Annotated in this window: 103 protein-coding genes, 2 pseudogenes and 1 riboswitch (2 of these 106 only partly in view); of the genes and pseudogenes, 45 read left to right on the top strand and 60 right to left on the bottom strand. The window is 71.5% G+C overall.

The window, feature by feature from the left end; all coding sequences use genetic code 11:
* Window positions 1-71, bottom strand: partial view of a transposase gene (locus OG524_RS34100; RefSeq protein ID WP_405386438.1) — the 5' end (the start) only. It extends 217 nt beyond the left edge of the window; 71 of the gene's 288 nt are visible here — the first part of the coding sequence; it begins with the start codon at window positions 69-71; its stop codon lies off the left edge, out of view.
* Window positions 72-230: 159 nt separating this feature from the next.
* A complete protein-coding gene (locus OG524_RS34095) occupies window positions 231-1,196 on the bottom strand; it encodes a pirin family protein (protein ID WP_405812296.1) in 966 nt (321 codons plus the stop codon).
* Window positions 1,197-1,315: 119 nt separating this feature from the next.
* On the opposite strand from OG524_RS34095, the gene OG524_RS34090 reads away from it, so the two are divergent.
* Entirely contained in the window at window positions 1,316-1,672 is a 357-nt protein-coding gene (locus tag OG524_RS34090; protein ID WP_405386442.1) for a tetratricopeptide repeat protein, read from the top strand.
* Window positions 1,673-1,748: 76 nt separating this feature from the next.
* On the opposite strand, the gene OG524_RS34085 is transcribed toward OG524_RS34090, so the two are convergent.
* The 5 genes from OG524_RS34085 to OG524_RS34065 form a co-directional block, all read right to left on the bottom strand.
* Window positions 1,749-2,441, bottom strand: a complete 693-nt coding sequence (locus OG524_RS34085) for a TetR/AcrR family transcriptional regulator (RefSeq protein ID WP_405386443.1) — start codon at window positions 2,439-2,441, stop codon at window positions 1,749-1,751.
* A 34-nt stretch (window positions 2,442-2,475) separates the two neighbouring features.
* On the bottom strand, window positions 2,476-2,985 hold the full coding sequence (locus OG524_RS34080; RefSeq protein WP_405812295.1) for a hypothetical protein: 510 nt from the start codon (window positions 2,983-2,985) through the stop codon (window positions 2,476-2,478).
* A 58-nt stretch (window positions 2,986-3,043) separates the two neighbouring features.
* A complete protein-coding gene (locus OG524_RS34075) occupies window positions 3,044-3,796 on the bottom strand; it encodes an SDR family oxidoreductase (protein WP_405812294.1) in 753 nt (250 codons plus the stop codon).
* 266 nt (window positions 3,797-4,062) lie between these two features.
* The gene (locus OG524_RS34070) at window positions 4,063-4,848 is read right to left on the bottom strand and encodes a CbtA family protein (protein ID WP_405386449.1); all 786 of its coding nucleotides are present in this window, start codon (window positions 4,846-4,848) and stop codon (window positions 4,063-4,065) included.
* 26 nt (window positions 4,849-4,874) lie between these two features.
* A complete protein-coding gene (locus OG524_RS34065) occupies window positions 4,875-5,090 on the bottom strand; it encodes a CbtB-domain containing protein (RefSeq protein ID WP_405386451.1) in 216 nt (71 codons plus the stop codon).
* A gap of 36 nt (window positions 5,091-5,126) precedes the next feature.
* Window positions 5,127-5,256: riboswitch (cobalamin riboswitch) on the bottom strand.
* Window positions 5,257-5,365: 109 nt separating this feature from the next.
* Between OG524_RS34065 and OG524_RS34060 the strand changes: the two genes are divergently transcribed.
* Window positions 5,366-5,965, top strand: coding sequence for a histidine phosphatase family protein (locus tag OG524_RS34060; RefSeq protein WP_405386454.1), 600 nt, complete (start codon window positions 5,366-5,368; stop codon window positions 5,963-5,965).
* A 66-nt stretch (window positions 5,966-6,031) separates the two neighbouring features.
* Here the strand turns inward: OG524_RS34060 and OG524_RS34055 are convergent, their stop codons facing one another.
* The 5 genes from OG524_RS34055 to OG524_RS34035 all read right to left on the bottom strand — a co-directional run bounded on the left by OG524_RS34055 (window position 6,032) and on the right by OG524_RS34035 (window position 14,403).
* The gene (locus tag OG524_RS34055; RefSeq protein ID WP_405386456.1) at window positions 6,032-6,742 is read right to left on the bottom strand and encodes a 4'-phosphopantetheinyl transferase; all 711 of its coding nucleotides are present in this window, start codon (window positions 6,740-6,742) and stop codon (window positions 6,032-6,034) included.
* Window positions 6,739-7,746, bottom strand: a complete 1,008-nt coding sequence (locus tag OG524_RS34050) for a metallophosphoesterase family protein (RefSeq protein ID WP_405812293.1) — start codon at window positions 7,744-7,746, stop codon at window positions 6,739-6,741. The genes OG524_RS34055 and OG524_RS34050 overlap by 4 nt, the downstream gene beginning before the upstream one ends.
* A 659-nt stretch (window positions 7,747-8,405) precedes the next feature.
* Window positions 8,406-11,414: a family 16 glycoside hydrolase gene (locus OG524_RS34045; RefSeq protein ID WP_405812292.1), complete on the bottom strand. Its 3,009-nt coding sequence runs from the start codon at window positions 11,412-11,414 to the stop codon at window positions 8,406-8,408.
* Between the two features lie 289 nt (window positions 11,415-11,703).
* Complete coding sequence (locus OG524_RS34040) at window positions 11,704-12,822, bottom strand: AI-2E family transporter (RefSeq protein WP_405386460.1); 1,119 nt, start codon at window positions 12,820-12,822, stop codon at window positions 11,704-11,706.
* 141 nt (window positions 12,823-12,963) lie between these two features.
* Window positions 12,964-14,403 carry a dihydrolipoyl dehydrogenase family protein gene (locus tag OG524_RS34035; RefSeq protein ID WP_405386462.1) on the bottom strand — a complete coding sequence of 480 codons (1,440 nt, stop codon included), beginning with the start codon at window positions 14,401-14,403 and terminating at the stop codon, window positions 12,964-12,966.
* A gap of 115 nt (window positions 14,404-14,518) precedes the next feature.
* Here OG524_RS34035 and trxA point away from each other — a divergent pair, with 115 nt between their 5' ends.
* Entirely contained in the window at window positions 14,519-14,908 is a 390-nt protein-coding gene (gene trxA / locus OG524_RS34030) for a thioredoxin (protein WP_405386464.1), read from the top strand.
* Window positions 14,909-15,091: 183 nt separating this feature from the next.
* Here the strand turns inward: trxA and OG524_RS34025 are convergent.
* The 3 genes and pseudogenes from OG524_RS34025 to OG524_RS34015 all read right to left on the bottom strand — a co-directional run.
* Window positions 15,092-15,379, bottom strand: a pseudogene (locus OG524_RS34025) (hypothetical protein); the annotation flags it as partial.
* Between the two features lie 54 nt (window positions 15,380-15,433).
* Window positions 15,434-16,462: a LacI family DNA-binding transcriptional regulator gene (locus OG524_RS34020; protein ID WP_405386466.1), complete on the bottom strand. Its 1,029-nt coding sequence runs from the start codon at window positions 16,460-16,462 to the stop codon at window positions 15,434-15,436.
* 69 nt (window positions 16,463-16,531) lie between these two features.
* On the bottom strand, window positions 16,532-17,644 hold the full coding sequence (locus OG524_RS34015; protein ID WP_405386468.1) for a glycosyl hydrolase family 18 protein: 1,113 nt from the start codon (window positions 17,642-17,644) through the stop codon (window positions 16,532-16,534).
* Between the two features lie 71 nt (window positions 17,645-17,715).
* On the opposite strand from OG524_RS34015, the gene OG524_RS34010 reads away from it, so the two are divergent.
* A complete protein-coding gene (locus OG524_RS34010) occupies window positions 17,716-18,183 on the top strand; it encodes a type II toxin-antitoxin system PemK/MazF family toxin (protein ID WP_405386470.1) in 468 nt (155 codons plus the stop codon).
* Here the strand turns inward: OG524_RS34010 and OG524_RS34005 are convergent.
* Window positions 18,168-19,004: a TIGR02452 family protein gene (locus OG524_RS34005; RefSeq protein ID WP_405386471.1), complete on the bottom strand. Its 837-nt coding sequence runs from the start codon at window positions 19,002-19,004 to the stop codon at window positions 18,168-18,170. The genes OG524_RS34010 and OG524_RS34005 overlap by 16 nt on opposite strands.
* Window positions 19,005-19,150: 146 nt before the next feature.
* On the opposite strand from OG524_RS34005, the gene egtA reads away from it, so the two are divergent.
* From egtA to egtD, 4 genes are read left to right on the top strand one after another with little or no spacing between them, the layout of a single operon-like run.
* Window positions 19,151-20,467 carry an ergothioneine biosynthesis glutamate--cysteine ligase EgtA gene (gene egtA, locus OG524_RS34000; protein WP_405386473.1) on the top strand — a complete coding sequence of 439 codons (1,317 nt, stop codon included), beginning with the start codon at window positions 19,151-19,153 and terminating at the stop codon, window positions 20,465-20,467.
* Entirely contained in the window at window positions 20,464-21,810 is a 1,347-nt protein-coding gene (gene egtB, locus OG524_RS33995) for an ergothioneine biosynthesis protein EgtB (protein ID WP_405812291.1), read from the top strand. Before egtA ends, egtB begins: the two co-directional genes overlap by 4 nt.
* On the top strand, window positions 21,810-22,562 hold the full coding sequence (egtC, locus tag OG524_RS33990; protein WP_405386477.1) for an ergothioneine biosynthesis protein EgtC: 753 nt from the start codon (window positions 21,810-21,812) through the stop codon (window positions 22,560-22,562). The genes egtB and egtC overlap by 1 nt, the downstream gene beginning before the upstream one ends.
* Entirely contained in the window at window positions 22,559-23,521 is a 963-nt protein-coding gene (gene egtD / locus OG524_RS33985) for an L-histidine N(alpha)-methyltransferase (protein ID WP_405386478.1), read from the top strand. The genes egtC and egtD overlap by 4 nt, the downstream gene beginning before the upstream one ends.
* Here the strand turns inward: egtD and OG524_RS33980 are convergent.
* The 3 genes from OG524_RS33980 to OG524_RS33970 form a co-directional block, all read right to left on the bottom strand.
* Window positions 23,464-24,303: a lysophospholipid acyltransferase family protein gene (locus OG524_RS33980; protein ID WP_405386480.1), complete on the bottom strand. Its 840-nt coding sequence runs from the start codon at window positions 24,301-24,303 to the stop codon at window positions 23,464-23,466. The genes egtD and OG524_RS33980 overlap by 58 nt on opposite strands.
* Window positions 24,300-25,103 carry a GNAT family N-acetyltransferase gene (locus OG524_RS33975; RefSeq protein ID WP_405386481.1) on the bottom strand — a complete coding sequence of 268 codons (804 nt, stop codon included), beginning with the start codon at window positions 25,101-25,103 and terminating at the stop codon, window positions 24,300-24,302. The genes OG524_RS33980 and OG524_RS33975 overlap by 4 nt, the downstream gene beginning before the upstream one ends.
* Before the next feature lie 184 nt (window positions 25,104-25,287).
* Entirely contained in the window at window positions 25,288-26,544 is a 1,257-nt protein-coding gene (locus OG524_RS33970) for an extracellular solute-binding protein (protein ID WP_405386482.1), read from the bottom strand.
* 204 nt (window positions 26,545-26,748) lie between these two features.
* Between OG524_RS33970 and OG524_RS33965 the strand changes: the two genes are divergently transcribed.
* A complete protein-coding gene (locus tag OG524_RS33965) occupies window positions 26,749-26,964 on the top strand; it encodes a dodecin (protein WP_277330539.1) in 216 nt (71 codons plus the stop codon).
* 81 nt (window positions 26,965-27,045) lie between these two features.
* Here OG524_RS33965 and OG524_RS33960 read toward each other — a convergent pair whose 3' ends face one another.
* On the bottom strand, window positions 27,046-27,534 hold the full coding sequence (locus OG524_RS33960; protein ID WP_405386484.1) for a hypothetical protein: 489 nt from the start codon (window positions 27,532-27,534) through the stop codon (window positions 27,046-27,048).
* Window positions 27,535-27,573: 39 nt separating this feature from the next.
* On the opposite strand from OG524_RS33960, the gene OG524_RS33955 reads away from it, so the two are divergent.
* From OG524_RS33955 to OG524_RS33945, 3 genes are all read left to right on the top strand, one after another.
* A complete protein-coding gene (locus OG524_RS33955) occupies window positions 27,574-28,143 on the top strand; it encodes a type 1 glutamine amidotransferase domain-containing protein (RefSeq protein WP_405812290.1) in 570 nt (189 codons plus the stop codon).
* A 183-nt stretch (window positions 28,144-28,326) separates the two neighbouring features.
* Window positions 28,327-28,518: a DUF6381 family protein gene (locus tag OG524_RS33950; protein WP_405386489.1), complete on the top strand. Its 192-nt coding sequence runs from the start codon at window positions 28,327-28,329 to the stop codon at window positions 28,516-28,518.
* A gap of 128 nt (window positions 28,519-28,646) precedes the next feature.
* Window positions 28,647-31,067: an ABC transporter gene (locus tag OG524_RS33945; protein WP_405386491.1), complete on the top strand. Its 2,421-nt coding sequence runs from the start codon at window positions 28,647-28,649 to the stop codon at window positions 31,065-31,067.
* A gap of 30 nt (window positions 31,068-31,097) precedes the next feature.
* On the opposite strand, the gene OG524_RS33940 is transcribed toward OG524_RS33945, so the two are convergent.
* The 3 genes from OG524_RS33940 to OG524_RS33930 are packed head-to-tail and all read right to left on the bottom strand — an operon-like array spanning window position 31,098 to window position 34,499.
* Window positions 31,098-31,844 (bottom strand): succinate dehydrogenase/fumarate reductase iron-sulfur subunit, encoded by a 747-nt coding sequence (locus tag OG524_RS33940; RefSeq protein ID WP_405812289.1) that lies wholly within the window; start codon window positions 31,842-31,844, stop codon window positions 31,098-31,100.
* On the bottom strand, window positions 31,841-33,790 hold the full coding sequence (locus tag OG524_RS33935; RefSeq protein ID WP_405386495.1) for a fumarate reductase/succinate dehydrogenase flavoprotein subunit: 1,950 nt from the start codon (window positions 33,788-33,790) through the stop codon (window positions 31,841-31,843). Before OG524_RS33935 ends, OG524_RS33940 begins: the two co-directional genes overlap by 4 nt.
* A 1-nt stretch (window position 33,791) precedes the next feature.
* Window positions 33,792-34,499 (bottom strand): succinate dehydrogenase, encoded by a 708-nt coding sequence (locus OG524_RS33930; protein WP_405386497.1) that lies wholly within the window; start codon window positions 34,497-34,499, stop codon window positions 33,792-33,794.
* Window positions 34,500-34,595: 96 nt separating this feature from the next.
* On the opposite strand from OG524_RS33930, the gene OG524_RS33925 reads away from it, so the two are divergent.
* Window positions 34,596-35,546: a LysR family transcriptional regulator gene (locus OG524_RS33925; RefSeq protein ID WP_405812288.1), complete on the top strand. Its 951-nt coding sequence runs from the start codon at window positions 34,596-34,598 to the stop codon at window positions 35,544-35,546.
* Between the two features lie 197 nt (window positions 35,547-35,743).
* On the opposite strand, the gene OG524_RS33920 is transcribed toward OG524_RS33925, so the two are convergent.
* The 3 genes from OG524_RS33920 to OG524_RS33910 all read right to left on the bottom strand — a co-directional run bounded on the left by OG524_RS33920 (window position 35,744) and on the right by OG524_RS33910 (window position 39,881).
* Window positions 35,744-37,918, bottom strand: a complete 2,175-nt coding sequence (locus OG524_RS33920; RefSeq protein WP_405386500.1) for a putative bifunctional diguanylate cyclase/phosphodiesterase — start codon at window positions 37,916-37,918, stop codon at window positions 35,744-35,746.
* On the bottom strand, window positions 37,915-38,733 hold the full coding sequence (locus OG524_RS33915; protein WP_405386502.1) for an SAM-dependent methyltransferase: 819 nt from the start codon (window positions 38,731-38,733) through the stop codon (window positions 37,915-37,917). Before OG524_RS33915 ends, OG524_RS33920 begins: the two co-directional genes overlap by 4 nt.
* Window positions 38,734-38,936: 203 nt before the next feature.
* Entirely contained in the window at window positions 38,937-39,881 is a 945-nt protein-coding gene (locus OG524_RS33910) for an SCO0930 family lipoprotein (protein WP_405812287.1), read from the bottom strand.
* Between the two features lie 206 nt (window positions 39,882-40,087).
* On the opposite strand from OG524_RS33910, the gene OG524_RS33905 reads away from it, so the two are divergent.
* The 3 genes from OG524_RS33905 (at window position 40,088) to OG524_RS33895 (ending at window position 42,109) form a co-directional block, all read left to right on the top strand.
* Entirely contained in the window at window positions 40,088-40,597 is a 510-nt protein-coding gene (locus OG524_RS33905; RefSeq protein ID WP_405812552.1) for a hypothetical protein, read from the top strand.
* Between the two features lie 16 nt (window positions 40,598-40,613).
* Window positions 40,614-41,402 (top strand): DUF4239 domain-containing protein, encoded by a 789-nt coding sequence (locus OG524_RS33900; RefSeq protein ID WP_405386506.1) that lies wholly within the window; start codon window positions 40,614-40,616, stop codon window positions 41,400-41,402.
* A gap of 149 nt (window positions 41,403-41,551) precedes the next feature.
* Window positions 41,552-42,109, top strand: coding sequence for a hypothetical protein (locus OG524_RS33895; RefSeq protein WP_405386507.1), 558 nt, complete (start codon window positions 41,552-41,554; stop codon window positions 42,107-42,109).
* 92 nt (window positions 42,110-42,201) lie between these two features.
* Here the strand turns inward: OG524_RS33895 and OG524_RS33890 are convergent, their stop codons facing one another.
* Window positions 42,202-42,795 carry a hypothetical protein gene (locus OG524_RS33890; RefSeq protein ID WP_405386509.1) on the bottom strand — a complete coding sequence of 198 codons (594 nt, stop codon included), beginning with the start codon at window positions 42,793-42,795 and terminating at the stop codon, window positions 42,202-42,204.
* Between the two features lie 324 nt (window positions 42,796-43,119).
* On the opposite strand from OG524_RS33890, the gene OG524_RS33885 reads away from it, so the two are divergent.
* Complete coding sequence (locus tag OG524_RS33885; protein ID WP_405386510.1) at window positions 43,120-43,782, top strand: class F sortase; 663 nt, start codon at window positions 43,120-43,122, stop codon at window positions 43,780-43,782.
* A gap of 65 nt (window positions 43,783-43,847) precedes the next feature.
* Here OG524_RS33885 and OG524_RS33880 read toward each other — a convergent pair.
* Window positions 43,848-44,694 (bottom strand): annotated as a pseudogene (locus OG524_RS33880) (polysaccharide deacetylase family protein).
* Window positions 44,695-44,840: 146 nt separating this feature from the next.
* On the opposite strand from OG524_RS33880, the gene OG524_RS33875 reads away from it, so the two are divergent.
* Window positions 44,841-45,302 (top strand): universal stress protein, encoded by a 462-nt coding sequence (locus OG524_RS33875; protein WP_405386512.1) that lies wholly within the window; start codon window positions 44,841-44,843, stop codon window positions 45,300-45,302.
* Between the two features lie 60 nt (window positions 45,303-45,362).
* On the opposite strand, the gene OG524_RS33870 is transcribed toward OG524_RS33875, so the two are convergent.
* Window positions 45,363-46,562, bottom strand: coding sequence for a CapA family protein (locus tag OG524_RS33870; RefSeq protein WP_405386513.1), 1,200 nt, complete (start codon window positions 46,560-46,562; stop codon window positions 45,363-45,365).
* A 257-nt stretch (window positions 46,563-46,819) separates the two neighbouring features.
* Here OG524_RS33870 and OG524_RS33865 point away from each other — a divergent pair, with 257 nt between their 5' ends.
* Window positions 46,820-47,389, top strand: coding sequence for a sigma-70 family RNA polymerase sigma factor (locus OG524_RS33865; protein WP_405386514.1), 570 nt, complete (start codon window positions 46,820-46,822; stop codon window positions 47,387-47,389).
* Here the strand turns inward: OG524_RS33865 and OG524_RS33860 are convergent.
* The gene (locus tag OG524_RS33860) at window positions 47,323-47,520 is read right to left on the bottom strand and encodes a zf-HC2 domain-containing protein (protein ID WP_384493036.1); all 198 of its coding nucleotides are present in this window, start codon (window positions 47,518-47,520) and stop codon (window positions 47,323-47,325) included. The genes OG524_RS33865 and OG524_RS33860 overlap by 67 nt on opposite strands.
* Window positions 47,521-47,631: 111 nt before the next feature.
* Here OG524_RS33860 and OG524_RS33855 point away from each other — a divergent pair, with 111 nt between their 5' ends.
* Complete coding sequence (locus tag OG524_RS33855; protein ID WP_405812286.1) at window positions 47,632-48,135, top strand: hypothetical protein; 504 nt, start codon at window positions 47,632-47,634, stop codon at window positions 48,133-48,135.
* Window positions 48,136-48,155: 20 nt separating this feature from the next.
* Here the strand turns inward: OG524_RS33855 and OG524_RS33850 are convergent, their stop codons facing one another.
* The 4 genes from OG524_RS33850 to OG524_RS33835 all read right to left on the bottom strand — a co-directional run bounded on the left by OG524_RS33850 (window position 48,156) and on the right by OG524_RS33835 (window position 52,004).
* Window positions 48,156-49,343 carry a sensor histidine kinase gene (locus tag OG524_RS33850; protein ID WP_405386518.1) on the bottom strand — a complete coding sequence of 396 codons (1,188 nt, stop codon included), beginning with the start codon at window positions 49,341-49,343 and terminating at the stop codon, window positions 48,156-48,158.
* Window positions 49,340-50,830: a cation acetate symporter gene (locus tag OG524_RS33845; protein WP_405812285.1), complete on the bottom strand. Its 1,491-nt coding sequence runs from the start codon at window positions 50,828-50,830 to the stop codon at window positions 49,340-49,342. The genes OG524_RS33850 and OG524_RS33845 overlap by 4 nt, the downstream gene beginning before the upstream one ends.
* Window positions 50,827-51,189: a hypothetical protein gene (locus OG524_RS33840; protein ID WP_405386521.1), complete on the bottom strand. Its 363-nt coding sequence runs from the start codon at window positions 51,187-51,189 to the stop codon at window positions 50,827-50,829. The genes OG524_RS33845 and OG524_RS33840 overlap by 4 nt, the downstream gene beginning before the upstream one ends.
* Before the next feature lie 62 nt (window positions 51,190-51,251).
* Complete coding sequence (locus OG524_RS33835) at window positions 51,252-52,004, bottom strand: LytR/AlgR family response regulator transcription factor (RefSeq protein WP_381555767.1); 753 nt, start codon at window positions 52,002-52,004, stop codon at window positions 51,252-51,254.
* A 36-nt stretch (window positions 52,005-52,040) separates the two neighbouring features.
* Between OG524_RS33835 and OG524_RS33830 the strand changes: the two genes are divergently transcribed.
* Complete coding sequence (locus OG524_RS33830) at window positions 52,041-52,733, top strand: zf-HC2 domain-containing protein (protein ID WP_405386523.1); 693 nt, start codon at window positions 52,041-52,043, stop codon at window positions 52,731-52,733.
* Between the two features lie 31 nt (window positions 52,734-52,764).
* Here OG524_RS33830 and OG524_RS33825 read toward each other — a convergent pair whose 3' ends face one another.
* The 5 genes from OG524_RS33825 to OG524_RS33805 all read right to left on the bottom strand — a co-directional run bounded on the left by OG524_RS33825 (window position 52,765) and on the right by OG524_RS33805 (window position 59,274).
* Window positions 52,765-53,625: an Fpg/Nei family DNA glycosylase gene (locus tag OG524_RS33825; protein WP_405386525.1), complete on the bottom strand. Its 861-nt coding sequence runs from the start codon at window positions 53,623-53,625 to the stop codon at window positions 52,765-52,767.
* Window positions 53,626-53,669: 44 nt separating this feature from the next.
* Window positions 53,670-54,533: an amidohydrolase family protein gene (locus tag OG524_RS33820; RefSeq protein WP_405386527.1), complete on the bottom strand. Its 864-nt coding sequence runs from the start codon at window positions 54,531-54,533 to the stop codon at window positions 53,670-53,672.
* Window positions 54,534-54,564: 31 nt separating this feature from the next.
* Window positions 54,565-55,572, bottom strand: a complete 1,008-nt coding sequence (locus OG524_RS33815) for an aldo/keto reductase (RefSeq protein ID WP_405812284.1) — start codon at window positions 55,570-55,572, stop codon at window positions 54,565-54,567.
* Window positions 55,573-55,729: 157 nt separating this feature from the next.
* Window positions 55,730-57,088 (bottom strand): wax ester/triacylglycerol synthase family O-acyltransferase, encoded by a 1,359-nt coding sequence (locus OG524_RS33810; RefSeq protein ID WP_405386530.1) that lies wholly within the window; start codon window positions 57,086-57,088, stop codon window positions 55,730-55,732.
* 119 nt (window positions 57,089-57,207) lie between these two features.
* The gene (locus OG524_RS33805) at window positions 57,208-59,274 is read right to left on the bottom strand and encodes a SpoIIE family protein phosphatase (RefSeq protein WP_405386532.1); all 2,067 of its coding nucleotides are present in this window, start codon (window positions 59,272-59,274) and stop codon (window positions 57,208-57,210) included.
* A gap of 122 nt (window positions 59,275-59,396) precedes the next feature.
* Between OG524_RS33805 and OG524_RS33800 the strand changes: the two genes are divergently transcribed.
* From OG524_RS33800 to OG524_RS33790, 3 genes are read left to right on the top strand one after another with little or no spacing between them, the layout of a single operon-like run.
* On the top strand, window positions 59,397-60,233 hold the full coding sequence (locus tag OG524_RS33800; protein ID WP_405812283.1) for a YndJ family protein: 837 nt from the start codon (window positions 59,397-59,399) through the stop codon (window positions 60,231-60,233).
* A complete protein-coding gene (locus OG524_RS33795) occupies window positions 60,230-60,742 on the top strand; it encodes a DUF1990 family protein (RefSeq protein WP_405386536.1) in 513 nt (170 codons plus the stop codon). Before OG524_RS33800 ends, OG524_RS33795 begins: the two co-directional genes overlap by 4 nt.
* A gap of 16 nt (window positions 60,743-60,758) precedes the next feature.
* On the top strand, window positions 60,759-62,195 hold the full coding sequence (locus OG524_RS33790) for a lipase maturation factor family protein (RefSeq protein WP_405386538.1): 1,437 nt from the start codon (window positions 60,759-60,761) through the stop codon (window positions 62,193-62,195).
* 64 nt (window positions 62,196-62,259) lie between these two features.
* Here the strand turns inward: OG524_RS33790 and OG524_RS33785 are convergent, their stop codons facing one another.
* The gene (locus OG524_RS33785; protein WP_405812282.1) at window positions 62,260-62,433 is read right to left on the bottom strand and encodes a hypothetical protein; all 174 of its coding nucleotides are present in this window, start codon (window positions 62,431-62,433) and stop codon (window positions 62,260-62,262) included.
* A gap of 366 nt (window positions 62,434-62,799) precedes the next feature.
* Complete coding sequence (locus OG524_RS33780) at window positions 62,800-64,290, bottom strand: SDR family NAD(P)-dependent oxidoreductase (RefSeq protein ID WP_405386541.1); 1,491 nt, start codon at window positions 64,288-64,290, stop codon at window positions 62,800-62,802.
* Window positions 64,291-64,618: 328 nt separating this feature from the next.
* Between OG524_RS33780 and OG524_RS33775 the strand changes: the two genes are divergently transcribed.
* The 5 genes from OG524_RS33775 to OG524_RS33755 all read left to right on the top strand — a co-directional run bounded on the left by OG524_RS33775 (window position 64,619) and on the right by OG524_RS33755 (window position 69,527).
* Window positions 64,619-65,515 carry an RNA polymerase sigma factor SigF gene (locus OG524_RS33775; RefSeq protein ID WP_405386542.1) on the top strand — a complete coding sequence of 299 codons (897 nt, stop codon included), beginning with the start codon at window positions 64,619-64,621 and terminating at the stop codon, window positions 65,513-65,515.
* Window positions 65,516-65,653: 138 nt separating this feature from the next.
* Window positions 65,654-66,907, top strand: coding sequence for a PP2C family protein-serine/threonine phosphatase (locus tag OG524_RS33770; protein WP_405393015.1), 1,254 nt, complete (start codon window positions 65,654-65,656; stop codon window positions 66,905-66,907).
* A complete protein-coding gene (locus OG524_RS33765; protein ID WP_405386543.1) occupies window positions 66,904-68,532 on the top strand; it encodes an ATP-binding protein in 1,629 nt (542 codons plus the stop codon). The genes OG524_RS33770 and OG524_RS33765 overlap by 4 nt, the downstream gene beginning before the upstream one ends.
* Complete coding sequence (locus OG524_RS33760; protein WP_405386544.1) at window positions 68,529-68,972, top strand: response regulator; 444 nt, start codon at window positions 68,529-68,531, stop codon at window positions 68,970-68,972. The genes OG524_RS33765 and OG524_RS33760 overlap by 4 nt, the downstream gene beginning before the upstream one ends.
* A 99-nt stretch (window positions 68,973-69,071) precedes the next feature.
* Complete coding sequence (locus OG524_RS33755) at window positions 69,072-69,527, top strand: ATP-binding protein (RefSeq protein ID WP_405386546.1); 456 nt, start codon at window positions 69,072-69,074, stop codon at window positions 69,525-69,527.
* A 58-nt stretch (window positions 69,528-69,585) separates the two neighbouring features.
* Here the strand turns inward: OG524_RS33755 and OG524_RS33750 are convergent, their stop codons facing one another.
* Window positions 69,586-71,937: a GH92 family glycosyl hydrolase gene (locus OG524_RS33750; RefSeq protein WP_405812281.1), complete on the bottom strand. Its 2,352-nt coding sequence runs from the start codon at window positions 71,935-71,937 to the stop codon at window positions 69,586-69,588.
* A gap of 330 nt (window positions 71,938-72,267) precedes the next feature.
* Between OG524_RS33750 and OG524_RS33745 the strand changes: the two genes are divergently transcribed.
* Window positions 72,268-73,518 carry a DMT family transporter gene (locus OG524_RS33745; protein WP_405812280.1) on the top strand — a complete coding sequence of 417 codons (1,251 nt, stop codon included), beginning with the start codon at window positions 72,268-72,270 and terminating at the stop codon, window positions 73,516-73,518.
* Here the strand turns inward: OG524_RS33745 and OG524_RS33740 are convergent.
* Window positions 73,488-74,837: a peptidoglycan DD-metalloendopeptidase family protein gene (locus OG524_RS33740; RefSeq protein ID WP_405812279.1), complete on the bottom strand. Its 1,350-nt coding sequence runs from the start codon at window positions 74,835-74,837 to the stop codon at window positions 73,488-73,490. The genes OG524_RS33745 and OG524_RS33740 overlap by 31 nt on opposite strands.
* Before the next feature lie 212 nt (window positions 74,838-75,049).
* On the opposite strand from OG524_RS33740, the gene OG524_RS33735 reads away from it, so the two are divergent.
* Complete coding sequence (locus tag OG524_RS33735) at window positions 75,050-76,165, top strand: LacI family DNA-binding transcriptional regulator (protein ID WP_405812278.1); 1,116 nt, start codon at window positions 75,050-75,052, stop codon at window positions 76,163-76,165.
* 489 nt (window positions 76,166-76,654) lie between these two features.
* On the opposite strand, the gene OG524_RS33730 is transcribed toward OG524_RS33735, so the two are convergent.
* On the bottom strand, window positions 76,655-77,986 hold the full coding sequence (locus tag OG524_RS33730; protein WP_405812277.1) for an ROK family protein: 1,332 nt from the start codon (window positions 77,984-77,986) through the stop codon (window positions 76,655-76,657).
* A 143-nt stretch (window positions 77,987-78,129) separates the two neighbouring features.
* On the opposite strand from OG524_RS33730, the gene OG524_RS33725 reads away from it, so the two are divergent.
* From OG524_RS33725 to OG524_RS33700, 6 genes are all read left to right on the top strand, one after another.
* Window positions 78,130-79,446, top strand: a complete 1,317-nt coding sequence (locus OG524_RS33725) for an ABC transporter substrate-binding protein (protein ID WP_405812276.1) — start codon at window positions 78,130-78,132, stop codon at window positions 79,444-79,446.
* A gap of 10 nt (window positions 79,447-79,456) precedes the next feature.
* Window positions 79,457-80,464 (top strand): carbohydrate ABC transporter permease, encoded by a 1,008-nt coding sequence (locus tag OG524_RS33720; protein WP_405812275.1) that lies wholly within the window; start codon window positions 79,457-79,459, stop codon window positions 80,462-80,464.
* Between the two features lie 28 nt (window positions 80,465-80,492).
* A complete protein-coding gene (locus OG524_RS33715) occupies window positions 80,493-81,332 on the top strand; it encodes a carbohydrate ABC transporter permease (protein ID WP_405393016.1) in 840 nt (279 codons plus the stop codon).
* A 20-nt stretch (window positions 81,333-81,352) separates the two neighbouring features.
* Window positions 81,353-82,711, top strand: a complete 1,359-nt coding sequence (locus tag OG524_RS33710; RefSeq protein WP_405393017.1) for a GH1 family beta-glucosidase — start codon at window positions 81,353-81,355, stop codon at window positions 82,709-82,711.
* A 146-nt stretch (window positions 82,712-82,857) separates the two neighbouring features.
* Window positions 82,858-83,235 carry a hypothetical protein gene (locus tag OG524_RS33705; protein ID WP_405386560.1) on the top strand — a complete coding sequence of 126 codons (378 nt, stop codon included), beginning with the start codon at window positions 82,858-82,860 and terminating at the stop codon, window positions 83,233-83,235.
* A 290-nt stretch (window positions 83,236-83,525) separates the two neighbouring features.
* Window positions 83,526-83,834, top strand: coding sequence for a UBP-type zinc finger domain-containing protein (locus tag OG524_RS33700; RefSeq protein ID WP_405386561.1), 309 nt, complete (start codon window positions 83,526-83,528; stop codon window positions 83,832-83,834).
* Between the two features lie 160 nt (window positions 83,835-83,994).
* On the opposite strand, the gene OG524_RS33695 is transcribed toward OG524_RS33700, so the two are convergent.
* From OG524_RS33695 to OG524_RS33685, 3 genes are all read right to left on the bottom strand, one after another.
* Complete coding sequence (locus OG524_RS33695; protein WP_405386562.1) at window positions 83,995-85,776, bottom strand: discoidin domain-containing protein; 1,782 nt, start codon at window positions 85,774-85,776, stop codon at window positions 83,995-83,997.
* 96 nt (window positions 85,777-85,872) lie between these two features.
* Entirely contained in the window at window positions 85,873-86,988 is a 1,116-nt protein-coding gene (locus OG524_RS33690) for a DUF1996 domain-containing protein (protein WP_405386563.1), read from the bottom strand.
* A gap of 653 nt (window positions 86,989-87,641) precedes the next feature.
* Entirely contained in the window at window positions 87,642-88,775 is a 1,134-nt protein-coding gene (locus tag OG524_RS33685) for a S1 family peptidase (RefSeq protein WP_405393018.1), read from the bottom strand.
* A gap of 249 nt (window positions 88,776-89,024) precedes the next feature.
* On the opposite strand from OG524_RS33685, the gene OG524_RS33680 reads away from it, so the two are divergent.
* Entirely contained in the window at window positions 89,025-90,053 is a 1,029-nt protein-coding gene (locus tag OG524_RS33680; protein ID WP_405812274.1) for an SCO7460 family lipoprotein, read from the top strand.
* 119 nt (window positions 90,054-90,172) lie between these two features.
* Here the strand turns inward: OG524_RS33680 and OG524_RS33675 are convergent, their stop codons facing one another.
* The 12 genes from OG524_RS33675 to OG524_RS33620 all read right to left on the bottom strand — a co-directional run bounded on the left by OG524_RS33675 (window position 90,173) and on the right by OG524_RS33620 (window position 104,967).
* Window positions 90,173-91,684, bottom strand: a complete 1,512-nt coding sequence (locus tag OG524_RS33675) for a carboxylesterase/lipase family protein (RefSeq protein WP_405812273.1) — start codon at window positions 91,682-91,684, stop codon at window positions 90,173-90,175.
* Window positions 91,685-91,813: 129 nt separating this feature from the next.
* Window positions 91,814-93,298, bottom strand: coding sequence for a UDP-N-acetylmuramoyl-L-alanyl-D-glutamate--2,6-diaminopimelate ligase (locus OG524_RS33670; protein WP_405386568.1), 1,485 nt, complete (start codon window positions 93,296-93,298; stop codon window positions 91,814-91,816).
* 366 nt (window positions 93,299-93,664) lie between these two features.
* Window positions 93,665-95,212 (bottom strand): ABC transporter ATP-binding protein, encoded by a 1,548-nt coding sequence (locus OG524_RS33665; RefSeq protein WP_405812272.1) that lies wholly within the window; start codon window positions 95,210-95,212, stop codon window positions 93,665-93,667.
* On the bottom strand, window positions 95,209-96,054 hold the full coding sequence (locus tag OG524_RS33660) for an ABC transporter permease (protein WP_405812271.1): 846 nt from the start codon (window positions 96,052-96,054) through the stop codon (window positions 95,209-95,211). Before OG524_RS33660 ends, OG524_RS33665 begins: the two co-directional genes overlap by 4 nt.
* Complete coding sequence (locus tag OG524_RS33655; protein WP_405812270.1) at window positions 96,051-97,004, bottom strand: ABC transporter permease; 954 nt, start codon at window positions 97,002-97,004, stop codon at window positions 96,051-96,053. The genes OG524_RS33660 and OG524_RS33655 overlap by 4 nt, the downstream gene beginning before the upstream one ends.
* Entirely contained in the window at window positions 97,001-98,593 is a 1,593-nt protein-coding gene (locus OG524_RS33650; protein WP_405812269.1) for an ABC transporter substrate-binding protein, read from the bottom strand. Before OG524_RS33650 ends, OG524_RS33655 begins: the two co-directional genes overlap by 4 nt.
* Window positions 98,577-99,398: a class I SAM-dependent DNA methyltransferase gene (locus OG524_RS33645; RefSeq protein ID WP_405812268.1), complete on the bottom strand. Its 822-nt coding sequence runs from the start codon at window positions 99,396-99,398 to the stop codon at window positions 98,577-98,579. The genes OG524_RS33650 and OG524_RS33645 overlap by 17 nt, the downstream gene beginning before the upstream one ends.
* Window positions 99,395-100,672 carry an MFS transporter gene (locus OG524_RS33640; protein WP_405812267.1) on the bottom strand — a complete coding sequence of 426 codons (1,278 nt, stop codon included), beginning with the start codon at window positions 100,670-100,672 and terminating at the stop codon, window positions 99,395-99,397. Before OG524_RS33640 ends, OG524_RS33645 begins: the two co-directional genes overlap by 4 nt.
* A complete protein-coding gene (locus OG524_RS33635; protein ID WP_405812266.1) occupies window positions 100,669-101,793 on the bottom strand; it encodes a dipeptide epimerase in 1,125 nt (374 codons plus the stop codon). Before OG524_RS33635 ends, OG524_RS33640 begins: the two co-directional genes overlap by 4 nt.
* Complete coding sequence (locus tag OG524_RS33630) at window positions 101,790-102,875, bottom strand: PLP-dependent cysteine synthase family protein (protein WP_405386578.1); 1,086 nt, start codon at window positions 102,873-102,875, stop codon at window positions 101,790-101,792. The genes OG524_RS33635 and OG524_RS33630 overlap by 4 nt, the downstream gene beginning before the upstream one ends.
* Window positions 102,872-103,714, bottom strand: coding sequence for a hypothetical protein (locus OG524_RS33625; protein WP_405386579.1), 843 nt, complete (start codon window positions 103,712-103,714; stop codon window positions 102,872-102,874). Before OG524_RS33625 ends, OG524_RS33630 begins: the two co-directional genes overlap by 4 nt.
* On the bottom strand, window positions 103,711-104,967 hold the full coding sequence (locus tag OG524_RS33620; protein WP_405386582.1) for an ATP-grasp domain-containing protein: 1,257 nt from the start codon (window positions 104,965-104,967) through the stop codon (window positions 103,711-103,713). The genes OG524_RS33625 and OG524_RS33620 overlap by 4 nt, the downstream gene beginning before the upstream one ends.
* Window positions 104,968-105,239: 272 nt before the next feature.
* Here OG524_RS33620 and OG524_RS33615 point away from each other — a divergent pair, with 272 nt between their 5' ends.
* The 7 genes from OG524_RS33615 (at window position 105,240) to OG524_RS33585 (ending at window position 111,637) form a co-directional block, all read left to right on the top strand.
* Window positions 105,240-105,713, top strand: coding sequence for a DUF5709 domain-containing protein (locus OG524_RS33615; protein WP_405386583.1), 474 nt, complete (start codon window positions 105,240-105,242; stop codon window positions 105,711-105,713).
* A 102-nt stretch (window positions 105,714-105,815) separates the two neighbouring features.
* Entirely contained in the window at window positions 105,816-107,258 is a 1,443-nt protein-coding gene (gndA, locus tag OG524_RS33610; protein ID WP_405386584.1) for an NADP-dependent phosphogluconate dehydrogenase, read from the top strand.
* 156 nt (window positions 107,259-107,414) lie between these two features.
* Complete coding sequence (locus OG524_RS33605) at window positions 107,415-108,464, top strand: Dyp-type peroxidase (protein WP_405386586.1); 1,050 nt, start codon at window positions 107,415-107,417, stop codon at window positions 108,462-108,464.
* Complete coding sequence (locus OG524_RS33600; protein ID WP_405812265.1) at window positions 108,464-109,261, top strand: family 1 encapsulin nanocompartment shell protein; 798 nt, start codon at window positions 108,464-108,466, stop codon at window positions 109,259-109,261. Before OG524_RS33605 ends, OG524_RS33600 begins: the two co-directional genes overlap by 1 nt.
* 46 nt (window positions 109,262-109,307) lie before the next feature.
* Entirely contained in the window at window positions 109,308-110,693 is a 1,386-nt protein-coding gene (locus tag OG524_RS33595; protein WP_405812264.1) for a diaminopimelate decarboxylase, read from the top strand.
* Window positions 110,694-110,729: 36 nt separating this feature from the next.
* The gene (locus OG524_RS33590; RefSeq protein ID WP_405386591.1) at window positions 110,730-111,212 is read left to right on the top strand and encodes a MarR family winged helix-turn-helix transcriptional regulator; all 483 of its coding nucleotides are present in this window, start codon (window positions 110,730-110,732) and stop codon (window positions 111,210-111,212) included.
* Window positions 111,209-111,637 (top strand): helix-turn-helix domain-containing protein, encoded by a 429-nt coding sequence (locus OG524_RS33585; RefSeq protein WP_405386593.1) that lies wholly within the window; start codon window positions 111,209-111,211, stop codon window positions 111,635-111,637. The genes OG524_RS33590 and OG524_RS33585 overlap by 4 nt, the downstream gene beginning before the upstream one ends.
* Window positions 111,638-111,999: 362 nt before the next feature.
* Here the strand turns inward: OG524_RS33585 and OG524_RS33580 are convergent, their stop codons facing one another.
* Window positions 112,000-112,177: the 3' end of a GNAT family N-acetyltransferase gene (locus OG524_RS33580; RefSeq protein WP_405812263.1), read on the bottom strand. 179 nt of this gene lie beyond the right edge of the window; only the last 178 of its 357 coding nucleotides appear in the window; the start codon falls outside the window, past its right edge; the stop codon is at window positions 112,000-112,002.

Genomic DNA, 112,177 nt, shown 5'->3' with positions numbered 1-112,177 from the left:
ACCGTCTCCTCCGAGGACAACACCAAGGCGACCGCGTCCCGCTTGAACTCGGCCGTGTACCGCTTACTCATGTTAGGTCTACTGAAGCTGGTCACACACGACCACACTTTGGAATCCTGGGCACGTGCGGCGGAAGCTTCCGGGGAAGCGCTGGACCGATTCCGCTTCTGAGTATGGAACCGAGCTTCCGCGACCAGGAGAGCGCCCGGCCCCGGCCACATCAATGCAGCTCAGCGCACCCTTCCCCGCGGTTTCAGCGCCACAGGCGGCAGTTCAGGAGCAGGCAGCCGACCTCCGTCGTAGCCATGCACTTCCCCGAACCGGGCACCGTCCACCCAGTCCGCACGCGCCTGTGCGATGTCCTCATGGGACCGCCCGACGAAGTTCCACCACATGACGATCTCCTCCTCGAACGGCTCACCGCCGAGCAGCATCAGCCCCGCATCGGATGCGGCGCGCAACGGAAGCTCCGTGCGACCACAGCCGAGGTAGAGCATCGAGCCCGGCAGCACCGGGACACCGTCGACCTCGGCCTCGCCGGACATCGAGAGCACGGCGTACTCGAAGTCGGGGTCGAGGGGCAGCCGGGCCTCGGCACCGCGGGCGAGGGCCAGATCGGCTCCGACGATCGGGGTGTAGGCCGTACCGGGTGACGCAGCCCCGTCGAGTTCGCCGAGGATCACGGTGGCGGTGACGCCCGGTGCCGTGACGGCCGGCAGGTCGGTGTGGTGCTGGAAGTGGGGTTCGACGTTCCTGTGGGCGTCGGGCAGGGCCACCCAGAGCTGGGCGCCGTGCAGAAACCGGGCGTGGGGCTTCGGGCTCTCCTCGGAGTGGCTGATGGCCCTGCCGGATGTCATGAGGCCCAGCTCACGGGGGTGGATCGTCCGGAGGCTGCCCAGACTGTCCCGGTGCAGCACCTCGCCGTCGTGCAGCCAGCTGACCGTCTGCAGACCCATGTGCGGATGCGGGGGCACCTGCATCCCGGGCTCCTCCGCGATGTCGTCGGGGCCGTAGTGATCCACGAATGCCCAGGCTCCGACCATCCGGCGTCCGAGGTTGGGCAGCAGCCTGCGGACCTCCGTGGACTCGCCGAGCTGCACCCGGCGCGGGGTGAGGAGTTCACGTACCGGTTCGGCGACGACGAAACCCCGTCCCCCACAGACGGAGAGTGCGGCCTGGCGATCGAGATTGCTCATGGAGTTCAACCTATTCCCGTGCGGACACGGAGCGCCGGTCCCACGCCGAAATTTTAGTGGAATGTTGAACTACTCTACTGTGTTGACGCATCTGCAAGCGTTTCGGCCAAGGAGGAGAAGTGGACGACACCTACTACGAATTCGGTACGCCCGCCGACCGCTGGGACCGGGCGCAGCTGTTCTTCGAGGCGAAGGAGTACATGACCGCGGCGCGCATCCTCGGCGGGCTGGTCGAGGAGGTGCCGGAGCAGGTCGCCCCCCGCCTGCTGCTGGCGCGCGCCTACTACCACTCGGCGCGGCTGACGAAGGCCGAGGCGGAGCTGCGTGAGGTGCTGGCGCTCGACCCCGTCGAGGACTACGCGCGGCTGATGCTCGGGCGCACACTCGAACGTCAGGGCCGGTCCGCGGAGGCTGCCCCGCACCTGCGGATGGCCGCCGCCCTGACGGGCGACTTCGGACCGGACGAGGTGCGGTAGCGGGGCGGAGGGCCAGTGCCTGAACTACGAGGCCTGGACCCTCCGCCCCGGAAGTTGCGCTCCCGCAGTCGTTCTCCTACGCCGAATTCGACACGCGGTCCAGCCACTCCGTCATCATCGCCGACTCCGCCGTACTGAGCCCGGATCCGTGCGACCGGCGAAGGAGGGCGCTCAACCGAGCCGCGGTGGACGGGACTTCCGTGTCCTGCGGTGCGCTCGTTCGCGCGTCCGGCGTGAACACTGCGGCGTGCACGGCATCGCGGAGGCGGGTCGATGCCTCGGCGTCGGAGAAGGTCGCGGGGCGGGATACGAGCATGAGCGCCACGCCCGTGGTGGCCGACATGATCATCTGGGCGGCGAGGGCAGGAGCGACGCGCAGCCTCCCCTGTTCCGCCGCCCGCTCCAGGTCCCGGGTGAGGATGCGGTGGGACTCGGCCGCGGAAGCCGGTGGCGTACGCATCGCGGGGGAATTCATCAGCCGGTACAGGTTCGGGTTCCGTAGGGCGAACTCGACGTGACTGTCCCAGCCGCTACGGAGGTCCTCGATGGGATCAGAGGTGTCGCCGCGCTCCCGCTTGGTCTCCAGGTAGGCGTCGAAGCCGTGGTCGACCACCGCCGACAACAGCCCTTCCTTGTCGCCGAAGTGCCGGTAGAGGGCCGGCGCCCCGACCTGCGCGGCCTCGCACACGGCTCGCGTGGAGATGTCCCCGTCCGGCGACTCGGCGACCAGCCTGGCCGCGACTTCGAGGATGCGTGCTCGTGTACTCATCGAAGGGACGCTATCAAGCGGTGTACGGCCCAGGTCAGGCGGCGGCATGGGGAGCCGGCAGGTCGTCGGGCCCGAGAGTCAGCAGTCGTCGAGCCCCATCCGGCCGAGGAACTCGGCACGGGTCCGGTCGGCGAGAACACTGACGGCCTCCCTGCCGTCGCCCGCCGGATCCACATCGGATCCGGAAAGGCCGCTCCCCGTGCTCGGCGTCCACCACCTCGACGACGGCCCCGGCGATCTGCGGCGCGTCGGCGACGGCGAGCGCCAGGTCTTCCGGGCGACCGGATATCCGATCCGTCGGACCCGCGCAGCGCTTCTCGTAGAACTGCAACCGCTGGGACAGCACGCCCAACTCGACGGTCCGGAGATCCACATGATGTTCGGCCGCGCAGCCTGCGGCGGCGGCCACACGCTCCGCCTGCGCCGTGCGCGTCCGGGTGTCGCGCATCGCCATGTGGACCGTGTGCCCGGCGCGCGCCGGGCCTCTGACCGCCGGCCCTCCGAAGCCGCCCCCTCCGCCGGTGATCACGATGACCTTGCCCATGGCCGCGCTCCTCCGTGAGGCGATGACGAGGGTGGACGGGAAGAAGAGGCTCTCCGCGTCAGACGATGCCGCCATTGGCGCGCAGCACCTGCCCGTTCACCCAGCGGGCCGGGCCGGCGAGGAAGGACACGACCTCAGCTATGTCCTGTGGTGTGCCGAGCCGCTCCAGGGGCGGCTGGGCCGCCATCCGCGCGACGGTCTCCTCGTCCTTGCCGTCCAGGAACAGCGCGGTGGCCGTCGGCCCGGGGGCGACGGCGTTGACCGTGATGTCCCGGCCGCGCAGCTCGCGGGCCAGGATCAGCGTCATGGCCTCGACCGCGCCCTTGGTGGCCGCATAGGCGCTGTATCCGGGGAGGGACAGCGACAGCACCGAACTGGAGAAGTTGATGATCGCCCCGCCGCTCCTCAGCCGGCGGGCCGCCTGCTGGTCGACGACGAAGGTGCCGCGGATGTTGGTGCGGTGCATCCGGTCCAGCGCGTCCAGATCGGTGTCGACCAGCGGGGCGAGCGTCATGACGCCCGCGGCGTGGACCACCACGTCGATGCCGCCGAACGCTTCCTCGGCCGCGTCGAAGAGGGCGGCTACGGCCACCTCGTCGGCGACGTCCGCCTGGTGCGCGACAGCCTCGCCACCTGCGGCGACCACAGCCGCCACCGCGGCCTCGGCCTCGGTCCGATTGCCCGCGTAGTTGATGACGACGGCGAAGCCGTCCGCGGCCAGCCTCTCGGCGCTCTCCCGGCCGATACCCCGCGACCCTCCGGTGACGAGAGCGACCCGGCGCGCGGAGGTGGTGGTGTGCTGTTCAGTCATGACGCTTCTCCTGGGAACAGGGGCTGCGACTGCTGCCACGAACCCGGTACGACCACGCTAGCACTCATGCGGTAGCAACGCTATCTTCTGTGGATAACATCGCTACCTTGTTGGAGTGCCACCTGCCGGAGTTCCACCCTGTCGGACCGGATCAACCAGGAAAGACCTGCATGAATACCCCGGACCTCACGGGCACGGACACACAACGATTGAGCCCGCCGGATATCTCCCCGGCGGGCTCAATCGTGCGGTCGCAGGCGTGAGGGTCAGCTCATGGCACCCGCCGAGCGGGCAGCGACACGGTCGGCCGCCACCTCACCACCAGCACTCGGACGCGGCACCAGCAGCCGTTCAGTGAGGTAGCCGAACACGAGACCGAAGCTGACCCAGAGGGTCGCCTGGACCGCGAGTGTCGCCAGCCGGAACTCCCACAGCAGACTGGCGGGGAAGTCCGCGCCGACCTCGTTGAACGAGGGCAGGAAGACGTACGCGAGCCCGACGAGGAGGACGTACGCCCCACCCACGGTGATCGTGGTGTTCCAGTTGCCCAACTGCGGTGCGAGCCGCTTGCCGGTGATGACGGCGGCCACCGCGAGCAGCACACTGAGCGCGACCATCAGGAAGAACAGCCCGGTGCGTTGCCCGATGGTGTCCGGGTTCCCCACCGCCGGCGGGTTGGCCGGGTACTTCAGGAAGGGCACGACGTACACCGTCAGCAGGGCACCCCCCGCGACGAGTGCTGCCGTGGCCCGCGGGCCGAAGGAGCCGATGCGGCCCAGGGCGTAGCAGAAGACGAGTGCGGCGATGCCGCCGACGGCCACGCCGAAGACCAGGACGCCGGTGGCGAGACCGCCGGTGGCCTGCATCGTGCGCGTGACCAGTTCCTCGCCGTGCTCGTGGGCGTGCGTGTGTGCCTGTGCCTCTTCCAGGGCGATGGCGGCGTCCACCCGCGACTCACCGAGGAAGTAGGCCACGGCAAGGGCGAGCGCGCCGGCCAGAAGGCCGGCCAGCATGCCGCGGATGAGCAGAGCTCTGACCGATACGGAGTTCATGAGACGTTCCCCTGGTTCCCGAAGTCTCAGTGGCAGGGGAACCCGAGGAGGTGACGGCCGTCGTGGACCCACTCGTGCACGGCCTCGCCCGAGATGACCGCGGTGGCTCCCTGTTCGGCTCCGACGAAGTACAGCAGGACGAGCATGAGGATGCCGAAGAAGACGGCCCAGGGTGCGATGGCCTTCGGCGAGATGGGCGTGATGACCGGTGCGACGGTGGTGGGGGCGGCAGAATGTGCCATGGCAGAACCTCCTGTGGGAACACGCGTCCCTGTCGTGGTGCCTGAGACGAAGGTGCCGGGTCTGACTCCCCGCAGCGATGCGGGTACACAGTGGCGCGACCGTGCCGGATTCTCACCGGACTTCCGTTTCACCCTCGTCATGGGTGCCGCGACCATACCGCCTGCGGTTCGGCCACCGCCATGGTGCGTCGGCCCCGACAACGGCTCGTGGGACGGGCCGTGTTCCCATGAAGCGCCTACGCAGAAGGCTCCTGTCCGGGAAGTGGAGGCAGAGGATGACGGTACGGGTGATGTTGATCTCACCGGCCATGAACTCCGCGCTGCGGGACGCCCGCTTCGAGGCCGACGCGCCCTTGGACGAGGCCGGTGCGCGCAGTGCCGCAGCCGCCGCTGCCGCCGGTGCGGTACCTGCCGCCGACCACCGGGCGCACGGCCCCTCCGTCCCCTGCCGGCAGACCGCCGAGGCGCTGGGGCTCGCCGGCACGACCGGGCCTGCCGAGCCCGCCCTCCCCGAATCCGCCCTCCGCGACTGGGACATGGGGCGCTGGCGTGGCCGGCGGCTCTCCGAGGTGAGCGCCGCCGAGCCGGACGCGGTGGCGGCCTGGCTCACCGACCCCTCGGCCGCTCCGCACGGCGGCGAGTCGCTGCTGGACCTGACCACCCGGGTGGGCACGCTGCTGGATTCCCCGGCCTGGGGCGTGGGCCGACGGCTTGCGGTCGTCGAACCGGCGGTCGTGCGCGCCGCGATGGTCCATGCCCTGGGTCTGCCGATGGAGACCTTCTGGCGGCTGGATGTCGCCCCGCTGACCCTGACCGAACTCAGCGGAAGGTCCGGCCGCTGGAACCTTCGGTGCGGCCGGCCGCTGGGCCGATAGCGGCCCGCACCCTCCACGGTGCGCCGAGCACGGTCCGGAGGGGGCGGGCGGGCAACCGCGGTTCCCTCAGCCGTGGGGAAGCGCGATCGCTGTGACCGCGATGCCGTTGTCGACCAGCCACTTCCCCTCGTACGACACCGGCATCCCCGGCGCCCGGCGCAGCAGCTCCGCGGTGAACGTGCCTTCGGTGGCGGCCTCGGAGCTCCGGTGGAACGTGATGTCGGCCTCGTCGAAGTCGAGTTCGATCCGGGTGATCGGGAACCACGTCTTGAACACGCTCTCCTTGGCGCTGAAGAGCAGCCGGTCCCAGTGCGGCGTCACGCCCCCCGCCCCGGGAGAAAGCCCCGGGGAAGCCCCCGGGGAGACCCCTGGCAACGCCCCCGAGTAGATCCGCCGCCGCTCCGAGGGCAGCGACACCGCCTCCCACACATCGGGCGGCAGCGGCTCGTTCGGCTCGGCGTCGATGCCGAGCGCGCGGACGTCGGTCGCCCGGGCCATCACCGCGGCACGATAGCCGTCGCAGTGCGTCATGCTGCCCACGATCCCCGCAGGCCACAGCGGTACGCCGCGGTGGCCGCGCAGCACCGGCTGCGGCGGCAGCCCGAGGGTCGCCATGGCCCGTCTCGCGCAGGCGCGTACGGCCGCGAACTCGTGCCTGCGCCGGTCCACGCTCGTGGCGACCAGCAGCGCCTCCTCCGGGTAGAGGGTTCCGGCCGGAGCCTCAGTCTCGTACGTGTCCGCGCACGCCACGTACGCGGGAAGCAGCCGTTCGATCACGACGCGGCGCCCGCATCCCCCGGAGTACCAGGTGAACCAGGTGAACCGGGCGAACCGGGTGAACCGGGTGAACCGGGTGCGGAGCGCGCGACGCCGGACGCCCCCGAAGGACCCCGACCCGCCGGAGCCCCCTCCCCCTCGTACGGAAGGATCTGCCGCAGCAGCCCGCGCGGGTGCCCGCGCTTGCGCCACTCCCGCGGGTAGCCGATCGAGACCTCCTCGAACCGCACACCGTCGTACCAGGTCGTGCGGGGGATGTGCAGATGCCCGTAGACGACGGCCGCGACATTGAAGCGGCGGTGCCAGTCTGCGGTGAGTTCCGTGCCGCACCACTGGGCGAATTCCGGGTACCACATGACCGACGTGGGTTCGCGCACCAGCGGCCAGTGGCCCGCGATCACAAGCGGGACCTCGGGGTCGTGCGCGGCCAGCCGCTCCTCGGTCAGTGCGACCCGCGCCCGGCACCAGTCGTCGCGGGCCGGGTACGGATCCGGGTGCAGCAGGTATTCGTCGGTGCAGACGACCCCCGCCTCGTGCGCCCGCGCCAGGGACTCCTCCTTGGTGGCCGTCCCCGGGACCCTGAACGTGTAGTCGTACAGCAGGAACACCGGGGCCACGGCCACGGGTCCGTCCGCTCCCTGCCACCGCGGGTACGGGTCCTCGGGGCTCGTCACACCCAGCTCCGCGCACACCCCGACGAGGTGCTCGTACCGCGCTTGGCCGCGCAGTTTCACCGGGTCCCTGTCCACGGTCCACAGCTCGTGGTTGCCCGGCGTCCAGATCACGTGGGCGAACCGCCCGGCCAGCGTTTCGAGGGCGCGCTCGACCTCTTCGGCCTGTTCCGCCACATCGCCCGCGACGATGAGCCAGTCCTCGTCGGACGACGGGTGCAGCTGGTCGGTGATGGGGCGGTTGTCGGCGATCCCGACGTGAAGATCGCTCACTGCGAGGAGCCGGCCCTGTCCCTTCGGCGGGTGCGGGGCGGGGCCGCTGGGTGATCTCATTGTTCGAATTTACCTTCTTGCCGGTCCTGTTGGGGCGGTCATCGTGCTACGACTCGCCCGGCCGTACGTGTCCGGAAACCCTGCGGATCCCGAGGACCAGGGCACCGGTGGAACTCCGCGGCCTCGGCCGGCGTCCCCCACCGCGACGAGGAGAGACGATCAGCGCTCCGTTCGCGGGGCGCGTACGGAGGAGGGGCGATGCGCGGCTACGCCGGTGTGCTGGTGGGCCAGCCGGCCTTGCCACGATCTGCTGTTTCGTCGGCCCGGTCTTCCTGGGCGCGGGCTACTCCGCCTGGCGTGACGGCGCGGGCTGGACGTGGGTCGTACCCATGGTCGGCGTCGGGGCGCTCGTCACGGCCGCGATCCCCTTCTCGGCCGTCCGGAGCACACGAAGGCAGTACCCACGGAGATCCCGTCGCCCTTGAGGCGACCGGTGTGTGGCAGGGCCGTAGCGTCTCCTGGCCGACCGCCTTCGCAAACGCGTGCGAGATGCGGGCAGGTCTGGGCGAGGGACCGGTCTTCACCTTCTGACCGGACCCCACCCGCATGCTGTACACGGAGATCCGCGCGGGGCGCCTACGGTTCGCAGGTGCCCCGCGCCTCGGCGGAACCGGGACCGACTCAGCGGTTCGATCCGGCCGCCCCGGAACCGCACCGTCTCAACTCAGCGGTTCGATCCGGATGTTCCGGAACCGCACCTTGTTCCCGTGGTCCTGGAGACGGATCGCTCCGGCCGACGGGCCCTCCGGCAGACCCGCACCGGTCGGTCCGTCGATCACGATGTCGTCGTGGACCTTCTGTCCGTTCCACACCACCGTCACGCGCGCACCGGCGGTCTTGGCGCCGCTGTCGTCGAACCGCGCCGCACGGAACGTGACGTCGTACGTCTGCCATGTCTCCGGAGCCGTGGCCGCGTTGATGTCCGGCGCCTTCTTCCGGTAGATCGCCCCCGCCTCGTTCGCGTCGAGGGTGGTGTCCTTGTACGAATCGAGGATCTGGAGCTCGTAGCGGTCCTGGAGATAGACACCGCTGTTGCCGCGGTCCTGCCCGGTCACGTCGTCCGGCAGGAGCGGCACCCGGAACTCCAGGCGCAGCCTGAAGTCCTGGTAGGCGTCCTTGGTGCGGATGTCACCGCAGCACACCTCCATCGATCGCTCGGCGGACAACGGCCATTCGACGCGTCGGCCGTCCGTGTGCTGCCACTGCTCCTGGGAGGCGGTGGTGCCGTCGAAGAGGGGGACGGGGGCACCGTGCGGGAGCACGGTGATCAGGTCCAGGTTGACATGCCCGGTGTCGCCGGGATCGAAGCGGTACGAGACGGTGTTGGGCCCCGCGCGCAGGCGGATCCGCTCGGTCCGCGTCGACCAGGTGTCCCAGGTGCCCGTCGAGGCAAGTTCCGTCTGTCTCAGCTTCTCCCCGTTGACGTGGAGGGAGAGGGACTTGGTGCCCTGGAAGGGGTTGGGACCGTTGGAATAGCGAAGGTTCACGTCGTAGTCGCCGGCCGCGGGGACTGTCACGTCGAACGTCGTGGCGCCCTTGCCCTCCGTGTCGTACCGGTCGACGAAGCCGCTGCCCGAGTACCCGGTGTGGTCGGTGTCGACGCCGGCCGTGCCGGTGAGCCGTGCCTCCTCCGCCTCGTACAGCGTCGCCGGTGGCGGCTGCTTCCCGGGCACGGCGTTGAGCGTGTACCAGGCTTCCGTGCTCCACAGTGCCTCGCCGGACACGGAGGCGAAGGGGCGCGGCGAGCGGAGGTGTACGACCCTGCCGGGCTTGAGCCCGTCGAGCCGCAGCCGCACGGTGCGGGCGTCGGCGGCGAGGGTCGCCGAGCTCACGGCGAGCCGCTCCTCGCCGGTCTTCGGTCCGCCGTAGTCGGACGTCGGGGTGTAGCGCCACTGCTCGGCCCGGTAACGGGACGTGAGCTCCGCCGCGGTCGCCTCCGAGAGCGGCTGGGTGTATTCGAGGTCGAATCCGCCGGGGACGGCGCGCATCTCCTTGATGTCGAAGGTGTTGCCGCCGTTCGGCGTGAGCTTCTGCAGGCCGAACTTCAGTTTCCCTTCCTGGCCCCAGTTGCCGTCGGCGCCGAGTCCGCCCGCGTATATCGCGCCGTCGGGCCCCATGGTGATGCGGTTGACACCTGCCTCGAGTCCCTGGGTGTAACGGAAGACTGCCCCCTGGTACTGGCCCTTCACCTTTTCCAGGTAGGCGCGCTGGAGTCCGCCGTAGGTGACGTCACCGACCAGCATCTGGCCGGCGAACCGGCCCTTCGTCAGAAGGAGTGGTGTGCTGGGAGAGTTCGCGATCTCGTTCTGGGGCAGCCAGAGCACCGGCTGGGTGACGGGCCGCGCGTCGAACGGGCCCGACGGCTCGGTGTAGTGGTTGAAGAAGCGGTCCTGCTTGATCTGGACGAGCTTCGACGCCGGGAGCCAGCCGCCCTGGTTGTCGGTGGTGAAGATGCTGCCGCCAGGACCCCAGCCGATCCCGTTCGGCGTCCGCAGGCCACCCGCGACCGGATGGATCCTGCCCGTCTTCTTGCTGACCTTGTACGTGGTGCCGCGGCCCGGAGCCGGCTGCGGAGTGGTGGTCGCGCCGCCGTAGTTGATGGCGACGGACAGGTTCACGTAGAAGTAGCCGTCACGGTAGAGCAGCCCGAAGGCGAACTCGTGGAAGTTCCCGCCGTACGGCCAGGTGGCGACCGTACGGTACTCGTCGGTGACGAAGTCCTGGTCGGTGTCGACGAGTTGGGTCAGCTCGTGCTTCTGCGAGACGTACAGCGATCCGTCGACGTACTTGATGCCCATCGGCTCGCGCAGGCCCTCGGCGACCTTCTTCACCGTCACCTTGTCGTGGCTGGTCTCACCTGTGACGTGGTCGAGGAGATACACCTCGCCGGTCCGGCTCTCGGAGCCGCCCCAGGTGGAAAGGGCCAGACGTCCGTCGGGCAGCCAGTCCATTCCGGTGACCTGCGGCTCGAATCCGTCCGGTCGCAGATCGGTGAGTTCGAGGTCGGGACGCACATCGGCGAGCGGCAGGCCGTCACCGGGGCTGTCAGTGCCGGATTCGCATTCCTTGCGGCCGGGCGCGGTGACCCGGACGACCCCCGCGTCCGTGCTCAGCGCCTCGCGCGGGACGACACCGAAGTCGCCGGCACCCGGCGGCTTCCACGCGAGTGTCAGTTGCTGCTCGCCGCCCCGCTCGAAGTAGTCGACACGGAACGGATGGAGTCCTGCGGTGAGCTGGGCGGATCCGTCCTTGGGCTCGGCGCCGTGCAGACCGTCGTGGTCGATGACCTCCCGGTCGTCGACGGTGAGCCGCGAGCCGTCGTCGCTGTTGAGGCGGAAGGCGTACGTGCCGTCGGCGGGGACCGACAGATAGCCCGAGACCTCGGCCACGAAGTTGTCCGCGTAGCCCCCGAAATCATCGACCGTGGACCAGTCAACGGTGGGCATCAGCTTGTCGTGGTTGGGCGTCTGGCCCGGCTTGAGCGTGCACAGGGAGCTGAGTGGTACCTGGGTGTCGAAGACGCGCAGGGTGACTCCGGGTTCCTGCGGCGGGATGTCGTCGGGCGCGGCGGCGGCCGGGGGGCCGGCCCAGACGCCTCCCGCGAGGAATCCTCCGACGAGCAGGGTGGTGAGCTGTCTTCGGGCACGTGGGAACAGCCGTGGATGCATCGGTCCTCCAGAAGGGGGTCGCACTCCGGTCGGGCTGTACGGATCCGCTGAACTGCACTTCGCCTACGTGGCGCCCGTCAGGCTAGGAGACTTCTGCTGGGGAAGTCCATACTTTGTCATCTGCGAGTTCAAAGTTCGGAACACGCCTCCGCGCCCCAGGCAGCCGCCACACCCCATCATGTGCGGCCGTCGGGAACGCGGCCTGTAATCAAGCGTGTTGGGATCCGGCGACGCCGGGATCAGCCCGAAGCCCTGGACGACGGCTGCCTCCGGAACGGAACGGGGGACCTTACAGCGGGGCCACCGCACCACTGGGCGAGGCCTGGGTTTCCGGCTCCTGCAACGGATGATCGCCGAGCTGCTCACGCAGGTAGTTCCAGGCCACCGCGATCAGCGCGGCGGCGGGTACGGCGAGCAGGCTGCCCACGATGCCGGCCAGGCTGCCGCCCAGTGTCACCGCCAGCAGGATCACCGCGGCGTGCAGACCGAGTCCACGGCCCTGGATCATGGGCTGGAACACATTGCCCTCCAGCTGCTGCACCACGATGATGATCGCCAGCACCATCAGCGCGTCCGTCGGCCCGTTCGACACCAGGGCGATGAGAACGGCGACGAAACCGGCGAACAGCGCGCCGATGATCGGCACGAACGCGGACACGAAGGTCAGCACCGCCAGGGGAAGCACCAGCGGCACTCCCACGATCCACAGTCCGAGCCCGATGAGGACGGCGTCGAGCAGACCGACGTACGCCTGGGAACGGACGAACCCGCCCAGGGTCTCCCAGCCGCGCTCGGCCACGGTCGGAACGTCGGTGGCGAGCCGGCCGGGCAACTGGCGGGCGAGCCACGGCAGGAAGCGGGGTCCGTCCTTGAGCATGAAGAACATCAGGAAGACCGCCAGGACGGCGGTGACCACACCGTTGACCACCGTGCTCACCCCGGTGACGAGCGTGGTGACCATGCTGCCGATGCTGTCCTGGATGCGGGCGGTCGCGGAGTCGAACGCGCCGGCGATCTGGTCGTCACCGATGTTGAGCGGGGGTCCGGCGGCCCACTCGCGCAGCTGCTGGATGCCGTCCACCACGCCGTCGGCCAGCTCACCCGACTGGGAGGCGACCGGTACGGCGATCAGCGCCGCGGCCCCCACGGCGACCAGGAGGAAGGCCACTGTCACCACGGAGGCCGCGAGGGCCGGTGGCCACCCGTGTCGGCGCAGGAAGCGCGCTATGGGCCAGGTCAGTGTGGTGAGCAACAGGCCGACCACAAGCGGCCAGACGACCGGCCACATGCGGCCCAGCAGCCATATCGCCGTCGCAGTCATGACAAGGATGAGAAGCAACTCGCCTGAGACCCGTGCCGAAACGCGGAGGGCGGCACGGGTCTTGGTGGAGCTCAACGTGACAGACATGCACGTCACCCTATTGGCCCTGGAACCCTCGCCTGATCACTCCCCCAGGGGCCCTCCCGGCAACGGGCGTTGACCGGCAGGCGCCCAGCCGTCACGTCGACGCAGCCGGTCTTCGGGAGAGCAGGGTCCGAGCAGACGGCATCAGCCCCTGTAGGTCTCCAGCAGCCGCAGCCAGACCTCGCTGATCGTCGGGTAGGCCGGAACCGCGTGCCACAGCCTCTCGACCGGCACCTCACCCGCGACCGCGATCGTCGCGGAGTGCAGCAGTTCACCGATGCCGGGTCCGACGAAGGTGACCCCGAGGACGACCTCGCGGTCCAGGTCGACGACCATCCGGGCGCGCCCCCTGTACCCCTTCGCGTACAGTCCCGAGCCGGCCACGGAGGCCAGGTCGTAGTCGACCGCCCGTACCCGGTGGCCCGCGGACTCCGCCTCCGCGAGCGTGAGGCCGACCGAGGCCGCCTCCGGGTCCGTGAAGACGACCTGGGGAACGGCGGCGTGGTCGGCGGTCGCCGCGTGGGCGCCCCAGCGGTCCGTCTCCAGGGGCGCGCCCTGGGCGCGGGCGGCGATCGCGGCACCGGCGATACGGGCCTGGTACTTGCCCTGGTGGGTCAGCAGCGCACGGTGGTTGACGTCGCCGACCGCGTACAGCCAGTCGCTGTCCTCGACGCGGCAGCTGTCGTCGGCGGTGAGCCAGGAGCCGGGCTTCAGGCCCACGGTGTCGAGGCCGAGGTCGCCGGTGCGCGGGGCACGGCCGGTGGCGAAGAGGATCTCGTCGGTCTCCAGCCGGCCGCCGTCGTCCAGTTCGACGGTGACCGGTCCGTCCTTCCCCGCCCGGCTCACCGCGGTGGCCGACACCCCGGTACGGATCGTCACCCCCGCCTCGGTCAGGGCCTCGGCGACGAGTTCGCCCGCGAAGGGTTCCATCTTGGGGAGCAGCCGCTTGCCGCGGATCAGCATCGTCACCTCGGCGCCGAGCCCTTGCCAGGCGGTGGCCATCTCCACACCGACCACTCCCCCGCCGACCACGACGAGGCGGCCGGGCACCTCCTTGGCGCTGGTCGCCTCGCGGCTCGTCCAGGGACGGACGTCCTCGATCCCGGGCAGGGCGGGGACGACGGCCCGGCTGCCGGTGCAGACGGCGACGGCGTACCGGGCGGTGAGGTGCTGCTCGGACCCGTCAGGGCCGGTGACGGAGACCTTCCGGACGCCGGTGAGCCGGCCCTTGCCGCGGTAGATGTCCGCGCCGATGCCCTCCAGCCAGCCGACCTGGCCGTCGTCCTTCCAGTGGGATGTCTGCTCGTCGCGGTAGGCGAGGACGGCGTCCGCGTCGAGCGGTCCCCGCACGGCTCCGCTCAGCCCCGGGACGTGGCGCGCGTCGGCACGGGCCACGACCGGGCGGAGCAGCGCCTTGCTGGGCATGCACGCCCAGTACGAGCATTCGCCCCCGATGAGTTCGGACTCCACCACGGCGGTGCTCAGCCCCGCGGCCCTGGCGCGGTCGGCCACGTTCTCCCCGACGGGGCCCGCGCCGATCACCACGACGTCGTATTCCCCGCTCTTCACAGCATCAGCAGTCATGGGAACAGTGTGGTCGTGGGTGTGTGCTGCGGCCACATGGGCAGGCGGAATACGACAACCGACGTCGCCGTTGTGCGGGACAGGTCCGAACGGTCCCAGGAAGAGGTAACAGAGTATGAGCACCGTAGAGCTCACCAAGGAAAACTTCGATCAGGTCGTGAGCGACAACGAGTTCCTGCTGATCGACTTCTGGGCTTCCTGGTGCGGCCCGTGTCGGCAGTTCGCGCCGGTCTACGACGCGGCGTCCGAGCGCCACCCCGACCTGGTCTTCGCGAAGGTCGACACCGAGGCACAGCAGGAGCTGGCGGCGGCCTTCGAGATCCGGTCCATTCCCACGCTGATGATCGTCCGTGACAACGTCGCGGTGTTCTCGCAGCCCGGGGCGCTTCCCGAGGCGGCGCTCGAGGATGTCATCGGGCAGGCGCGGAAGCTGGACATGGACGAGGTACGCAAGTCCGTCGAGGAACAGAAGCAGGCGCAGGACCAGGCTCAGGGGCAGCAGTAGTCCCTGCGCGTACGGCGGATGCGGTGCGGGGCCCGGCCTGTGCGGCCGGGCCCTTCGGCGCGCTCGGCGGCGGCGCGCTCAGCGGGTTTCGCCGGTGGGCTCGGGCTCCCCGGTGCCGTTCCGGCCCTCCGCACCGCCGCTCGGCGCCCCGGCACCACTGGACGCCTCCGCACCACTCGGCTCCCCGGCATCGCTCGTCCCCTCCGCCCCGCCGATGCGCTCGGCGATCCTGACCGTGAGGCCGTAGTCCAGCTCCGCACCGTCCACCAGCAGGGCTTCCACGGTGTGGGTGGACGGGTCGATGTCCGCCTCCATGCCGTCCCCCGCGTAGCGCGGGTAGCCCGACGCGCCCGTGCCCCCGGTGGCGGCCACGACCGCCGAGCGGATGGCGGTACCGGGAGCGGGCGCGCCGGTGACGGTCTTCTTGAATTCAGGGAACACCAGGATCTCGTAGCTCTGCGGATGACTCATGCCGACGACGCTAGACACGCGCCGTCGGCCGCGCATGTCGTGGCCCCCGGCCGGTCAGCCGGATTCGCGGGCCACCGCCCTGGCCCGGAGCAGGTAGTGACGCTCGGGAGTGCCACCGGGGTGCTGCACGAGCCGGTCGATCATCTCGGCCAGTGGCTGCGCGGTGGCCAGCTCCGTCCTGACGCTGCTGAGCCGGGGCCGCAGCAGCCGCCCCAGCATCAGGTCGTCCGCGCCCATGACGGCCGCCTCGGCGGGCACCTCCACCCCGGCGTCCTGCAGGGCCCTCATCAGCAGCATCGCGTATTCGTCGTTGTAGGCGAACACGGCGTCCAGCCCCAGACTGCGCCACCGTGCGGCGAGGTCCTCGGCCGACGCCTCCTCGTAGCGCAGCGGAAGCGGCTGGATCCGGACGCCCGCGCCCGTCTCGTCGGCAGCGCGGAGCGCGCCGGCCAGGCGTGGTTCGGAGAACAGGGCGAGGCCGGGTTCCTGGGGCATGACCACCCCGATCCGGCGGCGCCCGGCGGACAGCAGGTGACGGACGGCGCAGCCGCCGACCTCGCGCTGGTCCATGACGAGGGCGTGCGCGCCGTCCACCGGCTGCGGTCCGAGTGTGATCACCGCCTTGGCGCCCGAGCGGGTGAGGACGCCTATGCCGACGGGCGTAAGGGTCATCCCGACGGGTGACACGACGGCGACGGGGCGGAGTTCGGCCCAGGCCCTGGCGGCCTCGTCGGGGTCGAGGCCGCCGCTGCCGTACTGGACGACGGTGTAGTCGAGGCGGCGCAGATCCGACTGGAGGTCGATGAGGAAGCGCTGCTGGAGGGGGCCGGCCGGAATGTGCGCGGCGGGCAGCAGCACCGTCCTGGTGTGCCCGGCGCGGAGGCTGCGGGCCGCCGCGTGCGGGACGTAGCCGAGATCGGACGCGGCTTCCCTGACCCGGCGGCGGGTGGGTTCACTGATTCGTACAGTTGTGTTGTTGTTCAGAACGTAGGACACGGTGGCCCGGGAGACTCCGGCGAGTCGCGCCACATCGGCGCTGGTCGGTACGGAGGTGTCGGCGGGCTGCTCGGGTAACTGGCTCATGGCGTCGGGCAGTCTTCCAGACACTGCGGCGCCGCCCGTGGGCCGGGGCACGGTCCAGAGGACGGGGCGTCAGCTACCCGCGAGTACCGGCCAGACCTGCGGGTCCTCGAAGTTGAGGGCCCACAGCACGGTGTGGGTCACCCCGTGCTTGCGGAGCACCGGCAGATGCGTGGCCACCCCGCGGGCGTCCTGGTACCAGACCTCGCGGAGCTCCGTGCCGTCGTCGTAGGTGAAGTACGGCGTTCCCGATACCTCGTCGAGCCGGTAGGTGGCGCCCTCCTTCGCACGCAGCGCCTCGGCCTCCCTCCAGGTGACGTGCTTGGTGGCGGCCGTGCTGTCGCTGTCCGCGGGCCAGTCCCAGCCGTAGGCGGGGAGCCCCATCTCCAGCTTGGCCGCCGGGACGAGGGCGGTGGCGCGGGCCAGGATGTCGTCGTACCAGCGGGTGTCGGCGAGCGGTCCGGGGTCTCCGCCCGACCAGTGCAGGTTGTAGCCCATGACGCGGACCCGGTCGGCGACGCGCCCGAGGGCCGCGTAGTCCCAGATGCGCCCGGTGGTGGCGGTCTTGGGGAACACGGTGATCACGCACTGCTTGCCGAGGGTCCTGAGCCGGTGGCAGAGGTCCGTCGCCAGGGCGGTGAATCCGTCGCGGACCGAGGCGTAGGTGGCGTCGCCGGTGGCGGCGATGGACTCGTAGTCGAGGTCGAGGCCGTCGTAGTCACGGGTGGCGACCGTGCGCATCAGGGCGTCGGCGTGCTCGGTGCGACTGGCGGGGCTGGTGAGGATCGCCGCGAGGGCACCGGACTTCATCGTCTCCATGACCGTGGGGACGACCTTCACCCCGGCCCGGTGCAGGCCGTCGATGATGCGGCGCTCACCCGCGCCGGGATGCGCTTCGATCCGGCCGGCCGAGACAGCCTCGTACCAGAACGGGCTGACGGTGTGCAGCTGGTCGGCATGGCGCAGGGCGTCCTGGTAGGCGCCTTCCTGGTCCCAGTAGGGGAGCCAGCCGGACACGGTCCGGGGTGGTGGTGCCGGGTCCGCGGCGGACCCTGAGGCTGTACCTGAGGTCGGGACAGGTCCTGACGCCGCGACAGAAGGTGTGGGCAGCAGGGCGGCTGCCGCGAGGAGTCCGGCGGCCACGAGGGCGCGGGACAGGCGTGCGGAGACGACGGAGGTGATCATGAGGTCGAGCCTGAGGCCCGTTTCACGGACCCGCTCCACGGATTGGGCCGTCCAGGTTCTACGGTGTTGCGATGACGTTCCAGCACACCGATCACAGCAGTGACAGCTCGTCCGACTTCCCCGGCCGCACCGGACCGGCCGCCACGGCGGAGGCCGACCCCCGTGACGTGGGACCGGTCCGCACCTCGTACGCCCCCGACCGCGACGGTGATCCCGATCCCGGTGAGATCGTCTGGACCTGGGTTCCTTTCGAGGAACGCGACGGGCGCGGCAAGGACCGTCCGGTTCTCGTCGTGGCCCGTGAGGCCGCGGGCACGCTGCTCGCCGTCCAGCTGTCCAGCAAGCAGCACGACCGGGACCACGAGTGGGTCGGGCTCGGTGCCGGGCCCTGGGACAGTTCGGGCCGTGCTTCCTGGGCGGACCTGGACCGGGTCCTGCGGGTGCACGAGGACGGCATGCGGCGTGAGGCGTGTGCGCTGGACCGGGACAGGTTCGACCTGGTCGTGGTGCGGCTGCGGGAGCGCTACGGCTGGAGCTGACCGGCGAGGACCCTGGTGAACGCAGCCCGCACGGCGGAATCGGGGCTGCGGTCCAGGATGCCGAAGACGATCTGTTCGAAGTGGCCGGCGAACCGTCCTCCGTCGGCGAGCAGCACACGGAAGGCGCCCGCCACCTCGGCCGGGTCGTTCTGGAAGACGCCGCAGCCCCAGGCTCCGAGAACGAGCCTCCGGTAGCCGCGGACGGCCGCCACTTCGAGCACCCGTTCGGCCCGGCTCGCGAGCGCCGCGGGGATGCGGTGCGCCTCCTCCGGGGCCTGTCTGCGGATCACTCCGGCGTTCGGCGCGGGCGAGGTGAGGAACCCGGCGGTGTACGGGGTGTCGAGGAGCCGCCCCCGGTCGTCGCGGAAGACCGGCACGCCGGGTGAGTGGATGACCCGGTCGGTGTAGAAGGCACTGCGTTCGGCGCGGTGGTGCGCGTAGTACTCGGGGGCGCGCAGCAGCGTGGCGTAGAGGGCGGAGCCGCGGCACAGGGCCTCTTCCTGGGCCTGCGCGCCGTTCAGGTAGCCACCGCCGGGATTGCGGGCGGAGGCGTAGTTCAGCACGGCGACCTTGGCCGCCGACGCGTCCGTCATCCGGCGGGCCGCCTGCAGGCTGCTCTCGCCGGTCACCTCGACGACCGGGACGCGGTCCGTGTCCAGCACGGCGACGGGCACCGGTTCGGGGCCGTACAGCCTGGTCCCTGACAGCGCGGCGGTCAGGGCGCGTTCGATCGTCACCTCGCGCCCGTCCGGCGTCCGGTAGTGCCCGGCCTCGACGATGGCCTCGGTCTCTCGCGCGATGCCGCGCAGTCGTGCGCTCATCGGCGCGCCCCCGTGTGGTGCATACGGGGCATGCTGGACGTCCAGCGGCATGGACGCAACCGGTTTTCCGTCCCGCAGGGGCACCCTTGTGCGAACTCGCGGTAAGGGTTTGGGTGGTGAGGAAGCACCCTAAGAGGAGGCCCAGCATGCCCCCGGACACTCCCGGCGCTCATGGCTCGACCGTTGACACACAGCCCCTCGGTGAGGACGAGGCGGAGGATCTGCTACGCGGCATATGTTTCAAGACGGGACCGCCCCGGACGGTCGGTGTGGAGCTCGAATGGCTCATCCACGACAGTGAACACCCCGGGACCGCCGTCTCCCCCGAACGTCTCCGTGCCGCCGCCGACGCCGTGCGCGCGGTCCCGCTGGACGCGTCCCTGACCTTCGAGCCGGGCGGTCAGCTGGAGCTCAGCTCCCGGCCTGCGGATTCCCTGATGGCGTGCGTCGACGCCACGACCGCCGATCTGACCGCCGTACGCGACACCCTCGGACGGGCCGGACTCGTGCCGGCCGGATTCGGTGTCGATCCGTGGCACCCTCCCCGCCGGCTGCTCCAGGAGCCCCGCTACGCGGCCATGGAGGCCGCGCTCGACCGTTCCGGGACCGCCGGTCGCGCCATGATGTGCACCTCCGCCTCCGTCCAGGTCTGTCTGGACGCCGGTGAGGAGGAGCCGGGTCCGCTCGGTTACGGGCGGCGCTGGCAGCTCGGGAATCTGCTGGGCGCCGTCCTCGTGGCGGCGTTCGCCAATTCGCCGTACCGGGAGGGGCGCCGGACGGGCTGGCGCTCGACGAGGCAGGCCTTGTGGGCCGATCTCGACCCGACGCGGTCGCTGGCTCCGCCGGGGCATCTCGCGCCCCGGGACGCCTGGGCCGCCCATGTCCTCGACACGTCCGTGATGTGCGTCCGGGACGACGACGGCCCCTGGGCCGTGCCGGAGGGGCTGTCGCTCCGCGACTGGATCCGCGGCGCAGGGCCCCGGCCTGCGGTGCGCGCGGATCTCGACTACCACATCACGACGTTGTTCCCGCCGGTGCGCCCGCGCGGGCATCTGGAGCTGCGCATGATCGACGCCCAGTCGGGGATCGACGGCTGGCTGGTGCCGCTGGCCGTGACCACCGCGATGTTCGACGACCCGGAGGCGGCCGAAACCGTGTACCGCACAGTGAAACCCCTGGCCGAGACGGCGGGTCTGCCGACCGCGCCCCGCAATCCGCTCTGGGCGACCGCCGCCCGTGACGGGCTGAGCGATCCGGAGCTGGCCTCGGCCGCCGCAGCCTGCTTCGCGGCGGCACAGGAGGCGCTGCCCAGGATCGGCGCGAGCGATCACGTGCGGAACACCGTGGCCGCGTTCACGGACCGGTACGTGGCCCGGGGCCGATGTCCGGCTGACGACCTGCCCGACCCGCAGGCGTGGCGGCCGGCAGCCGGACAGCGACACGGAAGGAGCGCGGGCCGATGACCGGCACACCTGTGCCCCCAGGAGCCGGGGAGCTCGACCTCGACCCGGAGGCGCTGCGGAAGCGCGCCCTGACGGCGCTCCTGGCGGCCCGCGCACGCACCGCCCTGCTCACCGACAGCGTCGACGACCACGACCTCACCGCCCAGCACTCCCCCCTGATGTCGCCCCTGGTCTGGGACCTGGCGCACATCGGGAACCAGGAGGAGTTGTGGCTGCTGCGCGCCGTGGGCGGGCGGGCTGCCCTGCGCCCCGAGATCGACGGGCTGTACGACGCCTTCGAGCATCCCCGGGCGAGCCGCCCCTCACTGCCGCTGCTGGCGCCCGCCGAGGCCCGGATCTACGCCGCCGACGTACGCGGCCGCGCCCTGGACATTCTCGACACCGCCCCGCTGCACGGTGGGGGACGGCCGCTGGAACAGGCGGGTTTCGCCTTCGGCATGGTCGCCCAGCACGAACAGCAGCACGACGAGACGATGCTGATTACCCATCAGCTGCGCTCCGGACCGGCCGCGCTCGGCGCGCCGGAGCCTCCGGGGGCCACCGACGCCGTCGCGCTGCCGGCCGAAGTCCTGGTCCCGGGCGGGCCCTTCACCATGGGCACCTCCACCGAGCCGTGGGCGCTGGACAACGAACGGCCCGCGCACCGGCGGGAGGTGGCGGCGTTCCACATCGACTCCGCGCCGGTCACCTGCGGTGCCTACCGGCGGTTCATCGACGACGGCGGCTACACCGAGGCCCGTTGGTGGGCCCCGGAGGGCTGGGCCATGGTCCGCGCGCACGAGCTGACCGCCCCCCTGTTCTGGCACAAGGACGCCGGCCAGTGGCTGCGGCGCCGATTCGGCGTGACCGAGCCCGTACCGGACGACGAGCCGGTGCTCCACGTCAGCTGGTACGAGGCGGACGCGTACGCCCGCTGGGCGGGCCGGCGGCTGCCGACCGAGCCCGAGTGGGAGAAGGCGGCCCGTCACGATCCCGCCTCCGGGCGTTCTCTGCGCTACCCCTGGGGCGACGAGGACCCGACGCCCGAGCGGGCCAATCTCGGCCAGCGCCATCTGCGTCCCGCCGCCGCGGGTGCGTACGCGGCGGGCCGGTCCCCGGCGGGCGCCGGCCAGTTGATCGGTGACGTGTGGGAGTGGACGTCGAGCGACTTCCTCCCCTACCCGGGCTTCGCCGCCTTCCCCTACCGCGAGTACTCCGAGGTGTTCTTCGGGCCGGAGCACAAGGTGCTGCGCGGTGGTTCGTTCGCCGTCGACCCGGTGGCCTGCCGGGGGACGTTCCGCAATTGGGACCTTCCCGTGCGGCGCCAGATCTTCTCCGGTTTCCGCACCGCGAGGAGTGCCTGATGTGCCGTCATATCGCTTACCTGGGGCCCTCGGTGCCCCTCGGCGAGGTCCTCGTCTCGCCCGCGCACGCACTCGTACGCCAGTCCTGGGAGCCACGGCACCAGAGGAACGGCACGGTCAACGCGGACGGTTTCGGGGTCGGCTGGTACGCGGAAGGCGATCCGTCGCCGGGCCGCTACCGCCGCGCCGGACCGGTGTGGGGCGACGAGACCTTCGCCGACCTGGCGCGTGTGGTGCGCAGCACGGCGCTGCTCGGGGCCGTCCGTGACGCGACATGGGCGGGCGCGGACGGGGAGGCCGCCGCCGCGCCGTTCGCCGAGGGGGCGCTGCTGTTCAGCCACAACGGGGCCGTGCCCGGCTGGCCCGGTTCCCTCGGGCCACTGGCCGGCGCACTGCCGCCCGAGGCCCTGCTCTCCCTGGCTGCGCGGAGCGACTCGGCCCTCATCTGGGCGCTCGTGCGGCACCGGATCGACGAGGGCGACGACATATCCCGGGCGGTCGCCGACACCGTTCTCGACATCGCGGCCGCGGCCCCCGGGTCCCGTCTCAATCTGCTGCTCACCGACGGCTCCGCGATCGTGGCGACGGCCTGGGGCGACTCGCTCTGGTATCTCCACGACGACGGCCGCACGGTGGTGGCCTCGGAGCCGTACGACAACGATCCGTACTGGCGCGAGGTCCCGGACCGCACCCTGCTGGCCGCGACCCGCGCCACAGTCCTACTGACCCCGCTCAAGGAGCCCACTGCGTGAGTCCCTTCCTGCTGACCCGCACCCTGCCGGTGGACGCGACGGACGCGGCGCTGCGCGCCGATGTGCTGAGCGGTCTGACCCGCCACCCGAAGACGCTGCCGCCCAAGTGGTTCTACGACGCGCACGGCAGTGACCTGTTCGAGGAGATCACCCGGCTGGACGAGTACTACCCGACCCGTTCGGAGCGGGAGATCCTGATCGCCCGCGCCGGTGAGATCGCGGCGGCGTCCGGGGCCCGGACCCTGATCGAGCTGGGCTCGGGGTCCTCGGAGAAGACCCGGCACCTGCTGGACGCGCTGCCCGGGCTCCACACGTACGTTCCGGTCGACGTCAGCGAGAGCGCCCTCACAGGTGCGGCCGAGGCTCTGCTGGCCGAGCGTCCGGGGCTCTCCGTGCACGCGCTCATCGCCGACTTCACGCACGTCCTGGAGCTGCCGGACAGCCCCGGGCCACGGCTGGTGGCCTTCCTGGGCGGCACGCTGGGCAACCTGCTGCCCCAGGAGCGCGCGGAGTTCCTGCGGTCCGTACGGGCCCGGCTCGCCCCCGGTGACGGGCTGCTGCTCGGTACGGACCTGGTCAAGGACGAGGCGACGCTGGTCGCCGCGTACGACGACGCGGCCGGGGTGACGGCCGCCTTCAACAAGAACGTGCTGACGGTGGTGGACCGCGAGCTGGGGGCGGACTTCCAGCTCGACGACTTCGACCACGTGGCCGTGTGGGACCCGCGGCACGAGTGGATCGAGATGCGGCTGCGGGCACGGCGGGCGCTGTCCGTGAAGATCCGGGAGCTGGACCTGGTGGTGCCGTTCGACGAGGGCGAGGAGCTGCGTACGGAGATCTCGGCGAAGTTCCGCAAGGAGGGGGTACGGGACGAACTGGCTGCGGCGGGGCTGCGGCTGGATCAGTGGTGGACGGATTCCGCGGGCCGGTTCGCGCTGTCGCTGGCGACGGCCGACTGAGCGGCGCGCGCCAGCGCGCGCCGGTCGGGCTCACTGCCCGCGGGGATCGGCGGCAGGACGCGGATCTCGGCGGTGAGCCCGGCGGCGGTCACCACCCGCCAGAGCGAGGCGGCGAGCGGGTCCTCGCCGACGAACGCGGCGGCACCCGCGGGGTGCAGTTCCGCGGTGAGGTACCGGATGCGGACGGGCCGGACCGCGGCCCCCGCGTCGACCGCGGCCTGGAAGGCGGCGTGCCGGAAGCGGCCGCCGTCGCTCCGGCCGCACCAGGTGCTGCCCTGCGGGAACACGGCCACCCGTGATCCGGAGGCCAGCGCCACGGCGAGGGCCCGCACCGCGCCGGGCAGGGCCCGCAGCCTGTCCCGCTCGATGAACAGGGTGCCGCCGAGCGCGGCGAGCGGTCCGAGCAGCGGCCAGGTCCGGATCTCGCTCTTGGCGAGCATCCTGGCCGGCAGCACGGTGGCGACGAGCGGGATGTCCAGCCACGAGACGTGATTGGCGACCACCAGCTCGCCCACCGGGGACCTGTCCTCCCCCGCCGCCGCGCCGGTGACCCGTATGCGTACGCCGAAGGCTCTCACCACCGCGTACGCCCACCCGCGGATCAGCCGGTCGCGGTGCGCGGGCCCGAGGAGCAGCACGGCCGGCACACACGCCACCCCGAGCAGGGTGAGCGCGCACCCCGCGGCCAGCAGGACGGCGGCGGGCAGCGGCGCGCGGCGCGCGCCCCGGTGCCCCGCGCAGTCGCGCGGGGTGCACGGGGCGGTGGGCAGCCAGGCACTCATCGCAGCGGGGCGAGCGAGAGGAAGTGGCGGAGGTAGCGCGGGTCCGTGCGGCGCATCGAGAGCAGGACGTAGAGGTCGGCGACGTCGAAGTCCGGGTCGTGGGCCGGGGCTCCGCAGACCCAGGCGCCGAGGCGCAGATAGCCGCGCAGGAGGGGCGGCAGTCCGGCCCGGCCGCCCGCGCCGCCGTCGGGGTGCCCCGTGGTGTCCCAGAGGCGGTGTGGGGTGACCCAGTACTCCTCCGGCGCCAGGTTGTGGGTGCGTACGGTGTCCCAGCTCCTGGCGGCGAGCGCGCCGCCGTCGGCGAGGGGTACGGAGCAGCAGCCGGCCAGCCAGTTGTGGCCGGTGCGCTCCATGTAGCGGGCGAGTCCGGCCCAGATCAGGGCGATGACGGCGCCGTCCCGGTGCGCGGGGTGGACGCAGGAGCGGCCGACCTCGACGAGGTCGTCGCGGATCGGTGCGAGCCGTGCGAGGTCGAACTCGCCCTCCGCGTAGAGCCCGCCGGCGAGCCTGGCGCCCTCGGGCGGCAGCAGCCGGTAGGTGGCGACGACGTCTCCGGTGGCCTCCTCACGCACCAGCAGGTGGTCGCAGTAGGCGTCGAAGGCGTCGCTGTCCAGGCCTGGTTCGAGGGTGTCGAGCCGGGCGCCGAGCTCTCCGGCGAACACCTGATGACGCAGGCGCTGGGCGGCGCGTACGTCGTCCTGGCAGGTGGCCAGCGACACCCGGTAGCCGGAGGGGGAGGCGGGTGCGGGTACGCGGGCCGGCGGGACGGCGGCGGGAGGGGCGAGCGGCAGCACGGTCATGGCAGTCTCCGGGGACGGATCAGCGAGGGCGGCTGCCGGGCCCTCGCGGGAGTGCGACGGCCCGGCCCCTTACTTCTTCCGTCACCGGCTTGATTTGACATGACCGCTACGGAGAGCGGGGATGTGCGCCTGCTGAATCCCCAGGTGGCCGGCCCGTCCCCCGTGCCGGGAAACGGGGCCACCGTCAGCCGGTGATGAGCTTCGCGGTGATGCGTTCCGACGCCTTCTTCGCCTCTTCCGCGGGGTCGGCGCCCTGCAGCACCGCCGTCATGTACGGCTTGATCGGGTTGTCGGCCTCGACTGCCGCCCAGTGGGGCGAATTGGGCGTGGCCCGTCCCTCGGCAGCACCCACGGCCATCGCGGCCGTCCCTTCCTGGCCCTCGATCACCCGGGCGAGGGCCGGCTTGTTGGGCACGTAGCTCATGGCCCTGGCGAGCTCCGTCTGCCACTTCTCGCCCGCCAGTTCCTTGACGACCTCGATGCCCTCGCTTCGCTGGTCGGCGCCCTCCGGCACGATCAGGTCCGAACCGCCCGTGAAGACGGCTCCCGGCTTGGCCGCGGTCTTACCGGGGATGGGGAAGTAGCCGAGTTTCCCCTTGAGCTCCGGGTTCGCCTGTTCGATGAGCGCGGCGCTGCCGGGCACCGCGATGATCTGGGCGACGTTGCCCTCGGCGAACACGTCGGTCTCCGGGGGCGTCTGCTCGTCGGCGTCCTTGGGGCCGTTGCCGAGCGCCTGGAGCTCCTTGTAGAAGTCCATGCCCTTGAGTGCGGCGGGCGAGTCCAGGGCTCCCTGGTAGTCGCTGCCGCTGTCCTCGGCGAGTTCGCCGCCCTCGTCCCAGATGAATCCGGCCAGCACGTACCAGTTCTGCCCCGCGAGGTAGATGCCCTGCTGGTCCACGCTTCCGTTCAGCTTCTCGGTGATCTCGACCCATTCCTTCCGGGTCGTGGGAGCAGCGGTGATGCCCGCCTGCTCGAAGAGCTCCTTGTTGTAGATCACGACACGGTTGGCCGCGTACCAGGGAATCCCGTACTGCCCGCCGTTGATGCTGCCCGGCTCGGCGAGGCCCGGCAGCCAGTCCTCGCCGCCCAGGTCACGCATCGTCTCCAGGGTGAGGTCGCGCAGCTTCCCGCTGTCCGCGTACTGGGCGACCTGGGTGTTGCCGACCTCGATGACGTCCGGCGCGTCGTCCCCTTCGATCGCCTTCATGACCCTGGGGCCGATGCCACCCCACTCCTGCAACACGAACTCCAGTTCGATGGAAGGGTGCTCCTCCTCGTACGACTCCGCGAACCGGTCAAGGAAGCCCTGGGAGGCACTGCCCTTCATCAGCCACACCGTGACCGTGTGACTGTCGGCACCCGAGCCGGGGAGGAAGCCGCAGCCACCCAGGGTGACGGAGGAAACGAGCGCGACGGCTCCGGCCAGTATGCGGATCTTCACGAGGGTCACCTTCTGCGAAACGGCACGACGGAATGACAGGACCCGGGTGGGGGGACTGCGGGCGGCGCTCGCACGGGTGTATGGACCGGAGTTTGGTATGGACCAATCCGCAGGTCAAGCCCCGGTCTCCGGTGCATCACCCACGCGATACCTCGCGCACCGACGGGGAGTGAGGCACCGTGGAACCACGAAAGGAGACATTAGATGTCTAATCACACCTATCGGGTCACCGAGATCGTAGGAACCTCCGAGGAGGGCCTGGACGCGGCGATCCGCAACGGCGTCGCAAGGGCTTCCGAAACGTTGCACAATCTCGACTGGTTCGAGATGACACAGGTGCGCGGCCATATCGAGGACGGCCGCATCGCCCACTACCAGGTGGGCCTCAAGGTCGGCTTCCGGCTCGACGAGAACGCCTGACGGGCGCAGGGCCCGCAGCCGGACCCCGACAGGCGACGGGCCCGCGGCCGGACCCCGACGGGGCAACGGGGGCCCTCGGGATCAGGTACGGCCCTCGCGCTCCTGCGCGTCCTTCAGCGAGGACGACGGGACGGCCCATCGGGCACGCACCACCGTGAATCCGGCCTGTTCGGCCGCGTCACAGACCAACTCGTCGTCATCGACGAGGACCCGCACCCCACGCTCCCGGCCCAGCCGCTTCAGGATCTCCAGCTTGGTGCGGCGGGCCGGCCGCCTGTCGTCGTTGCGGCGCATGTGGACGCGGCCCCGCGGCAGCCCCTGCTGCTCCAGCCAGGCCAAGGTGTCACGGCGGCAACGCTCCGGGCGGCCCGTCAGATACACGACCTCGCACTCCTCGGCGCTCGCGAGCGCCAGACTCACGCCTTCCCGCAGAGGAGGGTCGTCGACCGCGGCGGAGAAGAACGCTGCCCAGTCGCGCCGCGCGCCTTCCAGGAAGTGCTGCCGGTGGCCGCTGTCCGCGAGCGTTCCGTCCAGATCGAATACGGCCAACGGCCGGGCTTCATCTCTCACGCCGCCCAGCGTAGAAGACATGACGAAAGGACAGTCGACATGACGGGGACCGACCTCGGCGGACGCCGCGTACTGGTGATCGTGACCAACTACGGCGTCGAGCAGGACGAACTCGTGGTGCCCCTGAAGCACCTGCGGGACCGCGGTGCCGCCGTGGACGTGGCAGCGGTCACGACGGACCCCGTCCGGACCCTCGTCGGGGACGAGGACCCCGGTGACACCGTGCGGCCCGACCTCACACTGGACGACGTCGACCCGGCCCGCTACGACCTGCTGCTGGTCCCCGGCGGCACACTCAACGCCGACTCGCTGCGCCTGCAGGACACCGCCGTCGGCATCATCCGCTCGTTCACCTCGGCGGGACGGCCCGTGGCTGCCATCTGCCACGGGCCGTGGATCCTCGTCGAGGCGGACGTCGTCGCGGACAAGACCCTCACTTCGTACGCCTCGCTCAGGACGGACATCCGCAACGCGGGCGGCAGCTGGGTGGACGAGGGCGTCGTCAGCGACGACACCGGGGGCTGGCTCCTCATCACCTCGCGCACACCGGACGATCTCGAGGACTTCCTCCACGAGGTCGGCAAGGAACTCGCGGCGACAGGCTCCTGAGCCGTCGATCGCACCCGGCCCGCGGACCTGGCAGCACGGCACCTGTCCGCACCGCCGGGCGGGAGACCCGAACGGTCCACGCCGCCGGCTGCGCCGATCGCGGTGCGTGGCCGTTCGAGATGCATGTTCGTCCGGCCGCTGGTTCGCTGATCGGGTCAGCTCCCCACAGATCCAGGAGTGATCATGAGCGTTGCAGGTGAGTCCGGCGGCCGTGCGCGGCAGCTGAAGGCCAAGGCGCAGGAACTGAAGGAAGCAGCGGACCGCGCCACGGACCCGGAGCAGCGCCGACGGCTCCAGGACAAGGCCAGCCGTCTGCGGGAGCAGAGCGAGCAGGAGAGCAGCATGCAGGACCGGGGCATGGACCCGATGGTGTAGCGCCCCGATGGTCCAGGGCCTCGCGCCCGCACTCTGCCGGTGGTACTCCCGCGTGCGACGCGTGCGGGAGGATCACCGGCAGAGCCGTGTCCGTCCGCCCCACCGATCCGTACGGAGCCGTACCGCCCATGTCCACCCCCCACGATCCGTACGTCCGGGTACGAGGCGCCCGTGAGCACAACCTCCGCGATGTGGACGTCGACATCCCCAGGGACACGCTCACCGTCTTCACCGGCGTCTCGGGGTCGGGAAAGTCCTCGCTCGCGTTCGGGACGATCTACGCCGAGGCCCAGCGCCGCTACTTCGAGTCCGTCGCCCCCTACGCCCGCCGGCTGATCCATCAGGTCGGGGCTCCCGATGTCGGTGAGATCACCGGTCTGCCGCCCGCGGTGTCCCTGGAGCAGCGCCGGTCGGCGCCCGGTTCGCGGTCCTCGGTGGGCACCGTGACCACGCTGTCCAACTCGCTGCGCATGCTGTTCTCGCGCGCGGGTGACTATCCGGCGGGTGCCGAGCCGCTCGACTCCGACGCCTTCTCGCCGAACACGGCGGCCGGGGCGTGTCCCGAGTGCCACGGGCTGGGGCGGATCCATCGCACCACCGAGGAACTGCTCGTGCCGGACCCTTCGCTGTCGATCCGGGACGGGGCGATCGCGGCCTGGCCGGGCGCCTGGCAGGGGAAGAACCTGCGCGACGTCCTGGACGCCCTCGGCTACGACGTCGACCGGCCGTGGCGGGAGCTGGACCGGCGGGACCGTGAGTGGATCCTGTTCACCGACGAGCAGCCGGTGGTGACGGTCCATCCGGTCCGCGAGGCAGGGCGGATCCAACGCCCGTACCAGGGTACGTACATGAGCGCGCGGCGCTATGTGATGCACACGTTCGCGGATTCCAGGAGCCGTACGCTGCGGGCGAAGGCCGAGCGCTTCCTCACCAGCGCCCCTTGTCCGGTGTGCGACGGCAGCCGGTTGCGGCCGGAGGCGATGGCGGTGACGTTCGCGGGCCGTACGATCGCCGGCCTGGCCTCTCTTCCGCTCGCCGCCCTGACCGAGGTGCTCCTGGCCGCGGGCGGCCGCAGCGACACGGCACGGGTGCTGACGGCCGATCTGCTGGCACGCATCGAGCCCGTCACGGAGCTGGGGCTGGGCTATCTCAGCCTCGACCGGACGGCTCCGACCCTGTCCTCCGGCGAGTTGCAGCGGCTGCGGCTCGCCACCCAGCTGCGGTCGGGGCTCTTCGGTGTGGTCTACGTGCTGGACGAGCCGTCGGCCGGTCTGCACCCCGCCGACACGGCGTCCCTGCTCTCCGTGCTTGGCAGGCTCCGGGAGGCGGGGAACTCGGTGTTCGTGGTGGAGCACCAGATGGATGTGGTCCGGCAGGCCGACTGGCTGGTGGACGTGGGTCCGCTGGCGGGTGAGCACGGGGGCCGGGTGCTGCACAGCGGACCGCCGGACGGCCTCGCCCATGTGGCCGGGTCCGCGACCCGGCGCTTCCTCTTCGACGAGGACCCTGCCCCGGCACGGGAGCCGCGCACCCCGTCCGGGTGGATCCGGTTGCACGGGGTCGACCGGCACAATGTGCGCGGGGTCGACGCCGCCTTCCCGCTCGGGGTGCTGACGGCGGTCACCGGTGTGTCGGGATCGGGCAAGTCGACGCTGGTCGGCCAGGTGCTGGCGGGCGTGCTGGCCGACCGGCAGACGGCGGACACCCCCGGGCCGCCGGCGAAGGAGGAGGGCTGCGCCTCGGCAGAGGGACTTGCGGCGGTGGACCGGCTGGTGCAGGTCGACCAGAAACCCATCGGCCGGACGCCCCGGTCCAATCTGGCCACGTACACCGGGCTGTTCGACGTCGTACGGAAGCTGTTCGCGGGCACGGAGACGGCACGTGAGCGGGGCTACCGGGCGGGACGGTTCTCGTTCAACGTGGCGGGCGGACGGTGCGAGACCTGTCAGGGGGAAGGGTTCGTCTCCGTCGAACTGCTCTTCCTGCCCAGCACATACGCCCCCTGCCCGGACTGTCACGGTGCGCGCTACAACCCGCCGACGCTGGAGGTCACGCTCCGCGGTCTCACGATCGCCGGGGTGCTGGACCTGACCGTGGAGGCGGCTGCCGCGTTCCTGGCGGGGACACCGGCGGCCGAGCGCAGCCTGCGGGCCCTGCTCGACGTGGGGCTCGGCTACCTGCGGCTGGGGCAGCCCGCGACGGAGCTGTCGGGGGGCGAGGCCCAGCGGATCAAGCTCGCCACCGAGCTGCAGCGCACCCGGCGCGGGCACACGCTGTATCTGCTGGACGAGCCGACGACCGGGCTGCATCCGGCGGACGTGGAGGTGCTGATGCGGCAGCTGCACGGCCTGGTGGACGCGGGCGACACGGTGGTGGTCGTGGAGCACGACATGGCCGTGGTCGCGGGCGCCGACCATGTGATCGATCTGGGTCCGGGCGGTGGTGACCGGGGCGGCCGGATCGTCGCCACCGGTACGCCTCGGGAGGTCGTACGTGCGGCGGGGAGCCGCACGGCCGCGTACCTGGCGAAGGCACTGCGGCCGGCCTGACTCCCCGCCATGGCCTCGCGCCGACGACGGTCAGCGGCGCACCTTGCGGGTGGCCCGCAGCCACTCCTTGTTCATCGCGGCGATCGAGGGCAGCGGGATGCCCTTCGGGCACGCCGTGGCGCATTCGCCGGTCAGGGTGCAGCCGCCGAAGCCCTCCTCGTCCATGGTGGCGACCATGTCGAGCACCCGGGTCTCGCGCTCGGGTGCGCCCTGCGGGAGCACGTTGAGGTGGTTGATCTTCGCCGAGGTGAAGAGCATCGCGGAGCCGTTGGGGCAGGCCGCGACGCAGGCGCCGCAGCCGATGCACTCGGCGTGCTCGAAGGCGAGGTCGGCGTCCGGCTTGGGCACCGGGGTGGCGTGGGCGTCGGGTGCCGTGCCGGTCGGGGCGGAGATGTATCCGCCGGACTGGATGATGCGGTCGAAGGCCGAACGGTCGACCACGAGGTCCTTGACCACGGGGAACGCGGAGCCGCGCCAGGGCTCGACGTCGATGGTGTCGCCGTCCTGGAAGGACCGCATGTGGAGCTGGCAGGTGGTGGTGCGTTCGGGGCCGTGGGCGTCGCCGTTGATGACGAGGCTGCAGGCGCCGCAGATGCCTTCGCGGCAGTCGTGGTCGAAGGCGACGGGCTCGTCCCCGTCGAGGATGAGTTCCTCGTTGAGGGTGTCGAGCATCTCCAGGAACGACATGTCCTGTGAGATGCCGTCGACTTCGTAGGTGGCCATGGCGCCGGGCGCCTCGGCGTTCTGCTGGCGCCAGACGCGCAGGGTGAGCTTCATGCGTAGCTCCGCTGGGTGGGGTGGACGTACTCGAAGACGAGGTCTTCCTTGTGCAGGACGGGGGCGTCGCCGGTGGAGCTGAACTCCCAGGCGGCGGCGTAGGAGAACTCCTCGTCCCGGCGGGCGGCTTCGCCGTCCGGGGTCTGCGACTCCTCGCGGAAGTGGCCTCCGCAGGATTCGGCGCGGTGCAGGGCGTCGAGGCACATGAGCTCGGCGAGCTCCAGGTAGTCGACGATCCGGTTGGCCTTCTCCAGCGACTGGTTGAACTGTTCGCCGGTACCGGGCACCTTGATGCGGCGCCAGAACTCCTCGCGGATCTGCGGGATCCGGTCCAGGGCCTTGCGCAGTCCCTCCGCGGTGCGGGCCATTCCGCAGAACTCCCACATGAGTTCGCCGATCTCGCGGTGGAAGGAGTCCGGGGTCCGGTCCCCGTCGACGGCGAGGAGCAGGTGGAGCCGGTCCTCGGTCTCGGCGACGGCCTCGGCGACCGCCGGGTGGTCGGCGTCGACGGTCTCGGTGTGCGGGTTGCGGGCCAGGTAGTCGTTGATGGTGGACGGCAGGACGAAGTAGCCGTCGGCCAGGCCCTGCATCAGCGCGGAGGCGCCGAGCCGGTTGGCCCCGTGGTCGGAGAAGTTGGCCTCGCCGATCGCGAAGAGGCCCGGGATCGTGGTCTGGAGGTCGTAGTCCACCCAGAGTCCGCCCATCGTGTAGTGCACGGCGGGGTAGATCCGCATGGGGGTCTCGTACGGGTTCTCCGCGGTGATCTGCGCGTACATGTCGAAGAGGTTGCCGTACTTCTCCTCGACCCTGTCCCGGCCCATCCGCTGGACGGCCTCGGTGAAGTCGAGGTAGACGCCCTGCCCGCCGGGTCCGACCCCACGGCCCTCGTCGCAGACGTTCTTCGCGGCGCGGGAGGCGATGTCGCGGGGCACGAGGTTGCCGAAGGCCGGGTAGATGCGCTCCAGGTAGTAGTCGCGCTCGTCCTCGGGGATCCGGCCGGCCGGGCGGTCGTCGCCATGGGCCTTCGGGACCCAGATGCGTCCGTCGTTGCGCAGCGACTCACTCATCAGCGTCAGCTTGGACTGGTGCTCACCGGTGCGGGGGATGCAGGTGGGGTGGATCTGGGTGAAACAGGGGTTCGCGAAGTAGGCGCCGCGGCGGTGGGCACGCCAGATCGCGGTGGCGTTGGAGTTCATCGCGTTCGTCGACAGGTAGAAGACGTTGCCGTAGCCGCCGCTGGCCAGGACGACCGCGTCGGCGAAGTAGGTGTCGATCTTCCCGGTGATCAGGTCGCGCGCGATGATGCCCCGGGCCTTCCCGTCGACGACGATCAGGTCGAGCATCTCGGTGCGTGAGTGCAGTTCGACGTTGCCCGCGGCGATCTGGCGGGACAGCGCCTGGTAGGCGCCGAGGAGGAGCTGCTGTCCGGTCTGGCCGCGGGCGTAGAAGGTGCGGGAGACCTGGACGCCGCCGAAGGAACGGTTGTCGAGGAGGCCGCCGTACTCGCGGGCGAAGGGGACGCCCTGGGCGACGCACTGGTCGATGATCTCGACGGAGATCTCGGCCAGGCGGTGCACGTTGGACTCGCGGGCGCGGAAGTCGCCGCCCTTGACCGTGTCGTAGAAGAGCCGGTGCACGGAGTCGCCGTCGTTGCGGTAGTTCTTCGCCGCGTTGATACCGCCCTGCGCGGCCACGGAGTGGGCGCGCCGGGGTGAGTCCTGGAAGCAGAACTGGACGACGTGGTAGCCCTGTTCGGCGAGTGTGGCGCCGGCCGAACCGCCGGCCAGGCCGGTGCCGACGACGATGACGGTGTGCTTGCGGCGGTTCGCCGGATTGACCAGCTTCGCCTGGAAGCGGCGGGTGTCCCAGCGGTCGGCGACGGGGCCCCGAGGTGCCTTGGTGTCGACGACGGGTTCGCCGGTCGCGTAGTTCGTGTAGTCGCTCATGTCAGTTCACCACTCCGGTCATGACGGCCACGGGCACGGAGACGAAGCCCACCGTCAGCACCACGGCCAGGCCGTTGGCGAGGGTCTTCAGTACCCGGTCGCGGGTCGCGTTGCCCACGCCGAGGGTCTGTGCGGCGCTCCAGAACCCGTGCTGGACGTGCAGGCCCATGGCGAGCACCGCGACGATGTAGATGACGTTGCCGTACCAGGTGGAGAAGGTGTCGAGCACGTTCTGGTAGGGGTGCCCGGACTGGAATCCGCCGGTGTGCACGGTGCCGGTCGTCAGGTCCAGGATGTGCCAGACGATGAACAGCGCCAGGATGATGCCGCCCCAGCGCATGGTGCGGGTGGCGTAGCTGGAGCGGGCCTTCTTGTGCACGTACGCGTTCGGGCGCGCCCTGATGTCGCGGCGGCTCAGCTGGTACGCGGAGACGGCGTGCAGGACGACGGCCGCGACGAGCACCAGGCGGACGATCCACAGGGCCCACTCGTAGTGCAGGAAGGGCTCGCCGAGTGTCCGGAGCCAGTGGGCGTAGTGGTTGAACTCGTCGGATCCGAAGAAGATCTTCAGGTTGCCCAGCATGTGGACGACCAGGTATCCCAGCATGATCAGGCCGCTCACAGCCATGATCGTCTTCTTGCCGACGGACGAGTCCCAGAGCGTACGCGTCATGGACGGCCGTCGGTCCGTCCGCGTTGCCAATGCCATGGACACGACGCTAGGGCCGAAGAGCATCATCAGTCCAAGACATGAAGTGACTCATGTTCATAGGCATTGACTATGGGGTTCGCTATCGTCGATTCCATGCATTTCCAGCAGCTCACCTATTTCGTGGCCGTCGCCGAGGCGAAGCACTTCACCCGGGCCGCCGAGGAGGTGCACGTCTCGCAGCCGTCGCTCTCTCAGCAGATCAAGGCGCTGGAGAACGAGCTCGGTGCCGAGCTCTTCAGCCGGGCGCGGGGCAACATCGCACTCACCGACGCGGGCGAGGCGCTGCTGCCCCTGGCCCGCCGGATCCTGGCGGACGCGGACACCGCACGGCACGAGGTGCAGGAACTGGTGCAGCTGCGCCGGGGCCGGATCAGGCTCGGTGCCACTCCGAGCGTCTGCACGGGCCTGCTGCCCTACGTGCTGCGCGCCTTCCACGACCTGCACCCGGGGGTCCAGCTCCTGATCGAGGAGGGCGGCTCCCACGACCTCGTACGGGAGCTGGCCCGGGGTGCGCTGGACCTCGCGCTGCTCGTGCTGCCGCTGCCGGCCGCGTCGCCCGCGCTGACCACGGTGGAGCTGCTGCGGGAGGACCTGGTGGTGCTGTCGTCGCCCGCCGGGCCGGCTCCGGGGCACGGGGGGACCGTGCGCATCGCGGACCTCGCGGGCGAGCCGATGGTGATGTTCCGGCACGGCTACGACCTGCGGGAGCTGACCGTGGCCGCCTGCCGTGCGGAGGGCTTCGAGCCGTCGTTCACCGTGGAGGGCGGCGAGATGGACGCCGTACTGGGCTTCGTACGCGCGGGCCTCGGGGTCGCCGTGGTGCCCCGCATGGTCGCCGTACGGACGGGTCAGGACCTGCGGACGACCCCCCTGGCATCACCCGGTCTGCGGCGCACGATCGCGCTCGCGCACCGGACCGACGTGGCGCCGCCCCGGGCGGCACGCGAACTGCAGCGGATGCTCCTCGCGAACGGGCCGGACGGGCAGGACGGACCGCACGGACAGGACCGGCGGGACGGACAGAACGCGTCGGCCCGCCCCTAACCGCACGCCGCAGCCCCGACCCCCGGACAAACGCGCGGCCCGTCCGGCGGTCGAGGACCGGCCGGACGGACAGGACCGGCCGGACGGACAGGACCGGCCGGACAGGCAGAACGCGTCGGCCCGCCCCTAACCGCACGCCGCAGCCCCGACCCCCGGACAAACGCGCGGCCCGTCCGGCGGTCGAGGACCGGGGCCTCTCAGACCGCGTCCGCCAGCAGCAGCGAGTGGATCCGGTCCGGTGCCCCCGGACGGGCGTAGTACCAGCCCTGGGCCGTGTCGCAGCCGAGCTGCTTCAGCTGCTCGGCCTGCGCCCCGGTCTCCACGCCCTCCACCGTGACCGCGAGGTCCAGGCTGTGGGCGAGCGAGACGATGCCCTCGACGATCTTCATGTCGACCGGGTCGGCCGGGTGATGCTGCATGCCCTGGGTGAAGGAACGATCCAGCTTGAGCACGCTCACCGGAAGCCGGCGCAGGTTCGCCAGATTCGAGTAGCCGGTGCCGAAGTCGTCGAGCGCGATGTCCACCCCCATCTCGGCCAGTTGACGCAGCGGCTTGAGCAGATCGTCGTCGGCGCCGATCAGCGCGGACTCGGTGACCTCCAGGCAGAGTGCCCCGGGTTCGAGCCCGGAGCGTTCCAGCACGTCGACGGTCTCGGCGACCAGCCGGGGGTGGTGCAGTTGCGTCGGCGACAGGTTGACGTTGATCCGCAGGGGGCCGCCGTCGGTGTGCCGCTCCTGCCAGAAGTTGGCCTGCCGTACGGACTCCTCCAGCACCCAGCGGCCGAGCGGCACGATCAGCCCCGTGTGCTCGGCGAGCGGAATGAACCGGTCGGGCCCGAGCACGCCGTGCTGCGGGTGGCACCAGCGCACCAGCGCCTCCGCGCCGTGCACGCTGCCGTCGCCGAGGTGCACCAGCGGCTGGTACTCGATGAAGAACTCGCCCCGGTCCAGCGCCGCGGGCAGCGCCGTCGTCAGCCCGTGCCGGGTGATGGCGCGTGCGTCCGCCTCTGCGTCGGCGAGCGCGAAGCGGTTGCCGCCCGCGGCCTTGGCCCGGTACATCGTGATGTCGGCGCTGCGCAGCACCTCCGCGGCGGTGCGTTCGCCCGAGGGCCCTTCGACGACGCCGATGGATCCGCGTACGGTCAGCTCCCGGCCGTCGAGGCGGATGGGGGTGGCGAGCGCCGCAAGGATGCGGCCGGCCAGTTCGTCGACCTCCTCCTCGGTCCGCGGGCCGGTCGTGAGGGCGACGAACTCGTCACCGCCGAGCCGGGCGACCATCTCGCCGGGTGCGGTCGCACAGCTCTGCAGCCGGTCGGCGACCTCGACCAGGAGCCGGTCGCCCGCCGCGTGCCCCAGGCTGTCGTTGATCGCCTTGAAGCCGTCGAGGTCGAGGTAGCAGAGGCCGAACCGCATGCCCTCCTTGTGGGCGAGGGCCTTCTCCAGACGTTCGAAGAAGAGGGTCCGGTTGGGCAGTCCGGTGAGGGCGTCGTGCGTGGCCTCGTAGCGCAGCCGCAGATTGAGCAGCCGCCGCTCGGTGGTGTCCTCCATGAGGGCGAGCTGGTATTCCGGCCGGCCCTCCGAGTCACGCAGCAGTGAGACCGTGAGGTTGGTCCACAGCACGGTGCCGTCGTTGCGGTAGTACGGCTTCTCCACGCTGTAGTGCTCGCGTTCGCCCCGCACCAGCTCGTTGTAGTACTTCCATACGTGCGGCGAGTCCTCGGGGTGGACCCACTCGTTCACCTTGTGGCTGCGTACGTGGTTCTCCAGGCCGCCGAACATCCGGGTGAGGGTGTCGTTGATCTCCAGGATGTTGCCTTCGAGGTCGGCGATGCCGATGCCGATGGCTGCGTCCTTGAAGACGGCACGGAAGCGCGCCTCGGTCGCGTGCAGCGCCTGCTCCGCGTTCGAGCGGGCGGTGAGCGCCGACCGGGCGATCGCCTCCTGCTCCGCGAGCGTCCGCTCGCGCAGCGCCTGGGTGAACCCGCCGGCGAACGCGTGCTGGATGCGCGCGCAGCGGGCCCGACTGTCCTCGGTCGACAGCGCCACCGGCCCGTTGCCGCCGCAGTACAGCACCAGGTACGAGTCGACGACGCCGAGCGTGGAGCTGAGGGCGTCGGGATCGGTGCAGTGCGCGTCGACGAGCGCGGCGCCCACCCGCTGGGCCGACGTCGCGTCGAAGGGCCGGGCGTGAAGGATTCCGCTGAGCTCCCGGGCCATCGGCAGCAGATGCTGCTCGAACTCCGGGCGGGTCATCGAGGTGGCCGTGGACGGGAAGATCGCCCGGCTCCAGATGGTGGCGAATCTCCGGAGCCGGTCCTCGGGCCCGTCCGGTTCCGCGTCCGGCGCGCCGGACGCCTGGGCGGGAATGCTCACGCCTTGCGTCCAACCCCGGCGAAGCCCGAGAAGGCGAAGGGGTCTTCCTGCGTCCGTGACCCGGGGGACTCGGGACGCCAGTCGGGCATCGAGACGATTCCGGGCTCGATCAGGTCGAAACCGGTGAAGAAGCGGCTGATCTCCTGGCGCGACCGCATGATGAGCGGGTTGCGGATGTTGCGGTAGACGCCGACGGTGCCTCCCGCCTCCTCCTGGGAGAGCGGAATGCCCTCGTACGAGGCGTGGGTGAGGACGAGCAGGCTGCCGGGGGCCAGCGCCTCGTGCAGGGTGGCGACCGCGCCGTACGGGTCGTCGGTGTCCTCGATGAAGTGGAGGACCGCCACGAGCAGCAGGGCCACCGGCTTGTCCAGGTCGATGAGTGCGCGGATCTCCGGGTTCTCCAGGATCCCCTCGGGCTTGCGCAGATCCGCGGCGGCCACCAGGGCCCGCTCGTTGCCCGCCAGCACGGCCTGACTGTGCGCGACGGCGACCGGGTCGTGGTCGACGTAGACGATCCGGGCCTCCGGGTCGTCCGCCTGGGCGACCTCGTGGACATTGCCGAACGTCGGTATGCCCGATCCGATGTCCAGGAACTGGCTGATGCCCGAAGCGGTGGCGTAGTGCACGGCCCGTCGCATAAAGGCGCGATTCGCCTGCATGATCTTGGGAAGCCCCGGCATGAACTCCATGGCCTTGCGGGCCGCTTCCCGGTCCACCTCGAAATTGTGCGAACCGCCCAGATAGAAGTCGTACATGCGAGACACGCTCGGCACCGAGATGTCTATGCCCTGCGGTGCCCAGGAGGGACGCTCCATCGATGTCTCCAACAAGTCGCCACGGTGATCCGGCCATGTTCATGGTCAGTGTTGACCAGAGGCTACTGATCGACCGCCAAGAGAGCGAGTGGAAACGGAAATTAGAGATCCGTTATCGGTCACACACCGGTGGCATGTGCATCGGCCCGTCGCTGCGCGTGAACCTTCAGCGACGGACCGATACGGCGAAGCGCTCTTCGGTACTACTTGGAGACTCCGACCAGTTTCGCGTCGGGTGACACCGCGTACCATGTGCCCCCGACCCCTTGGCCGTTGGTGTCTCCGGGCTCGGCGTCGCCGGAGTAGGTGTAGATCGGCCAGCAGTCGACCGACTGCTGCCTGATGCCGTCCGGACGGTCGAAGGTGGTGAATCCCTTGGTGGTGACGCCCTCGACATCATTCTTCTGTACGGGACTGACGACGGGCCACTTCTTGAGGCAGTCCCCGGTGCAGGCCGACTTCATCGGCCAGGCCGAGTCCTTCGTGAAGCGGTAAACCGTCATGCCCCGTTTGTCGACGACGATGTCTCCGAGTTCCGGGTCCTTACGGACAGAAAGTCCGGCGAGATCGGCCGGTTCGGCACCCGCGGGGCCGTCCGCGTTCACCGCCGCCTTTTTGCCGTCGGGGGCCGAGGCGAACCATGTGCCTCCGACACCCTGCCCGGTGGCGTCCCCAGGCCGCGTGTCCTTGGCGTACCGGTACATCGGCCAACCCCCGACAGTCAGTTGCTTGGTGCCGTCGGCCCTGGTGACCTCGCCCAGCAGCGCGGCGTCGGTTCCCGCCGCGGCCGTGGCGTCGTCGGCCGGCACCACCGGCCAGGCGTTCGCACAGTCGCCCTCGCAATTCGACTTCGGCGGGTCGGCCGTGTCCTTGTCGAAGCGGTAGAGCGTGAAACCGGCGCTGTCGGTGAGCACCTTGCCCAGCTTCTTGCTGTCCCACACCGCGAGTTGACCGGCCGACTTCGGCGCGGACGCGTCGGCCCCCGTGTCCGAGCCGTAGCCGCTGCCGGCCGGCTGCCGGGCGGGGGCGGCGTTGCCCACGGCCTGGCCGTTGGGGGACGAGGTGCCGTTCTCCTGACCGCACGCCGTCGTCAGCGTCAACAGGGCCGCGGCCGTCACCGCGAGCGAGGCGTTCCGCCAGGTATTCATGTCGACTCCCGTTGTCCTTCTGCCAGTTGCGACGCGAGTCCGCGCCTTTCATGGCCCTAGGTACGGGCGACCGGTGGCCCCGTGTTCAATACGTCACCGAGAAAGTTTCTCCGGCCGCAAACGCGAATCGCCGATTGTCCCCACCATCGGGCGAATCACCCCTTTGCCCGGCGTGTCCACGGCCGCGGGGGAACATGCTCCCCGGCGTGTACGGATCACGCATGGCGCGGCTCACGGCCGCCGCCGCTCTGCTCTGGCTCTTCGCCCTGCCGGTGCCGGCTACCGGTGACGACTGCGCGGTCGCCTCCATCGGACAGGGTGACGGCGGCTCGTCCGTCGCCGTCTCGGGCGACGGCGGGTGCAAGGCCGTCATCGACGAGCCGGAGCCCGCTCCGCCCCCACCACCGGCCCCGCCCAAGCCCGAGCCACCCCCGCCCCCTCCCCCGCCTCCGGAACCCCCTCCGCCGCCTCCACCGCCGCCTCCTCCGCCCCCCGCACCGCCCGAACCGGAACCCGAACCGGAACCGGAACCCGCGCCACCGCCGCCCGAACCGCGGGCGGCCCCGCCCGAGCCCACACCCGTGGCGCTCCCCGCCTACCGGAACACGGCCCGCAAGGCACCCCGGGCCGGCCCTTCGCTGGTCTCGCTCACCCTCGTCATCACCGCACCGGCCGTCTTCGCGGTGGCCGTCCTGCGGCCCCGCTCGTCCCGCTGATCATCGAAGGGAACGCATGTCGGAATGGCTTGTTCTGACCATCGCGATGGCCTCGGCCTGTGCCGTCGTCATCACGATCGCCGTCCTCAACAACCGTCGCGTCGGGGAGGACGACGACCCCTCCGAGACTCCCGACGTCATCGAGTACATGACAATGATGATCGGCGTGGTGTACGCGATCGTGCTCGGTCTCGCCATCGCCGGCGTCTGGGAGGGCCGCAGTGCCGCCCAGGAATCGGTGCGCGTGGAGGCCCAGGCCCTGCACGAGGTGAGCGCACGGTCCGCCGTCTACCCTGCCGAGGTCCGCGACCGCATCCGGGCCGATGTGGACGCGTACGTGGCCTATGTCGTCAAGGACGAGTGGAAGGCCATGACGGACCACGGCGGCCTCACCGCGGAGGGCACCAGGCTCCTCGACCGGCTGCGGGCCGACGTCACACGGTACGAGCCGCAGACGGACCACGAGGGGCAGGCCTACCAGCCCCTGGTGGACCAGGTGGCCGCCGTCGACGACGCACGGGGCTCACGGGGCCAGAACGCGGGCGCGACCATGCCCGGGGTCGTCTGGTTCGGCCTGATCACCGGAGCGCTGGTCACGGTCGGGCTGATCTTCACACTCCAGATCCGCAGAACCTTCCGTGAACTGCTGCTGGCAGGCCTCTTCAGCGTGCTGATCGCCTTCCTGCTCTTCCTGATCTGGGACTTCGACGCCCCCTTCGGCCGGGGCATCTCGGCGACCACCGCCCCCTTCGTCGATCTGTTCCCGCACGCCACGGGGGACCAGGAGGGCTCCCCCGGCCGGTGAGCCGGCCGGGGGACAAGGCTGCCCCATTCGCCGGACCCCGATCGCGGGTGATATGCGGCACTTCTAGCGTTTCAGTCATCGAGGTGCATTTCCCATGCCGTGCGGAAATCCGTTCCGCGGCTGCTCCTCGGGGACCCGGAGGATCCACCATGCGCGCGATACGTGTCGCACCCGCCGCCCTGCTGGGCGCCGCCGCTTGTGTCCTGATGGCACCGGCCGCATCGGCCCACGTGCTCACCGGCGGCACGTCCACCTTCACGCCGACCATCACTCCGTCGACGGTCGCGCCGGGAGGTCAGGTCACTCTCGGCGCCATGGGGTGCACGAGCGACGCGACCGCTTTCTCGGGGGTGTTCGACACGACCACCATCCCGAGGGGGAGGTCGGCCACCGCCACGGTCGACTGGGACGCCAAGCGCGGTTCCGTCTACGAGGTGACCTTCCGCTGCGGCAACACCACGCGGACGGCGGACCTGTCCATCACGAGCGGGGCCACCCCCTCCCCCACCGCCTCCCCCACCACCGCTCCCACCACAGCCCCCACCACCAGCTCCACCGCGTCCCCCAGCGGTGTGCTGGGAGGGCTCGGCGGCAGTGTCGACACCATGGACCCCGGCGAGATCGCCGCCGGTTCCGCCCTGGTGACGGCTGCCGCGGCCGGCGCCTTCTACGTCCTGCGCAAGCGGCGCACCAGCCGTCAGCACTGACGGTCCGGCACACCACGCACGACAGTCGCCCCGGGTCCTGATCCAGGACTCGGGGCGACGGGCGTATCGGGCCGGGCGGGATGTTCGACGCGTCAGGCGGCCGCATCGCTCATCCGGCGCCGGACGATGAAGACGGCACCGCCGACGGCTGCCGCGGCGGCAAGACCGCCTCCGACCTGCGTCTCGACGGAGCTCGGGCCCATGGAGCCACCGAGGCCGCCCTGTGCGCCCCGGCTGGGGAGCACGGTGAACCGGGCCGTCGCGACCGAGTCGGCCTCGTCACCGCGGTTGCCGCGGTCGCCGCCGTTGCCTCCATTTCCGCCGTTCCCGCCGTCACCTCCGTTGCCGCCACCGAAGTTGTTGTCGCTCTCGTTGCACTTCACGGACAGGCTGTACTGACCGGGCGTCGCGTTGTCCCGGATGTGGGCGGTGGCGTAACCGACCCGGCCCGGCGAGAGGTTCACCGTCGGGAACGCGTTCGACCAGACCTTGCCGCCGGCGCGGCCGCAGCCCTCGGCACTGACCTGCATGGTGGCGCCCTGGTGCACCGAGGACGGGTTGACGGTGACATTGGTGGGAGCAGTGCTCGGGTTGCCCGGGCCACCGCCCGCGGCGGCCATCGGCGCGGCGAGACCGACCGCCGCGAATGCGGTCGCGGTCACCGCGAGAACGCGTGAAGCACGCATCTTTGAACCTCCAGCGGGAAGCGCCCCGGAGTCTTGTTCTCCGGGATCAGTCGACGAGAACGCGTCCCATGACGAACCCTCACCAGAGACCGCGGATGTCGCACTTCGGCACTGCTCCACCCCGGTGAGCCGACACGCCGGGGGGTGGCTCCGGAATCTGACGGAGCCGCAGGTCACGGACCGTCAGAAGTTTTATCGGCCCATTACTCCGAAGAGAAGACAGCTCCGTCGCCGGACCGGTGGCCGCCACCCGTTCGCCCTTCCCTGATCGCCCCCGCCCCCACCCGCACCTAGCGTGTGCGATGTCGCGACGAAGGGAGAACCATGGGCCGGGACCAGTGGGGCACCGAGCGGGGCAGACGCACACCGTGGGGCGCGATCGCCCTGGTGATGCTCACCGGACTCGCTCTCATGCGTAATGGTGTGGAGACCTCCCCCGGGCCGCCGCAGCCCGCAGCCGCGGCCTCGGTGGCCGGCCCCCGGGACGCTGCGGAGGCCGGCCCCGTCGAGGGTGAGCCGGTCCAGCCGCTCGCATACGCTCCCGCCGCCCGCGTGCAGATTCCGTCGATCCAGGTCGACGCGCCCGTGATCGATGTGAACCTGGACCCGGCGGGCTGGATCGAGGCGCCTCCCGCGCAGGACCCGAACCTCGCGGGCTGGTACCAGAACGGCATCTCCCCGGGCCAGCGTGGGACGGCGGTGGTGGTCGGTCACGTCGACAACCTGTCCGGCCCCGCGGTCTTCTACGGCCTGGGTTCCCTCCAGAAGGGCCGGCGCGTCGAGGTGTCCCGCTACGACGACCGCGTCGCGGTGTTCGAGATCTACGGGGTCGAGGTGTTCTCCAAGAACGACTTCCCCGGTGCCCGGGTGTACGGGGACACCGGGTACTCCGAGCTCCGGGTGATCACCTGCGGCGGCGGCTACTCGAAGGCCGACGGCTACGACGGGAACGTGGTCGTCTTCGCCCGGCTCGTCGAGACGCGCTAGCCGGGACGGGTCCCGGCGGGCCCGGCGGGCGTACGTGGCGCGCACGGGCACGTCGGGTCCGGCCGTCAACTGCGGTGCGGGACGGTCAAGCGGTAGCCGTCGGCGATCAGCGCGGGCAGATACCGCCGCAGGGCGGCCACGCTCTGGGACCGGTTGCCGCCGGCGTCGTGCGAGAGCACCACGACGCCGGGTGCGGCACCCCGCTCGACCCGGCGGACGATGGTGTCGGTGCCCGGTGTCGTCCAGTCCAGGGTGTCGACGGTCCAGGCCATCGGCTCCATGCCCATCTCGGCGCCGATCTCGAAGGAGTTCCGGTTCCAGGCACCGTACGGAGCCCGGTACCAGAAGGGCGGGGACCCGAGCGTCTTCTCGATCACCTCGCTGGTGCTGCCCAGTTCGTCCCGGATGCCGCTCCGGGAGAGCTTCGGGATCAGCGGGTGCGACCAGGAGTGGTTGCCGACCACGTGCCCGTCGTCGGCCATCTCACGCAACAGGTCCTGGCTGTCCGCCGCCGTCTCGCCGCAGACGAAGAACATCGCCCGCACCCCGTACCTGCGCAGCGTCGCCAGGATGTCCGGTGTGCAGCGCGGGTCCGGGCCGTCGTCGAAGCTGAGCACCATCGCGTCGGCCCCCAGCTCCGGCATCTCCTCGAAGGGGCGGGTGCGGACCGGTGGCGCGGCGGGACGGAAGCGGAGCGGGGTGTCTCCGGTCATGGGCCGCAGCCGGTAGGCGGTGGGGCCCGTCCTCGCCTGTGACGGGGGCCCGGCGGCCGGCCCGAGGGGTTCGCCGCCGGGCCGGACGGGCGTGCCGGCCCGGGTCCGCGGCGATCACGCGCACGGCGGACTCGGCCCCCAGAGCGAGGGCGAGGCGCAGCAGCGTACGGCGTTCCGCGGGAAGCTGATCATGTTTCATGGCCAACTGCTCGCACGGACTTCCGCCCGGATCCGGCCACGGCACCCGGACGCGCGGCGATCTGCACCCGATGGGCGGAGTGGGCGCCGTGACCAGGGGAGACCCGGTACGGCGGGCCCCCGGCGGGAGCGGCTAACCTCATGGCCGTGACAGACCAGCGACACGACCGGTTCGAGCGTGGCACCGACGGCCCGAAGGTGATCGTCGCGGGCATCGACGGATCCGACTCCTCGATGCGGGCGGCGGCGTACGCGGCGGGCCTGGCCCGGCGGCAGAACGCCATGCTCGCCCTTGTGTACGTCCAGCCGGTGATCCCGGCCGGCGCCGCGCTCGGGGTGCCCGTCGCCGACACGACCGGGGAGGTCGCCGAGGAGCTGGTGAACGAGATCAGGACGGCGACCGAGCGGCTCAAGGACATATGGAACGTCCGCTGGGAGTTCCATACGTTCCGCGGTGATCCCTACAACGGGCTCGTGACGGCGGCCGACGAACTGACGGCGGACGCCGTGGTGGTGGGCGCCTCGGAGTCCGCCGGGCACCGCTTCGTCGGTTCGGTGGCGGTCCGCCTGGTGAAGGCAGGGCGCTGGCCGGTCACCGTCGTGCCGTAGCCCGTAGCCCGTAGCCCGTGCCCCGTGGCCGCCGCCCGCGTACTCGCAAGGGCCGGCCGGTCACTTCCCCATGACGAGACCGGCCTCGGCGCCGCCCCGGCTGAGGACCACGTCACGGATGCGGTCGCGGACCTCCCGCAGGTGTCCGGCGGGCGCGCCGAGGCCGGTCACGCGCCCGGTCCCGGTGTCGAACCACTGGGGGATGAATTCGGCCTTGCTCACGGTCCAGCGCTCCCCCGGGTTCCTCGGCGGTGCGAAGGTGAAGCGGCCCATCGAGCTCTCGTTGCCCCGTGGATCCTGGACGCCCTCGTGGTTGACCATCGCGCCGGCGATCTGGTCGCCCATGCCGTAGACGATCCAGGTGCCGTTGACCTTCTCGTACGCCTGCGGGACGTGGGCGTGTGTGCCGAGGATCAGGTCGATGTCGGGGCGCCCCCCGGTGCCGGAGGCAGTGAGCTCGCGGCCGAGTCCGAGCTGGACGTCGTCGGGCGCGTCCTGCCATTCCGTTCCCCAGTGCAGGGACACGACGACCACGTCGGCGCCCGCGCGGCGGGCCGCCCGGGAGTCGGCCACGATGCGGTCCTTGTCGATGAGGTTGACCGCCCAGGGCCGGTCGGCGGGCAGGGGGTTGTCGTTGGTGCCGTACGTGTACGCGAGGTGGGCGACCTTCGCCGCCTTCTTGCGCGTCCCGGCCTTGAGCAGGGTGGGGCGGGCCGCCTCGGCGGCGGTACGGGCGGATCCGGCGTGGGCCACGCCGGCCCGGTCCAGGGCGTCGAGCGTGCGGCCGATTCCCTGGGCGCCGTCGTCCAGGGTGTGGTTGGAGGCGGTCGAGCAGGAGTCGAAGCCGGTGGCGCGCAGGGCGACCGCCACCTCGGGCGGTGACTTGAAGGACGGATAGCCGGTGTAGGGGCCGCCGTTCTCCCCGTACACGGTCTCCATGTGGCAGATGGCCAGATCCGCACCGGAGACGAGAGGCGCGGCTCCCTTGAGCATCGGGCGGAAGTCGTAACCCTTGCCGCCCGCGTCGGCCGCGGCCTGGTCGATGACCGACGAGTGGGGCAGGACATCGCCCGAGGCCAGCAGGGTGAACGGGCGTGCGATGTCCGCTCCCCCGCTGTCCGCCCCGCTCGCACCGTGCCCGGCGGACAGCTGCCGCCCGGCGAAACCCGGCGGTGTGGACTGCTGGCCGGTACAGGCCGTCGCGGCGGCGAGGAGGCCCGCGACGGCGATCGCCGTGCCTTGTCGGATGCGTTTCGCCATCTGAACGACTCCCTATTCGGACGATTTCAGCCATCTGAATACACATATATTCATACTGGAGAGTCAAGGACAAAGCAGACGAAGTACCTGAATCGGCTGTATCGCTACCCCTCGACCGTTCGCCGCACCACTCGCCGCTCCGTGCGACCGCTCGGCGCACATCTCGGTGCACCGCCTGTTCCCCCGCGCCTCGATGCGTTCGTATACGCCAGGCGGGAGCGAGGCGGCAGGGGCCTCTGCGGGAAAGGACGTTCACGATGACCACGGCGACAACCGATGAGCGCACCCTCGCGGAGCTGCAGCGGGAACACGGGCCGGCGTTGCTCCACTTCCTGCTGGGTCTGACGTTCGGCGACCGGCAGCGGGCGGAGGACCTCTCACAGGAGACCCTGCTGCGTGCCTGGCAGCACCCGGAGGCGTTCGACGCGCCCTACGACTCGATGCGGCCCTGGCTCTTCACTGTCGCCCGGCGCCTGGCCATCGACGCCCGCAGGTCCCGCCAGGCCCGGCCGACCGAGGTCAGCGACGTCGTCCTGGAGAGCGCGCCCGCCCGGGAGAACACCGCCGACTCGGCGGTCCGCGCGCTCGATGTGCGTGAGGCCGTCAGGACGCTCAGCCCCGAGCACCGGGCGGTGCTGGTGCAGATCTACTTCCGCGGGCTGAGCGTGGGCGAGACCGCCGAGGTCCTCGGAATACCGGCGGGCACGGTCAAGTCCCGTTCGTATTACGCGCTGCGACTGCTGTCCCGTAACCTGCCGGGCTATTCCAGCAGGTCCTCCTCGTCGAGCAGCGCGAGCAGGGACACGGCGTCGGCGACCTCCACGTAGGCCGCGGCGCAGGTGTCGCACCGCTGGAGGTGGCGGGCGACCGGGCCCGTCTCCTCGGCGGACAGGGCGTCGAGCACGTACGCGCCCAGCAGCTGCCGCACGTGCGGGTCGTCGCCGTGGTCGGCTGTCATCTCACCTCGTATCTCCCGACGGATCCTGCCCTTCTGCCCACGCGGGGCATCCGCCCCCGGTTCAATGCTGCGTGAAGCCCGCTACCGAGTCGAAGGAAGAGGCGAGACGGGATGCGTCCCGAACATCACGACGGAGCCGGCGGCGGCGGGCTGCTGGTCCCGATGGCCTGGATGTACGCCGAGTACATCGCGGACGAGCTGCTGGTCACGGGTGACCTGATGGAACCGGCCACGCTGGAGTACCGCGCGGGCCGCGAGGCACTCGCCCTGACGGTCTTCCTGTCCGACGGGGCGGTGGCCGACGCGCTGCCGGCGGCCCGGGTCGACGAGCTGCGGCTCCTCACCGCGTACGGGACGTCCTGGAGGCAGTGGGTCTGCGAGCGGCTGGACGCGCCGGAGGACGGCCGACGGGATCCGGACCTGGCACTGGCACGGGCGGCGTGGCGGTGGCTGGAGGAGACGGAACTGCTGGCCGCCGACCTCGACGCGATCGGGCCGCCGCCGTGGGAGCCGGTGGGCGGCGACGGGGAGGACGAGTGCGGGGAGGCGCGGGTGTGGACGCCCGCATGGCAGCTGGGGCTGCCGCTGGGGCATCTGGCAATCCATCTGTACTGAGCTCCGGGCTGTTCCGCTCGTCATGAACCGTGCACTCCCGCACGGTACTTGGGCAGCCGTAGCGTGATCCTCATACCCGCGCCGACGCCCGTCTCGATGACCAGGCCGTAGTCGTCGCCGTACACCTGCCGCAGGCGCTCGTCCACGTTGAGCAGTCCGATCCCGGTGGAGGTTCCGCCCTCGCCGCGCAGGATCCGCCGCAGCCGATCCGGTTCCATGCCGGTACCGTCGTCCTCGATCACGACCTCCGCCTCGGCGCCCGCGTCCAGGGCGCTGATGGTGATGCGGCTCCTGGTGACGGCGCCCTCCAGGCCGTGCTTGACGGCGTTCTCCACCAGTGGTTGGAGGCAGAGGAACGGCAGCGCGACGGGCAGCACCTCCGGGGCCACCTGGAGGGTGACCGAGAGCCGTTCGCCGAAGCGGGCACGCACCAGTGCCAGGTACTGGTCGATGGAGTGCAGCTCGTCGGCCAGGGTGGTGAATTCGCCGTGCCTGCGGAAGGAGTAGCGGGTGAAGTCGGCGAACTCCAGCAGCAGCTCGCGCGCCTGTTCGGGGTCGGTGCGGACGAATGAGGCGATGGCGGCCAGCGAGTTGAAGATGAAGTGCGGCGAGATCTGCGCCCGGAGCGCCTTGATCTCGGCCTCGATCAGCTGCGTACGGGACCGGTCGAGCTCGGCCAGCTCCAGTTGGACGCACACCCAGCGGGCCACCTCCCCCGCCGCCCTGGCCAGCACGGCCGATTCGCGCGGGGCGTAGGCGACGAGCGCGCCGAGCACCCGGTGGTCGACGGTCAGCGGGACGGCGACGGCCCAGCGCAGCGGGCAGTCGAGGTCGCCGCAGTCGCTGTGGAAGGCGGTGTCCCGGCCGCCGGCGAGGAGCTCCCGGACCTGGCGCATCACGTCCTTGCCGTGGTGGTCCCCCTCTCCGTCCCAGACGAGCACCCGGTCCCGGTCGGTGAGGCAGAGGGCGTCGGTGCCCAGCAGGGAGCGCAGCCGGCGGGCCGACCTGCGGGCGCTCTCCTCGGTGAGTCCGGCGCGCAGCGGCGGCGCGGCGAGGGAGGCCGTGTGCAGCGTCTCGAACGTGGCGTGCTCGACGGGTGTGCCGACGTCGCTGGTGCGTACGGGCCGGGCCCTGCGCCCCAGGAGGAAGCCCGTGCCGAGGAGCAGCAGGGCCAGCACGGCGATGACGGCGATCCCGGCCCCGGTCATCGGCCTCTCCCCGAGGTCAGGGCTTCCGGCAGGTGGAAGCGGGTCATGGCGGCGTTGGTACCCGGCGGTATCCGTCCGGGGGTGGCGAGCGAGACGAGGATCATCGCGAGGAAGCCGACCGGCACGGACCAGACGGCGGGCCAGGCGAGCAGCGCGTGGGGCCAGCCCGGCGGGCGTACCGCGCCGCTGACCGTGATGGCCACCGACAGCAGGGCGGAACCTCCGCCGAGGAGCAGTCCCGCGATCGCGCCCGGCGGGGTGAGCCGCCGCCACCAGATGCCGAGGACGAGCAGCGGGCAGAAGGAGGAGGCGGAGACGGCGAAGGCCATGCCCACGGCGTCGGCCACCGGCACCCGGCTGACCAGCAGCGAACCGGCCAGCGGTACGGCGATGGCGAGGACGGTGGCCAGCCGGAAGTGCCGTACGCCGCGTGAGGGCAGGACGTCCTGCGTGATGACTCCGGCGACGGCCATGGTGAGTCCGGAGGCGGTGGACAGGAACGCGGCGAACGCGCCGCCGGCGATGAGCGCGCCGAGCAGATCGCCGCCGAGGCCGTCGATCACCCGGGTGGGCAGGAGCAGTACGGCGGCGTCGGCGTCACCGCCGTGGATGAGTTCGGGGGCGTACAGCCGGCCCAGGGCCCCGTACACCGGCGGCAGCAGGTAGAACACGCCGACCAGGGCGAGCACGGCGACCGTGGTGCGGCGGGCGTCACGGCCGTTGGGGCTGGTGTAGAAGCGGACCACGACATGGGGCAGGCCCATGGTGCCGAGGAAGGTCGCCACGATCAGTCCGTACGTCGCGTAGAGCGGGTGGTCGGCGCGGAAGACGGAGATCTGCTCGTCGAAGCTGACGCGGGGCCGTCCGTCGCCCTGCCAGGCGAGCACCAGGAAGATCGCCGGTACGAGGAGGGCGGTCAGTTTCAGCCAGTACTGGAAGACCTGCACGAAGGTGATCGAGCGCATGCCGCCGGCCGCGACGGCGAGGACCACGACGGAGGCCACCAGCACGTCGCCGAGCCAGCCGGGGGCGCCGGTGAGGATCTGCAGGGTGAGGCCGGCGCCCTGCAGCTGCGGTACGAGGTACAGCCAGCCGGCGCCGACGACGAACACGCTGACCAGCCTGCGCACCTGCCGTGATTCCAGGCGTCCTTCGGCGAAGTCGGGCAGGGTGTACGCCCCCGAGCGGCGCAGCGGCGCGGCGACGAAGATCAGCAGCACCAGGTATCCGGCGGTGTAGCCGACCGGGTACCAGAGCATGTCGGGTCCGTGCACCAGGACCAGGCCCGCGATGCCGAGGAAGGAGGCGGCGGAGAGGTATTCGCCGCTGATCGCGGCGGCGTTGAGCCGCGGCCGTACGGTGCGCGAGGCGACGTAGAAGTCGGAGGTGGTCCGTGAGATCCGCAGCCCGAAGCCGCCGACCAGCACGGTGGCCAGGACGACGAGGGCGACCGCCACCACCGATGCCGGATGACCGGGTGCGCTCACGGTGCCGGACGGCCTTCCACGAGCCGGGCGAAGTCTCGCTCGTTGCGCTCGGCCCGCCGTACGTACCACCATGCGGCGAGGGTGAGCGGCGGGTAGGTGGCGAAGCCGAGCACCGCCCAGACGACGGCGTTGCTGTGCACGGCCTCGAAGACCAGGGGCAGGGTGCCGGCGACCAGGGCCAGCACGGCGAAGGCGGTGAGTCCGGCGCGGAGCTGGCTGCGCATCAGCGAGCGGACGTAGGCGCCGCCGAGCGCGGTCTGCTCGTCGATCTCCGACTGGGCACGGTAGCGGGGCAGCGGACGTACCCGCCGGGGCTCCCCGGTGACCACTTCGCGCCGGGGTGTGCTCTCTGCGGACATGGGCTCGGAGTGTAGGCGGCGCGGGGTCGGCTGGGAAGGGGTCCGAGCCGGGTAGGCCCAGGTCAGCGGCCGGTCTGGCGCATGAGGAGATCGCGCAGGGCGCGGGTGTGACGGCGGCTGACCGCGAGCTCCGCGTCACCGATGCGCACGCTCATGCTGCCCGCGTCGAGGCGGAGCTCGTCGATACGGCCCAGTGCCACGAGGTGGCGGCGGTGGATGCGTACGAATCCCCGGGAACGCCAGCGCTCCTCCAGGGTGGTGAGCGGGATCCTGACGAGGTGGCTGCCGGTGGCGGTGTGCAGCCGTGCGTAGTCGCCCTGCGCCTCGGCGTACGCGATGTCGTCCACGGGTACGAAGCGGATCACCCCGCCCAGTTCGACCGCGATCTGGTCGGCCGCGGCGTCGTGGACGGGTGCTGAGCGTTCGCCCACCTGCTCGGCGACACGTCGTACGGCCTCGGCCAGTCGCTCGCGGCGGACGGGCTTGAGCACGTAGTCGACGGCCTTGAGGTCGAAGGCGTGTACGGCGAAGCCCTCGTGGGCGGTGACGAACACGATGAGCGGGGGCGCGGCGAATCCGGCCAGGAGCTGCGCCACGTCGAGTCCGGTGAGGCCGGCCATGTGGATGTCCAGGAAGACGACGTCGATGGCCGAGGGGTCTTCGGGGCCGGCGTCGACCGCGCCGCCGATTCGGCGCAGCGCCTCGGTGGCGCCGGTGGCTCCCTCGGCGCTCCGGATCCGCGGGTCGGCGCGCAGGAGGTAGAGGAGTTCCTCCAGGGCGGGCTCTTCGTCGTCGACGGCTAGTACGCGCAGCATGAGGCCGGAGTTTAGGTGCTGTCCGGGTGATGCGGGGTGAGTGATTCGTGGGTTCTCTCCGTATCCGGGGGCATGCGCATCCCCGAACCCCACCGTGACGCCGGAGCCTATGCGCTCGGGGTGCTCGGTGCTGCCGATGACTTCCGTTTCGAGGAGCACCTGGCGGAGTGTTCGGAGTGCGGGGTCCGGGTGCGGGAGTTCGGCGGGGTGGCGGCCGGGCTCGCCGCGTACGCGCGCCGGATCCCGGCCGGGGTCGCTCCGGTGGTGGCTCCCGGGCCCGATGTGCTGCGCCGGATGGTCGCCGTGGCGGCGGCGGGCCGGCGCAGATCCCGCGGGCGGCGCCTGGCCCTGGTGGCGGCGGCCGTGGTGCTGGGGGCGGGAGGTCCGCTGGTGGTCCTGCAGGGCGGACCCCCGGACCGGGCGGGGGCCGAGCGGTGGACGGCGACGGACGGCCTCACGGGGGTGAGCGCTGTGGTGACGACCGGTGCCCGGGAGTGGGGTACGGACGTCGGCCTGGAGGTGGCGCGTCTTCCGGCCGCGGCGGGGGTGTGCGCGCTGGTCGCGGTGGGCCGGGACGGCAGTGAGCAGACGGTGAGCACCTGGTCGGTGGCGGGGGCGGGCGCGGAGCCGACGGTGGTGCGGGGTGGCGCGGCGCTGGATCCGGGGGACATCGATCATTTCGAGGTGCGGGCCGCGGACGGGCACCGGCTGGCGACGGTGACGCGCTGACGGCGCCGCCCCACGGCGGAAGAGCCGCCGGTCACTTCAGCAGGCGGGAGAGCCGCCGGTCGGCGAGGGGCTTGCCGCCGGTCTGGCAGGTGGGGCAGTACTGGAGCGAGGAGTCGCTGAACGACACCTCCAGGACCGTGTCGCCGCAGACGGGGCACGGCTGTCCGGTTCGGCCGTGGACGCGCATGCTGCTCTTCTTCCCGGCCTTGAGCAGCCCGGCGGCGACGCCCCGGGAGCGTTCGACGGCGTCCTGAAGGGTGGTGCGCATCGCCGTGTACAGGTGGGTGACGTCGTCGTCGCCGAGGCCGGTGGTGAGCTTGAACGGGGACATCTTCGCGACGTGCAGGATCTCGTCGCTGTAGGCGTTGCCGATGCCCGCGATCAGCGACTGGTCGCGCAGGGCTCCCTTGATCTGCCGCCGTTCCCCGCCGAGCAGCCGCGCGAACGCGTCGCGGTCGAAGGAGTCGGCCAGCGGATCGGGCCCGAGGCGTGCGACGCCGGGTACGTCGGCGGGGTCGTGGACCAGGTGGACCGCGAGGCGTTTGGTGGTGCCCATCTCGGTCAGGTCGAAGCCGTCGCCGCCGGTGAGGACCGTACGCAGGGCCAGTGGTCCCTTGCCGGGGCGTGGCGGGGTCGCGGGGAAGCTGTCCTTCCACTGCAGCCAGCCGGCGCGCGCCAGATGGATGAGCAGATGGAGCGGTCCCGCCGTGATGTCCAGGAATTTGCCGTGCCGGGCGACGGAGGTGACGGTGGCGCCCTCCAGGGCGCCGAGCGGCGGGTCGTACGTCTTGAGGACGCTGATCGCCAGCGGCAGGACGCGGGTGATCTCCTTGCCGACCAGGTGGTCGTCGAGGAAGTCCCGCAGGGCTTCGACTTCCGGCAGTTCGGGCATGACACCAGCCTGCCGCAGCGGCCCGGCGGATGCCTCCCCGACGGTCAGGCGACAGTGCCCAGACCGTAGACCCGGCGCGCGGTGTCCGAGAAGACCGCCTGCTGTCCGTCCTCGCCGAGGCCGGCGGTGAGCGTGCGTGCAGCGTCGACGACGTCGGCGTACGAGGCGGCGAGCCGGCACACCGGCCAGTCGGAGCCGAACATCAGCCGCTCGGGACCGAAGGCGTCGATGACGGTGTCCGCGTACGGGCGCAGGTCGTCGACGGTCCAGGTCCGGGGGTCGGCCTCGGTGACCAGGCCGGAGAGTTTGCAGACCGTGTTGGGCAGCGCGGCGAGCGCCCGCAGCCCGTCGGCCCACGGGTGCGTACGCCGCTGCGCCACCGGCGGCTTGCCCGCGTGGTCGAGTACGAAGGTGAGTCCGGGCACCAGGGCGGCGGCCCGGACCGCGGCGGGCAGTTGGTGGGGCAGGACGATCAGGTCGTAGGCGAGTCCGGCGACGGCGACGGCCTCCAGCCCGCGCAGGACGTCGGGGCGCAGCAGCCACCCGGGGTCGGGTTCGCCCTGGACCTGGTGGCGGATCCCTACGAGCAGGTCCCCGCCGGGCAGGCCACGCAGGGCTGCGAGCGTGCCGGCGACGTCCGGTGCGGTGAGGTCGGTCCAGCCGACGACTCCGGCGACGAGCGCGCTGCGGGCGGCGAGCGCGAGGAACTCCGGGGTCTCCTCGGCGACGGTGACGGTCTGGACGAGGACGGTGGCTCCCACACCGGCGGCTCGGGCCTCCGGTTCGAGGTCGGCGATCGTGAAGGTGCGGCGGAGCGGGGCGAGTTCCGCCCCGGTGATCCAGTCCTGGTCGCGTACGGAGAGGTCCCACACGTGGTGGTGGGCGTCTACGAGCGGCGGCTGCGTCATGTCGCGTCAGCTCCGTGGCGCGCGGCGGCCGTCATGCAGGTCCCTCGTCCCCGGCCCCGGCCTCGGCCTCGGCGAGGAGCCCTTCGGCGCGCAGGTCGTCCCAGAGCGCGTCCGGGACCGGGGTGCCCAGCAGGGCGGCGGCATCCCGCACCTCGTGCGGGGAGCGGAAGCCGACGAGTACGCCCGCGACGGCCGGGTGGCCCAGCGGGTGGTGCAGGGCCGCGGCGCGCAGCGGGACACCATGCCGCGCGGCGACGGCCTCGATGCGCAGCGCCCGGTCGACGAGGGGTGCGGGCGCCGAGGCGTAGTCGTACGTGGCATCCGGGCGCGGGTCGGCGAGGAGCCCGGAGTTGAAGACTCCGCCGACGACGACGCTGCGGCCCCGGGCGGTGGCCTCCGGCAGGAGTGCGTCGAGGGCGCTCCCGTCGAGGAGGGTGAAGCGGCCGGCGCAGAGGACGACGTCGACGTCGGTGTCGCGCAGGAAGCGGGTGAGCATGGCGGTCTGGTTCATCCCTGCGCCGATCGCGCCGAGCGTCCCTTCGGCGCGCAGCTTCTCCAGGGCCGGGTAGCCCTCGCGGAAGGCGGCTTCCTCGTGGTCGTCGGGGTCGTGGAGGTAGACGATGTCGATGCGGTCGAGGCCGAGCCGTCCGAGGCTGTCCTCGATGCTCCGGCGGATGCCGTCGGCGCTGAAGTCCCAGCGGCGCCGGTGGGTGTGCGGCACGGCGAACCCGTCCGAAAGGCCTTCGGCGGCGGCCGTCTCCCTGGCGGGCAGCGGGTCGAGGACCCGGCCGGCCTTGGTGGACACCGTGTACGCGTCGCGGGGGCGGTCCCGCAGGGCCTCACCGAGGCGGCGTTCCGAGAGGCCGAGGCCGTAGTGCGGAGCGGTGTCGAAGTGGCGGACGCCCTCGTCCCAGGCTGCGTCCACGGCCGCGGCGGCCTGTTCGGGGGCGACCTCGGTGAAGAGGTTGCCGATGGCCGCCGCGCCGAAGGAGAGTTCGGTGATCTCGACAGCACTGCTCCCGAGCCTGATGCGCCGCATGTCCGTGCCGCCCCTGCTGATGATCGCCTATGGTCCGCACAGCGAATATTCATCGGATCACTGGGGCACGTCAACACCTGCGACCGCCCAGGAGCGGCGAATTCTCGGCTATCTGTCCGATCTATGGCGGACGACTCGATCTGCATGGCGATGGGCGCTACGCGGGGGCGGGCACCTTGGGGACAAGTGCGCGCAGTTCCAGGAGTTCGTCCGCGACCGCCGTGGCCAACCGGTCGAGGTCGGGCAGCGCCTTGCCGTCGGCCACGAGCCCGACCTGCACCCGCCCGCCGTACGTGGACAGGGCGACGGCGAGCGACTGTCCACGGGCCAGGGGTGCCATCGGGTAGACGGCACGCAGCGGGCAGCCGCCGAGCGAGAGCGCGGAGCGCGGGAGGGGCACGCTGGTGACCAGGATGTCGAAGAGCATCCGGGCGGCGTTCCCCGCCAGCGGCGCTCCGAACCGGTGGGCCAGCGCGGGCAGCTGATCGGCCAGCACGGCGACGGCGCCCGCGCCGCGCATCGGCCCCGCCGCCTTGTTGCGGTTCATGCCCGTGCGCACCAGGCGCAGCCGTTCCCGGGCGTCGGGCTCGGCGACCGGGAGGCCCAGGAGGTAGGCGGAGAGCCTGTTGCCGTTGGTCGCGCCGCCGGGCCTGCGCCGGGAGACGGGAACCAGTGCGCGCGGGTCGGCGCCGGGGAGCTGCTCGCCCCGCTCCAGCATCCAGCGCCGCAACGCCCCCGCGACGACGGCGAGCAGGACGTCGTTGGCCGTGCCGCCCTCGGCCCGGCGGATCCGCTGGACCGTTTCGGCGTCCAGCTCGGCGGTGGCCAGGCGGCGGGTGCCGCTGGAGCTCGCGGTCAGGGCGGTCGACCCGCGCAGGTCGAGGCGGCTGGCCCGTACGACGGACGCGCCGACCCCCAGTGCCCGGCCGACGCCCCCGATCCGGTCCAGTGCCATGCCCGCCACCTCGTACGGGCCGGGCAGCCAGGAGCGTGGCGGTACCGGGGTGCGGCGGCGCACCGCGCCCCGGCCGGCACCGGCGGTGGCGATCTGGTCGAAGATGCCGGCCCCGATGGCCACGGCCCGCATCCCGTCGGCCAGCGCGTGGTGCAGCTTCACCAGGACGGCGAACGTGCCGTCACCCGCGCCGCGGAGGAGGTACATCTGCCAGGGCGGCAGTCCCCGCCCCAGCGGCTGCTCCATGAGTTCACCGGCGAGCCGGGTGGCCTCCGCCATGAAGTCGCCCTCGGGGAGCACGACCTGCCTGACGTGCCGGTGCACGTCGAAGTCCTTGTCGGTGAACCAGGCCGCGCCGCCCACCGGCAGCAGGACGTCCCGCACCCGCATCCGCAGCCGGGGAATCGCGGCGGCACGGGCGCCGAGCAGTTCGAGCAGGTCCGGCGGCGAGACCCCGGGTGCCGCGGTGAAGACCGCGAGCGCGCCGAGATGCATCGGGTGGGCATCGGTTTCGAGGTGCCAGAAAGCCAGATCAAGAGGTGCCAGTAGCTCGGTACTCAACGGGGCCTCGCGTCATCTGCAGCAGAACTACGGGATCGCAGTCAATCCCTGATGGCCGGTTACGGTCAAGCATCGTCATGTTACGTACTGTTACAGTCTCGCGCCGCCGGGACTCCGCCTCACCGGCGCTCCGGCACGATGAACTCGCACCACACGCACTTGCCGTTGCCGCGCGGCTCCACGCCCCAGAAGTCGGCCAGCCGGTCCACCAGCATCAGGCCGCGCCCGGAGACTCCCGACTCCCCCGCGTCCCTGCGGCGCGGCAGGGCGCTGGAGCGGTCCTCCACGTCGACCCGCAGCCGCCGCTCGGGGCCGGTGAGCACCCGGATGGTGACGATCGCTCCGCCGTCGGTGTGCATGAGCGCGTTGGTGATCAGCTCGTCGGCCGCCAGCTCGACCTCGTCGGCCCGGTCCTTGGCACCCCAGGCGCGTACCGCCGCCCGGATCATGTGCCGGGAGGAGCTCAGCGCCTCGGGGTCGTTCTGCGCGACGTGCTGCTGGAGCCGGCCGCCGGGGTGGGGTGCGTGGGCGGCGTTGCGGCGCAGCAGGAGCACCGCCACGTCGTCCTCGCCGCCGCGTTCGCCGACGACCTCGCAGAGCTGGTCGGCGAGCTGCTGGAGGTCCTGCGGCCCGTCGCGCACCATCGACGTCAGCAGCCGCATGCCCTCGTCGAAGTCGACGCCGGGCAGCTCCACCAGGCCGTCGGTGTACAGGATCAACGTCTGGCCGGGATCAAGTTCGATGGTGCTGACCGGGTAGTCCAGCTCTCCGAACTCCGCCGAGAGCCCGAGCGGGAGTCCGCCTTCGGCCGGCAGCTTGCGGCAGTTCCCGTCGACGTCGCGTACGAGCGGGTCCATGTGCCCCGCCCGCACCAGCTGCACCACACCGGTGGTCAGGTCGGCCTCGGCGTAGGAGCAGGTGGCGAAGCGGTCGGTGTCCAGTTCATGGAGGAAGACGGAGGCCCGCGCCATGACCGTGGCGGGGCTGTGGCCTTCGGCGGCGTAGGCGCGCAGCACGATCCGGAGCTGCCCCATGACCGCGGCGGCGTGCGTGTCGTGGCCCTGCACGTCCCCGATGACGGCGCCGACCCGCCCGCCGGGCAGCGGGATGATGTCGTACCAGTCGCCGCCGATGTCCCGGCCGAGCCGCGCGGAGCGGTAGCGGACAGCGACCTGTGCGCCGGGCACGTCGGGGATCCGGCGGGGCAGCATCGCCTGCTGGAGGCCTTCGGCGAGGTCGTGCTCCTGCTCGTAGAGCATGGCCCGCTGGAGGCTCTGGGCGATCGAGCTGCCGAGGGCGACCAGCAGGTTCCGCTCGTCGGCGGTGAAGCCCGCCTTGTTGCCGTAGAGGAGTCCGAGCGCGCCGATGGGACGGGCCTGGGCGATGAGGGGCAGATAGGCCGCGGCGGTGATGCCGAGGTGGCTGATGTTCGGCCACAGGATCGGGTAGGAGGCCTCGAAGTCCTCGGGGGTCTCGATGAACCTGGGCGTGAGCGTGCGGATCACTTCACTCATCGGGTACGGCTCGTCCGTCCGGGTGTAACGGGTTCCCGGCACGTACGCCCCTTCGGGGCCGTCGGCCACCAGGTGGATGCGCCCGGACTCCAGCAGGCCCATGACGAGACTGGTCGCGCCGAGGTTCGCCAGGCCCTGGGAGTTCTTCAGCACGTCGGTGACGTCCTTGACAGTCCGGGCGTGGGCCAGCGCCGCCGTGGTCCCCTCGACCAGACTGGTGCGGCGCCGTCGCTCCTCGTCGACCGACCTGCGGGCGGTCGAGTCGGCCAGCTCCTGGGTGGCGTCGCGGATGATCCCGATGATGCGGCGGGGCCGGCCGGTGCCGTCGCGGCGGATGAACCCCTGGGTGTGGGTCCAGCGCAGGGATCCGTCGCGCTGCATCCGGCGGAAGTAGGCGCCGTAGTTCTCGCGGCCGCTCTTGAGTGCCTGCGAGACCATGCCGTCGAGCCGGATCGCCTCGTCGGTGGGAACCCGCGGGGCGAGGGACGCGGGCCGGTTGTCGTACTCGTCGGGGCGCAGGTCGAACACGTCGAGTGCGGGCTGGTCCATGTGCATGAGCCCGCTGTCCAGATCCCAGTCGAAGCTGCCCATTCGGTTCAGGGCGAGACTGAGGTCCGGGTGGGCGGGCCAGTCGTCCGGGAGTGACAGGGCACCCGCTACCCGATCATCCATGTGCGCCACTCTGCCATTATTTGTCCGATTCTTCGACCGAACTGCCATCTTGAACGCGTTCAAGAAAACCCCTACGCTCGGCGCGACACCGATTGAACGCGTTCATTTCTGGGGGTGGGGTCATGTCCGTGCTGGTCGGCCTGATCGTGATGCTGGGCATGCTGGTGATCGTGCCGGCGGGGCTGCGGCTCGTCGGCGACCCGGCACTCGACCGGATCCGGCGCCTGTGGCCGCTCTTCGCGGTGCCGGGCGCCGTGGCCCTGTGGCTGCCGCGCGGGGGCACCGCCACCGCACTCGCCGCCTGCTACGCGCTGGGGGCGCTGGCCCTCGCCGCCCACGCACCGTGGCGGCTCGCCCGGACCCGCAGCGCACGCCCCGCGGAGATCGCGGTGCTCACCGCGCTCGTCACCCCGTCGGTGGCCGCGCTCGCCCTGCTCGCCGAGCGCGCGGGCCACGAGCTGTTCGGCTTCGGGCTCGGCATCCTGGCGCTGACCGTGCCGCACTTCCACTTCGCCGGATGCGCCGCCGCCCTGGTCGCCGGTCTCGTCTGCCGGGCAGCAGACGGGGCTGCGGGCCGGTTCGCCGCGCTGAGCGTCCCCCTGGGCACGCTGCTGGTCCTCGTCGGCTACTTCGTCGGCGACCGGGCCGAGCTGGCCGGGGCGGTCGTGCTCACCGCCGGGATGTGGACGGTCGCCCTGCTGACCTGGCGTTCGGTCCGCACCGCGGGCCGGGACCGTGCCACCCGCGTGCTCCTCGCCGCCTCGGCCGCCGTCCTCGTGGCGACCATGGTGCTCGCGCTGAGCTGGGCGCTCGGCGAGGCCACCGGGCTGCCCCACCCCACTCCGACCTGGATGGCCGCCACCCACGGGCTGGGCAACGCGCTGGGCTTCGCGCTCTGTTCTCTGCTCGCCTGGCGCCGCATCCAGGACCGCACCCACCAGGAAGGCAGGACCGCATGACCACCCTGACGTACCCCGAGGTCGGAGCAACCCGGCTGGGACCGCTCCCCGACGGTTACCACCACCTGCACCACCGGACCGCCGTCGGCCGGGGCAGGGCCGACTTCGAGGCGGCGGGCGCCGCCGTCACCGAGTGGCGGATGCACCGTGCGGCCGGAACCCGGGTGAACGCCTCCGCCGAGCGGGCGGCCACCGGGGACGGCGTCGCGATGTCGCTGGGCACAGGGCCGCTCCGGGTGACGGCACACTGCGAGGTCGTCTGGACCGCGTACGAGGACGGGCGCATCGGCTTCGGCTACGGCACGACGGCCCGGCACCCGGAGCTGGGCGAGGAATGCTTCGTGGTCGAGCTGGCGGACGACGGGACGGTGTGGTTCACGGTCATGGCCTTCTCCCGCCCCGCCTCCTGGTACGCCCGGCTCGCCGGGCCGCTCGTCCCGGTGCTCCAGCGCTGGTACGCGCGCCGGCTGGGCAGCACACTGCGCCGGAGCGTGTCCGGAGCCCGATGACCCGATACTGGAGGGGATGGAGTGGTTCACCGCAGACGGGTACTGGCTCAGCCGGCTGATCTTCCAGCGGGCCCTCGCTGCCGTCTATCTGGTCGCGTTCCTCTCGGCCGCACTGCAGTTCCGGGCGCTGATCGGGGCACGGGGCATGCTCCCCGTGCCCGAACTGCTGCGGCGCACTCCCTGGCGGGCGGCGCCCGGCCTGTTCCGGCTGCACTACTCGGACCGCTTCTTCGCCGTCGTCGCCTGGACGGGCTGCGCGGTCTCGCTCGCCCTCCTCGCGGGCCTGGACGCCTACGTCCCGCTGTGGGCGGCCATGCTGCTGTGGGCGCTGCCCTGGGCGCTGTACCTGTCGATCGTCCAGGTCGGCCAGGTCTGGTACGGCTTCGGCTGGGAGTCGCTCCTGCTGGAGACGGGCTTCCTCGCCGTGTTCCTCGGCAACGCGGACACGGCGGCCCCGGTCCTCGTGCTGTGGCTGCTGCGCTGGCTGCTCTTCCGGGTCGAGTTCGGCGCCGGGCTCATCAAGATCCGTGGCGACGCGTGCTGGCGGCGGCTGACCTGTCTGGACTTCCACCACGAGACCCAGCCGATGCCGGGGCCGCTGAGCTGGTTCTTCCATCACCTGCCGAAGCCCGCCCACCGGGTGGAGACGGCCGCCAACCATGTGACCCAGCTCGCGGTCCCCATCCTCCTGTTCACCCCGCAGCCGGTGGCGAGCGTCGCGGCGGGGCTGATGGCCGTCACCCAGCTGTGGCTGGTCCTGTCCGGCAACTTCGCCTGGCTGAACTGGCTGACCATCGCCCTGGCCCTCGCGGTGATCGACTGGTCCCCGCTCGCCGGCCCGCCGCCCGCGCAGTCCGCACCGCCCCTCTGGTACGAGGTGCTGGTCATCGCCGTCGCCGCGCTCGTCCTGGCACTCAGCTACCGCCCGGCGCGCAATCTCCTCTCCCGCCGCCAGGTGATGAACCGGTCCTACGACCCGTTGCACCTGGTCAACACGTACGGGGCGTTCGGCAGCATCAGCAGGATGCGGTTCGAGGTCGTGGTCGAGGGCACCGACGAGCCGGTGATCCACGAGGGGACCCGCTGGCGCGAGTACGGCTTCCACGGCAAGCCGGGCGATCCGCACCGGATGCCGCGCCAGTTCGCGCCGTACCACCTGCGGCTCGACTGGATGATGTGGTTCGCCGCGCTCTCCCCCACGTACGCCCGGTCCTGGTTCGGACCGTTCGTCGAACGCCTGCTGCGGGGCGACCGCGACACCCTGCGGCTGCTGCGCCACAACCCGTTCCCCGACGAGCCGCCCGCCCACATCCGGGCCAGGGTCTTCCACTACCGGTACACGGACCCGCGGGAGCTGCGGGCCACCGGGTGCTGGTGGCACCGGACCTTCGTACGGGACTTCATGCGGCCGGTGGCCCGGCCGGTGCCGCTGCGGCCCCGGGGGCGGACATGAAAGCGCTCCGGCCCCCGCGGGTGCGGGGGCCGGAACTCAGCTCTGCGCGAAGGGGTGCGAGCGGTCAGTCGATGCCGGGCAGAATGTGCGGCTCGGCGAGATCGTCCTCGTAACCGGCCAGCCGGATCGGCGCCGACCTGGCCCAGACCTCGATGTTGCGGAGCTTCTCGGGCCCGTGGGTCCGTGCTCCGGTCCGTTCGGCCGGGCGCTGCTTGCTCTTCGTCGTTTCAGGTGTCACCGCGGACTCCTTTGTGTCGCGTAACCCCGGGCGGTGGCGACGCTGCGGTTGTGAGAACCGTGTATCGACCGCCCTCTGCGGGGCAGGGGCAGAAACAGTTCGGTCGCGGTGGCGCCGGTATACGGGGCGGGACGGCGGCCTGCTTACAGACCTGTCCCAGGACGGCCGAGGAAGTTTCGTGGATCCCTTGGTGGCGTCCGTTCGGTTCAGAGTAACCAAATGAGCGGCATCCCGCTCGACAGAACGTGTGGCCTGGGTCACTTTCAGCCAACAGCATTCACCACGTGTTCCCCGGGAATCACACCCCGGGACGAAAAAGGCGGCAACCCGTGTGTACGGATTGCCGCCTTCTCGCTGTCGGTGAGGTCACCAGCCGGCGGGCGCGTAGTCCTTCAGGAAGCAGCCGTACAGCTCCTCGCCCTCTTCGCCGCGCACGATCGGGTCGTAGACCCGGGCGGCGCCGTCGATGAGGTCGAGCGGGGCGTGGAAGCCCTCCTCGGCGAGACGGATCTTGTCGGGGTGCGGGCGCTCGTCCGTGATCCAGCCGGTGTCGACGGCCGTCATGAGGATGCCGTCCTTCTCGAACATCTCCTGGGCGCTGGTCCGGGTGAGCATGTTGAGGGCGGCCTTGGCCATGTTGGTGTGGGGGTGCCCGGCGCCCTTGTAACCGCGGCCGAAAACACCCTCCATCGCCGATACGTTCACCACGTAGGCCCGCTTCGCCGCCGTCCTGGCCATGGCCGGGCGGAGCCGGCTGATCAGGATGAAGGGGGCGGTGGAGTTGCAGAGCTGGACCTCGAGGAGCTCGATGGGCTCGACCTCCTCGACCGTCTGGATCCAGCTGTTCGTGTCGTGCAGGTCGGGCACGAGGCCGCCCGCGTCGATCGCGGTGCCCGCGGCGATACGGGCCGGGGAGGCGGATCCGGTGACCAGGGCCAGACTCGTGACGTCGTCCGCGGTCAGCCCCTCGCCGTCCTTGCGGGCGGCGGGCAACGCGGCGACACGGTCGACGGTGCCGCTGCCGAACGTGCCGATCACCTCGGCGACGGGCAGCTCACCGGCGGGCAGCGGGGCGGACTCGGCACCGAGCAGCTCGCTGTAGGCCTGCGCGGAGCGGCGGACCGTCTGCGCGGCGTTGTTGATCAGGATGTCCAGCGGGCCCTCGGCTGCGACGGAGTCGGCGAGCGCGACGACCTGGGCGGGGTCGCGCAGGTCGATGCCCACGATCTTCAGCCGGTGGATCCACTCGTCGCTGTCCGGCATCGCCTTGAAGCGGCGGATCGCGTCGTTGGGGAAGCGGGTGGTGATGGTGGTGTGCGCCCCGTCGCGCAGCAGCCGCAGCGCGATGTACATGCCGATCTTGGCCCGGCCGCCGGTGAGCAGGGCCCGGCGTCCGGTGAGGTCGGTACGGGCGTCGCGCCGGGACCGGTTCTCCTTGGCGCACGACTGGCAGAGCTGGTGGTAGAAGGCGTCGACCTCGACGTACCGGGTCTTGCAGATGTAGCAGGACCTGGGGCGCTGGAGTATGCCCGCGATCTCGGCGGTGGCCGAGGACGACGGGAGCACGCCCTGCGTCTCGTCGTCGATGCGCTCGGCGGAGCCGGTCGCGGTGGCTTCGGTGACGGCCTTGTCGTGCGCGGTCTTGGCGGCCCGGCGCTCCTGGCGGCGGCGCTGCTTCACCGTCCGGTAGACGCCGGCGGTCGCCCTGCGTACGGCGATGGCGTCCGGGTGGTCGACCTCGATGGAGTCGAGCTCGTCGAGCACGCCCAGGCAGACGGCCAGCCGCTCCGGGTCGATACCGGGACCGAACTCGTCGATTCCGGGAGCGAACTCCGGGCTGTCCTCTGTCACCGTCATTGCCGTTCCTCTGTTGCTCGTCACTCGCGCCGCTGCCGGGCTCCGGTGGTGGGGAGGAGGTCCGGCCCGGGGCCGGTGGAGGCCGGCGCGCCAGGGGCCGAATGCCCCGGTCAAGTCTGCCATGAGTCGGGCGCTGCTCCGTCCGGCTGTGACGGGGCCCTCGCACCGGCCCGGCCGGGCGCTCCCGCGGGCCGCGGAAGGGCACTTCCGCCGCCCGTGACGGGGTCCTACCGCGTGCCGGGGGAGAACGTTCCGGGTTCGCAGGCATGACTTCCGGAAAGCCGGGCAGGTGCCGGTCGGTACACAGGACTCCAGGGAGGGCGACACCATGACGGCCATGTCAGTGCGAACCACCGGGACGACCGGCACAGCGGCGGCGCGGTGCGACGGGGTCGCCGCAGGGCCGGACGGGGCCGCACTGCCGTGGATCGAGGACGCGGGCAAGGTCGCCCCGCAGGACGCGCGGGCCATGTCGAAGCTGTTCTTCGACCGTATCCAGGTCCTCGAAGAGGGCACCCACGAGTACCAGTACGCCCGCAACACCCTGATCGAGATGAACCTCTCGCTGGTCCGTTTCGCCGCCTCCCGGTTCCGCAACCGCGGCGGTGACGACACCGAGGACATCATCCAGGTCGGCACGATCGGCCTGATCAAGGCGATCGACCGCTTCGACCTGTCGCGCGAGGTGGAGTTCGCCACCTTCGCGGTGCCGTACATCGTCGGTGAGATCAAGCGGTTCTTCCGCGACACCACCTGGTCCGTCCACGTTCCGCGCCGGCTGCAGGAGCTGCGTGTCGAGCTGGCCAAGGCGAAGGAGCAGCTGTCCGCGGAGCTCGACCGCGACCCGACGGTCGCCGAGCTCGCCGCGCTTCTGGATCTCCCCGAGGAGGAGATCATCGAGGGTCTGGTCGCGGCCAACGGCTATTCGGCCGGCTCGCTGGACACCCCGAGCGCCGACAGCGACTCCGGGAGCGACCAGCGCGCCTACGCCGATCTGCTCGGCGAGGAGGACCCGGCCATGGAGAGCGTCGAGAACCTGCACGCCCTGGCTCCGCTGCTGCGGGAGCTGGACGAGCGCGAGCGGAAGATCGTCCGGATGCGCTTCGGCCAGGAGATGACGCAGGCCCAGATCGGTGCGGAGCTGGGCGTTTCCCAGATGCATGTCTCACGGCTGCTCAGCAGGATCGTGCAGCGGCTCCGTACCGGCATGTGCGTCGAGGCCTGAGCAGACCGGCTCCTGAGGCTCCCGAGAGAAATGACCGAGGTCCGGCAGTCCGCCGGGCCCCGGTCACATATGCTTCCTGGCGATACGGCGCGGGGTGATCCCCGTGCCGTCCGTTCGAGGGGGTGGAGCGTGGGCGAACTGTCGTCGGGCACCTCGGCGCGACTGCTGGAACCCGACAGGATTCCGGAGCAGCAGGCGGGGCCCACCGTCGCCGACGACGCGTCCGGCTGGAAGGTCGACGCGGCCCTTCTCCTGGTCGAGGACGACTCCGGGGACGCGCTGCTCGTCGAGGAGATGCTGGCCGACAGCGAGCTGGACTCCTCGCTCACGTGGTGCAAGACGCTGGCCGAGGCACGGCGGTTCCTCGGGACCTGCCGGACGCCGGTCTGTGTCCTGCTGGATCTGCATCTGCCGGATGTGCACGGTCTGGACGCGGTCAGCCAGCTCGTCGAGTCCGCGCCGGATGCCGCGGTCATCGTGCTGACGGGACTGGCCGAGGCCGAGACCGGGTTGTCCGCGGTGGCGCACGGCGCCCAGGACTACCTCGTCAAGGGCCGGATCGACCCCGAGACACTGGGACGGGCGGTCCGTTACGCGCTCCAGCGCAAGCACGCCGAGCGGTCCGCGGCGGCGATGCGGACGAGCCGGCTGATAGCCCAGGAGAACGCCCGGCTGGAACGCGCGCTGCTACCCATCCCGCTGCTGCTCGACGAGAGCTTCGGGGTGGCCGCCCGCTACGAGGCGGGCCGCGCCCACGGGTTGCTGAGCGGTGACTTCTACGACGTGGTGCAGACCGCCGACGGTGTGGTGCACGCCGTGATCGGCGATGTGTCGGGGCACGGTGCGGCGGAGGCGGCGCTGGGCGTCTGTCTCCGGGTGGCCTGGCGCACGGCCGTGCTCACCGGTGTCCCCCAGCTGGAGAAGATCGGTCTGCTGGAGGCGATACTCGTCGCCGAGCGGTCCGATCCCCATGTCTTCGCCACCGTGACCACGCTCGTCTTCCCGCCGGGCCGTGACCGGGTCCTCGTCGCGCGGGCCGGGCATCCGGGACTCCTGTTGCGGAGCGGCCCGGACGTCACCTGGGTGGAGCCCGCCGTCGGCATGGCCCTGGGGCTGCTGCCCGGGGCGGGCCGCTGGACGGCGACGGAGCTGGAGCTCCCTCCCGGCGGCGAACTCGTCCTGTTCACCGACGGCCTGTTCGAGGGCCGGACCGGACCGCGTTCCCGCCTCGGCGAGGAGGGCCTGCTGGCCATGGCCCGCAGGCATGCGGCGCTGGAGCCCCGGGCGTTCGTCGACGCGCTGGTCGCCGAGGCCACCGAGAGCGCGTCGCCCTACGGCGGACTGGCGGACGACGTCGCCGTGCTGCACCTGGGCTGGCGAGCGGACTCATGAGGTCCGGGGACAGGCCGGCCGGGCGGCGGTCGGGCAGGTTCGCGCGGCTCTCGGTGCAGAACTGGGTGCATCTGATCCTGGCCGGTTTCGTCCTGATGGTCTGCGCCTGTCTCGTCGTGGGCGGGCTCGTCCTCTCCCGCATCTCCGACCGGACCACGGACCTGGTGGACCGCATCCAGCCGGCCCGTTCCTCGTCGTTCCAGCTGCAGAACTCGCTGCTCGACCAGGAGTCGGGGGTGCGCGGCTTCGCACTCACCGGTGACGACTCGTTCCTGGAACCGTACGAGGCCGGGATGCGTGCCGAGCGGCTCAGGCTGGACCGGGTGCGCGCCCTGGTCGGGGGCGAGCAGCCGTACGCCGGGGATCTGGACCTGATCGAGCGGGCCGCCCAGGAGTGGCGCCGGCAGCGGGCCGAGCCGTTGATCGCCTCGGTCCGCAGGAACGGTCCGGCCGGTGAGTCCTCGACCCCGATCCGGCGGAGCAAGTCGGAATTCGACACGCTGCGACGGCTGTACGCCGTGCAGCAGGAACATCTGGACACCGCACGCGACCGTGCCCGTGCCGAGCTCGACGACGCGCGCACGACCCGTGACCGGGTGCTCGTCGCCCTGGTGATCGGCTTCGTGCTGGCCGTCGTGTCGCTCAGTCTGCTGCTGCACCGGATGGTGGGCCGGCCGCTGAACGCGCTGGCCACGGCGTCGCGCAGGGTGCGGTCGGGCGCCTTCGGCAGCCGGATCGCGGTCCGGGGGCCGTCCGACGTCAGAGCGGTGGCCTCCGCGGTGGAGGACATGCGGCAGCGCCTCGTGTCGGAGCTCGCCGAGTCCCAGGAGCGGGAGACCCTGCTGGCCGAGCAGACCGGGGAGCTGCGCCGCTCCAACTCCGAGCTGGAGCAGTTCGCCTACGTCGCGTCGCACGACCTGCAGGAGCCGTTGCGCAAGGTGGCCTCCTTCTGTCAGCTGCTGGAGAAGAGGTACGGAGCGGAGCTGGACGAACGCGGCAAGCAGTACATCGACTTCGCGGTGGACGGCGCCAAGCGGATGCAGGTCCTCATCAACGACCTGCTCACCTTCTCCCGGGTGGGGCGGGTGCACGAGAGCTGGAAGCCCGTCGATCTCGAGCACTCCCTGGACCGGGCCCTGGCCAATCTCGCCCTGGTCGTCGAGGAGTCGGGCGCCACCGTCGTGCGCGAGGACCCGCTGCCCGAGCTGCTGGGCGACGCGACGTCGCTGGCCATGGTGTGGCAGAACCTGGTCGGGAACGCGGTCAAGTTCCGCCGGCCCGGTGTGCCGTGCCGGATCACCGTGGGATGTGTGCGCGAGGACGAGGAGTGGCATCTGACGGTCGCCGACAACGGCATCGGGATCGCGCCGGAGTTCTCGGAGAAGGTGTTCGTCATCTTCCAGCGGCTGCACGCCCGCGACGAGTACGAGGGAACGGGTATCGGCCTCTCGCTCTGCCGCAAGATCGTCGAGTTCCACGGCGGCCGGATCTGGCTGGACCCCGCCCCGGCCGAAGGTACACTCGTCCACTTCACCCTGCCCGTCCTTCCCGAAGCCCCCACGCACACCACCGCGGAGCTGCTCGCACCCGCTCTGCTCACCGCCCGGTCGGGAGACGCCCCGTGAACGACCCCGTCCAGCCCATCGAGGTCCTGCTCGTGGAGGACGACCCCGGCGACGAGCTGATGACCCGTGAGGCGTTCGCGGACAACAAGATCCGCAACACGCTCCATGTGGTGCGCGACGGCCAGGAGGCGCTGGACTTCCTCTACCGCCGGGGCGAGCACGCCGACGCGCCGCGGCCGGATCTGGTGCTGCTCGATCTGAATCTGCCGAAGTACGACGGCAGGCAGGTGCTCGAACGCATCAAGACGGACCCCGAACTGGCCCTGATCCCGGTTGTGGTCCTCACCACGTCGTCGGCGGAGGAGGACATCCTGCGCAGCTACAAACTGCACGCCAACGCCTATGTCACCAAGCCGGTGGACCTGGAGCAGTTCATCGGCGCGGTGCGGCAGATCGACGACTTCTTCGTGAGCGTGGTCCGGTTGCCCGGTCGTGCGTAAGATCTGGAGAATCTACCGGAGTGGGATCTCTCGACGCGGGTAGACGAACGGCGAGAAAGAGGTCGTTGACCTCACCCTGCGGCGCCTTGGCTGGAGCACATGAACGAACAGGCCACCTCACGGCCGGATGATCCCTGGCGGGCGTCCGGGTCCATGGAGGTTCTGCTCACCGCCGAGGTGTTCGACGGCGAACAGGGCTGTATCGCGCAGGCCCGTGCGCTGGCCGACCGTTTCCTGGCGCGGCTGGTGGCGGAGTGGCTCGCGGTCCTCGGTGAGCACACCCGCAGCGATCTGATGCTGGCGGTCAGCGAGCTCGTCACCAACGCCGACCGCTACAGCCACGGTCCGTACCTGCTGGAGCTGGAGGGCACCGCGGAGCGCATCAGCGTCACGGTGTACGACAGCAGCACGGCCCTCCCGGTGCTCTACGCCCCCGACCCGGCCCGCCTCGGCGGTCACGGCATGGAGATCGTGGTGGCGCTCTGCGACAGGCTGACTGCGGAGCGGGTGCCGGTCGGCAAGCGCATCCGGGCGGAGTTCCAGCTCAGCACCTGAAACGACACGGCGGCGCCCCGCCCGGACCGCGTGGTCCGGGCGGGGCGCCGCCGTCCGTTCAGCGCAGGGCCGGCGGGGCGTCGGCGGGAGCCGTGCCCCATGCGGAGGGTTCGCTGCCCACCTCGAAGGTGAGCGAGCGGCCCGCGCGGATGTCCTCGGTGGTGAGGTACGTCCTGGACTGCTCGGCCCCGTCGAGCCGGGCCGACCGGATGTACCGGTCGGTGTCCGAGGTGCCGGGTGCCCGCACGGTGAAGGAGCCCCGCGGGTAGTAGCGGCGGTCCAGCGTCAGGTCGACCCGGTCGAAGACGGGCGTGGACAGGCCCCAGGTGTCGGTGCCGGGCTGGACCGGGAAGAGCCCGATCGACGAGAGCACGTCCCAGGCGGACATGGTGCCCACGTCGTCGTTGCCGGTCATGCCGGTCGGGGTGTCGGTGAAGAGCGTGAGCGCGCCGTGGACCACGTCGGTCGTCTTCCACGGCTGCCCGGTCGACAGGTAGGTGTACGGGGCGATCAGGTCGGGCTCGTTCTGCGGGTTGTACTTGTCGGCGTTGTAGTAGTCGTACGGCCCGTTGACCCATACCTCGCGCACGGTCTTCGCCGGGTCGGCGAGCAGTTGTTCGTAGGCGAAGAAGGAGTCGAGGCGCTCGTTCGTCGCGGCCGTGCCGCCGATCAGGCCGACGAGGCCGGGGAGGTCCTGCGGGACGAGCCACTGGTACTGCCAGGACGTGCCCTCATGGAAGCCCTCGCTCTTCGCGGGGTCGGCGGGTCCGGCGAAGGCGCCGTGCTCGTCGCGGGCGCGGAAGAAGCCGGTCGAGCTGTCGAAGATCCGGTGGTAGTTCTGCGCACGCTCCCGGTAGCGGCGGGCGTCGTCGTCGTGGCCGAGTTCGGCGGCCATCTCGCCGAGCATCGCGTCGGAAAGGGCGTACTCCAGGGTGGCGGAGCCGCCGTGGTCGTAGTCGGAGTCGCCGGGCTTGGCGTGCGGACGGCCCTTGACGTACGGCACGAATCCGTCGGCCAGGTACTCCTTGTCGGCCTCACGGCCGACCGCCGGGGAGTCGGTGGGCGGAACTCCGTCGGCGTTCTTCTTCAGGGCGCGGTACGCCTGTTCCTCGTACCCGTGGAGCAGGCCCTGCTGGTAGGCGTTGGTGAGGTAGGGGGTGACGGGGTCACCGGTCATGATGTTCGTCTCGACCGTGCCGTAGCCCCACTTGGGCAGCCAGCCGCTCTGTTCGTCGATCTTCAGGACGGAGATCGCCATGTCCCGGGCCTCGCGCGGGGCGAGCAGGGAGAGGAGTTGGGCCTGGGTGCGGTAGGTGTCCCACAGCGACCAGTTCTGGTAGTACGTGTAGCCCTTGGCGCGGTGGATCTTCTGGTCCCACCCGGTGTAGCGGCCGTCCACGTCCTGGCCGATGTTCGGGCCGAGGAAGGAGCGGTAGAGGGAGGAGTAGAAGGTGCGCCGCTGGGTCTCGGTCCCGCCCTGGGCGCGTACGTCGTCCAGGCGGTCCTCCCACGCGGCCTGGGCGGCGCGGGCGACCCGGTCGAAGCCGCGTCCGCCCTCGGCGCGCAGATTACGGGCGGCGCCGGCCGCGTCGACGTAGCTGATGGCGGTGGTGGCCTCGACCGTGCGGTCCTTCGTGGTGTCGAAGCGGACCCAGGCGCCGTTGCCCGCGGCGCCGGTGGACCGCCGGGCGGCGCCGACCTCGCCGTCCTTCCAGGTGCCGGAGTCGGCGAAGGGACGGTCGAAGCGGGTGACGGTGTAGAGCGTGTACGGCTCGGTGTCCTGGCAGAAGCCCCGTCCGGTGATGGCCGTGCGGACCGTACGGGAGTCGAGCACCTCCACCGTCGTGCTGACCGTGCGGTGCAGCGACTGACCGGCGTTGATCAGGACGTTGGCCTTGTCGGTGGCCGGAAAGGTGTACCGCTGGACGCCGGTGCGCTGTGTCGCGGTCAGCTCGGCGTTGATCCCGCCGTACGAGGTGAGTCCGACCTGGTAGTAGCCGGGGCTTGCCTTCTCGTTGTCGTGGCTGAACCCTGAGGCGTACTTCGTGTTGTCCGTCTCGGTGATGTCACCGGTGGTGGGCAGTACGGGGAGGTCGCCGCCGAGGCCGCAGCCCACGCCGGAGATGTGTGTGCTGCTGAAGCCCCGGATCCGGTCGTCCGTGTAGTCGTACCCGACGGCGTGGCCGGTGTCCGGCGAGAGCTGGACCATGGAGAACGGCACGGCGGCACCGGGGTAGGTGTTGCCCTCGTTCTGGCTGCCGATGAACGGATTCACCAGGTCGGTCAGCCGTGCGTCCGCGCGGGGTGCGGCCTGGGCCGTGGGGCCTGTGGCGAGGATGCCGCCGAGGAGCGCGAGGGCCGCGAGCGAGGCCGCCGGTCCGCGCAGTCTCGGCCGTGGGGTCCGGTGCATGGGGGATTCCTCCTTGGACGGCGCGTGGACAACGTTGTCAGCGCCCGCCTGTGCAACGTTGAAGAACGGGCAGAGGCATGACAACACGGCTCGGGGCCGGTGTCCAGGTGCCTGACACGAGGACGGGCCGATTCCTTCCGGTTTCGGACACTTGGCGCAAGGATGCGACAGCGCAGCGTGTCCCGGGGCGTCATCTTCTGAGGCCTGGAGCGAGGAGGACTACCGTCGGGAGGAGGACGTAGGACCGAAGTACGTACTACTGGAGCAGTACGCCGAATCGCCGCCTCTAGGACGACGACGCGGTGGCTCCGACGGGACATCGTGGTGTACATGAGTTCCCTCGCGCTCTCCGTGCTCCTGTCACTGGTCTCCGCGGTCGCCTACGCGGCCGGGGCGATCGTCCAGGAGCGCGTAGCCGCAGCCGGCGACGGCCGCCCGTACGCACCGCTGCGCAACGGCGTGTGGTGGGTGGCCGTGGCGCTCAACGGGGTGGGCGCGGTGCTGCACGTGGTGGCGCTGGCGTACGGACCGCTGAGCCTCGTCCAGCCGCTCGGCGCCCTGACGATCGTCTTCGCACTGCCGATGGCGGCCCTGTTCGTCCGCCGCAGGGCGGGGCGGACCGCCTGGCGCGGCGCCGTCATGGCGACGGTCGGACTGGCCGGGCTGCTGGCCCTCACGGGGAGCGCCGGGTCGCACACGCTGGCGGGGCCGGAACAGCTGATGCTGGCGGCCACGACGGCGGGTGCCGTGGTGGCACTGCTCGTGCTCGCGAAGGGACTGCACCGGCCGATGCTGCGCAGTGTCGTCCTGGCGACGGGCGCCGGGATCGCGTTCGGTATCGCCTCGGTGTTCACCAAGACGGTGGCGGTGGAGTGGACGTCGGGTGCGGTGACCTCGGGGCTGCCGACCCTCCTGGTGATCGCCGGCCTCGCCGCCGCGGGGCTGCTGCTGTCGCAGGCCGCGTACCGGGGCGCCGGACTGACCGCGCCGCTGGCGACGGTCACCGTGGTGAATCCCGTGGTGGCCGCGGCGGTGGGTCTGACCCTGTTCGGCGAGCAGTTCCGCTACGGCGTGACGGGCACCCTGCTGGCGCTCGCCTGTGGTGCGCTGGCGGCGGCCGGGCTGGTCCTGCTGACCACGGAGCGGGTGGGGGCGGAGCGCCGTACGGCCGAACTGGCCGCCTTCGAGCGGGGTACCGCGGCGGAGCGGACCACGGACGCCGGGCGACGGGCCGCGACAGCGGGTGCGGCCGGCACCGAGCGGCGTACCGCGCCGGCAGGGGAGACCGGCGTCGAGCCCGACGAGGGTCCTGACGCCGGCGGTGCGCCCCGGGCACCCGTGACGCTGCCCGGGCCGGTGAAGCGGCGGGCGGCCTCGTCCGAAATGGCGCCGCCGGACCCGTTTCCGGCTCCGACGGCGCTTTCGCTGCCCCTTGTCGCGCCCTTGCGGCACGGCGCGCGGCGCGTGGAGTTCAGCGGGAAACAGCCCACGGGCGGGCCGGCGCGCCGGGGAGACTTAGCGGCCCCGGGCACCGGACCGGACGGGGTCGTTCAGACGCTGACACCGCCTGCCCTGAGGTAGGCCAGCGGGTCAATGTCGGAACCGTAGCCGGGGCCTGTACGGATCTCGAAGTGCAGATGCGGGCCGGTGCTGTTGCCCGTGGATCCCGAACGCGCGATCCGCTGACCGCTGCCGACCTGCTGGCCCTCGCGCACATGGAGCGACGAGAGGTGCGCGTACTGGCTGTACCTGCCGTCGTTGTGCCGGATGACGACCTCGTAGCCGTACGCCCCCGCCCAGCCCGCCGAGACCACCTTTCCGGAGGCCACGGCCTTCACCGAGGTTCCGGTGGGGACCGGGAAGTCGACGCCCGTGTGGTAGCCGCTCGACCACGATCCCGCCTGGTGGTACGGCGTACCGGTCCGGGCGGAGACGGGGGCGGTGAAGCCGGATTGCGGCTTGGCGGCCTGCTTGGGCTTGGCGGCGGGCTTGCTGTCCCGCTTGGGCTTGGCGGCGGGCTTGGTGTCCTGCTTGGCGGCCGGCTTGCTCACGGGCTTGCTGTCCGGCTTCGCGGCCTGCTTGCTGTCCGGATTCGCCGCCTGCTTCGGGGCTTCGGCCTTCGGCGTCTGCTTCGGAGCGGCCTGCTCGGGAGCTGTCCGCTCGCGGGCCGTCTTCTGCGTGGCCTTCGGGGCGGTGCCCGTCTTCGGCACCCCGGCGGTGTCCAGGCTCAGCCGCTGCCCGGGCAGGATGAGGTCGGGGTCCGCGCCGACCACGGTGCGGTTCGCCGCGTACAGCTTCTGCCAGCCGCCTTGGACCCCCTCGGCGGACGCTATGCCGGACAGGGAGTCGCCGCGCGCCACGGTGTACGTCTCGCCCGCGCCGGGCACGGACGTCGGTGACGTGGAGGCCTGCCCCGCCTTCGCGTCCGGGGCGGTCTTCCGCGCGGCGCTGTCCGGCGCGGAGGTCCTGGCCTCGACGGGTTCACTGCGCTCCGTCTGCGGGGCGATGTCGGGTGCGTCGCCGCCCCGGGTCAGTCCGGCCCGTACGGAACAGGTCGGCCAGGCCCCCGGGCCCTTGCCTTCCAGCACCTTCTCGGCAACGGCGATCTGCTGGTCCCTGCTCGCCAGATCGGCCCGTGCGGCGAAGGTCGTCCCGCCGTACGCCGCCCAGGTCGAGCCGCTGAACTGCAGGCCGCCGTAGTAGCCGTTCCCCGTGTTGATGTGCCAGTTGCTGGTCGACTCGCAGGCGGCGACCTTCTCCCACACGTCGGTCGAGGCGGCGCCTGCCGATGCCGCGGTGAGCAGCGGCAGCGCGATGCCCGCGCCGCCCGCCGTCACCGTCAGCGAGGCGCGGTTGATCCGACTGGGCTGATATCTGCGGTGCCGTCCGTTCGCGGCCATGATCTCGGCTCCCCCACTCGCTGTAGGACACGTCGCAAGCGGCCAACTTATGGGCAGACAAAGGGTGGTGACAAGTGAACAATCGGCGCGTGCTACCCATGCGCCCCCGGCGCACGTCCCGTGCGACAGCGCACCTCCTTCCGGTCACACCGTGAGGGGACAGTTTGGAGAGCGCTCTCCATCTGCCTTTTCCTGATGCTATAAAGGCGCCCATGACGGATGCTCTGCGATCGGCCGGTGCCGCACCCACCCTGGAGGACGTGGCGCGGGCGGCCGGGGTCTCGCGCGCCACGGTCTCGCGGGTCATCAACGGGGTGCGCAACGTCGACCCGGCGATCCAGGAGGTCGTGCGGCAGGCCGTCTCCGTGACCGGCTACGCACCCAACCGCGCGGCCCGTTCCCTGGTCACCCGGCGCACGGACGCCATCGCGCTCGTGGTGTCGGGCGCAGGGGTCGAGCCGGGAGCGGAGGACGGGGCGGGAGCGGGCGACGGGGTGGTCGCGAGGGACGGGGCGGGGGCCGTCGATGCCGGGTCCTTCACCGCGAGAGTGTTCGCCGACCCGTTCTTCGGCCGGGTGGTGACCGGTGTCGTCAACTATCTGCGCCCGCGCGGGATGCACCCCGTGCTGATGTTCGCGGAGACGTCGCCGGCCCGCGACGAGGTGGTGTCCTACCTGCGGCAGGGCAGCGCCGACGGTGCCCTGATCGTGTCGACCCACGCGAAGGACCCCCTTCCGGGGCTGGTCACGGAGGCGGGACTCCCCGCCGTGCTCTACGCACGGCCCGCCCGGCCGCTGCCGATCAGCTACGTCGATCTGGCGCACCGGGACGGTGCCGGGCTGGCCGCCGAGCACCTGCTGGCGCGCGGCTGCCGCCGGATCGCCACGATCAGCGGGCCGCTGGACGTACCGGCCGGACAGGAGAGGCTGGAGGGGTTCCGGGACACCATGGCGCGACGCGGCCACCCGTACGTCCCGGCTGCGGAGGGGCAGTTCACCCAGGGGAGCGGTGAGGCGGCGATGGGGCGACTGCTGGCCGAACACCCCGATCTGGACGGGGTGTTCGCGGCGAACGACCTCATGGCGATGGGTGCCTGCCATGTGCTGAGGGAACACGGCAGGCGGGTGCCCGAGGACGTGGCCGTGGTCGGCTTCGACGACAGCGGCGCGGCCTCCGCGTGCCGGCCTCCGCTGACGACGGTGCGGCAGCCGGTGGAGGACATGGCGGCGGAGATGGCCCGGCTCCTGGTGGACCGGCTGGCCGCGCCGGACCGCCCGGCGACCTCGGTGATCTTCGAACCGGTGCTGGTGGTACGGGATTCGGCGTAGGCGGCCCCTGCCACTGCCGTCCGGGCAGCCGGCCCTCCCCCCGTCCTGGTGGCAGCCGGACCCCTGCCCCCAGGACGCGGGCGCGGCGCCCAGGGGTGCGGCCTCCGCTCGCCGGAACCTCTGACTGGCCGGACCCGCAGGCGGCCCGCCCACCTGGCCGCCGAAGACCCTTCCAGGGCCTCGAACCACGGGCCACACGGACAGGGTGCACAGGGCACGGGGGGCAGGGGCACGTGGGGCAGGGGCACGTGGGTCAGGCGCCGGGCGCGCGCCGGTCTCCGGGGGCGCACGCCGGTCTCACAGGGCAGCCTTCCCTGACCCGCTTACGGAATCACGCGGGCCGGCCCGGGACCTTCGTACGGAAATCACGCGCGGGCGTACGCCGGGCGCGCCACCGCATGGCCCCCTCCCTGCCACCCGCGACCCGGCACGCAGCCCCGCAGACCGCGCGCCGGATGTCGGGCCGAAGGCGGCGGGGCCGCACACCCCTCACCCCGCCGGGGTGCGGCCGGCCGGTGCGGGTGCACGGTCGGGGCCGGGGGCCGCGGCCGGCCGGGCGGCCGGGGCGGGCCGGGTGCCGCCGCGGGCCAGGAAGTCGGAGAGGGGCAGGGTCGCCGCGCCGACCGTGACGGCGTCCGGGCCCAGGTGGCCCATGGCGATGGTGGTGCGGGCGATCGCGTGCCGCAGGGCGTACTCCTGGGCGTACCGGCGGATCTCCGGGAGCAGGTGCGGGCCGATCAGCAGGCCCGCCCAGCCGCCGAGCAGGATGCGTTCGGGGAGGAAGAGGTTGACCAGGTCGGCCAGGGCTGCGCCGAGGCAGGCGGCCGTCTCGTCCAGGATCGCCACGGCCACCGGGTCCGGTGGGGGCCCTTCGGGGCCCGGGTAGGCGGCTGCCAGGAGCGCGGCGAGGGCGGTCTCGTCGTCGGCGTCCGGGGGCAGCGGGCCGCCCGCCTCGTGCCAGCGTTCACGCATCGCCTCCGCGCCCGCGTACGCCTCCAGGCAGCCGATGGATCCGCACCGGCAGCGGCGGCCCCGCAGCTGCACCGTCGTGTGGCCCCATTCGAGGGCCGAGTCGGAGAGGTCCTCGTCGAGGATGTCGCCCCTGTTGACGCTGGCGCCGACACCGGAACCGATCAGTGCCACGGCCGCGGAACCGGCACCCCGGCCGCCGCCGAACCACATCTCCGCCTGTCCCAGCGTCTTGGCACCGTTGTCGATGAAGAACGGCACCTCCGGCGGCACGTCCACGGCATCACGGAGCATCCGCTCGAAGGGGACGGCACTCCAGCCGATGGTCTGGCCGTGCACGACCGCGCCCGGTTCACCGGTGGCCCCCCGGCCGTCACGTTCGATGATGCCGGGTACCCCGATGCCGATGCCGAGGAGCCGGGCGGGGTCGGCGCCCGCGTCGCGCAGGACGTCGGACACCCCCGTACGCACGTGGCTGACGATGCGCTCGACGTCGTAGCCGTGCTGGGCCAGCAGTCGGTCGGTGCGGGCCAGTTCCGTGAGTGCGAGGTCGAAGAGCTCGACGCGGACCCTGGTCTCGCCGATGTCGATGCCCACGAACAGGCCGCCGTCCGCGGCGACCCGCAGCAGGGTGCGCGGGCGTCCGCCGTCGGAGTCGACGATCCCCGCCTCCTCCAGGAGGCCCTCCGCGGCGAGCTCGGCGACGACGTTGCTGATGGAACCCGAACTCAGACCCGTCGCGGGGCCGAGCTCCTGACGGCTCAGCGGGCCGTCGAAATACAACCGTTGCAATACCCTCGCCCGATTGCCCCTTCGCAGGTCACGCACGGTCCGTCTGCTGCGCTCAGCCATGTTGCTCCCTTCGTTCCGGAAACATACCCCGGTCCCAGCTCTTGACGCACACTTCCTTCACCTCTTAAATCACGTCATAAATTAAGTGAAGGAAGGCCGTTCGGGTCCCGAACGCTGCCATCCCCGGAAAGGGGCCACCTTTCATGCGTCACCTCAGAGCCGCAGCAGCTGTCAGTCTCGCCATATCCGTCGCCGCCGGAGTCACCGGCTGCGGCGGCGGCACGTCGTCCTCGGACGGCGGCAGCAACGAGTCACCGAAGACCCTCACGTACTGGGCGTCCAACCAGGGCCCGAGCATCGAGGCCGACAGGAAGATCCTCACTCCCGAGCTGAAGAAGTTCGAGAAGGAGACCGGGATCAAGGTGAAGCTGGAGGTGGTCCCCTGGGCCGACCTGCTGAACCGGATCCTCGCCGCCACCACCTCCGGTCAGGGCCCGGACGTGCTGAACATCGGCAACACCTGGTCGGCCTCGCTCCAGGCCACAGGCGCGCTGCTTCCGTGGGACGACAGGAACTTCGAGGCGATCGGCGGCCGTGACCGCTTCGTCGACTCGGCCGTCGCCTCGGCCGGCAAGGAGGGCGAGCCGCCCGCCGCGGTGCCGCTGTACTCGCTGGCGTACGCGCTCTACTACAACAAGGCGATGTTCGCCGAGGCCGGCATCACCGCGCCGCCCGCCACCTGGGACCAGTTGGTCGCCGACGGCAAGAAGCTGTCGAAGGACGGCAGGTGGGGGCTGGGTGCCGAGGGCGCGAACCTCTCGAACAACATCCACCAGGTCTTCGTCCTCGGCAAGCAGCACGACGCCGACTTCTTCGACGAGTCCGGCAGGGCGACCTTCACCTCCGACGGTGCCGTCGCCGCCGTGAAGCAGTACGTCGACCTGATGGCCAAGGACAAGGTCATCGCCCCGGGCAACGCGGAGTACGCCCAGAACCAGTCGCTCACCGACTTCGCCAAGGGCAGAACGGCGATGGTGCTGTGGCAGGCCGCCGCGTCCACCTTCGCCGCGCAGGGCATGAAGCCCGAGGACTGGGGGGTCGCGCCCGTCCCCGTACAGGCGGGCACCCCGGGCACGGGCAAGAACACCAACTCGATGGTCGCCGGCATCAACATGGCGGTGTTCAAGAACACCAAGAACATCGACGGTGCCAAGAAGTTCGTGAAGTTCATGACGAGCGACGAGGAGCAGAAGCTCCTCAACAAGACCTACGGCTCGATCCCCCCGGTCAGGGCCGCCCAGGCGGACGCCGCGTTCGCCGCCCCCGACCTGAAGGTCCTGCGCGACACCCTCTCCACCAGCGCCGCCCCGCTCCCCCAGGTCCCCAACGAGTCCCAGTTCGAGACGGCCGTGGGTACGGCGGTCAAGGAACTGTGGGCCGAGGCCGCCGCAGGGAAGCCCGTCACCACCGAGACCGTCAAGGCGCGCCTGGAAAAGGCCCAGCAGACGATGCAGCAGTGAGGCACTCTTCATGACCGCCGTGACCACCGATCCCCGGGTCGACAAGTCGGACAGGGAGAGGAGCACGGGCACCGTGGGTGCGCGCAGGGGACTGCCGCGCATCCCCGACCGGATCCGCCGCGGCGGACTGCCCTACCTCCTGCTGCTCCCCGCCGTACTGCTCGAACTCCTGATCCACATCGTCCCGATGATCATCGGGATCGTGATGAGCTTCCGCCAGCTCACGCAGTTCTACATCAACAACTGGGGCGGGGCGCCCTGGACCGGCCTCGACAACTACAGCATCGCCGTCGACTTCAACGCCCCGATCGGCGAGGCGCTGCTCAAGTCGTTCTTCGTCACCTGTGTCTTCACCTTCTTCGCCGTCGGTCTGGGCTGGCTGATCGGAATCGCCGCGGCGATCATGCTGCAGGAGAACTTCCGCGGCCGGGGCTTCCTGCGGGCGGTGTTCCTCGTCCCGTACGCCCTGCCGGTCTACGCGGCCGTCATCACGTGGGCGTTCATGTTCCAGCGGGACAACGGGCTGGTGAACCACGTACTCCATGACCAGTTGGGGCTGACCGACCAGCCGTCGTTCTGGCTGATCGGCGACAACAGCATCTACGCGCTGATCATCGTCTCGGTCTGGAAGGGCTGGCCGTTCGCCTTCCTCATGCTGATGGCCGGGCTGCAGAACATCCCGCGCGAGCTGTACGAGGCGGCGTCGATCGACGGCGCCGGCATCTGGCAGCAGATCCGCAGGATCACGCTTCCCTCGCTGCGGCCCGTCAACCAGGTCCTGGTGCTCGTCCTGTTCCTGTGGACGTTCAACGACTTCAACACGCCGTACGTGCTGTTCGGGAAGTCCGCCCCGGAGAACGCCGACCTGATCTCGATCCACATCTACCAGTCGTCGTTCGTCACCTGGAACTTCGGCAGCGGCTCGGCGATGTCCGTCCTGCTGCTCCTCTTCCTGCTGGTCGTGACGGCCGTCTACCTGCTCCTCACCTCACGCGGAAGGAAGGGCGCCGATGTCTAGCCCCGCCCGGTCACACGCCCGGTCCCCCATGGCCGCGCCGCAGTCCTTCCTCTGGACCCGCCGCATCATCCTGACCCTGCTCGCGGGCTTCGTCCTGCTGCCGGTGTATGTCATGGTCAGCAGCTCGCTGAAGCCGCTCCAGGACGTGTCGGGAAAGTTCCGGTGGATACCGACCAGCCTGACCGTCCAGCCGTACTTCGACATCTGGGACACCGTCCCGCTCGCGAAGTACTTCGTGAACTCCCTGATCGTCGCGGGGGCCGCGACGGTGTGCTCGGTGACCATCGCGGTGTTCTCGGCCTACGCGGTGAGCCGCTACAGCTTCCGCGGCAAGCGCGTCTTCACCGTCACGGTGCTCTCCACGCAGATGTTCCCGGGGATCCTCTTCCTGCTCCCGCTGTTCCTGATCTTCGTCAACATCGGCAACAGCACAGGCCTCGCCCTGTACGGGTCGCGCGGCGGGCTGATCCTCACCTATCTGACGTTCTCCCTCCCCTTCTCCATCTGGATGCTGATCGGCTACTTCGACTCCATCCCGAAGGACCTGGACGAGGCCGCCCTGGTGGACGGCTGCGGCCCGGTCAGGGCCCTGTTCCAGGTCGTCGTGCCGGCCGCGGTGCCGGGAATCGTCGCCGTGTCCGTGTACGCGTTCATGACGGCGTGGGGCGAGGTCCTCTTCGCCTCCGTGATGACCAACGACGCCACCCGCACCCTGGCCGTGGGACTACAGGGATACGCCACCCAGAACGACGTGTACTGGAACCAGGTCATGGCGGCCTCGCTCGTCGTCAGCGTGCCCGTCGTCGCGGGATTCCTGCTCCTGCAGCGCTACCTGGTCGCCGGGCTCACCGCGGGAGCCGTCAAGTGACCGACAAGGAAAGGCAGTCGGTGAACGACCTCAACACCCTCCCGGCCGACTTCACCTGGGGCGTCGCCACGGCCGCGTACCAGATCGAGGGGGCCGTGGCCGAGGACGGCCGCTCCCCCTCCATCTGGGACACCTTCTCGCACACCCCGGGCGCCGTCGACAACGACGACAACGGCGACGTGGCCTGCGACCACTACCACCGGGTGCCGGAGGACATCGGCCTGATCAAGCAGCTGGGCGCGGACGCCTACCGCTTCTCGATCGCCTGGCCCCGGATCGTGCCGGGCGGCGACGGTCCCGTGAACAAGGCCGGCCTCGACTTCTACGACCGGCTGGTCGACGGCCTCCTGGACGCCGGGATCGCTCCGTTCGCCACGCTCTACCACTGGGACCTGCCACAGGCGCTCCAGGACCGCGGCGGCTGGACGGTCCGCGAGACCGCCGAGCACTTCGCCGCGTACACCTCCGTCGTCGTCGAGCGCCTCGGCGACCGGGTGAAGGACTGGGCCACCCTCAACGAGCCGCTCTGCTCCGCGTGGATCGGCCACCTGGAGGGGAGGATGGCACCGGGGCTGACCGACCTGACGGCAGCGGTCCGCGCCTCGTACCACCTCCACCTCGGCCACGGTCTGGCCGTGCGGGCGATCCGCGCGCAGTGGCCGGACGCCCGGGTCGGCATCGTCAACAACCTCAGCCCGATCGAGCCGGCGACCGTCAGCGACGCCGACCGCGCGGCGGCCGTCCGTGCCGACGGTCATGTCAACCGCTGGTGGCTGGACCCGGTCCACGGCCGCGGGTACCCGCAGGACATGCTCGACCTGTACGGGGTGGAACTGCCCGTCCGGCCGGGCGACATGGAGGCCATCGCGGCGCCGCTCGACTGGCTCGGGCTGAACTACTACTTCCGCCAGGTCGTCACCGCGGACCCGCACGGACCCGTCCCGAACGCCAAGCAGGTCTGCCTGCCGGGTGTCCGGCACACCCACATGGACTGGGAGGTCCACGCCGACGGCATGGAGCAGCTGCTGCTGCGCCTCACCGAGGAGTACGGCGCACAGCGGATCTATGTCACCGAGAACGGCTCCGCCTACCAGGACGTCGTCCGGGACGACGGCTCGGTGCACGACCCGGAGCGCACGCGGTACCTGGAGGAGCACCTGTCCGCCTGTGCCCGCGCGGTCCGCAAGGGCGCGCCGCTGGCGGGTTACTTCGCGTGGTCGCTGCTGGACAACTTCGAGTGGGCGTACGGCTACGACAAGCGCTTCGGCCTGGTCCACGTCGACTACGCCACCCAGCGCCGCACGATCAAGAGCAGTGGCCGGCGCTACGCGGAGCTGATCCGCGAGACCTCGGGCGGCAGGCCCCGCAGAACGGCCTGAGCCCCTCCCCGGGCGACGGCCCGAGCCCCCGGCGCGGCATCCCCACATGCCCGCGTCCGGGGGCACCTGCCGTCCGGGGCGCGGGCACGTCCGGAGTCCCGCCGGACGTGATCAGGACCGGGCGGTCCGGCACATATGCTCACCGTATGGAGCAGAGCGAAGTCCTCAAGCGAGTGATCGGCATCCTCACGGAGGCGGGCGAGATGCAGCGCCAGGCCGAGGAGGACGACGGGAGCGACCCGGAGGTGGGCGGCAGCATCGTGACGAGCCTGCTCAACGAGACGATGCCGCACATCGCCATTCCCGGTGACGCGACCGTCGAGGAGATGGCCGCGCTCGTGGGCCGGGAGGTCGGCGGCGCCGTCGAGCAGCTGGTCGGTGCGTTCACCCTGGCCTTCATCGCGCTCGCGCAGATCCACGACTCGGGGCAGCAGGACGTGACCTCCACCGACGTGCTCCAGGACCTGGCGCTGCGCGCCGAGGAGCTGAGCTCGGACGACGACGGCCCGGAGGACTCCCCCTAGGGACCCGGGCCGGCGGCGGGCCGCGCTCAAGCGGTGAGGGCTTCCCGTCGGTCCGGCCGGCCATCGGTTGACATGCGGCTGCCCGGTGGGAAGGTGGAGAGGGTGCCAGGCGCGCACACGGACCGTAAGGCCGGCACACGGACGTGCGGCGCCGGAGCGCCGACGGCTGCGACGACGGCCGGCCGGACGCCGTTCCCGGCCCGAACGCTCCGGCCCGATGACGGCGCCCCGGCCAGGACCGGCGCTCCGGCGGGCCCGAGGGCCGGGACCGACACGAAGGAGGCTCCGCCATGGCGGGCGAACCGACGACCCCGATCTGCGGCCACCTCGACCAGGTACGGCACGTCACCCCGGACAGCGCGGATTCCTGCCCGGCCTGCGTCGCGAGCGGAGACACCTGGGTCCATCTGCGGGAATGCCAGACCTGCGGACACGTCGGCTGCTGCGACTCCTCCCGCAACCAGCACGCGACCGCCCACCGCACCGCGACCGGCCACCCGCTCATCCGCTCCTACGAGCCGGGCGAGACCTGGTGGTGGTGCTACGAGGACCAGGTCTCCTTCGACGTCGAGGGAACCCCGCCGGCCCGGGCCGCCTGAGCACCCGCACATGGCGCTCAGGCCGTCCGGCTGATAGCAGCACGGCTCCGTCACATGGCGACACGGCTCCGCGGCGGGCCACGGAACTCCGTGGCCCGCCGCGGACTTCCTGCCGCGCCGACAGCGGGGGGAAGGACGGCGCGGCGGGTCCTACGAGCGGTCAGCGCCGGTATACGCCGAACTCGTAGAGCGAGTAGCCCCAAGGGGTGCCGCGCACGGAGGTGTTCACCCGTACGTAGCGCGCGTTGCCCGCGACGTCGATGCCGTCGATGCCGCCGTTGCCCTCGGTGACGGTGTGCACGGTGGTCCAGTCCTGGCCGTTGTCCGAGGTCTGGAGGGTGTACCCCTTGGCGTAGGCGGCCTCCCAGGCCAACTGCACGTGGTCGAAGACGGTCTTCGACCCGAGGTCCACCTGCAGCCACTGCTGGTCGGACCAGTCGCTCGCCCAGCGGGTGTCGAAGGACCCGTCGACGGCGTTGCCCGCGGGGCAGGGGCAGCCGACACTGCCCGGCTGGAAGGTGGACGCGGTGGCCGGCTTGCCCGCCGCCACGTTCGTACCACCCACCTGCGGCGGCACCACCTCGAAGGACTTCGTCTCGATGCCGACGTTGCCCTTGCCGTCCGACGACTTGATGTAGACCTTCCACACACCGAGCCGGTCGGGCGCGGTGACCTCGAAGGTGCCGTTGCCCTTGTCCGTGAACCGGGCGTCCGTCAACTGGCCGCTGTCGTCGACGTACTTGCTGCCCAGGAGCACCTGGTGGGTGAGCGCGTCACCGTCCGGATCCGACACGGACGCCTTGACGGTGAACGGCTTGCCCGCCTGGACCGCGGAGGCGTTGTCGACCGTCATGCCCGTGATCACGGGCGGCGTGTTGTCGCCCGAGGTACCGGCTCCGTACGCCTCCTTGACCGCGTAGTACGAGAGCCGCTTCTGGCCCGCCGGGAGCAGGTTGAACCAGACGCCGCCGAAGTCGTACTCGGTGCCGTAGTGGAAGAGCGTCGCGCCGAGCGCCACTCCGGTGTGGCCCGTGACGCACTGCCACGCCCTCTTGTAGCCCTCGGCCTTCGCCACGTCGGTCGGCTCGTCCGGTACGCCGTTGGCGTCGTCCGGAACCTCCCACTCACCGGCGGGGCCGCCCTCGGTGACGATGTAGGGCTTGTCGAAGCCCCCGTTCTCCCAGGTCTGGCGGATGTCGCAGACGGCGCCGTAGGAGTTCACGGCGTAGAGGTCGAGGTCCGGGGCGTTCCTCTTGTAGTAGGACCAGGCGCCCGTCCAGGCATCCGTCGAGGTGACCGGGTGGTTGGAGTCGACCGCGTGGATCTTCTTGGTGATGTCGTTGACGAACGTCGTGTACGCGTCGCGCTGCTGCTCCAGGGCCTCGCCGCTGTAGCAGTTCTGCAGACCGAGCACGGACTCGTTGCCGACGTTCCACATCAGGACGCCCGGGTGGTCCTTGTAGGTCTCCACCCACTTGGGGAACTCGGCGAGCATGTTGTTCTTGTAGTCGGTGTCCGTCAGGTAGTTGACGCACCCGCCGCTGCCGGGACCGCCGCCGGGCTGGAGCCAGAAGCCGGCGACGACCTTGACGCCGTGTTCGGCCGCACTGTCGAGCAACGGTTTCGTCGTGGCGTCGGTGCCCCACGTACGGATGGTGTTGACACCCATCGACCTGACGTCCGGCATGTACCGTCCCGCGTCGGCGACGGCCGGGCCCCAGGTCAGCCCCTTCACCGTGTACGGTGCGCCGTCGACGGTCAGCCGCCAGGCGCCCTGCGACCCCTCGACCTTCACGACACTTCCGGCGGCCTGGGCGGCGGGTACGGGCAGGGCGGCCGCACCGGCGACGACGACGGCCGCGACGGCGAGGCGTGCGGTGGTCCGTCCGCGGACGCGACTGCGCCCACCGGCGACCGGGGGGATGAGACGTGGAATGTTCATGGGGGCGGTAGCTCCTCGTGGGGGATGCGGGGCAGCAGGCATGGAGAGCGCTCTCCCTCGCGGGCGCACCGCACTCACGAGGGAGAGACGCATGGGTCAGGGCAGTTCGTAGTTCTCGTCCAGGGCGGCACCCTCACCGGGGCGGTTCTGGTCGTAGCCCCGGGCGTCGCACTGGAGGCCGCCGACGACGCAGTGCTCGACCATGGCGTCGAGCGTGGCGTCGTCCCAGGCGTTGAAGAAGTCGTAGTGGAAGGAGTGACCGGTACCGCTGGCCAGCCTCACCTGCGACATGTCACCGTTGACCGGCCAGGCCATCTTGAACTCGATCATCGGCAGGGCGACCGGGTGGCTGGTCGGGCAGACGTTCTGGTTGGCACCCTGGGCCTTCGGGTAGGCCATGTGCGCCTGGTGGCCGGGGGTGTCCAGGTTCTTCCCGTCCCAGCAGCTGGGCGCCTGCATACGGAGGTTGAGCTGCACGTCAGGACGGGACGGGCAGGCCGCGGGGAAGTCGAAGTTGTTGTAGCTCTCCCCGCACTCCCAGCCCTCGACCTTGCCCGGGTGGTTGCGGAACTCCTCCAGCGTCTGCGTCGGGCTGCCGACGACGAAGCGCAGCCCCTTGGGGAACGGCCGGACACTGGTGTAGTCGGTCACCCCCGACTTGTAGTAGATGGTCTGCGGTCCTGCCGGGCGCACCTCCTGGTCTCCGTTGTAGAGGGTCGGCATCCAGTACGCGGACAGGTCACCGGGCGCCTTGCAGGCGGTTCCGCCCGCGCCGAGCGAGGCGGTGGTGCTGTTCTCGTCCGTGGTGTCGTTGCCCATGAAGGTGTGGTTGTGGGACTTGCCGGCCTGGCCGGGATAGACGATCGGGTCCACCGAACCGGTGTGGTTCACCGAACAGTTCGCCTGGAACTCGTGGAAATACCGTGTCGGCGGGATCTCCTCGGACGGCACGACCCCGGTGACCGGCGGGTTCGCCGGAATGTATCCGTCGCCGTCCGGGTCGTCGCCGGACGGGACGGGGGCGGCCGCCGCCATGACGTGCCCCTGCATGACATGTGACGCCGCGGCGCGGTCACCGGTCGCCGCAGGGGCGGCGTCCGCCGTTCCGGCACCGGCGTTCGTGATCGCCGTGAGACCCATGACCACGAGGGCCAGGGCTGTCGCGACGATCAGGGCGGACACCAGGGTGGTTCTGCTGAATCTTTCGGCCATGCGGACCTCCATGCCGCTCTGCGTCCACGCACATCGGGTGCGCGGTGGGGGGAGAGTGGAGCTGGATGGTGCACCACGAAGGCCGCCCGCCCGGTGCGCCGTGAGCCCTTGCGGACGCCGGGCGCCATCTGCGGGAGAGCGCTCTCCAAGCGGTGCCAGTGTTACGCCGCCGCTGAGAACATGTCAATAGTTGGTGAACGGTGCGCCGTGCACAGGGAGTTGGGCCCGGCTGCTGCGGGAGGGCCTGACACTCCTCCGGCGGAAGACCCTGGGGGCGTTTTTCCGCTGGTCCCGTCTGCTGTCCCGACCTGCGGGCGGGCCGGCCCGCCTCGCTCGCGACAGGGAATCCGGGGGTGGGAGGCGCGGAGGGCGGGCCGCCGGAGGTTGTACGCCAAACCCTCGGCGGATGGGGCCGGGGACACATCACCCGTACCCCGACCACACCCCGCCGGGCGGCGACACCGGCAGGCCCCGGGCAGAGCCTCGGGCGCGGGGCGGGAAAGACCACGAGGTCTGCTGCGACAGGGGGCCACCCTTCTGTCGCAGCAGACCGGCCACATGCAGCCCGACCACCGGGTCACCGGGTCACCGGGTCACCGGGATCGGACGTCATCACGCGTCGTGCTGTGTGGAGCGCCGAACCACATGGAGCGTCAGGCGGTGTGGAGCGTCAGCCCGTAGCGGTTGAGGATCTCGTTGATGGGCTGGTACCAGGTCTCGCCGCCGCTGCTGCAGTTGCCCCAGCCGCCCGAGGTGACACCCTGCGCCTGGTCGCCGCTGATGAACGAGCCTCCCGAGTCGCCGCCTTCCGCGCACACGCTGGTCTTGGTCATCTGGCGGACGGCGCCCTGGCTGTAGTTCACGGTCTCGTTCTTCGCCAGCACGTTGCCGCAGTGCCAGTGCGTGGTGGAGCCGGAACGGCAGATCGAGGCGCCGATCGGCGCCTCGTTGGAGCCGCGGACCAGCTGGTCCGAGACGGTGCCCCAGCCGAGGACGACCGGTACGGTCCACCAGCCGCTGCCCACGTTCACCCAGGCGTAGTCGTTGTCCGGGAAGGATGATCCCTGGAAGTTGCCGATGGCGGAGCCGTCCCAGCCCCTGACCGACGCGCCCGCCTGGCCGCAGTGCCCGGCCGTGACGAACCCTCCGTGCACCGAGAAGCCTATGGAGCAGCGGACGTTGCCGGTGTAGTACGGGTCGCCGCCGACCGTTCCCGCGGCGAAGGTCTGCGGGGCCTCCGAGGTCTGCTTCACCGTGACCGGCCCCGCCTTGCGGGCCTTCGCGACGAACGCGCGGACATCGTTGTCACCCTGCTCGGATGCGACGACGTTCACCACGACGGTGCTCGCCCGGGGGTCGACGTGCCAACTGCTCACACCGCTGGGTGCCGGGAGCGCGTCGATCCGCGCCTTCGCCGCGTCGAGCTGCCGGGCGGTGTGGTCGACCACGCGGACGTCCGCGCCGGTCGCCCGGACCGAGCGGGCCTTCGCGCCGTCGGTCACGGCGACGGTCAGCTTTCCGCTGGCCGCGTCGAACCAGGAACCGCCGAACGAGGCTCCAGCCGCGCTCTTGGCGGTGCCCTGCAGGGCCGTCGCCGCCTTCTCGGCGGTGATCCGGGCCTCGGCCTGACTCTTCGTCAGCCCCAGGTCCTTCTGCATCGCCGTGATCAGTCCGGCGGAGGCCTTGGGTTCGGCCGCCGTGGGGGAATCGGCAGCCGAGGCCTGGGTGAGGCCGGCGGTTGCCCAGGTGCCGATGATCAGCAGTGCGGAGAGTCCGGTCCGCACCATCGTCGTGTGTCTCAAGGGAGTGCCCCTTCTGTTGTTCCAGCATCGTGGGGGTGGAACAGAAAGCGTCCGAGAGCGCGGGGAACAGCGATTGAGAGCGCTCTCAGAAGAGTCGCAACGGACTGTAGTCCAGTTCGATAGGCAGGTCCATGCCAATGACGGTCCAGTTGAGTAGGTGTACTGATCCCGCGACCCGTCAGCGGTCCTACTGTCACAGGAACGACGTGCCGGAAACACCGCGAGGAGCAGGCAGTGGCCGGATCACGCCGTAGGCAGCTGCGAGCCGGACTCACCACCGCCCTGGTCGGATCATTCGCCCTGCTGCTCGGCGCCTGTGGGGTGCTCAGCACCGAGGAGGACCGGCGGCTCGCGTCGGAGCTGGCGGAGAAGCACTTCCCCGGTCAGCTGGAGTTCATCGGGGCGCGCACCCTCTTCCCCGGGACCGGTGGATCGGAGATCACGTTCTCCGTGTCGGACGACCGCGACGCCGTGGTACGCCTCGGCGTCGATTCCGGGAAGGGAAACTGCGACTACAAGGCGTGCGAGCGGGCGTTGGCCGACGCGCTCGCGCGGGGCAGGTCCGAGGCGGCCGACTCACGCGTCCTCAGGAGCGCGTTCGAGGAGTGCGGTTACGAGGTCGTCGGCGTCGACCCCGCGAGCGGAGCTCCGTACGTCGTCGCCCGGCCCACGAACTCCACCGTCACCGCGGTGATCGCCGAGGTCGGCGGGTGTGTCCGGCGCTGGGTGCCGGCGGCCGGCGCCGTGGGACCGCTCGCGAGGAAGGGCGGCACGGCGGTGAATCTCGTCTCGCCCCGGGTCGCCGAGCGCCGCGACACCGGCAAGGCGTCCTGGCCCACCACGATGCGGCTGAGCCCCTCCGGCCTGCTGGCGTCTCTGGGTGAACACCCGTACTACTCCGTCGGATACGACATCGCCGGGGGCCGGGTCGACACGGCGGGCCGCGCCCGGATCGTCCGGCCGTTCGAGCTGAGGCAGGAGTTCGGCCGGACCGTCGAGAAGGCGGTACGGGAGGAGCTGCGCGCCACGTATCCGCAGGTTCGGACGAACGTCTACAAAGGTGTGTGGCAGCTCGAACCCGGCACGGTCGACCGGCAGACCGGCTATGTGCTCTTCTGCGAACGGCCGGACGCGAAGAAGCGGTGCCTCGGCGACCACGCGGTGGTCGTGACCACGGACGTGCGGGGCAATCCGGTCGGGGAGCCGCGGATCGTACGCGATGTCCGCGAGGGCGGAGGCGCGCTCAGGCTGCCACCGCTGTAGCCGAGGCCGTCCGCCGTCGGTCGGACCGCCACCACTGCGGCCCCCCGCCACCGCTGTATTCGGGCCCGCCCCGACACCGCTCAAGGAGCCGTCGCACACCCCCTGCCCGCCGCCGACGCTCAGGGTGTGAGCAGCGGAAGTCCGGCGGCACGCCACCCCGCCCGGAACGCGTCTTGCGCACCGTCGGCGTCCTCTCCGGCCGTGTCCCAGATCCTCACCGCGTCCGTGGAGCCGCCGACAGCCGGCCAGCCGGGGTCGCCGGTGGCGGCGAAGTCGGCCCAGGCGCGCGTCATGCGCTTCGAGAGGTCGTGGTCGACGGCACCCGGCGGCCCTCCGACAAGGAAGTGGACGCTCTCCTCGTCGAGGTTGCCGAAGGCGAACGGGATGTCCGCGCAGTGCCAGGCCCGGACCCGCTCCCCCGAACCGTCACGCCGGCGGGTGAACCGGGACAGGAAGGCACGGCCGCCTGCGCGGGCGTGGGATTCGGCGAGTCTGCTGCTGTACTCGCCGAACAGCATGTCCCCGTACACGGCGAGGAACACGTCGAGGACCGGGCGGCCGGGCATGAGCTCCCGGTAGGCGTCCAGCAGTTCGGGGGTGAGCTCGAAGTCCGCCGCGAAGACGGCGAGTTGCTCCTCCGTGGTGATCTTCGCGCTGCTGCCGACGGCGTCCAGCAGCCAGTACTCCTCGGTGGTGTGGCAGACCAGCAGGTCCACATCGGCCGCGCCGAACCCGGCCGCCGCCGTCAGCGGGTCCAGGGGAAGGGTGTCGCCGCCCGCGATCGGCCCGTAGAGGGCCGGGTCGTAGTGGCGCTGTCCCGATACGGGGTCGCCCCGGTAGCGGTCCGCCACGGCATCCGAGGCGTCGACGAGGGCGCCCGGGGTGGCGGAGACCAGTCCGTCGTACGTGGCCGGCACACCCGCAGCGGCGGCCACCTCCCGTGTGGTGCGGGCGGCGGACTCCGGCGTGGCGCAGGCGTTCACGGCGCTGTGCGCGATGGCGCGGCGGAACAAACCGCGGGCCCGGTCCATCGCCATCAGGCAGGCCACCGCCGTCGCTCCGGCGGACTGCCCGGCCACGGTGACGTTGCCGGCGGCGCCGCCGAACGCGGCGATGTTCTCCCGCACCCACTCCAGCGCGGCGATCTGGTCGAGCAGGCCCCGGTTGTCCGGGCAGGAATCCCCGTCGGCGCCGGGCGGGACATGGCCGAACCCCTCGAATCCGAGCCGGTAGTTGAGTGTGACGACGACGAGTCCCTCGCCGGCCAGGGCGGTGCCGTCGAAGTCGGGCTGCGCGGAGGAGCCGAGGACGAAGGCGCCGCCGTGGATCCACACCAGCACGGGGAGCCCGTCGCCGCCGGTGCCCGGGGTCCAGATGTTGAGGCTGAGGACGTCCTCGTCGCCGGGTGACCAGCTCGGCGCTCCGGGCAGTTGTGCCGACTGCGGGGCGACGGGCCCGAAGGCCGCACCGTCCCTGATGCCGTCCCAGGCGGCGGCAGGGCGCGGTGCCCGGAAGCGGTCGGCGCCGAACGGCGGGGCCGCGTAAGGGATTCCGCGCAGCACGACGACTCCGGGGTCGCGTGCGGTCCGCCGTCCGCGGACAGCTCCCGACCTCGTCCTGAACACCGTCATCCGCGCTCCCCCGTTGCGTCCTCCACCGTCGTTCGGACGGCTCGGTGTCAGCCTTTCACCGCGCGGCCGGTCCTGGCCAACACCCAGATCGCATCCGTTGACGCACTTCCTATGTGAATCGCCGGACCTTTACAGCAGCCCCTTCGCCCGGGCGATCTCGCGCACCGTGGCCATGTCGCTGAACGGCAGCAGTTCGTCACCGACGATCTGGTGGGGCTCGCTGCCCTTGCCGGCGATCAGCACGATGTCGTCCGGTCCCGCCTCGGACAGGGCGAAGTCGATGGCCTGGCGGCGGTCGGCGCATCGTTCGAAGGGGGTGCCGGTCGCCTCGATGCCGGGTGCGACCGCGTCCAGGATGGCCTCGGGGTCCTCGTGGCGCGGATTGTCCGAGGTGAGGACGCACAGGTCGGAGTGGATTCCGGCGATCGTCCCCATCTCGACCCGCTTGGTGGTGTCCCTGTCCCCTCCGCAGCCGAAGACGGTGATGACCCGGCCCCGTGCGAAGCCCCGGACGGTGCCGAGGACCTTGTCCAGGGAGTCCGGGGAGTGCGCGTAGTCCACGATCACCGAGGTGCCCTCCGCCGTCGTCAGCCGTTCGAACCGGCCCGGGATCTGCGGCATCCGTTCGAGCGCGGCGACCAGCCCGGCCAGGTCGTGGCCCAGGAGGTGGCAGGCCGCGACCGTGGCAAGGGCGTTGGCCACCGAGAACCTGCCCGGCGAGGGGATCGCCGCCGGGTACTTGCGGCCGTCGTGGTGCAGCGTGAAGCGGGTGCCCGAGGCGTCCACGGTCAGGTCGGTGGCCCGGTAGTCGGCCTCGGTATCGAGGGCGTACGTGGTCACCGCACCGGGCATCATCGCCGGGATGGAGGCGCCCACCGGGTCGTCGGCGTTGACCACGGCCCGCTCGCACAGCCCCTGGAAGAGCCGGAGCTTGGCGTCGCGGTAGTGCTCCATCGTGCCGTGGTCGTCCAGGTGGTCCTGGCTCAGATTGGTGAAGACCCCCACGTCGACGAAGGTGTGGTCCACCCGGTGCGTCAGCAGGCCCATCGACGTGGCCTCCAGCACGACGCTGCCCACGCCGCGGTCACGCATGCACCCCAGCAGGTACTGCAGGTCGGGCGATTCCGGCGTGGTAAGCACCGACTGCGGCATCGGGATCAGCTCGTCGCCGATCCGGCTGCCCGCCGTGCCGATCACCCCGGCCTTCGCACCCTCGGAGATCCGCAGCACGGACTCCACCATGTACGAGACCGAGGTCTTCCCGTTGGTGCCGGTGATGGCCACCACGTCCATCTGCCGTCCCGGCTCGCCGAAGTAGCGCGAGGCGACGACCGCGGCTGCCGTACGGGTGTCTGGTACACGCACGACGCAGACGTCCGCCTCCACCGTGGGCAGCACGCAGTTCTCGTCCACGACGACCGCTGCCGCGCCCCTCGCCACGGCGGGCGCCACCGCGTCGGGGCCGCCCTCCACATGCCCGGGGACCGCGATGAACAGCGATCCCGGCACGACCCGGTCCGCGTCGAAGGTGGTTCCTGCGGTGATGCGCGTCCTGTCAGGGTCGCCCTGGAGGATGTGGTGGGCCTCCCCGGCCAGCAGCTCGCTCAGCTTCAAGATGATCCCTTCGAAGGGCTCGGGCCGCGGGCGGCCGTCGCCGGAGCACAGCTACGGCATGCGCCGGGGCTGTGGTGGTGAAGTGGAGCGCGTGCGATGTGTGACGGGTCGCCTGTGTGAGGTGCTGCGCGCCGGGCGATACGCGCGGCAGGAGCAGCGGGACGGGGCCGTGCCCCGGTCAGGAACCGCTGAAGACCGCTAGCCGTGCCCGTGCAGGGCGGTGCGGCAGTTCGCGGGCGCGCCGAGGACGGCCTGGTGCAGGCACGTCCCGATGACACCGATACGACCCATGGGCCGAGTGTACGTCCGGTGGGGTGGTCCGGATTCCGCTTCAGGCGCGGGCTCCGCTTCGGGGGCGGTTCCGCTTCAGGGGCGTACGGCGGCTCCCCAGCGGGTGGACGCTCTGAGCAGGGAGACGGTGAACGGGTGCTCCGGAGCGGTCAGGATCTGTTCCCTGTCCCCCTGTTCCACCACCTCGCCACCGTCCAGCACCGCGATGCGCGTGGCCGGGGCTGCGGTGTCCAGGTCGTGGGTGATCAGCACGACGCAGAGCCCGTCCCGCTGCCTGATCAGTACGGCGAGCAGGTCCAGCAGGGAGCGCCGGGTGACCGGATCGAGCCCGGAGGTGATCTCGTCGCACACCAGGACCCGGGGGCGGGCCAGGAGGGCCCGGGCGAGGGCGGCACGCTGGAGTTCGCCGCCGGACAGCCGATCGGGCGTCCTGCGTACGAGATCGTCGCCCAGTCCGAGGTCCGCCAGGGTCTGCCGGGCCTCCGCCGTCGCCTCCTCGCGGCCCGCGCCGCGCAGCCGTACCGCTGTACGCGCCACCTGGTCCAGGACGGGCCGGTGTTCGTCGAAGGCGGCCCGGGCGTCCTGGAAGACGTACTGCACGGCCGCGAGCTGCTCGCGGCTCCGGTCGCGCAGGCTGCGGGGCAGGGCCGCACCGTCGAGCAGCACCTGCCCGTGGTGGTCGCGGTGGAGTCCGGCGAGGCAGCGGGCGAGGGTGGTCTTGCCGCTGCCCGAGCGTCCGACGACGGCGAGGCCCTCACCCGAACGGAGGATGAGCCCTGCGACCCGCAGGACGGGGACGCGGGTGCCGCCGGCCCGGTGATGGGCGACGAGCCGGTCGACGCGCAGCACCTCCGTCCCCGCACTGCCGTGCTCGGCGTACGGCAGGGTCCTGGGCCCGGCGAGGAGTTCCCGGGTCCAGGGGTGGGCGGGGGCGTCGAGCACCTGGTGTACGGGACCGTGCTCCACCACCCGGCCGCCGCGCATCACGAGCACGTCGTCGGCGAGTTCGCGCACGACGTCGAGGTCGTGGCTGAGCAGGAGCACGGCGATGCCCCGGCCGGCCACCGCCGCCAGCTGGTCGACGATGCGGCGCTTGGTCAGGGCGTCCTGCCCGGTGGTGGGCTCGTCCGCGACGACGACGCGGGCGCCGAGCAGCAGGGCCTGTGCGAGGACGACGCGCTGCTGCTGGCCGCCGGACAGCTGGTGCGGGTAGCGGCGCAGCAGTACGTCGGCGTCGGGGAGCTGGGCGTCGGCGAGGGCGTCGGTCACCCGCTGCCGCGCCGCCGCCCTGCGCCGGGCTCGGGGCAGGTCGCGCACCTGCTGCCGCGCCATGTCGGACAGCAGGGCGCCGATGCGGCGGGCCGGGTTGAGTACGGCCGCGGGGTGCTGGGGGACGTAGCCGATCCGGGTGTCGTGGACCGTCACCTCCCCGGTGACCCGGGCTCCGGCGGGGTACTCGCCGAGCAGGGCGAGACCGGTGGTCGTCTTGCCGCTGCCGGACGCGCCGACCAGTGCGGTGACGGTTCCCGGCCGGATGCGGAGGCTGACCCGGTCGACGAGCACCTGTCCGTCGACCTCGACGGTCAGCCCGGTGATGTCGGCGAGCACGGGGTCCTGAGTCATGGGCGTCGGCCCTTCCGGGGCGGAGTGGGAATGTGCGGAAAGGGTGCGCGGCGGCCCGGGGCACGGTTCTCCATGGCCGCGTCGACGAGCAGGTTGCTGCCCATGGTCAGCGCGACGATGAGCAGGGCGGGCACGACGACCGCCCAGGGCTGGATGAACAGCCCGGCCCTGTTGCGGTCCACCATCACGGCCCAGTCGGCGGCGTCCGGGGCGACCCCGATCCCGAGGAACGCGGCCGTGGCCACCAGGTAGAGCACTCCGGTCAGCCGGATCCCCGCGTCGGCGGCCAGGGTTCGCAGGATGGACCGTCCGACGTAGCCGACGGCCAGCCGCCACCAGCTCTCGCCCTGCATCCGCAGCGCTTCGAGGGCGGGCCGGGAGGCGGCCTCCGCGGCGGCCGCGCACACGATGCGGGCGGTGTCCGGGACGGAGACGAGGGCGACCATCAGGACGAGTCCGGCGGCGCCGGGCGGGAAGGCCGCCGCGACGAGGAGCAGCATGAGCAGCGAGGGCACGGCGAGCAGCACGTCCAGCGGACGCATCAGGGACTCCTCCAGCCACCTGCGGTGGGTGAGTGCGCTGATCAGCCCGACCGGCAGGGCGACGAGATAGGCGAGGGCCGTGGCGGCGAGCGCGACCAGGACCACGGGCCGGCCGCCGAGCAGCACCTGGTCCAGGACGTCGCGGCCGACGAAGTCCGTGCCGAGGAGGTGGCCACCGCCCGGGGTGAAGGAGGCGGCGCGGGCCGTGGGTTCGCCCACGAGGAAGGGCCCGAGCACGGCGAGGCCGAGCGGCACCCCGGCGACGGCCGCCCCCGGCGCGTATCTGCCCGGACGCCTCACGCCGCCACCCCCGACCTCGGTGCGAGACGGTGGGTGACGAGGTCGGCACCGAGGTTGAGGACGACGGTGGCGACGCCGAAGACGACGGCCAGCCCCTGCACCACGGGGATGTCACGGTCGGCCACCGCGTTCATGAGGACGGTGCCGAGTCCGGGGATCACGAAGAGTGCCTCCACGACGATGACGCCGCACAGCAGCCAGTCGATGGTGCGGGCGAGCTGCTGGGTGGCGGGAGCGAGGGCGTTGGGCAGGGCGTGCGCGTACCGGACGCGGGCGCCGGGGATTCCGTACCGCTCGGCGTGGGCGGTGTACGGGGCGGCGAGCGCGTCGATCATTCCGGCCCGCACCAGCCGCGCCAGTGAGCAGACCGGCCGGGCGAGGAGCACCAGGACGGGCAGGACGAGTGCGGCCGGGTGGGCGAGCAGGTTCGTGCCGTAGCCCACCGCGGTCGGCGGGAACCAGCCGAGCCGCAGGGCGAGGATGGTCACCAGCAGGACCCCGAGGGCGAATTCGGGGACCGCGTAGACGCCGAGGGTCGCCGAGCTGATCAGCCGGTCCGTGAACCGCCCTTCGCGGCGGGCGGCCAGGACCCCGAGGCCGACTCCGGTGGGGACCAGGAGCAGCACGGTGACGCCCGCGAGGAGCAGGGTGGGCCCGAAACCGTCCGCGAGGAAGCCGGACACGGGCCGCCCCGAGGTGAGGGAGGTCCCGAAGTCGCCGTGCAGCAGCCCCATGACCCACTCGCCCAGCCGGACGTGGGCGGGCCGGTCGAGTCCCATCGCCTCGCGGACGGCCGCGATGCGTTCCGGGTCGGGCTGGTCACCGGCGAAGGCCACGGCGGCGTCGCCCGGCAGTGCCTCGGTGAGCGCGAAGACCAGCAGTACGACGGCCACGGTCTGCGCCGCGCCGAGGAGGAGCCGTCGGGCGATCCAGGAACGCGGTCCGTTCACGCCAGCCAGACCTTGTCGAAGCGCGCCCAGTCGAGGGTGTTGGCCGGCGCTTCGCGCGCGACGCCCCGCACCGAGGGTGCGAGGCCCAGGATCCAGTCCCCGAAGCCCCAGACGAGGAAGCCGCCTTCGGCGTGCAGCCGGCGTTGCATCCGCCCGTAGAGCGCACCCCGTTCGGTCCTGTCCTTGGTGGACTGGGCCTGCTGGTAGAGGGTGTCGAAGCTCCTGTCCTGCCACTTGGTGGCGTTGGTGGTGGAGTCGGTGAGGAGCCGCTGGGAGATGTGCGACTCGATGGGCATGGCTCCGGACCGGTAGCAGCACAGGGTGCCGGAGTCGAGGATGTCCTTCCAGTAGGAGTCCTTGCTGCCCATCCGCACGTCCACGGTTACCCCGGCGCGTGCCGCCTGGTCGCGGAAGATGCCGGCGGCCTCGGTGAAGCCCGCGGCGACGGCGGAGGTGTCAAGGGTGACCTTCAGGCCTTCCGCGCCGGCCTGCTTGAGGAGGTGGCGGGCGCGGTCGATGTCCTGTTCGCGTTGCGGGAGTTCGTCGGCGTAGTACTCGTACCCCTTGCCGAACAGGTCGTTGCCGATCTCACCCGCGCCGGAGAGTGCGCCGTCCACGAGCTCCTTGCGTCCGGCGATGTGGAAGAAGGCCTCGCGGACCCGGGGGTCGTCGAAGGGCGGCCGGTCCGTCTTCATGGCGAAGGCCTGCATGGCGCTGTTCCGGAGCCGGACGATCCCGATGCTTCCGGACTTCTCGTGGGCGCGGCCGGTGGCGGGGTTGAGCTCGTGCGCGTACTCGACCTGGCCGCCGAGAAGGGCGTTGATGCGGGCCGACTCCTCGTTGGCGACGACGAATTCGAGCTCGTCGAGGTGGGGGGCGCCGTCCCAGTGGTCCTCGAAGCGCCGCAGGACGGTGGTGCGCCCGGGGGCGAAGGAGACGAAGCGGAAGGGGCCCGAGCCGACGGGCTTCGCGAAGTCGTCGGCACCGTCCGGGACGATGTACGTACCGAACGCGGCGAGTACGTTGGGGAGTTCGGCCGTCGGCCGCTTGAGCACGAACTCCAGGGTGCGCGCCCCGGTGGCCCGGCTGGCCGTCAGGTCGATGGGCTCCAGGGACGCGCGGGCGCGGTACGCCTGCTCCGGGTCGGCGATGCGGCGGTAGCTGTACAGGACGTCGGCGGCGGTGACGGGCTTCCCGTCGTGGAAGTCGGCCTGCCGCAGGGTGACCGTCCAGCGGTCGAGCGCGGCGTTCGGCTCCCACTTCTCGGCCAGCCGAGGCTCCGCGGACAGGTCGGCGCCGTAGTCGGCGAGCTTGTCGAAGAGGGCCTTGCTCCGGGCGGCGTCGGCGAACAGGTTGCCCAGGTGCGGGTCGAGGGTCTCGCTCGCGCCCCCTCCGGCGAACGCGGCACGCAGGCGTCCGCCGCGGCGCGGGGTACCGCCGTCCTTGCCGGCGTCGTTCGCGGCCGGGCCCGTGCCGGAGCATCCGGCGAGTGCGAGCGCGCCGAGGCCGGCGGCGCCGCCCGCCGCAGCGAGGAAACCGCGTCTGCGCAGGCCGGGGAAACGCGTCGAGGGGTCAGTCGGGTCGTACACAGTTGTTCTCCTGTTGATGAGTGGACCGGGCCACGAGATGGAGCCGGTCGCCGTCGGCCGCACCGCCGGGCGCGGAGCCGGGTTGCCACGTGGGTTCGGTGCGCGGCCCCGGTCCGTCGTACAGACCGAGGACGTCGAAGCCGTGGGAGCTGAGGAAGTGGCGCAGTTCCTGGGGGAACAGCAGTCGCCAGGCGGACCGCTCCTCGACGGGCGGGGTGCCGTCGTCCGCCTCCCAGCTGCGGGTGCGCCGCAGGAGTTGGGCGCCGCGGTCCAGGTGGAGGGCGGTGGCGGAGCGGTACGTGGTGCCGTGCCAGGTGAACGCGGAGACGGCGGGGGTGGCGGGAGGCTCGTCCCGGCCGAGGAAGTACGCGCCGTTGCGCATCTCCGCGACCAGCAGACCGCCGGGCACCAGGGCGCGGCGGCAGGACGTCAGGAAGCCGTCGAGCTGCTCGTTCGTGTGGCAGTACAACAGCGAACTGTCGAGGCACACCACGGCGTCGAAGGCCCCCTGTCCGAAATCGAACCCGCTGAGATCGGCCGTGGCGTAGACCGGTCCGGGGTGGTGGACGCGGGCGTGGGCGAGCATCGTGCGGGAGAGGTCTGCGCCGGTGACACGGCGTCCGGCTCGGTGGAGGTGGGCGGCGTCGCGGCCGGTGCCGCAGCCGAGGTCCAGGACGGCGGGTCCGGCCCCGTACCGCTGGAGGCAGTCCTCGGCCCAGCGTGCGGCGAGGCGTGCGGGGTCGGGAAAGCGGGCCTCGTACAGCTCCGGGCGGTCGGTGAGCAGGTTCCCCCGCCGGCCCTTCACGCCGTCACCGGTACGGGTGCGCGGTGAGTCGCGGGCAGGGTGCCGACGCGGTGCAGCCAGGCCACACCGCACGCGGAGGCGAGCCCGAGGAACAGGCAGCAGGCCCAGGGCAGGAGCACGACGGCGCTGCCCGCCCCGCCGCGCTGCGCCGCGTCCATGGCCCAGCCGACGGCCGTGTTGCCGACGGCGGCCACGATGCCGGACACCGCGTAGAAGATCCCGAAGTAGGTGCCCGTCAGCTCGGACCGGCCGAAGCCGGGGATCAGCTCCATGACGAACGGCTGCGCGGTCATGATCCCCAGATGGAGCAGGAGGGCTCCGGCCAGTACGGGCAGGGCGCGCAAAACAGCGTCCACGGGCCCGTCCGGGGGTGCGTCGGTCCCGGCGACCAGCATGGGCGGTACGAAGGCCAGCGCCATCAGGGCCAGTCCCCCCGCGATCCAGCGGGCCCGGCTGCCGCGCCGCTTCAGGGCGCGGGTGAGGCGCAGTTGCAGGGTGAGGCCGGCGAGCGTGCCGATGACGAAGACGAGTCCGGCCGCGCCGTCCCAGCCGGTGGCCTGCCGGGCTCCGTCGGGCAGCAGCAGGTAGAGCTGGTTCTCCAGGGTGAACATGCCGACCATGACCAGCGCGAAGGCGACGAAGGCACGGTTGCCGACGACTTCCCGCCAGTCCGCGACGACCGTTCCCCTGGCCGGTGGGACGTCGCGGGCGGGGAGAACCAGGGCCTGGGCGACGGTGAGGACGGCGAAGATCCCGGCTGCGGTGAGCGCGGAGGCACGGAAGTCGACGAGGAGCAGGGCGCTGCCCAGGAGTGGGCCGATGAGGGCGCCGGTGGTCGCGAAGACGTTGAAGAGCGCGAACGCCTCGGCCCTGTGCTCCTCCCCCGCCTCCTGGGTGAGGTAGGTGCGGACGGCGGGGTTGAACAGGGCTCCGGCCACTCCGCTGAGCACGGAGGCGGCGAGCAGGACCGGCAGTCCGTCGCCGAGTGCGAACAGGGCGAATCCGACGGTGCGTATCGCGCAGCCGGCGATGATGACGCCGCGGGCCCCGAGCCGGTCGGCGGCCGAGCCGCCTATGAGGAAGAGGCCCTGCTGGCTCAGGTTGCGTACGCCGAGCACGATGCCCACGACGGCGGCCGACATGCCCAGGTTGTCGCCGAGGTGGGTGGCGAGGTAGGGGATGAGCAGGTAGAAACCGGTGTTGACGCCGAGTTGGTTGACCAGCAGGAGGCGGATGGCGAGCGGGAGACCGCGGATCTCGTGCCAGGTCCTCATGACGCCACGTCCCAGGGCCGGGTGGTCTCGGCGGTACGGAGCCCGCGGGCCTCGGCGGTAAGGAGCCCGTCGGTAGGGGCCTCGGCTCGCGGTCGTACGCCCAGTCCGGGTTGCGTGGACACGCCCACGAAGCCGTCGTCGCCGCCGATGCCGGTCCAGGGGTCGTGGGCGAGCAGAAGGTGTCCGTCGAGGTCGGTCCAGCGGGCGCGGTCGGCGATGTGGACGGCCGGTGCGATGCCGAGGGTGCTGGCGGTCAGACAGCCGAGCATCAGATCGGTCCCGCTGCCCTCGATCAGGGCGGCGATCCGCAGGGCGGCGTGGACGCCGCCGCACTTGGCGAGCTTGACGTTGATCCCGTGGACGCGTCCGGCCAGCCGGCGCGCGTCCTCGTAGGTGACGGCGTCCTCGTCCGCGATGACGGGCAGGGGCGAGCGGGCCGCCAGGCGTGCCAGGGCCTCCGGGTCACCGGGGGCGAGGGGCTGTTCCACGGCCTCGACGCCCAGTTCCGCGAACCGGGGCAGCAGTACGCGCGCCTGCCCGGCGGACCAGGCCCCGTTGGGATCGAGGAGGAGCCGGGCGCCCGGTGCGGCTGCCCGGACGGCGCGTACCCGGTCCAGGTCCGCCTCCTCGTCCCGGTCGCCCGCCTTGATCTTGATGACGGAGAACCCGGCGTCGGCCAGCCGGCGGGCGTGGGCCGCCGCCCGGCCCGGGGAGGTCAGGGAGATGGTGCGGGCGGTGGCGACCCGTGGTGCCTCGGGGGATCCGAGGAAGCGGTGGACGGCGGTGGCGGTGCGCTTGCCGACCAGGTCGAGGAGCGCCGCCTCGACGGCGGCCGTGACCGCGGCGGGGGTGTCCGGGCCCGTGAGCTCGCCGACGCGCAGGGCGTGCAGTGCGGTCTCCGGGCCGGGGAACCGGGTGAGCCGTTCGGCGGCCTCCGCGACGAGCCGTTGCAGGGTCGGGGTGTCGAGGCCGTAGAAGACACTGGTGACGGCCTCTCCGTGCCCGCCCGTCCCTTCGTGCGTGACGGTCAGCCGCACGGCGTCACGGGCGGTCATGGTCGAGCGTGAGATGCGCAGCGGCTCTGCGAGGACGAGCCGCACGGTGTGCTGGGTGAGGTTCACGGCTGCCTTCCCGGACGTTCCGCGAGCGGGTCGGTGACGGTGGTGCACCTGGCCCAGCCGCCGGCCTGGGCGGCGCGCGGGTGTGCGAGGTCGACGGGGCGGGTCGCCGCGAGGTCCGGGTCCAGTCCGTGGGCGGTGGCGAAGTCGTCGTCGTAGACCGTGCCGAGATAGCGGTGCGGTCCGTCGGGGAAGACCGTGGCGACGGCGGCTCCCGGATGGGTGCGGGCGGCCCACGCGGCGACGCGTGCGACGGCGCCGGTGCTCCAGCCGCCGCTGACGAAGTTGCCCCGGGCGAGGCGCCGGCAGGCGTCGGCGGCCTCGGCCGGACCGATCCAGTGCACCTCGTCGAAGGCCTCGTAGGCGACGTTGCGCGGGTGGATGCTGCTGCCGAGTCCGCGCATCAGCCGGGGTGCGGCGGGCTGCCCGAAGATGGTGGAGCCGGTGGAGTCGACGGCGATCAGGCGCAGCGCGGGCCAGTGTCTGCGCAGCGGTCCGGCGATCCCGGCGCTGTGTCCGCCGGTTCCGACGCTGCACACGAGGATGTCCAGGTGGTCCAGCTGGGTGGCCAGTTCGGCGGCGAGCGAGGCGTATCCGGCGGTGTTGTCGGGGTTGTTGTACTGGTCGGGCCAGTACGCGCCGGGAAGCCGGCCGAGCAGGTCGCGGAGCCGTTCCAGGCGGGCGCCCTGCCAGCCGCCCCGGTGGGCGGGCCGGTCGACGATCTCCAGTCTGGCCCCGTACGTGCGCAGCAACTGGCGCATGGAGGGCTCCAGTTCGCTGTCGCCGACCAGGACGACGGGGTGGCCGAGAGCCTGTCCGGCGAAGGCGAGCCCTATGCCGAGGGTGCCGGAGGTGGACTCCACCACCGGTGCCCCGGGGAGCAGTTCGCCGCGTTCCTCGGCGCCCAGGAGCATGGACACCGCGGCCCGTGCCTTCATGCCTCCGACCGCCTGTCCTTCGAGCTTGGCCCAGAAGCCGGGGTGGGGGCCGGGCAGTCCGGTCGTGATCCTGGCCAGCGGTGTGCGGCCGAGGAGGGCGAGGAGTTCGCGGTTGGGAGCGAGGGTGTGGAGCGATGCCGTGGTCACGAGGTGCCTCCGTCGTCCGCGCGGTAGCGGTGGATGGTGCCGGGTCCGCCGTCGAGCCAGAAGAAGGGGTAGGGCTCCGCGCACACGGCGCTCACCCCCAAGCCGAGGAAGCGGGGCAGCACGGCGCTGCCGGTCTGGGCGAACATGACCAGCGGTTTGCCGTGTTCCAGGGCGTGCCGCCGCAGCGGGTCGAAGGTCCCGTTGCCGAGCGTCATGCCGGAGGCCAGTACCGCGTCGCAGCGCCCGGTCTCCGCCAGGGCGTCCGTGGCGACGGCCTCGCCCCACTCGGTGGTGCCGCCCTTCAGGTCGCACGGAAGGCCGGTGAGCCCGCGCGAACGCAGTTCGGCCAGAAGGGAGTTGACGACTCCGACGACGAGTACGGTGCCGCCGGGCGCGACGGTGTCCAGGAGCTCGACGACGGCCGTCGCCCGTGCCCGGGACCGCTCCAGCGAGGTGCCCGCGGGTACGGCCACCGGCTCCGCCCCGTGGGCCGGGGTGTGCGGCGTGACGTCCATCAGGTAGGCGTCCAGCGCCGCGACCCGCACGGCCGTGATCGGATGGGCGAGGAGCTGGGCCACGTCCGCCCCGGCGCAGTCCTCGACCGTACCGGCGGGCAGTGCGCCGGGTTCGACGGAACAGGAGCCGACGGCCCGGTCGAGGCGAAGGCTGAGGACCTCGTTGCGGTATCCGCCGCTCCGCCCGTCGTGCCGTACGGCCTGGGACGTGGTGAAGGCGACGGCGATGCGGCGGGTACGCGGATCGGGGCCCAGCTCCCCCGCCAGGGCCCGGCCCACGAGCCCGTCGAGGGTGAGGGTGTCCGTGTACGGGGCGGCGGTCACGACAGCACCAGCCGGGTGCGCACGGCGGCGAGCAGCGACTCGACGCGGTCCCGGGCGCCGAGCCCGGTGGCGTCGCCCGCCATGACGTGCCCCAGGTAGGCGTTGTTGCTGTCGGCCGCCTCGACCTTGCGTCCGGGTTCGGCCAGCTGGACCTCAATCACTCCGCCGGCGTCCCGCATCCCGGCGGCGCCCTCGACGGACACGAGGGTGCCCGCGGTGTCGGGGACGAGGAATCCGATGGCGGCGCTGCGCAGCCCGGTGTCGCGCCGCCGGAGGTCGGGGGCGCGTCCGAGGGCCACGTCGACGCAGGCGGCGGCGAGGTCGATCCCGGTGACGTGGCGGACCAGTTCGGTGATGCGGTTGCCCGCGGGGCGCGGGTTGACCTCCACGACGCGGGGGCCGTCGGCGGTCAGCTTGATCTCGGTGTGCGCCACGACGTCGTCGAGCCCGAGGGCGGCCCCCGCGCGCACGGCGGTCGCGGTGGCGGCAGCGAGGTCGTCCGGGGTGAGGGCGGCCGGGAACATGTGGCCGGTCTCGACGAAGGCGGGTGCCCCTCCGACACTCTTGTCGGTCACCCCGACGACATGGGTGGTGCCGGCGTACGACACGGTCTCGACGCTCACCTCGGGCCCCTGGAGGAACTCCTCCAGCAGGATGTGCGGGGTACGCCGCTGGCCACGGGCGTTCACGGGGAAGGCCGCCAGGGCCTCGCAGGCGGCGGCAAGTGCGGCCCGGTCGTCCACGCGTCGCACGAGCATGCCCGCGCAGAGGTCGACGGGCTTGACCACGAGCGGGTAGCCGATGTCCCGGGCGGCCTCGGCGGCGGCGGCCGCGTCCGTACAGACCGCGAAGCGGGGCCCGGGAAGCCCTGCGGCGTCCAGGATGCGGCGGGTCGCGTCCTTGCGGCAGGCGTTCTCCATCGCTTCGGCCGCGGGGCCCGGCAGGCCGAGCCGGGCGGCGATCCGGGCGGCCGTCGGCAGGTAGTAGTCGCAGGAGGTGATCACTCCGTCGAAGCGGAGGGCCGCGTGCAGCCGCTCGGCCTGCGGAAGGAGCGTGCCGATGTCGTTGGTCGGCGCCGTGACGACGTTACGGGCGGTGAGCAGCGGATGGTCCGTCCCCTCGGGGGCTGAGCGCAGGTAGTGCTGCAGGTCGCGGGTGAGGAAGGTGAAGTGATGGCCTCCCTCCCCCAGCGCCCGGGGCAGCAGCCTGCTCATCGATCCGACCCAGCTCTCGACCACCAACAGGTGAGCCACAGCTCCCCCTTCTCACAGTGCCGTTGGGAACGCGGGCAGGCAGAGGTCACCCCTGCGAGGGGGACTGTCCGGCCCGACCGCACACACGCTATCGATAATCATTTTCATTGTCATCTAAAACCCCGTCATGACCGTCCGGAACCCGTCTTCCGTTGCGCCCCCGGCAGGACCGGAGTGGAATTGCGTACAGGGACCCGGAAAGGGCGCGACCAACCCCGGCACCCCGCGACGCGGCGGCAGCCCCATCCACCCCGGACCGAAAGGGACACGCCATGACCGACACCGACCGCGGGGACGACGTCTACCAGCCCCAGGAACCGGAGGCCTCGGACCCCGCCGACCTGCTCGACGTGGAGGACACCCTGGACACCACCGGGATCACCGATGTCCTCGACGAGGGCTACTCCCCGCCCGACCGCCCGTGGGCGGTCGACGACGAGGGCACCACCGCGTCGGAACAGCACACCGGCGAGTCCCTGGACAGCCGCCTGACCAGGGAGGTTCCCGAGCGCACCGCAGTCGCCGACGGCCCGGGGGACCTGGCCGACGGGGATGGCGAGCTCTACGACACGGAGGTGGGCACCGACCGCGCCGGGCGGCTCACACAGGGTGGCGACGGCCATGTGCCGGCCACGATGACCGCCCAGGACGTCGGGATCGACGGTGCGGCGGCGTCCGCCGAGGAGGCGGCGATGCATGTGATCCCCGAGGAGGAGGACGTCTTCGGCGAAGAACCCCTGCGCTGAACGCACCACCGGCGGCGCACGTATCCCTGACCGGCCACGCGTCCCCGGCCACCTTCCGTCACCCCGAACCCTCACCCCCGAACAGATTGCGGGAGCACACAGATGAGCGGCACTGCGCAGATCGGCGTCACAGGACTCGCGGTGATGGGCCGCAACCTCGCCCGGAACTTCGCCCGCAACGGCTTCACCGTCGCGGTGCACAACCGCACCACCGCAAAGACCGACGCCCTGGTCAAGGAGTTCGGCGACGAGGGCACCTTCGTCGCCGCACACACCCCGCAGGAGTTCGTCGCCGCCCTGGAACGCCCCCGCCGCCTGATCGTCATGGTGAAGGCCGGCGAGCCGACCGACGCCGTGATCAAGGAGTTCGCCCCGCTCCTGGAGGAGGGTGACGTCATCATCGACGGCGGCAACGCCCACTTCGAGGACACCCGCCGCCGCGAGAAGGAGCTGCGCGGGCGCGGGATCCACTTCGTCGGCGTGGGCATCTCGGGCGGCGAGGAGGGCGCGCTGAACGGGCCGAGCATCATGCCGGGCGGCTCCGAGGAGTCGTACGCCTCACTGGGCCCGATGCTGGAGAAGATCGCCGCGAAGGCTGAGGACGGCACGCCCTGCACCACCCACATCGGGCCGGACGCGGCCGGCCACTTCGTGAAGATGGTGCACAACGGCATCGAGTACGCCGACATGCAGCTCATCGCGGAGGCGTACGACCTGCTGCGGTCGGTCGCGGGCTACTCCCCCGCGCGGATCGCCGAGACCTTCCGCGGCTGGAACACCGGCCGGCTCGACTCGTATCTGATCGAGATCACCGCCGAGGTGCTCGCCCACCAGGACGCGGCCACGGGCAGGCCCTTCGTCGACATCGTGCAGGACCGGGCCGAGCAGAAGGGCACCGGCCGCTGGACGGTACAGATCGCGCTGGACCTGGGCGTACCGGTGTCCGGGATCGCCGAGGCCGTCTTCGCCCGCTCCCTGTCCGGGCACGCGGACCTGCGGGAGGCCGCCCGCGACCTGCCGGGGCCGACGGCGAAGCCGCTGGCCGAGGCCGAGGCCGCGGCCTTCGCCGACCGGGTGGAGCAGGCGCTGTACGCGTCCAAGATCGTGTCGTACACCCAGGGTTTCCACCAGATCCGGGCCGGCAGCGAAGCGTACGGCTGGGGCATCGGCCTCGGGGCGGTGGCGGCGATCTGGCGGGCCGGTTGCATCATCCGCGCGGCGTTCCTGGACCGGATCAGGGCGGCGTACGACAGCCGGCCCGGCCTGCCGGGCCTCCTCTCCGACCAGCAGTTCGCCCAGGAGATCGGCGCGGCGCAGGACGACTGGCGCAGCGTGATCGCCGAGGCCGTACGGCAGGGGGTGCCGACGCCCGGCTTCGCCGCCTCGCTCTCGTACTACGACGGTCTGCGTGCCGACCGGCTGCCGGCGGCGCTCACCCAGGGCCAGCGGGACTTCTTCGGCGCGCACACCTACCGGCGTACCGACCGCGAGGGCTCGTTCCACACGCTCTGGGGCGGCGACAGGTCGGAGACCACCGCCGGCTGACGGCGGGGCGGGGCTCCGTGCCCGGGACGGTCCTCCCCGGGGTGCGGCCGGGCACAGAGCCGTCGGGACGCCCGGGACGGACCTCCCGGGGTGCGGCCGTGGCCGCTTCGTGGATTAGTGGCAGGGAGTCCTGTCCACCACACAGGGAGTGCGCGCATGCCCGACGCCGTCCCGGACCCCGTCGCGGTCCAGCCCGTCGTGACCCCGCTGACCAGCGCCGCGCTGGTCCTGGTCGCCACGATCGAACCGGGCGGCGAATCAGCCGTGCGTGCGGTGCTGCCCGATCTCGCCGCGTTCGCCCGTTCGATCGGATTCCGGGTGCCGAGCGCCGGGCTGGCGTGTGTGACGGGCTTCGGTTCGCAGGCATGGGACCGGCTGTTCGCCGGCCCCCGTCCGGCGGATCTCCACCCGTTCCAGGAGTTGCGAGGTCCGCGGCACCATGCTCCCGCCACCCCGGGTGACCTGCTGTTCCACGTCCGGGCCGAACAGATGGACGTCTGCTACGAGTGGGCGTCCCAGCTGCTCGGCCGCCTCGGGGGTGCGGTGAAGGTCGTGGACGAGGTCCAGGGCTTCCGCTACTTCGACCACCGGGACCTCCTCGGCTTCGTCGACGGGACGGAGAACCCGCTGGGCGACGACGCCCGGTCCGCCGCCCTGGTCGGGCAGGAGGATCCCGCGTTCGCCGGCGGCAGCTACGTCGTCGTGCAGAAGTACCTGCACGACCTGGGCGGCTGGAACCGGCTCACCACCGAGGAGCAGGAACGTGTCATCGGCCGCACCAAGTTCACCGACATCGAGCTCGCCGACGACGTCAAGCCCGCCGATTCCCATGTCGCCCTCAACACGATCACCGACCCCGACGGGACCGAACACGACATCCTGCGCGCCAACATGCCCTTCGGCAGCTTCGAACAGGGCGAGTTCGGGACCTACTTCATCGGGTACGCGGCCGATCCCGGGGTGACCGAGCAGATGCTCCGCAACATGTTCCTCGGCAGCCCTCCCGGAACCCACGACCGCATTCTCGACTTCTCCACGGCGGTCACCGGCACGCTCTTCCACGCCCCCAGCGCCGAATTCCTCGACGCTCCTCCGCCGCCGCCCTCCCCCGCCGGAACCGCCGCGGTCCCGGAGCCCCAGGCCCGCGCCGCCGTGGTGCGCGACGGTTCGCTGCGTATCGGCAGCCTGCAAGAAAGCGCCCAGTGATGAACAACCTCCATCGTGAACTCGCCCCCGTCACCGACGCCGCCTGGGACCAGATCGAGGAGGAGGCCACCCGTACGTTCAGCCGTCATGTGGCCTGCCGCCGGGTCGTGGACGTGAGCGACCCGCAGGGACCGGGGCTGGCGGCGATCGGCGACGGGCACCTGCGCGACATCGACCCGCCCGCCCCCGATGTGATCGCCCGCGCCCGCACGGCCTCGCCCGTCATCGAGTGGCGGGTGCCGTTCACGGTGACCCGGGCGGCCGTCGACGACGTCGAACGCGGCTCCGAGGACAGCGACTGGCAGCCCGTCAAGGACGCGGCCCGCACCTGCGCGTTCGCCGAGGACATGGCTCTCATCGACGGGTACGCGGCGGCCGGTATCACCGGCCTGCGGAACGGCTCCTCGCACGAGCCGCTGCCGCTGCCGGCCGACGCGCGGGACTACCCGGCCGCGGTGAGCCAGGCCCTGACCCGGCTGCGGCTGTCCGGTGTCGACGGTCCGTACCGGCTGCTGCTGGGCGCTGACGCGTTCACCGAGGCCACGGAGACCTCCGACCACGGCTACCCGGTCGCCACCCATCTCGTCAGGCTCCTGGACGAACCGATCCTGTGGGCGCCGGCCGTCACCGGCGGGGTGCTGCTGTCCACCCGTGGCGGCGACTTCGAACTGTGCCTGGGGCAGGACCTGTCCATCGGCTACCTGGACCACGACGCGACGAGCATCCGCCTCTACTTCCATCAGGCCTTCACCTTCCGGATGCTGACGCCCGAGGCCGTGGTCCCGATCATCGCCTGAACCGATACGCCGGACCGCCGCGGCCCCTCTCACCGACACTGGCCGTATGACTTCGACACCATCCGCGCGTGATCTGGACTCCCCGTCCGCCCCGTCCTCCGCCGTCGCCGACACGGTCCGCAGAGCCGTCGCCGAAGGGCTGCTGGGTGAGGAGCAGCCCGTCGCCGGTTTCCTGGACGCCGACGGGGTGCGCGGCTCCGTCACCGCGCTGCGTGAGGCCTTCGCGGCCGTTCCGGACGTACGGGTCCTGCACACCTTCGCCGCGAAGGCCGCCTCGCTCGTCCCGGTGCTGCGGCTGCTCGCCGGCTGCGGGATGGGCTGCGAGGTGGCGAGTCCGGGCGAGCTGCGGCTCGCCGTCGAGGCCGGTTTCGCCCCGGAGAGGATCGTCCTGGACTCCCCCGCGAAGACCCGTGACGAACTCGGGACGGCCTTCGCACTCGGCGTGGCCGTGAACGCCGACAACCTCGGTGAACTCCGTCGCATCGACGAGCTGCGCCCGCACGGATCGGCGTCCGTCGTCGGCCTGCGGGTCAATCCGCAGGTGGGCGGTGGCTCCATCGGGGCTATGAGCACGGCGACGGCCGGCTCGAAGTTCGGTGTCGCCCTGCGCGATCCGGGGGCCCGCGAACGGATCGTACAGGCGTTCGCCGAGCGGCCCTGGCTGACCCGGCTGCATGCCCATGTCGGCTCGCAGGGCTGCCCGCTGGAGCTCATCGCGGAGGGCATCGCCGAGACGTACCGGCTGGCCGAGGAGATCAACGGGGCGGTGGGCGGCCGGCAGATCACCAGCCTCGACATCGGTGGCGGGCTGCCGGTCAACTTCGCCGACGACGAGGTCCGCCCCTCGTTCGGCGACTACGTGGCCACGCTCAGGGCGTCGGTTCCCGGGCTGTTCGACGGACGCTACGACCTGGTCACCGAATTCGGCCGGTCCCTGCTCGCGAAGAACGGCTTCATCGGGGCGCGCGTGGAGTACACCAAGGACGCGGGCGGGCGCCGCATCGTGCTCACCCACGCCGGCGCGCAGATCGCCACCCGGACGGTCTTCATGCCCGAGGCCTGGCCGCTGCGGGTCGGCGCGTTCGACGCGGAGGGGCGGCCACGGGGCGGGCCGCCGATGGTCCAGGACATCGCGGGGCCCTGCTGCTTCGCCGGGGACGTCGTGGCGCACGGCCGGGAACTGCCCGAGCTGCGGGAGGGCGACTACGTGGTCCTGTACGACACCGGCGCGTACTACTTCTCGACCCACTGGGCCTACAACAGCCTGCCCCGACCGGCCGTGTACGGCTTCGCCGCAGCCCCCGGCGGGAGCGGCGGGAGCGGCGTGCGCTTCGTCCCGGTGCGCGATGCGCAGTCGCTCGACTCGCTCGCGGAGGAGAGCGGGCTCGGTCACGCGGACGCGCTGACGGGTCTGGGCGGCGGCCCCAATTAGTAGCCATGGATATAATATCCATGTACCTTACTTTCCATGGACAGCCCACCCCTGAACGGCACCCCCGAAGGACCGACGCCCGGCTTTCTCGTCTGGCGCCTCTCCATGAAGTGGCGCGTCGCCGTGGACAGGGCGCTCGCACCGCTGGGCCTGACCCATGCGCAGTACTCGCTGGTGGGATCGCTCCTCGGCATGCGCGAGGCCGGTGTGCGCCCCAGTCAGCGGCGGCTCGCGGACCACACAGGTCTCGAAGCCCTGTACGTATCGAAGCTGGCCCGCTCCCTGGAGTCGGCCGGCCTCGTCGAGCGCACGCCCGATCCGGCCGACACCCGCGCGGTCCAGCTGGCTCTCACCGACGAGGGGCAGGCGGTCGCCGTGCGCGCGGTCGCGGTCGTACGGGAGCTCATGGACCGGCTGCTGGCCCCGCTGGGCGGGGCCGGGGGTGCGGGGACCGAGGCGTTCGTCCGGGAGCTGACCGTACTGCTGAACGAGCCGTCACACTCCGAGGAGCAGCCATGACCACCACGACCGTCAACGGCCAGATCATCGGCCAGGCGCACTACGCCACGCGAGCCGTCCTGGAAAGCCTGCTGGCCAGGTCCGGGACCACGTTCCACCAGGCCGTGGCGCTCAACGCGACCGCCGACGGCGACGGGGCGACGAAGCGGGCGCTCACGGACCGGATGACCTCCACGCTCAAGATCGACGCGGAGACCGCCGAGGCGGCGGTCGACTCGCTGATCGCCGACGGCCTGCTGGCGGACACCGGGTCCCGCCTGGAGCTCACGGCTTCCGGCCGCGCCCGCCAGGACGGGATCCGGACCGGAACGGCCCGGATCGCCGCCGGACTCTACGCGGACCTGCCTGCCGAGGACCTGGCCGCGGCCGGTCGCGTCCTGACCGTACTCACGGAGCGGGCGAACGCGGTCCTGGCCGCGGGATAGCGCGGGACCTGCGGCTCAGCCCGCCGGCTGGGGAGAGGGTTCCGGCTCGGGCACGGGCTCCGGGTTCGGGCTCGGCGGCTGCGGAATCGGGTCCGGCGCCGGGCCGGGAGGCACGGGCCCCGGCGGCACGGGCGGCGGGGAGGGCACCGGCGTCGGCGGGCCGGGCACGGGCGGGGGCGTCGGCGCGGGCGGTACGGGGTCGGGGTACGGATGGGTCATCTCGGGCCTCCAACAGCGGCGAAACGTGTGCGTGGATCTCTTCTCCACCGTCTCCCCGTGCGGCTGCCCGCGCCTGCCGAGTCCACACGTCCGGCCGTGCCACCCGGCGGCCCCCGCCAGGCTTCAGGGGCCTCCGTCAGCCGTCAGAGCAGCTCGGGATGCGACTCGAGCTGCCGAAGCGCTTCCTGTACGAGCTCGTCGGGAGCGACGGGAGCCTGCTCGGGGTGACGCTGGGCCCACTTCACGACGTACGGGCAGAGCGGGACGACCGGAACGCCCTCGCGTGCCGCCATGCCGTAGAACTCCGTGGCCAGGGCACCC

It is taken from the genome of Streptomyces sp. NBC_01520 (genome assembly GCF_045040375.1).
Taxonomy (GTDB): Bacteria; Actinomycetota; Actinomycetes; order Streptomycetales; family Streptomycetaceae; genus Streptomyces.
The sequence above is the reverse complement of the archived record's forward strand: the minus strand, read 5'-3'. Positions and strand labels throughout refer to the sequence as shown.

What these genes read in the sequence shown, in the direction of transcription:
- OG524_RS33885 (WP_405386510.1), top strand. Translation starts at nt 43,120, where the DNA reads ATGGGCCGGGACCAGTGGGGCACCGAGCGGGGCAGACGCACACCGTGG.
- OG524_RS33895 (WP_405386507.1), top strand. Translation starts at nt 41,552, where the DNA reads ATGCGCGCGATACGTGTCGCACCCGCCGCCCTGCTGGGCGCCGCCGCT.
- OG524_RS33690 (WP_405386563.1), bottom strand. Translation starts at nt 86,988, where the DNA reads ATGGCCGAAAGATTCAGCAGAACCACCCTGGTGTCCGCCCTGATCGTC.
- OG524_RS33735 (WP_405812278.1), top strand. Translation starts at nt 75,050, where the DNA reads ATGACGGATGCTCTGCGATCGGCCGGTGCCGCACCCACCCTGGAGGAC.
- OG524_RS34050 (WP_405812293.1), bottom strand. Translation starts at nt 7,746, where the DNA reads ATGAGATCACCCAGCGGCCCCGCCCCGCACCCGCCGAAGGGACAGGGC.
- OG524_RS33855 (WP_405812286.1), top strand. Translation starts at nt 47,632, where the DNA reads ATGCGTCCCGAACATCACGACGGAGCCGGCGGCGGCGGGCTGCTGGTC.
- OG524_RS34005 (WP_405386471.1), bottom strand. Translation starts at nt 19,004, where the DNA reads ATGAGCGCACGACTGCGCGGCATCGCGCGAGAGACCGAGGCCATCGTC.
- OG524_RS33755 (WP_405386546.1), top strand. Translation starts at nt 69,072, where the DNA reads ATGAACGAACAGGCCACCTCACGGCCGGATGATCCCTGGCGGGCGTCC.
- OG524_RS34010 (WP_405386470.1), top strand. Translation starts at nt 17,716, where the DNA reads ATGACGTTCCAGCACACCGATCACAGCAGTGACAGCTCGTCCGACTTC.
- OG524_RS33930 (WP_405386497.1), bottom strand. Translation starts at nt 34,499, where the DNA reads ATGGCATTGGCAACGCGGACGGACCGACGGCCGTCCATGACGCGTACG.
- OG524_RS33720 (WP_405812275.1), top strand. Translation starts at nt 79,457, where the DNA reads ATGACCGCCGTGACCACCGATCCCCGGGTCGACAAGTCGGACAGGGAG.
- OG524_RS33750 (WP_405812281.1), bottom strand. Translation starts at nt 71,937, where the DNA reads ATGCACCGGACCCCACGGCCGAGACTGCGCGGACCGGCGGCCTCGCTC.
- OG524_RS33825 (WP_405386525.1), bottom strand. Translation starts at nt 53,625, where the DNA reads ATGCCCGAACTGCCGGAAGTCGAAGCCCTGCGGGACTTCCTCGACGAC.
- OG524_RS34045 (WP_405812292.1), bottom strand. Translation starts at nt 11,414, where the DNA reads ATGCATCCACGGCTGTTCCCACGTGCCCGAAGACAGCTCACCACCCTG.
- OG524_RS33795 (WP_405386536.1), top strand. Translation starts at nt 60,230, where the DNA reads ATGACCACCCTGACGTACCCCGAGGTCGGAGCAACCCGGCTGGGACCG.
- gndA (WP_405386584.1), top strand. Translation starts at nt 105,816, where the DNA reads ATGAGCGGCACTGCGCAGATCGGCGTCACAGGACTCGCGGTGATGGGC.
- OG524_RS33820 (WP_405386527.1), bottom strand. Translation starts at nt 54,533, where the DNA reads ATGACGCAGCCGCCGCTCGTAGACGCCCACCACCACGTGTGGGACCTC.
- OG524_RS33605 (WP_405386586.1), top strand. Translation starts at nt 107,415, where the DNA reads ATGCCCGACGCCGTCCCGGACCCCGTCGCGGTCCAGCCCGTCGTGACC.
- OG524_RS34075 (WP_405812294.1), bottom strand. Translation starts at nt 3,796, where the DNA reads ATGACTGAACAGCACACCACCACCTCCGCGCGCCGGGTCGCTCTCGTC.
- OG524_RS33675 (WP_405812273.1), bottom strand. Translation starts at nt 91,684, where the DNA reads ATGACGGTGTTCAGGACGAGGTCGGGAGCTGTCCGCGGACGGCGGACC.
- OG524_RS33835 (WP_381555767.1), bottom strand. Translation starts at nt 52,004, where the DNA reads ATGCTGCGCGTACTAGCCGTCGACGACGAAGAGCCCGCCCTGGAGGAA.
- OG524_RS33725 (WP_405812276.1), top strand. Translation starts at nt 78,130, where the DNA reads ATGCGTCACCTCAGAGCCGCAGCAGCTGTCAGTCTCGCCATATCCGTC.
- egtA (WP_405386473.1), top strand. Translation starts at nt 19,151, where the DNA reads ATGCCCCCGGACACTCCCGGCGCTCATGGCTCGACCGTTGACACACAG.
- OG524_RS33865 (WP_405386514.1), top strand. Translation starts at nt 46,820, where the DNA reads ATGACCACGGCGACAACCGATGAGCGCACCCTCGCGGAGCTGCAGCGG.
- OG524_RS33805 (WP_405386532.1), bottom strand. Translation starts at nt 59,274, where the DNA reads ATGGATGATCGGGTAGCGGGTGCCCTGTCACTCCCGGACGACTGGCCC.
- OG524_RS33935 (WP_405386495.1), bottom strand. Translation starts at nt 33,790, where the DNA reads ATGAGCGACTACACGAACTACGCGACCGGCGAACCCGTCGTCGACACC.
- OG524_RS33595 (WP_405812264.1), top strand. Translation starts at nt 109,308, where the DNA reads ATGACTTCGACACCATCCGCGCGTGATCTGGACTCCCCGTCCGCCCCG.
- OG524_RS33705 (WP_405386560.1), top strand. Translation starts at nt 82,858, where the DNA reads ATGGAGCAGAGCGAAGTCCTCAAGCGAGTGATCGGCATCCTCACGGAG.
- OG524_RS33775 (WP_405386542.1), top strand. Translation starts at nt 64,619, where the DNA reads ATGACGGCCATGTCAGTGCGAACCACCGGGACGACCGGCACAGCGGCG.
- OG524_RS34060 (WP_405386454.1), top strand. Translation starts at nt 5,366, where the DNA reads ATGACGGTACGGGTGATGTTGATCTCACCGGCCATGAACTCCGCGCTG.
- OG524_RS33685 (WP_405393018.1), bottom strand. Translation starts at nt 88,775, where the DNA reads ATGGTGCGGACCGGACTCTCCGCACTGCTGATCATCGGCACCTGGGCA.
- OG524_RS33925 (WP_405812288.1), top strand. Translation starts at nt 34,596, where the DNA reads ATGCATTTCCAGCAGCTCACCTATTTCGTGGCCGTCGCCGAGGCGAAG.
- OG524_RS33695 (WP_405386562.1), bottom strand. Translation starts at nt 85,776, where the DNA reads ATGAACATTCCACGTCTCATCCCCCCGGTCGCCGGTGGGCGCAGTCGC.
- OG524_RS34065 (WP_405386451.1), bottom strand. Translation starts at nt 5,090, where the DNA reads ATGGCACATTCTGCCGCCCCCACCACCGTCGCACCGGTCATCACGCCC.
- OG524_RS33640 (WP_405812267.1), bottom strand. Translation starts at nt 100,672, where the DNA reads ATGAGGACCTGGCACGAGATCCGCGGTCTCCCGCTCGCCATCCGCCTC.
- egtC (WP_405386477.1), top strand. Translation starts at nt 21,810, where the DNA reads ATGTGCCGTCATATCGCTTACCTGGGGCCCTCGGTGCCCCTCGGCGAG.
- OG524_RS33740 (WP_405812279.1), bottom strand. Translation starts at nt 74,837, where the DNA reads ATGGCCGCGAACGGACGGCACCGCAGATATCAGCCCAGTCGGATCAAC.
- OG524_RS34085 (WP_405386443.1), bottom strand. Translation starts at nt 2,441, where the DNA reads ATGAGTACACGAGCACGCATCCTCGAAGTCGCGGCCAGGCTGGTCGCC.
- OG524_RS33665 (WP_405812272.1), bottom strand. Translation starts at nt 95,212, where the DNA reads ATGACTCAGGACCCCGTGCTCGCCGACATCACCGGGCTGACCGTCGAG.
- OG524_RS33975 (WP_405386481.1), bottom strand. Translation starts at nt 25,103, where the DNA reads ATGACCGTGCTGCCGCTCGCCCCTCCCGCCGCCGTCCCGCCGGCCCGC.
- OG524_RS33980 (WP_405386480.1), bottom strand. Translation starts at nt 24,303, where the DNA reads ATGAGTGCCTGGCTGCCCACCGCCCCGTGCACCCCGCGCGACTGCGCG.
- OG524_RS33790 (WP_405386538.1), top strand. Translation starts at nt 60,759, where the DNA reads ATGGAGTGGTTCACCGCAGACGGGTACTGGCTCAGCCGGCTGATCTTC.
- OG524_RS33945 (WP_405386491.1), top strand. Translation starts at nt 28,647, where the DNA reads ATGTCCACCCCCCACGATCCGTACGTCCGGGTACGAGGCGCCCGTGAG.
- OG524_RS33715 (WP_405393016.1), top strand. Translation starts at nt 80,493, where the DNA reads ATGGCCGCGCCGCAGTCCTTCCTCTGGACCCGCCGCATCATCCTGACC.
- OG524_RS33730 (WP_405812277.1), bottom strand. Translation starts at nt 77,986, where the DNA reads ATGGCTGAGCGCAGCAGACGGACCGTGCGTGACCTGCGAAGGGGCAAT.
- OG524_RS33955 (WP_405812290.1), top strand. Translation starts at nt 27,574, where the DNA reads ATGACGGGGACCGACCTCGGCGGACGCCGCGTACTGGTGATCGTGACC.
- egtB (WP_405812291.1), top strand. Translation starts at nt 20,464, where the DNA reads ATGACCGGCACACCTGTGCCCCCAGGAGCCGGGGAGCTCGACCTCGAC.
- OG524_RS33950 (WP_405386489.1), top strand. Translation starts at nt 28,327, where the DNA reads ATGAGCGTTGCAGGTGAGTCCGGCGGCCGTGCGCGGCAGCTGAAGGCC.
- OG524_RS33890 (WP_405386509.1), bottom strand. Translation starts at nt 42,795, where the DNA reads ATGCGTGCTTCACGCGTTCTCGCGGTGACCGCGACCGCATTCGCGGCG.
- OG524_RS33585 (WP_405386593.1), top strand. Translation starts at nt 111,209, where the DNA reads ATGACCACCACGACCGTCAACGGCCAGATCATCGGCCAGGCGCACTAC.
- OG524_RS33965 (WP_277330539.1), top strand. Translation starts at nt 26,749, where the DNA reads ATGTCTAATCACACCTATCGGGTCACCGAGATCGTAGGAACCTCCGAG.
- OG524_RS33745 (WP_405812280.1), top strand. Translation starts at nt 72,268, where the DNA reads ATGAGTTCCCTCGCGCTCTCCGTGCTCCTGTCACTGGTCTCCGCGGTC.
- OG524_RS33590 (WP_405386591.1), top strand. Translation starts at nt 110,730, where the DNA reads ATGGACAGCCCACCCCTGAACGGCACCCCCGAAGGACCGACGCCCGGC.
- OG524_RS34040 (WP_405386460.1), bottom strand. Translation starts at nt 12,822, where the DNA reads ATGTCTGTCACGTTGAGCTCCACCAAGACCCGTGCCGCCCTCCGCGTT.
- OG524_RS33780 (WP_405386541.1), bottom strand. Translation starts at nt 64,290, where the DNA reads ATGACGGTGACAGAGGACAGCCCGGAGTTCGCTCCCGGAATCGACGAG.
- OG524_RS33840 (WP_405386521.1), bottom strand. Translation starts at nt 51,189, where the DNA reads ATGTCCGCAGAGAGCACACCCCGGCGCGAAGTGGTCACCGGGGAGCCC.
- OG524_RS34020 (WP_405386466.1), bottom strand. Translation starts at nt 16,462, where the DNA reads ATGAGCCAGTTACCCGAGCAGCCCGCCGACACCTCCGTACCGACCAGC.
- OG524_RS34080 (WP_405812295.1), bottom strand. Translation starts at nt 2,985, where the DNA reads ATGGGCAAGGTCATCGTGATCACCGGCGGAGGGGGCGGCTTCGGAGGG.
- OG524_RS34070 (WP_405386449.1), bottom strand. Translation starts at nt 4,848, where the DNA reads ATGAACTCCGTATCGGTCAGAGCTCTGCTCATCCGCGGCATGCTGGCC.
- OG524_RS33940 (WP_405812289.1), bottom strand. Translation starts at nt 31,844, where the DNA reads ATGAAGCTCACCCTGCGCGTCTGGCGCCAGCAGAACGCCGAGGCGCCC.
- OG524_RS33615 (WP_405386583.1), top strand. Translation starts at nt 105,240, where the DNA reads ATGACCGACACCGACCGCGGGGACGACGTCTACCAGCCCCAGGAACCG.
- OG524_RS33860 (WP_384493036.1), bottom strand. Translation starts at nt 47,520, where the DNA reads ATGACAGCCGACCACGGCGACGACCCGCACGTGCGGCAGCTGCTGGGC.
- OG524_RS33600 (WP_405812265.1), top strand. Translation starts at nt 108,464, where the DNA reads ATGAACAACCTCCATCGTGAACTCGCCCCCGTCACCGACGCCGCCTGG.
- OG524_RS33910 (WP_405812287.1), bottom strand. Translation starts at nt 39,881, where the DNA reads ATGAATACCTGGCGGAACGCCTCGCTCGCGGTGACGGCCGCGGCCCTG.
- OG524_RS33800 (WP_405812283.1), top strand. Translation starts at nt 59,397, where the DNA reads ATGTCCGTGCTGGTCGGCCTGATCGTGATGCTGGGCATGCTGGTGATC.
- OG524_RS33870 (WP_405386513.1), bottom strand. Translation starts at nt 46,562, where the DNA reads ATGGCGAAACGCATCCGACAAGGCACGGCGATCGCCGTCGCGGGCCTC.
- OG524_RS33900 (WP_405386506.1), top strand. Translation starts at nt 40,614, where the DNA reads ATGTCGGAATGGCTTGTTCTGACCATCGCGATGGCCTCGGCCTGTGCC.
- trxA (WP_405386464.1), top strand. Translation starts at nt 14,519, where the DNA reads ATGAGCACCGTAGAGCTCACCAAGGAAAACTTCGATCAGGTCGTGAGC.
- OG524_RS34095 (WP_405812296.1), bottom strand. Translation starts at nt 1,196, where the DNA reads ATGAGCAATCTCGATCGCCAGGCCGCACTCTCCGTCTGTGGGGGACGG.
- OG524_RS34035 (WP_405386462.1), bottom strand. Translation starts at nt 14,403, where the DNA reads ATGACTGCTGATGCTGTGAAGAGCGGGGAATACGACGTCGTGGTGATC.
- OG524_RS34015 (WP_405386468.1), bottom strand. Translation starts at nt 17,644, where the DNA reads ATGATCACCTCCGTCGTCTCCGCACGCCTGTCCCGCGCCCTCGTGGCC.
- OG524_RS33815 (WP_405812284.1), bottom strand. Translation starts at nt 55,572, where the DNA reads ATGCGGCGCATCAGGCTCGGGAGCAGTGCTGTCGAGATCACCGAACTC.
- OG524_RS33765 (WP_405386543.1), top strand. Translation starts at nt 66,904, where the DNA reads ATGAGGTCCGGGGACAGGCCGGCCGGGCGGCGGTCGGGCAGGTTCGCG.
- OG524_RS33850 (WP_405386518.1), bottom strand. Translation starts at nt 49,343, where the DNA reads ATGACCGGGGCCGGGATCGCCGTCATCGCCGTGCTGGCCCTGCTGCTC.
- OG524_RS33915 (WP_405386502.1), bottom strand. Translation starts at nt 38,733, where the DNA reads ATGGAGCGTCCCTCCTGGGCACCGCAGGGCATAGACATCTCGGTGCCG.
- OG524_RS33700 (WP_405386561.1), top strand. Translation starts at nt 83,526, where the DNA reads ATGGCGGGCGAACCGACGACCCCGATCTGCGGCCACCTCGACCAGGTA.